Origin of the sequence: Martelella sp. NC20 (assembly GCF_013459645.1) — a bacterium.
GTDB lineage: Bacteria > Pseudomonadota > Alphaproteobacteria > Rhizobiales > Rhizobiaceae > Martelella.
This window is the reverse complement of the sequence record NZ_CP054861.1, coordinates 2,876,578-2,990,708: the sequence shown is the minus strand read 5'-3', so window position 1 is coordinate 2,990,708 and position 114,131 is coordinate 2,876,578. Positions and strand designations below refer to the sequence as shown.

The 114,131-nt window shown below is 62.8% G+C and carries 100 protein-coding genes, 2 tRNA genes and 3 pseudogenes (2 of these 105 only partly in view); 58 read left to right on the top strand and 47 right to left on the bottom strand.

What is annotated here, in order from left to right; translation table 11 throughout:
* On the bottom strand, positions 1-256 hold the 5' portion of the coding sequence (locus HQ843_RS14195; RefSeq protein WP_180903228.1) for a DUF6163 family protein. The gene continues 131 nt to the left of window position 1, outside the view; 256 of the gene's 387 nt are visible here — the first part of the coding sequence; its start codon is at positions 254-256; the stop codon falls past the left edge of the window.
* 146 nt (positions 257-402) lie between these two features.
* Between HQ843_RS14195 and hemB the strand changes: the two genes are divergently transcribed.
* The 5 genes from hemB (at position 403) to HQ843_RS14170 (ending at position 4,290) form a co-directional block, all read left to right on the top strand.
* A complete protein-coding gene (gene hemB, locus HQ843_RS14190) occupies positions 403-1,425 on the top strand; it encodes a porphobilinogen synthase (protein WP_180897712.1) in 1,023 nt (340 codons plus the stop codon).
* Positions 1,426-1,505: 80 nt separating this feature from the next.
* Positions 1,506-1,973 carry an RDD family protein gene (locus HQ843_RS14185; protein WP_180897713.1) on the top strand — a complete coding sequence of 156 codons (468 nt, stop codon included), beginning with the start codon at positions 1,506-1,508 and terminating at the stop codon, positions 1,971-1,973.
* Positions 1,974-2,067: 94 nt separating this feature from the next.
* Positions 2,068-2,820 carry an arginyltransferase gene (locus HQ843_RS14180; RefSeq protein WP_180897714.1) on the top strand — a complete coding sequence of 251 codons (753 nt, stop codon included), beginning with the start codon at positions 2,068-2,070 and terminating at the stop codon, positions 2,818-2,820.
* 123 nt (positions 2,821-2,943) lie between these two features.
* Positions 2,944-3,414 carry a large conductance mechanosensitive channel protein MscL gene (gene mscL / locus HQ843_RS14175; protein ID WP_180897715.1) on the top strand — a complete coding sequence of 157 codons (471 nt, stop codon included), beginning with the start codon at positions 2,944-2,946 and terminating at the stop codon, positions 3,412-3,414.
* 246 nt (positions 3,415-3,660) lie between these two features.
* Positions 3,661-4,290 (top strand): LysE family translocator, encoded by a 630-nt coding sequence (locus HQ843_RS14170; RefSeq protein WP_180897716.1) that lies wholly within the window; start codon positions 3,661-3,663, stop codon positions 4,288-4,290.
* Between the two features lie 146 nt (positions 4,291-4,436).
* Here HQ843_RS14170 and parC read toward each other — a convergent pair whose 3' ends face one another.
* Positions 4,437-6,716, bottom strand: a complete 2,280-nt coding sequence (gene parC / locus HQ843_RS14165) for a DNA topoisomerase IV subunit A (protein WP_180897717.1) — start codon at positions 6,714-6,716, stop codon at positions 4,437-4,439.
* A gap of 169 nt (positions 6,717-6,885) precedes the next feature.
* Between parC and HQ843_RS14160 the strand changes: the two genes are divergently transcribed.
* Positions 6,886-8,142, top strand: a complete 1,257-nt coding sequence (locus HQ843_RS14160; RefSeq protein ID WP_180897718.1) for a hypothetical protein — start codon at positions 6,886-6,888, stop codon at positions 8,140-8,142.
* Between the two features lie 65 nt (positions 8,143-8,207).
* On the opposite strand, the gene HQ843_RS14155 is transcribed toward HQ843_RS14160, so the two are convergent.
* From HQ843_RS14155 to pcaD, 5 genes are read right to left on the bottom strand one after another with little or no spacing between them, the layout of a single operon-like run.
* Complete coding sequence (locus HQ843_RS14155) at positions 8,208-9,260, bottom strand: 3-carboxy-cis,cis-muconate cycloisomerase (protein WP_180897719.1); 1,053 nt, start codon at positions 9,258-9,260, stop codon at positions 8,208-8,210.
* Positions 9,261-9,292: 32 nt separating this feature from the next.
* On the bottom strand, positions 9,293-9,892 hold the full coding sequence (gene pcaG / locus HQ843_RS14150; RefSeq protein WP_180897720.1) for a protocatechuate 3,4-dioxygenase subunit alpha: 600 nt from the start codon (positions 9,890-9,892) through the stop codon (positions 9,293-9,295).
* Between the two features lies 1 nt (position 9,893).
* Positions 9,894-10,622 carry a protocatechuate 3,4-dioxygenase subunit beta gene (pcaH, locus tag HQ843_RS14145; RefSeq protein ID WP_180897721.1) on the bottom strand — a complete coding sequence of 243 codons (729 nt, stop codon included), beginning with the start codon at positions 10,620-10,622 and terminating at the stop codon, positions 9,894-9,896.
* Positions 10,615-11,001 carry a 4-carboxymuconolactone decarboxylase gene (pcaC, locus tag HQ843_RS14140; protein ID WP_180897722.1) on the bottom strand — a complete coding sequence of 129 codons (387 nt, stop codon included), beginning with the start codon at positions 10,999-11,001 and terminating at the stop codon, positions 10,615-10,617. Before pcaC ends, pcaH begins: the two co-directional genes overlap by 8 nt.
* Complete coding sequence (pcaD, locus tag HQ843_RS14135) at positions 11,001-11,783, bottom strand: 3-oxoadipate enol-lactonase (protein ID WP_210275221.1); 783 nt, start codon at positions 11,781-11,783, stop codon at positions 11,001-11,003. Before pcaD ends, pcaC begins: the two co-directional genes overlap by 1 nt.
* An 88-nt stretch (positions 11,784-11,871) precedes the next feature.
* Here pcaD and HQ843_RS14130 point away from each other — a divergent pair, with 88 nt between their 5' ends.
* Positions 11,872-12,798, top strand: a complete 927-nt coding sequence (locus HQ843_RS14130; RefSeq protein WP_180897724.1) for a LysR substrate-binding domain-containing protein — start codon at positions 11,872-11,874, stop codon at positions 12,796-12,798.
* Positions 12,799-12,850: 52 nt separating this feature from the next.
* On the opposite strand, the pseudogene HQ843_RS14125 reads toward HQ843_RS14130, so the two are convergent.
* The 5 genes and pseudogenes from HQ843_RS14125 to HQ843_RS14105 all read right to left on the bottom strand — a co-directional run.
* Positions 12,851-13,024, bottom strand: a pseudogene (locus HQ843_RS14125) (AraC family transcriptional regulator); the annotation flags it as partial.
* 56 nt (positions 13,025-13,080) lie between these two features.
* Complete coding sequence (locus tag HQ843_RS14120) at positions 13,081-13,860, bottom strand: ATP-binding cassette domain-containing protein (RefSeq protein WP_180897725.1); 780 nt, start codon at positions 13,858-13,860, stop codon at positions 13,081-13,083.
* A 1-nt stretch (position 13,861) separates the two neighbouring features.
* Positions 13,862-14,992 carry an ABC transporter permease gene (locus tag HQ843_RS14115; protein WP_180897726.1) on the bottom strand — a complete coding sequence of 377 codons (1,131 nt, stop codon included), beginning with the start codon at positions 14,990-14,992 and terminating at the stop codon, positions 13,862-13,864.
* A 113-nt stretch (positions 14,993-15,105) separates the two neighbouring features.
* Entirely contained in the window at positions 15,106-16,053 is a 948-nt protein-coding gene (locus tag HQ843_RS14110; protein WP_180897727.1) for a sugar ABC transporter substrate-binding protein, read from the bottom strand.
* 275 nt (positions 16,054-16,328) lie between these two features.
* Positions 16,329-17,090, bottom strand: a complete 762-nt coding sequence (locus HQ843_RS14105; RefSeq protein ID WP_180897728.1) for an SDR family NAD(P)-dependent oxidoreductase — start codon at positions 17,088-17,090, stop codon at positions 16,329-16,331.
* A 130-nt stretch (positions 17,091-17,220) separates the two neighbouring features.
* On the opposite strand from HQ843_RS14105, the gene HQ843_RS14100 reads away from it, so the two are divergent.
* Positions 17,221-18,111 carry an AraC family transcriptional regulator gene (locus tag HQ843_RS14100; RefSeq protein WP_180897729.1) on the top strand — a complete coding sequence of 297 codons (891 nt, stop codon included), beginning with the start codon at positions 17,221-17,223 and terminating at the stop codon, positions 18,109-18,111.
* 43 nt (positions 18,112-18,154) lie between these two features.
* Here the strand turns inward: HQ843_RS14100 and aspS are convergent, their stop codons facing one another.
* Positions 18,155-19,942 (bottom strand): aspartate--tRNA ligase, encoded by a 1,788-nt coding sequence (aspS, locus tag HQ843_RS14095; RefSeq protein ID WP_180897730.1) that lies wholly within the window; start codon positions 19,940-19,942, stop codon positions 18,155-18,157.
* Between the two features lie 465 nt (positions 19,943-20,407).
* Between aspS and rnd the strand changes: the two genes are divergently transcribed.
* Together rnd and HQ843_RS14085 are read left to right on the top strand one after the other, a co-directional pair.
* Entirely contained in the window at positions 20,408-21,553 is a 1,146-nt protein-coding gene (gene rnd, locus HQ843_RS14090) for a ribonuclease D (protein ID WP_180902193.1), read from the top strand.
* 83 nt (positions 21,554-21,636) lie between these two features.
* Positions 21,637-22,977, top strand: a complete 1,341-nt coding sequence (locus tag HQ843_RS14085) for an esterase-like activity of phytase family protein (RefSeq protein ID WP_180897731.1) — start codon at positions 21,637-21,639, stop codon at positions 22,975-22,977.
* Positions 22,978-23,016: 39 nt separating this feature from the next.
* Here the strand turns inward: HQ843_RS14085 and HQ843_RS14080 are convergent, their stop codons facing one another.
* Positions 23,017-23,424, bottom strand: coding sequence for a DUF2000 family protein (locus HQ843_RS14080; RefSeq protein WP_180897732.1), 408 nt, complete (start codon positions 23,422-23,424; stop codon positions 23,017-23,019).
* Here HQ843_RS14080 and HQ843_RS14075 point away from each other — a divergent pair.
* The 3 genes and pseudogenes from HQ843_RS14075 to ppx all read left to right on the top strand — a co-directional run bounded on the left by HQ843_RS14075 (position 23,423) and on the right by ppx (position 28,225).
* Positions 23,423-24,385 carry an AraC family transcriptional regulator gene (locus HQ843_RS14075; protein ID WP_180897733.1) on the top strand — a complete coding sequence of 321 codons (963 nt, stop codon included), beginning with the start codon at positions 23,423-23,425 and terminating at the stop codon, positions 24,383-24,385. The genes HQ843_RS14080 and HQ843_RS14075 overlap by 2 nt on opposite strands.
* 187 nt (positions 24,386-24,572) lie before the next feature.
* Positions 24,573-26,693: pseudogene (locus tag HQ843_RS14070) on the top strand (RNA degradosome polyphosphate kinase); the annotation flags it as partial.
* 11 nt (positions 26,694-26,704) lie between these two features.
* Positions 26,705-28,225 (top strand): exopolyphosphatase, encoded by a 1,521-nt coding sequence (ppx, locus tag HQ843_RS14065; protein WP_180897735.1) that lies wholly within the window; start codon positions 26,705-26,707, stop codon positions 28,223-28,225.
* 87 nt (positions 28,226-28,312) lie between these two features.
* Here the strand turns inward: ppx and HQ843_RS14060 are convergent, their stop codons facing one another.
* Both HQ843_RS14060 and HQ843_RS14055 read right to left on the bottom strand, forming a co-directional pair.
* Complete coding sequence (locus HQ843_RS14060) at positions 28,313-29,263, bottom strand: IS110 family RNA-guided transposase (protein WP_180897736.1); 951 nt, start codon at positions 29,261-29,263, stop codon at positions 28,313-28,315.
* A gap of 386 nt (positions 29,264-29,649) precedes the next feature.
* Positions 29,650-30,450, bottom strand: a complete 801-nt coding sequence (locus tag HQ843_RS14055; RefSeq protein ID WP_180897737.1) for an ion transporter — start codon at positions 30,448-30,450, stop codon at positions 29,650-29,652.
* 206 nt (positions 30,451-30,656) lie between these two features.
* Between HQ843_RS14055 and HQ843_RS14050 the strand changes: the two genes are divergently transcribed.
* The 3 genes from HQ843_RS14050 to HQ843_RS14040 all read left to right on the top strand — a co-directional run bounded on the left by HQ843_RS14050 (position 30,657) and on the right by HQ843_RS14040 (position 33,362).
* A complete protein-coding gene (locus HQ843_RS14050; protein ID WP_180897738.1) occupies positions 30,657-31,466 on the top strand; it encodes an MBL fold metallo-hydrolase in 810 nt (269 codons plus the stop codon).
* 76 nt (positions 31,467-31,542) lie between these two features.
* Positions 31,543-32,289 (top strand): YebC/PmpR family DNA-binding transcriptional regulator, encoded by a 747-nt coding sequence (locus HQ843_RS14045; protein WP_180897739.1) that lies wholly within the window; start codon positions 31,543-31,545, stop codon positions 32,287-32,289.
* Between the two features lie 257 nt (positions 32,290-32,546).
* A complete protein-coding gene (locus HQ843_RS14040; protein WP_180897740.1) occupies positions 32,547-33,362 on the top strand; it encodes a transporter in 816 nt (271 codons plus the stop codon).
* A gap of 97 nt (positions 33,363-33,459) precedes the next feature.
* On the opposite strand, the gene HQ843_RS14035 is transcribed toward HQ843_RS14040, so the two are convergent.
* Positions 33,460-34,464 (bottom strand): LLM class flavin-dependent oxidoreductase, encoded by a 1,005-nt coding sequence (locus tag HQ843_RS14035; RefSeq protein ID WP_180897741.1) that lies wholly within the window; start codon positions 34,462-34,464, stop codon positions 33,460-33,462.
* Between the two features lie 159 nt (positions 34,465-34,623).
* Between HQ843_RS14035 and HQ843_RS14030 the strand changes: the two genes are divergently transcribed.
* Complete coding sequence (locus HQ843_RS14030) at positions 34,624-35,139, top strand: hypothetical protein (RefSeq protein ID WP_180897742.1); 516 nt, start codon at positions 34,624-34,626, stop codon at positions 35,137-35,139.
* A 38-nt stretch (positions 35,140-35,177) separates the two neighbouring features.
* Here the strand turns inward: HQ843_RS14030 and HQ843_RS14025 are convergent, their stop codons facing one another.
* Together HQ843_RS14025 and HQ843_RS14020 are read right to left on the bottom strand one after the other, a co-directional pair.
* On the bottom strand, positions 35,178-35,411 hold the full coding sequence (locus tag HQ843_RS14025) for a hypothetical protein (RefSeq protein ID WP_180897743.1): 234 nt from the start codon (positions 35,409-35,411) through the stop codon (positions 35,178-35,180).
* An 82-nt stretch (positions 35,412-35,493) separates the two neighbouring features.
* A complete protein-coding gene (locus HQ843_RS14020; protein WP_180897744.1) occupies positions 35,494-36,420 on the bottom strand; it encodes a LysR family transcriptional regulator in 927 nt (308 codons plus the stop codon).
* Positions 36,421-36,507: 87 nt separating this feature from the next.
* Here HQ843_RS14020 and HQ843_RS14015 point away from each other — a divergent pair, with 87 nt between their 5' ends.
* The 4 genes from HQ843_RS14015 (at position 36,508) to ruvB (ending at position 40,073) form a co-directional block, all read left to right on the top strand.
* On the top strand, positions 36,508-37,389 hold the full coding sequence (locus tag HQ843_RS14015; protein WP_180897745.1) for an oxidoreductase: 882 nt from the start codon (positions 36,508-36,510) through the stop codon (positions 37,387-37,389).
* A 115-nt stretch (positions 37,390-37,504) separates the two neighbouring features.
* Positions 37,505-38,023 carry a crossover junction endodeoxyribonuclease RuvC gene (gene ruvC, locus HQ843_RS14010; protein WP_180897746.1) on the top strand — a complete coding sequence of 173 codons (519 nt, stop codon included), beginning with the start codon at positions 37,505-37,507 and terminating at the stop codon, positions 38,021-38,023.
* 243 nt (positions 38,024-38,266) lie between these two features.
* A complete protein-coding gene (gene ruvA / locus HQ843_RS14005) occupies positions 38,267-38,887 on the top strand; it encodes a Holliday junction branch migration protein RuvA (RefSeq protein WP_180897747.1) in 621 nt (206 codons plus the stop codon).
* 142 nt (positions 38,888-39,029) lie between these two features.
* Positions 39,030-40,073, top strand: coding sequence for a Holliday junction branch migration DNA helicase RuvB (gene ruvB, locus HQ843_RS14000; RefSeq protein ID WP_180897748.1), 1,044 nt, complete (start codon positions 39,030-39,032; stop codon positions 40,071-40,073).
* Positions 40,074-40,079: 6 nt separating this feature from the next.
* Here the strand turns inward: ruvB and hdaA are convergent, their stop codons facing one another.
* Positions 40,080-40,739 carry a DnaA regulatory inactivator HdaA gene (hdaA, locus tag HQ843_RS13995; protein WP_180902194.1) on the bottom strand — a complete coding sequence of 220 codons (660 nt, stop codon included), beginning with the start codon at positions 40,737-40,739 and terminating at the stop codon, positions 40,080-40,082.
* Between the two features lie 32 nt (positions 40,740-40,771).
* Positions 40,772-41,899, bottom strand: a complete 1,128-nt coding sequence (locus tag HQ843_RS13990; protein WP_180897749.1) for an AI-2E family transporter — start codon at positions 41,897-41,899, stop codon at positions 40,772-40,774.
* Between the two features lie 276 nt (positions 41,900-42,175).
* Here HQ843_RS13990 and purM point away from each other — a divergent pair, with 276 nt between their 5' ends.
* Together purM and purN are read left to right on the top strand one after the other, a co-directional pair.
* Positions 42,176-43,249, top strand: a complete 1,074-nt coding sequence (gene purM, locus HQ843_RS13985) for a phosphoribosylformylglycinamidine cyclo-ligase (protein WP_180897750.1) — start codon at positions 42,176-42,178, stop codon at positions 43,247-43,249.
* On the top strand, positions 43,246-43,899 hold the full coding sequence (purN, locus tag HQ843_RS13980; protein ID WP_180897751.1) for a phosphoribosylglycinamide formyltransferase: 654 nt from the start codon (positions 43,246-43,248) through the stop codon (positions 43,897-43,899). Before purM ends, purN begins: the two co-directional genes overlap by 4 nt.
* A 29-nt stretch (positions 43,900-43,928) precedes the next feature.
* On the opposite strand, the gene HQ843_RS13975 is transcribed toward purN, so the two are convergent.
* Complete coding sequence (locus HQ843_RS13975) at positions 43,929-44,576, bottom strand: MBL fold metallo-hydrolase (RefSeq protein ID WP_180897752.1); 648 nt, start codon at positions 44,574-44,576, stop codon at positions 43,929-43,931.
* A gap of 252 nt (positions 44,577-44,828) precedes the next feature.
* On the opposite strand from HQ843_RS13975, the gene HQ843_RS13970 reads away from it, so the two are divergent.
* The 11 genes from HQ843_RS13970 (at position 44,829) to HQ843_RS13920 (ending at position 57,568) form a co-directional block, all read left to right on the top strand.
* On the top strand, positions 44,829-45,320 hold the full coding sequence (locus tag HQ843_RS13970) for a MarR family winged helix-turn-helix transcriptional regulator (RefSeq protein ID WP_180902195.1): 492 nt from the start codon (positions 44,829-44,831) through the stop codon (positions 45,318-45,320).
* Positions 45,317-46,018, top strand: a complete 702-nt coding sequence (locus tag HQ843_RS13965; RefSeq protein ID WP_180897753.1) for a response regulator — start codon at positions 45,317-45,319, stop codon at positions 46,016-46,018. The genes HQ843_RS13970 and HQ843_RS13965 overlap by 4 nt, the downstream gene beginning before the upstream one ends.
* 84 nt (positions 46,019-46,102) lie before the next feature.
* Positions 46,103-47,467 (top strand): ATP-binding protein, encoded by a 1,365-nt coding sequence (locus HQ843_RS13960; protein ID WP_371822172.1) that lies wholly within the window; start codon positions 46,103-46,105, stop codon positions 47,465-47,467.
* Between the two features lie 126 nt (positions 47,468-47,593).
* Positions 47,594-48,811: an ROK family transcriptional regulator gene (locus HQ843_RS13955; protein ID WP_180897755.1), complete on the top strand. Its 1,218-nt coding sequence runs from the start codon at positions 47,594-47,596 to the stop codon at positions 48,809-48,811.
* Positions 48,808-50,061, top strand: a complete 1,254-nt coding sequence (locus HQ843_RS13950; protein WP_180897756.1) for a M20 family metallopeptidase — start codon at positions 48,808-48,810, stop codon at positions 50,059-50,061. The genes HQ843_RS13955 and HQ843_RS13950 overlap by 4 nt, the downstream gene beginning before the upstream one ends.
* Positions 50,062-50,093: 32 nt before the next feature.
* Positions 50,094-51,155, top strand: a complete 1,062-nt coding sequence (locus tag HQ843_RS13945; protein ID WP_180897757.1) for a substrate-binding domain-containing protein — start codon at positions 50,094-50,096, stop codon at positions 51,153-51,155.
* A gap of 63 nt (positions 51,156-51,218) precedes the next feature.
* Positions 51,219-52,181, top strand: a complete 963-nt coding sequence (locus tag HQ843_RS13940; protein WP_180897758.1) for an ABC transporter permease — start codon at positions 51,219-51,221, stop codon at positions 52,179-52,181.
* 10 nt (positions 52,182-52,191) lie between these two features.
* Complete coding sequence (locus HQ843_RS13935; protein WP_180897759.1) at positions 52,192-53,391, top strand: alanine racemase; 1,200 nt, start codon at positions 52,192-52,194, stop codon at positions 53,389-53,391.
* Positions 53,392-53,400: 9 nt separating this feature from the next.
* Complete coding sequence (locus tag HQ843_RS13930) at positions 53,401-54,138, top strand: ATP-binding cassette domain-containing protein (protein WP_180897760.1); 738 nt, start codon at positions 53,401-53,403, stop codon at positions 54,136-54,138.
* A gap of 899 nt (positions 54,139-55,037) precedes the next feature.
* The gene (locus HQ843_RS13925; RefSeq protein ID WP_246710111.1) at positions 55,038-55,691 is read left to right on the top strand and encodes a response regulator transcription factor; all 654 of its coding nucleotides are present in this window, start codon (positions 55,038-55,040) and stop codon (positions 55,689-55,691) included.
* A gap of 20 nt (positions 55,692-55,711) precedes the next feature.
* A complete protein-coding gene (locus HQ843_RS13920; RefSeq protein WP_180897761.1) occupies positions 55,712-57,568 on the top strand; it encodes a sensor histidine kinase in 1,857 nt (618 codons plus the stop codon).
* An 89-nt stretch (positions 57,569-57,657) separates the two neighbouring features.
* Here HQ843_RS13920 and HQ843_RS13915 read toward each other — a convergent pair whose 3' ends face one another.
* The 7 genes from HQ843_RS13915 to HQ843_RS13885 all read right to left on the bottom strand — a co-directional run bounded on the left by HQ843_RS13915 (position 57,658) and on the right by HQ843_RS13885 (position 65,739).
* A complete protein-coding gene (locus tag HQ843_RS13915) occupies positions 57,658-58,437 on the bottom strand; it encodes an SDR family oxidoreductase (protein ID WP_180897762.1) in 780 nt (259 codons plus the stop codon).
* A 10-nt stretch (positions 58,438-58,447) separates the two neighbouring features.
* Positions 58,448-59,596, bottom strand: coding sequence for a galactonate dehydratase (dgoD, locus tag HQ843_RS13910; RefSeq protein ID WP_180897763.1), 1,149 nt, complete (start codon positions 59,594-59,596; stop codon positions 58,448-58,450).
* Between the two features lie 12 nt (positions 59,597-59,608).
* The gene (locus tag HQ843_RS13905) at positions 59,609-61,246 is read right to left on the bottom strand and encodes a GMC family oxidoreductase (protein WP_180903226.1); all 1,638 of its coding nucleotides are present in this window, start codon (positions 61,244-61,246) and stop codon (positions 59,609-59,611) included.
* Complete coding sequence (locus HQ843_RS13900) at positions 61,243-62,130, bottom strand: aldose 1-epimerase (RefSeq protein ID WP_180897764.1); 888 nt, start codon at positions 62,128-62,130, stop codon at positions 61,243-61,245. Before HQ843_RS13900 ends, HQ843_RS13905 begins: the two co-directional genes overlap by 4 nt.
* 5 nt (positions 62,131-62,135) lie before the next feature.
* Positions 62,136-63,137, bottom strand: a complete 1,002-nt coding sequence (locus HQ843_RS13895; RefSeq protein ID WP_180897765.1) for an ABC transporter permease — start codon at positions 63,135-63,137, stop codon at positions 62,136-62,138.
* Positions 63,138-63,148: 11 nt separating this feature from the next.
* A complete protein-coding gene (locus HQ843_RS13890) occupies positions 63,149-64,675 on the bottom strand; it encodes a sugar ABC transporter ATP-binding protein (RefSeq protein WP_180897766.1) in 1,527 nt (508 codons plus the stop codon).
* Positions 64,676-64,767: 92 nt separating this feature from the next.
* The gene (locus HQ843_RS13885; protein WP_180897767.1) at positions 64,768-65,739 is read right to left on the bottom strand and encodes a substrate-binding domain-containing protein; all 972 of its coding nucleotides are present in this window, start codon (positions 65,737-65,739) and stop codon (positions 64,768-64,770) included.
* A gap of 244 nt (positions 65,740-65,983) precedes the next feature.
* Here HQ843_RS13885 and HQ843_RS13880 point away from each other — a divergent pair, with 244 nt between their 5' ends.
* The 9 genes and pseudogenes from HQ843_RS13880 to HQ843_RS13840 form a co-directional block, all read left to right on the top strand.
* Positions 65,984-66,757 carry a FadR/GntR family transcriptional regulator gene (locus HQ843_RS13880; RefSeq protein WP_180897768.1) on the top strand — a complete coding sequence of 258 codons (774 nt, stop codon included), beginning with the start codon at positions 65,984-65,986 and terminating at the stop codon, positions 66,755-66,757.
* A gap of 146 nt (positions 66,758-66,903) precedes the next feature.
* Positions 66,904-67,845: a 2-dehydro-3-deoxygalactonokinase gene (locus HQ843_RS13875; protein ID WP_180897769.1), complete on the top strand. Its 942-nt coding sequence runs from the start codon at positions 66,904-66,906 to the stop codon at positions 67,843-67,845.
* A 5-nt stretch (positions 67,846-67,850) separates the two neighbouring features.
* Positions 67,851-68,471, top strand: a complete 621-nt coding sequence (locus HQ843_RS13870; protein ID WP_246710110.1) for a 2-dehydro-3-deoxy-6-phosphogalactonate aldolase — start codon at positions 67,851-67,853, stop codon at positions 68,469-68,471.
* 331 nt (positions 68,472-68,802) lie between these two features.
* Positions 68,803-69,156 (top strand): hypothetical protein, encoded by a 354-nt coding sequence (locus tag HQ843_RS13865; protein WP_180897771.1) that lies wholly within the window; start codon positions 68,803-68,805, stop codon positions 69,154-69,156.
* A 108-nt stretch (positions 69,157-69,264) separates the two neighbouring features.
* Positions 69,265-69,600, top strand: a complete 336-nt coding sequence (locus HQ843_RS13860) for a hypothetical protein (RefSeq protein WP_180897772.1) — start codon at positions 69,265-69,267, stop codon at positions 69,598-69,600.
* A 22-nt stretch (positions 69,601-69,622) separates the two neighbouring features.
* Positions 69,623-70,744 carry a GDP-mannose 4,6-dehydratase gene (gmd, locus tag HQ843_RS13855; RefSeq protein ID WP_180897773.1) on the top strand — a complete coding sequence of 374 codons (1,122 nt, stop codon included), beginning with the start codon at positions 69,623-69,625 and terminating at the stop codon, positions 70,742-70,744.
* 31 nt (positions 70,745-70,775) lie between these two features.
* The gene (gene fcl / locus HQ843_RS13850) at positions 70,776-71,744 is read left to right on the top strand and encodes a GDP-L-fucose synthase (RefSeq protein WP_305793951.1); all 969 of its coding nucleotides are present in this window, start codon (positions 70,776-70,778) and stop codon (positions 71,742-71,744) included.
* 98 nt (positions 71,745-71,842) lie between these two features.
* Positions 71,843-72,409, top strand: coding sequence for a glycosyltransferase family protein (locus HQ843_RS13845; protein WP_180897774.1), 567 nt, complete (start codon positions 71,843-71,845; stop codon positions 72,407-72,409).
* Positions 72,409-72,522, top strand: a pseudogene (locus HQ843_RS13840) (NAD-dependent epimerase/dehydratase family protein); the annotation flags it as partial. The gene HQ843_RS13845 and the pseudogene HQ843_RS13840, both read left to right, overlap by 1 nt.
* Before the next feature lie 10 nt (positions 72,523-72,532).
* Here HQ843_RS13840 and HQ843_RS13835 read toward each other — a convergent pair.
* Positions 72,533-72,607 (bottom strand) — tRNA-Gln (locus HQ843_RS13835).
* Positions 72,608-72,791: 184 nt separating this feature from the next.
* Here HQ843_RS13835 and HQ843_RS13830 point away from each other — a divergent pair.
* Positions 72,792-73,691, top strand: coding sequence for an MBL fold metallo-hydrolase (locus HQ843_RS13830; protein WP_180903224.1), 900 nt, complete (start codon positions 72,792-72,794; stop codon positions 73,689-73,691).
* Here HQ843_RS13830 and ppdK read toward each other — a convergent pair.
* The 3 genes from ppdK to HQ843_RS13815 form a co-directional block, all read right to left on the bottom strand.
* Positions 73,673-76,348 (bottom strand): pyruvate, phosphate dikinase, encoded by a 2,676-nt coding sequence (gene ppdK, locus HQ843_RS13825; RefSeq protein WP_180897775.1) that lies wholly within the window; start codon positions 76,346-76,348, stop codon positions 73,673-73,675. The two genes, HQ843_RS13830 and ppdK, sit on opposite strands and share 19 nt — an antisense overlap.
* A gap of 170 nt (positions 76,349-76,518) precedes the next feature.
* On the bottom strand, positions 76,519-79,980 hold the full coding sequence (locus tag HQ843_RS13820; protein WP_180897776.1) for a chromosome segregation SMC family protein: 3,462 nt from the start codon (positions 79,978-79,980) through the stop codon (positions 76,519-76,521).
* 75 nt (positions 79,981-80,055) lie between these two features.
* Positions 80,056-80,718: a DsbA family protein gene (locus HQ843_RS13815; RefSeq protein ID WP_180897777.1), complete on the bottom strand. Its 663-nt coding sequence runs from the start codon at positions 80,716-80,718 to the stop codon at positions 80,056-80,058.
* A 612-nt stretch (positions 80,719-81,330) separates the two neighbouring features.
* Here HQ843_RS13815 and HQ843_RS29775 point away from each other — a divergent pair.
* A complete protein-coding gene (locus HQ843_RS29775; RefSeq protein ID WP_180897778.1) occupies positions 81,331-81,912 on the top strand; it encodes a TetR/AcrR family transcriptional regulator in 582 nt (193 codons plus the stop codon).
* Entirely contained in the window at positions 81,912-84,449 is a 2,538-nt protein-coding gene (locus HQ843_RS13800) for a PEP/pyruvate-binding domain-containing protein (RefSeq protein ID WP_246710425.1), read from the top strand. Before HQ843_RS29775 ends, HQ843_RS13800 begins: the two co-directional genes overlap by 1 nt.
* Positions 84,450-84,703: 254 nt before the next feature.
* Here HQ843_RS13800 and HQ843_RS13795 read toward each other — a convergent pair.
* Positions 84,704-84,779 (bottom strand) — tRNA-Ala (locus HQ843_RS13795).
* A gap of 237 nt (positions 84,780-85,016) precedes the next feature.
* Positions 85,017-85,406, bottom strand: coding sequence for a TIGR02300 family protein (locus HQ843_RS13790; protein ID WP_180897780.1), 390 nt, complete (start codon positions 85,404-85,406; stop codon positions 85,017-85,019).
* 211 nt (positions 85,407-85,617) lie between these two features.
* On the opposite strand from HQ843_RS13790, the gene HQ843_RS13785 reads away from it, so the two are divergent.
* Complete coding sequence (locus HQ843_RS13785; protein WP_371822025.1) at positions 85,618-86,208, top strand: transglycosylase SLT domain-containing protein; 591 nt, start codon at positions 85,618-85,620, stop codon at positions 86,206-86,208.
* Here HQ843_RS13785 and HQ843_RS13780 read toward each other — a convergent pair whose 3' ends face one another.
* The 10 genes from HQ843_RS13780 to HQ843_RS13735 form a co-directional block, all read right to left on the bottom strand.
* Complete coding sequence (locus tag HQ843_RS13780; protein WP_180897781.1) at positions 86,209-87,333, bottom strand: alginate lyase family protein; 1,125 nt, start codon at positions 87,331-87,333, stop codon at positions 86,209-86,211. It abuts the gene before it with no gap.
* A gap of 2 nt (positions 87,334-87,335) precedes the next feature.
* Positions 87,336-89,996, bottom strand: coding sequence for a tetratricopeptide repeat protein (locus HQ843_RS13775; protein WP_180897782.1), 2,661 nt, complete (start codon positions 89,994-89,996; stop codon positions 87,336-87,338).
* Between the two features lie 98 nt (positions 89,997-90,094).
* Positions 90,095-91,141, bottom strand: a complete 1,047-nt coding sequence (locus HQ843_RS13770; RefSeq protein ID WP_180897783.1) for an alginate O-acetyltransferase AlgX-related protein — start codon at positions 91,139-91,141, stop codon at positions 90,095-90,097.
* A gap of 2 nt (positions 91,142-91,143) precedes the next feature.
* Positions 91,144-91,884 carry a hypothetical protein gene (locus HQ843_RS13765; protein ID WP_180897784.1) on the bottom strand — a complete coding sequence of 247 codons (741 nt, stop codon included), beginning with the start codon at positions 91,882-91,884 and terminating at the stop codon, positions 91,144-91,146.
* 1 nt (position 91,885) lies between these two features.
* The gene (locus HQ843_RS13760; RefSeq protein WP_180897785.1) at positions 91,886-93,487 is read right to left on the bottom strand and encodes a right-handed parallel beta-helix repeat-containing protein; all 1,602 of its coding nucleotides are present in this window, start codon (positions 93,485-93,487) and stop codon (positions 91,886-91,888) included.
* Positions 93,484-94,890, bottom strand: coding sequence for a mannose-1-phosphate guanylyltransferase (locus tag HQ843_RS13755; RefSeq protein ID WP_180897786.1), 1,407 nt, complete (start codon positions 94,888-94,890; stop codon positions 93,484-93,486). The genes HQ843_RS13760 and HQ843_RS13755 overlap by 4 nt, the downstream gene beginning before the upstream one ends.
* The gene (locus HQ843_RS13750) at positions 94,887-96,068 is read right to left on the bottom strand and encodes a hypothetical protein (RefSeq protein ID WP_180897787.1); all 1,182 of its coding nucleotides are present in this window, start codon (positions 96,066-96,068) and stop codon (positions 94,887-94,889) included. Before HQ843_RS13750 ends, HQ843_RS13755 begins: the two co-directional genes overlap by 4 nt.
* 9 nt (positions 96,069-96,077) lie before the next feature.
* Positions 96,078-97,550, bottom strand: a complete 1,473-nt coding sequence (locus HQ843_RS13745) for a glycosyltransferase (RefSeq protein ID WP_180897788.1) — start codon at positions 97,548-97,550, stop codon at positions 96,078-96,080.
* Positions 97,551-97,557: 7 nt separating this feature from the next.
* A complete protein-coding gene (locus HQ843_RS13740) occupies positions 97,558-98,877 on the bottom strand; it encodes a nucleotide sugar dehydrogenase (protein WP_246710109.1) in 1,320 nt (439 codons plus the stop codon).
* Between the two features lie 242 nt (positions 98,878-99,119).
* The gene (locus HQ843_RS13735; protein WP_180897789.1) at positions 99,120-100,889 is read right to left on the bottom strand and encodes an IlvD/Edd family dehydratase; all 1,770 of its coding nucleotides are present in this window, start codon (positions 100,887-100,889) and stop codon (positions 99,120-99,122) included.
* A 29-nt stretch (positions 100,890-100,918) separates the two neighbouring features.
* Here HQ843_RS13735 and HQ843_RS13730 point away from each other — a divergent pair, with 29 nt between their 5' ends.
* From HQ843_RS13730 to HQ843_RS13700, 7 genes are all read left to right on the top strand, one after another.
* Positions 100,919-101,194 carry a hypothetical protein gene (locus tag HQ843_RS13730; RefSeq protein WP_180902334.1) on the top strand — a complete coding sequence of 92 codons (276 nt, stop codon included), beginning with the start codon at positions 100,919-100,921 and terminating at the stop codon, positions 101,192-101,194.
* A 2-nt stretch (positions 101,195-101,196) separates the two neighbouring features.
* Positions 101,197-101,811: a hypothetical protein gene (locus HQ843_RS13725; RefSeq protein WP_180897790.1), complete on the top strand. Its 615-nt coding sequence runs from the start codon at positions 101,197-101,199 to the stop codon at positions 101,809-101,811.
* 390 nt (positions 101,812-102,201) lie between these two features.
* Complete coding sequence (locus tag HQ843_RS13720) at positions 102,202-103,545, top strand: ABC transporter substrate-binding protein (RefSeq protein ID WP_180903222.1); 1,344 nt, start codon at positions 102,202-102,204, stop codon at positions 103,543-103,545.
* A gap of 73 nt (positions 103,546-103,618) precedes the next feature.
* Positions 103,619-104,917 (top strand): carbohydrate ABC transporter permease, encoded by a 1,299-nt coding sequence (locus tag HQ843_RS13715; protein WP_180897792.1) that lies wholly within the window; start codon positions 103,619-103,621, stop codon positions 104,915-104,917.
* Entirely contained in the window at positions 104,914-106,164 is a 1,251-nt protein-coding gene (locus HQ843_RS13710) for an ABC transporter permease subunit (protein WP_210275223.1), read from the top strand. Before HQ843_RS13715 ends, HQ843_RS13710 begins: the two co-directional genes overlap by 4 nt.
* A 2-nt stretch (positions 106,165-106,166) precedes the next feature.
* The gene (locus HQ843_RS13705; RefSeq protein WP_246710108.1) at positions 106,167-107,456 is read left to right on the top strand and encodes an MGH1-like glycoside hydrolase domain-containing protein; all 1,290 of its coding nucleotides are present in this window, start codon (positions 106,167-106,169) and stop codon (positions 107,454-107,456) included.
* A gap of 1 nt (position 107,457) precedes the next feature.
* Positions 107,458-108,510 (top strand): ABC transporter ATP-binding protein, encoded by a 1,053-nt coding sequence (locus tag HQ843_RS13700; RefSeq protein ID WP_180897795.1) that lies wholly within the window; start codon positions 107,458-107,460, stop codon positions 108,508-108,510.
* A gap of 16 nt (positions 108,511-108,526) precedes the next feature.
* On the opposite strand, the gene HQ843_RS13695 is transcribed toward HQ843_RS13700, so the two are convergent.
* Entirely contained in the window at positions 108,527-108,982 is a 456-nt protein-coding gene (locus HQ843_RS13695; protein ID WP_180897796.1) for a thermonuclease family protein, read from the bottom strand.
* Between the two features lie 56 nt (positions 108,983-109,038).
* Positions 109,039-109,281 (bottom strand): DUF1674 domain-containing protein, encoded by a 243-nt coding sequence (locus HQ843_RS13690; RefSeq protein ID WP_371822174.1) that lies wholly within the window; start codon positions 109,279-109,281, stop codon positions 109,039-109,041.
* A 187-nt stretch (positions 109,282-109,468) separates the two neighbouring features.
* On the opposite strand from HQ843_RS13690, the gene htpX reads away from it, so the two are divergent.
* The 4 genes from htpX to purH all read left to right on the top strand — a co-directional run.
* The gene (htpX, locus tag HQ843_RS13685; protein WP_180897798.1) at positions 109,469-110,416 is read left to right on the top strand and encodes a zinc metalloprotease HtpX; all 948 of its coding nucleotides are present in this window, start codon (positions 109,469-109,471) and stop codon (positions 110,414-110,416) included.
* Positions 110,407-111,765 (top strand): RsmB/NOP family class I SAM-dependent RNA methyltransferase, encoded by a 1,359-nt coding sequence (locus tag HQ843_RS13680; protein WP_371822176.1) that lies wholly within the window; start codon positions 110,407-110,409, stop codon positions 111,763-111,765. The genes htpX and HQ843_RS13680 overlap by 10 nt, the downstream gene beginning before the upstream one ends.
* A gap of 247 nt (positions 111,766-112,012) precedes the next feature.
* Positions 112,013-113,560, top strand: a complete 1,548-nt coding sequence (locus tag HQ843_RS13675) for a heparinase II/III family protein (protein ID WP_246710423.1) — start codon at positions 112,013-112,015, stop codon at positions 113,558-113,560.
* A 130-nt stretch (positions 113,561-113,690) separates the two neighbouring features.
* Positions 113,691-114,131: the 5' end (the start) of a bifunctional phosphoribosylaminoimidazolecarboxamide formyltransferase/IMP cyclohydrolase gene (gene purH / locus HQ843_RS13670; RefSeq protein WP_180897801.1), read on the top strand. It continues 1,176 nt past the right edge of the window; only the first 441 of its 1,617 coding nucleotides appear in the window; the start codon lies at positions 113,691-113,693; the stop codon falls past the right edge of the window.

Sequence of the window (114,131 nt, the reverse complement as noted above, 5' to 3'; positions counted from 1 at the left end):
ACACCAGCCCCCAGCCCACACCGAACCAGAGCCCGGCCGCGGCCGCGGGATAGGCAACCGCCAGAACGACCTCGACGATGCGCTGATTGGAACTGACGAGATCGAACCGCCCCGTGCCATCGCCGGCAAGGCCGATCAGCTCCGCCCAGTTGTAAAGCGCGATCACCAACAGAAACGCGGCCACGCATCGCTTGAAGACCGTGAAGGCCATCTGCGAAAAACTGGGTTGTGGAGGGCGTTTCTGCTCGGAATTCATCGCGGCCTTATACCCCCAAAAAATGAACTTACAAACCCTGCCGAAACGCGTCGAAACAACAAAATGGCGTGTTTGTCTGATAAGCCCGACATGCTACAAGCCAGACCGAAACGAAGCACCGAAACCAAGCATCGGCGGAGAAGACGATGAGCGAGCCGAACGACAAGACCCATCTCGTGGACAGGATCACCGGTCACCGCCGCATGCGCCGCATCCGCAAGGCCGACTGGACGCGTCGGCTGGTGCGCGAAAACAGCCTGACGGTCGACGATCTGATCTGGCCGGTGTTCGTCATTCCCGGCGACAATATCGAGGAGCCGATCCCGGCCATGCCGGGGGTTTTTCGCATGAGCGTCGACCGGCTGGCGGAGGCGGCGAAAAAGGCCGCCGATCTCGGCATTCCGGCAATCGCGACCTTCCCCAATATCGAACTTGAAAAGCGCGACGTGACCGGGTCGGAAATCCTCAACCCCGACAATCTCATCAACCGCGCCACGCGGGCGCTGAAGAAGGCGGCCCCTTCGCTCGGCGTGATCACCGATGTCGCCCTCGACCCGTTCACCAGCCACGGCCATGACGGCATCCTGACCGGCGACGAGATCGTCAACGACGCGACCGTCGACCATATCTGCGAGGCGGCCGTCGCCCAGGCCGAAGCCGGCGCCGACATCATCGCACCCTCCGAAATGATGGACGGCCGCATCGGCGCGATCCGGGAGCGGCTCGACATGGCGGGTTTCCAGAATGTCGCGATCATGTCCTATGCGACCAAATTCTCGTCGGGGTTTTACGGCCCCTACCGTGAGGCGATCTCGACCAAGGGCCTGCTGAAAGGCGACAAGGCGAGCTATTACATAGACACCGCCAACGCCACCGAGGCGCTGCGCGATGCCGCGCTCGACGTGGAGGAAGGCGCCGACATGCTGATGGTGAAGCCCGGCCTTCCCTATCTCGACATCTGCTGGCGCCTCAAGGAGGCCTTCGGCCTGCCGGTGTTCGCCTATCAGGTCTCCGGCGAATATGCGATGATCAGGATGGCCGCCGAGCGCGGCGTAATCGACGGCGACCGGGTGATGATGGAAACGCTGCTGTCGTTCAAGCGCGCCGGATGCGACGGAATTTTGACCTATTTCGCGATCGAGGTCGCGGAAAAACTGGCAAAATCGTAGCCTTGAGGGGCCGGATTATTGCATTCCACCGGCCGATACCCACATCGGGTCTGAAACCACCATCGACGACGGAGACAGCGATGAGCCTTGAACGCAACATGACCTATTCGGCCCCGCCCGCCAGCCATGCCTATTCCGGCGTGCTGTCGCGGCGCGTTCTGGCGTTCCTCTTCGATTACATCATCATTGCCATCCTCTGGGTGCCGGCCGCCGTGCTGCTGTTCTTCGTCGGCATCGCCACGCTCGGTCTCGCCTTTTTCCTCTATCCGGTTCTGTATTTCATCGTGGCCGCGCTTTATTTCGGCTTCAGCCTCGGCGGTTCGGCCCAGGCCTCGCCCGGCATGCGGGCGATGGGCCTCAGAATGCTGCGCACCGACGGGCTCAGGATCGATTTCCTGACCGCGCTGGTTCACCTGGCGCTGTTCTGGCTGTTCAACTCGCTGCTGACGCCGCTGATCCTGCTGGTCGGCCTGTTCACCGACCGCAAGCGCCTGCTCCACGATTTCCTGATCGGCGCCGTCGTGGTGCGCGAGGAAGCACGCTACTGACCTGCGGGAAATATATCTCCTCGAAACCACGAAGGTTGACGTTCCCGCGAATTGCGCCATGCTGTGATGAGTTTCGTTGCATGGTGCGCCGGGCATGAATACGCAAACCACTCAGTCACCGCAGTTCTATCTGACCGCGCCGGCGCAATGCCCTTATCTTGAGGCGGAGCGCGAGCGCAAGGTATTTACCCATCTCGTCGGCCCGCGCGCAGGCGAGATGAACGACCTGTTGACCCAGGGCGGGTTCCGGCGCTCGCAGAACATCGCCTATCGGCCGGCCTGCGAACATTGTCGCGCCTGCGTTTCGGTACGCATCGTCGCCGGGGAATATACCCCCACCCGCTCGCTGCGCCGGATACAGGCCAAAAACGCCGATCTCGTCGGCGTCGAACGGCCGGCCTTTGCCACAACCGAGCAGTTCGACCTGTTCCGCACCTATCTCGACAGCCGCCACCAGCGCGGCGGCATGGCCGACATGACCCTCGACGATTACAAGGTGATGGTGGAGGAAACCCATGTGGAGACCCGCCTGATCGAATATCGCGTGGCGACCGGCCTGCTGGAGGATGACGGCGAACTGGTGGCCGTCGCGCTTTCCGATTTCATGGTCGACGGGCTTTCCATGGTCTATTCGTTCTTCAACCCGGCCTATGTGAAGCGCTCGCTCGGAAGCTTCATGATTGTCGACCATGTCGAGCGCGCGCAGATGCTGGGCCTGCCCTATGTCTATCTCGGCTATTGGGTGAAGGGCTCCAGGAAGATGGATTACAAGAAGCGCTTCCAGCCGCAGGAACATCTGACGGGACAGGGCTGGGAACGCGCCACGGCGGACGACCTGGAGATTTAGCCCGTCGGCGCCTTCCACTATTTTTTCCTGCCCCCGAGTGGAAGCGGACGCGCGCTTGCGCTAAGTTCGCTCAAAGTTATCAATGCGATGCGGCCATGCATCGCCAAAAAGGGGTCAGAGCGCATGCTGAAAGAATTTCGTGATTTCATCGCAAGGGGTAACGTCGTCGACATGGCGGTGGGCATTATCGTGGGGGCCGCGTTCACCGCGATCGTCCGATCGGTGGTCTCCGATCTCATCGATCCGCTCATCGGCCTGATCGTCGGCGGCATCGATTTCTCCGATATGTATGTGGTCCTGAGCGGCGCCGTGCCGGAGGGCGCGAGCCTTGCGGCGGCGCGCGAGGAAGGGGCCGCGATCTTCGCCTATGGCGCGTTCATCTCCGCGGTTATCAATTTCATGATCATCGCCTTCGTGGTGTTCATGCTGGTCAAGGCGATCAACCGTATGCGCGCCACCGCCGAGGCCCACAGGAAGGCTGCCGAGGAGCAGGCCGCCGTGCCCAATCCGCCGCCCGGCCCGAGCGAGCTTCAGGTGCTGCTCGAAATCCGCGACGAACTGAGAAAGCGGGACGCCGACGCAGCTTCGCGCTAAATCGTGGCTGGTGACCCAACGCCGAAATGATCTTGCCATGTTCTTGATTTGTTCGTAAAATGAGCTACTCGAACCTTGAGCATTTCGCAGTCAGGTGGAATCACCTGTCGTCCGCGAAAATGCGTCAAAACAAATAGATAGAGCATTTCTGGTGATCCCGTTTTCACCGGAAATGCTCTAGGATGGCATCAGGTCCCTACCCGACCTCTGTCCAGTACCGAAACAGCAAGCTGAAAGCATCGCCTCATGCTCAGTGAATATCTGCCGCAACTCATACTTGCCTGGTCCATCCTGCTGGTCGGCGTCGTTTCGCCGGGGCCGAGCGTGATGCTGATCCTGGGGGTGGCGATGGCTCAGGGCCGCGGCGCGGCCGTGGCGACGGCGCTGGGGGTTGCCTGCGGCAGCATGACGCTCTCGATCGCGACCGTGCTCGGGCTGTCGATCATCTTCGCCCAGCTTGCCCATGCGATGGAGATCGTCCGGTTCGTCGGCGCCGGCTACCTGTTCTTTCTCGCCTTCAAATCCTTCGGCAAGATGCTCAATCCGCCGCCGCTCTCACCCTTGGCGCCCGGCCTGCGCTCATTCCGGCGGCAGGTCGCCGGCGGCTATCTCCTGCAGGTTTCCAACCCCAAGGCCATCATGTTCTGGCTGGCGATCGCGGGCGTCGGCGGGGTCGGCGACGCACCTTTCTCGATTATCGTGCTGTTCGTCGCGGGCTCGTTCCTGATGTCGTTCACCGGCCACGGCGCCTATGCCCTGCTTCTGTCCAGCAGCATGGTGCGCGCCGGCCTCACGCGCTTCCGCCGCGTGGTGGAAGCCGCGCTCGGCGGTTTCTTCGTGTTTGCGGGGGTGAAGCTGCTGACGGCGAGGGTTTGAACCCGGGAGGTCAGGCAGAGCCAGCATCTCGGCCCGGTGGTGAGCGGCGATTGGAAGCCGGCGTCTCAGCCCGCGTGAAATGGCCGTGGCGTGACACGGCGGCCGCCCTGTAACGCGCCTTTCGCCGCAGCGCTCCGCTGAAACGCCTACCCCCGAAACGTGCCGTTCCTCGGGAAGCCCTTCGGCGCGATCCGGCCGGCCATGGCGCGGTCGCCGAGCCATTCGAGCAGTTCGTCCTTGCCGCGCATATGGGTGCGGCCGGCGCTGTCGGTCCAGGTGAGACCGTCCGCGAGCGCGAAACAGCGGGCGTCGGAAAGACCGCCATCCTTGTAGCGTTGCAGGCGCACGCCCTTGCCGCGCGCCATTTCGGCGACCTGCGCCATCGGAAACACGATCAGCTTGCGGTTTTCGCCGATGACGGCGACGTGATCGCCTGTCGCCGGCGTCAGCAGCTTGACCTCGTCCTTGGCCGTGACATTCATCACCTGCTTGCCCTTGCGGGTGTTGGCGACCATCTGGTCTTCCTCGATGATGAAGCCGTTGCCGGCGGTCGAGGCGATCAGCTGCCTGCGGCCGGGCTCATGCACGAAGGCGGTGACGACGTCCTGATCGGCATCGAGATCGACCATGATGCGCAGCGGCTCGCCATGGCCGCGCCCGCCCGGCAGCTTGTCGGCGCCGAGCGTGAAGGCGCGCCCGCCGGTGGTGACGATCAGAAGCTTGTCGGTGGTCTGCGCCGGGAAGGCGAACTTCAGGCTGTCGCCCTCCTTGAAGGCGACGCCGGAGGTATCGACATGGCCCTTCAGCGCCCGGATCCAGCCCTTGTCGGAAACCACGATCGTCACCGGTTCCTTCTCGATCATCGCCTGCTGGATCGCCTCGACATCGGTGTCCGGCGCGATGTCGAAGGTGGAGCGGCGGCGGCCAAGCTCGGTCGCCTTGGCGAAGGTCTTCTTGACCTCGCCGATCTCCCAGGCGACCGTCTTCCACTGCTGTTCCTCTGACGCCAGAAGCGACTCGATCTCCGCCTTTTCCGCCGTCAGCGCGTCGAATTCCTTGCGGATCTCGATTTCCTCGAGCTTGCGCAAGGCGCGCAGCCGCATGTTGAGGATCGCTTCCGCCTGCACATCGGTGATCCCGAAGCGGGCGATCATCACCGCCTTCGGCTCGTCCTCCTCGCGGATGATCCTGATCACCTCGTCAAGGTTCAGATAGGCGACCAGCAGGCCGCCGAGGATTTCGAGACGCCGGTCGATCGCGGCAAGGCGGTGGCGGGAGCGGCGCTGCAGCACTTCACGGCGGTGGCCGAGCCATTCCTTCAGCACGTCGACGAGGCCCATCACCTTGGGCACCTTGCCCTGCGACAGCACGTTCATATTCATCGAGAAGCGCTGCTCGAGATCAGTGAGCTTGAACAGCGATTCCATCATGAGTTCCGGGTCGACCGCGCGCGATTTCGGCACCAGCACGACGCGGATATCCTCCGCCGATTCATCCTGGATATCCTCGAGCAGCGGCAGCCGGCGGGCGATCAGCAGTTCGGCGATCTTCTCGATCAGCCGCGATTTCTGCACGCCATAGGGAATTTCGGTGATGACGATCTGGTAATTGCCGCGGCCGAGATCCTCCTTTTCCCAGCGCGAGCGCAGCCGGAAGCCGCCGCGGCCGGTCTTGTAGGTCTCGACCATCGAGGCGAAATCCTCGACGATGATGCCGCCGGTCGGAAAATCCGGGCCCTGGATCATGTTGGCCTTCGGGCCTTCGGCGCCCGGCAGCGTCATGATGTCCTCGACGGTCGCGTCGGGATGCTTGATCAGATAGATCGCCGCCTCGCACAATTCGTGGGCGTTGTGGGGCGGGATCGAGGTCGCCATGCCGACGGCAATGCCGGTGGAACCGTTGGCGAGCAGGTTCGGAAAGGCGCCGGGCATCACCACCGGCTCCTCGTCCTCCTCGTTATAGGTCGGGCGGAAGTCGACGGCATCCTCGCCGATGCCGTCCAGCATCAGCGCCGCCACAGCGGTCATGCGCGCCTCGGTGTAGCGCATGGCGGCGGCGCTGTCGCCGTCGATATTACCGAAATTGCCCTGGCCGTCGACCATTGGATAGCGCTGGGCGAAATCCTGCGACAGGCGCACCAGCGCGTCGTAGATCGAGGCGTCGCCATGGGGGTGGAACTTACCCATGACGTCGCCGACGATGCGGGCGCATTTCTTGTAGGCGGCGCCCGGACGCACGCCGATCTCGCTCATGCCGTGGATGATGCGGCGATGCACGGGCTTCAGACCGTCGCGCACATCCGGCAGCGCGCGGTGCATGATCGTCGAAAGCGCATAGGCGAGGTAGCGTTCCTCCAGCGCTTTGCGCAGGTCTACGGCGTCAACATGGTCATCGCCGTTATCTGGTGGCGTAATTTCTTTTCCCATGGGTTTCTGTTAGAGGATGCAACCCTCGCCCGCAAGGCAGGAGGCCCGCAATCCCCTGAAAACAAGGGAAATCGGACCGTATGCGAAGGACGTTCATAGCAAAATTGCAATTCGGCCTTATATGGCCAATAAACGATCGAACAACGCCAACTTTTTCAGGGAGCACCCCATGCGCACCGCACGTCTCACCCAGGTTTTCCTCGCCGGCAGTTTTCTGGCAGCATCGGGCGCTCCCGCATTCGCCCTCGACACCGACGATCTGATGGCCAAGCTGAAGGCCGTCGCCGAGAAGCAGTCAAACATCACCTTCACCTATGACAGCGTCGAGGAAGGTCCGGACGGAGACGTCACGGTATCGGGCGTGGTCTTCAGCCCCTCGTCAGCGCAACCGGAAGCGTTCGGCCCGCTTGAGCAGAAGGAACCGATCACGCTCAACTTCGAAAATGTCACGGAAAACGCCGATGGCAGCTATATGATCGGCAAGTCCACCGTATCCGACGTCGACTTCACCGCCGACGAAGCCGAGATCGGCATCGGCCGGATGACCGAGACCAATGTTCATGTGCCCGCCGAACCCGATTTCAAGATGATGTCCGGCTGGGGCTATGGCGAAAGCAGCGAGATCGAGGACATCACCGTCGCCGTGGAAGGCGCGACCGTCCTGACCGTCGCGCTTACAAAGGCCACCCAGCATTTCAACGCGGCGCGCACCAAGGCCGACTATCTGGTAAACCTCACCGGCATTACGCTCGATCTCGCCAGCACTGACGAGATGGAGCCGACGACCCGCGCCATGCTCGATAAGCTGGATCTGCTGCAGACCAATTCCACGGTCACGATCAACGGCAACTGGGATCTGGAAACCGGCGATTTCGACGTCGCAAGCTACAGCATCGCCACCGAGAATGTCGGCACGCTCGATTTCAGCATGGAACTGACCGGCCTCACGCTCGAGACGATGGAAACCCTCCAGAAAATCTCCGAGATCGCCCAGGCCGAGGAGATGGGCGACGAGGACGAGAGCGAGGCAGCGGATGATACAGCCTCCGAGGTCAGTCCCTATCAGGAAGAACTGATGAAGCTTGGCCAGGCCATCGGCGTCAACGGCCTGTCGATCCGTTTCAACGACGACGGCATCACCAATCGGGTGGTTGACGCGCTCGCCGAGGAAAAGAACATCTCGACCGATGCGCTGATCACCGAATGGAAGGGGCAGATGACCGCAGGCCTTGCTGGGCTCGAAATGCCCGATCTCGCCTCAGCCATCTCGTCGGCCGTCGACAGCTATTTCGCCGATCCGCAAAGTTTCACGGTCAGCATCAAGCCGCAGATGCAGATGCCCGTTCTGGCGGTCGTGATGGCAGGGGTCGCCGCGCCGAAGGCCATTCCCCAGCTTCTCAACCTCGAGATCAAGGCCAATCAGTAACAAGACGACCCCGGCGGGTCACCTGCCGGGGTATCGGGCTCACGGGAGCGAATGCCTGAAGGTCTTTAAACCGTTCCCATCCGCTCCACGCCAGCCGTCACCGCCAGCCCCGCCGAAAGCGATCTGGCGGTGGCTGCCGCCATTTGCGGCAGGATCATCCATTCGAGCGACCAGGCAGCGCCGGAGCGCTCCTGCTCGTGGACCATCGCCTGATGCATGCCGGAAACCTGCACGGCATTGAAGCGGGCAAGCGTCACCAGAAGTTCCGCCAGCACCGGGTTCTGCTTGTGCGGCATGGCCGAGGAGCCGCCACCGCCGGAAAGCGCGATCTCGCCGATGCCCTGCTGCGCCATCAGCGCGATATCCTGACCGATCTTGCCGAGCGTACCGGAAACGAGCGAGAGAAAACCGGCATATTCCGCAATCCCGTCGCGGCGCGCCTGCCAGGAGCGCGCGGTCGGATGAAGCCCGAGGCTTAGCGCCACATGATCCGTCACAGCCTGCGCCTTGTCGCCGAGCGCCTTGCGATCGCCGGCAGCTCCGCCGACCTGCACGCGCTCGACCCTCGGGCGCAACGCGGCAAGGCGCTCCGCATGATCGGCGAGCGGTTCGCGCCATGCGGCAATCCTGTCGGCCGCCGTGATTTCCGTTGCGACCTGCATCCGGGTGCGCCCCATCAGGCGATTGCCGCCAAAGCGGCTCTCCAGCCCGGCAAGCGCGTCCGAAAGAGTAGAAATCCTCGCCGCGATCAGTGCGGAGGTTTCCTTCAGCGTCAGCGCCAGTGCGGTGTCGATCACGTCCTGCGAGGTCGAACCGGTGTGGACCGCAGTTTCCCCCGCCACAGCCTTCAGCGCCCGCACCAGAGCCAGCACCGGCACGCCGTCCACGGCCGTGCCGGCGCGGATATCCCCGTCATCGACATGCGCCGCAAGAATGGCCGCGGCCGCCCTTTCGGCGGTCCCGGCATCGGCAAGTCCGCAGGCGCCAAGCGCCCTCGCCCACGCGGCTTCGAAGGCCAGCATGTGCGAACGCCGCCGTTCATGCGACCAGATCGCGGCGATCTCGCCATCGCCGAACAGGCCGCAAAGCCACGGATCATCGAAAACACTTGCCGTCATGATTTCACCTTATACCAGGGACCGACCGGCGCTTACATATCCAGAAACACCGTCTCGCCCTCGCCCTGAAGCCGGATATCGAAGCGGTATTTCCCCGCGCCGGTCTTCTTCGCAATCAGCGTCTCCACCCGCGGGCGATATTCGATACGGGCGAGGATCGGGTCTGCGGTATTGTCCTCGTCGTCAAAATAGATCCGTGTCTGCAGCCCGATATTGATGCCGCGCGCGACGATCCAGAGCGCGATATGCGGGGCCTGGAACGCCCCGGAGCGATGGCGGACGGCGCCGGGCTTTACCGTGCGCAGCATGAATTCGCCGCTCTCGGCATCGGCGGCAAACCGGCAGAAGCCGGAAACCTTCGGGTCCGCCCCGTCCTCGCCGGCGAACCTGCCGCTGGAATCCGCCTGCCAGCTTTCGAGCAGCGCATCGCGCAGCGCATAGCCGACGCCGTCATAGACCGAGCCGGCAATCTCGATGATCTCGCCCGAAGCGCCATCCTCGAACGCGCTTGTGCCGAACTCCTCGTCATAATAGCCGCCATTGCCCGCATGGGTCGGCATCAGGCCGATATGAACATAGGGACCGGCTGTCTGGGACGCGGTTTCGCGCAGCCTGTTCAGTTTCTGGGCCATATCACATCCCCTCCAGTCTGTTCTCGAACATGGTCTGGCGTCGGCCGCGCAGCACGATATCGAACTTGTAGGCAAGAAAATCCAGCGGCCGCGAAGCGCCCATATCGAGCGGCGCGACCAGGCTGTCGAGCTGGCCGCGATCGCGCACGGTGTTGGCGATCGGACAGAGCGGGATCAGGGGATCGCCCTCGAAATACATCTGCGTGATCAGCCGCTGGCCGAAGCTGTGGCCGAAGATCGACAAATGGATATGCATCGGCCGCCAGTCATTGCCGCGATTTGGCCAGGGATAGGCGCCCGGGCGGATGGTCAGGAACTGGTAGTAGCCGTTCTCGTCCGTCAGCGCGCGTCCGCAGCCGCCGAAATTGGGGTCGAGCGGCGCCAGATAGCTGTCCTTCTTGTGGCGGTAGCGTCCGCCGGCATTGGCCTGCCATATCTCGACCAGCGTGTGGGGCACGGCTTTCGCATTCTCATCCAGCACATGGCCGTGAACGAGAATGCGCTCGCCGATCGCCGGCGCCTCGCCTTTGGACCAGTTGAGGATCAGGTTGTTGTCGAGCGCGCCGAAGCGGGAATGGCCGAAAACCGGGCCGGTCTCCTCCGTCGGGCCGCTTTCCAGCGAAAGCAGCGGCAGGTTGGGCGAGCGCGTGACCGAGGTCTTGTAGCCGGGGTCATAGGCGGGCGGATGCGCCGAGCGGTCGCGCGGGATCAGTGGTCCCAGATCAGTCATCGGATGGCTCCTCCATTTCCTTGTATGTCTCCTTGGCGAGTTTCAGCGCATGATTGGCGCGCGGAACGCCGGCATAGATCGCGACATGCTGAAACGCCTCCTGCACGTCGCGCTTGCTGGCCCCGGTGCGGGCGGTGGCGCGGATATGCATCGGGATTTCGGAAAAATTGCCGGTTGCGGCAAGCAGCGCCAGCGTCAGCATCGACCGTTCGCGCGGCGTAATGCCGTCGGACGCCCAGACCGTGCCCCAGGCGCTTTCGGTGATCAGTTCCTGAAACGGCGCGTCGAATTCGCTCTTGTCCGCCTCGGCGCGATCGACATGGGCATCGCCCAAAATGGCGCGGCGCGCCCGCATGCCGTTGTCGTAACGTTCGCTCATCAACCGGTCCTTTTCAGAAAATCGGCGATCAGCCGGGCCGTTTCGGCGGGTTGTTCGACGCAGGGCAGATGCCCCGCCCCGGCGATGACGTGGAATTCGCCGTTGCAGAGCTCGGCGGTCCGGCGCACCAGATCGGGCGGCGTCGAACCATCCTGATCGCCGACAAGCGCCAGCACCGGCAGGCTCAGCGCGCGCGTGGTTTCGGTATAGTCCGCGCCGCTGATCGCCGCGCAGCATCCGGCATAGCCTTCGGCCGGCGTGCGCACCAGCATGTTGCGCCAGGCGGGAAATTCAGGGGAATTCTCGCGGAAATCCCCGGTAAACCAGCGCTGCAGCACAACATCCGCCATGGGGCCGATGCCGGGTCCGAGCGCCGTCTCGATCCGGGTCTGCCACATCTCCGGCGTGCCGATCTTCGCCGCCGTGTCCATCAGCACCAGCGCCTTCACCAGATCCGGCCGCCTTGCCGCAAGCCCCTGCCCGATCAGCCCGCCAATCGAAAGGCCGACGAAGGTGATATCGGACAGTCCGAGCGCGGCGCAGACATTTTCCGCGTCGCCGACGAGGTCTTCCATGGCGTAGGGATGGGGCGGCGCATCGGAAAGCCCGTGGCCGCGCTTGTCGAAGCGCACCAGCCGCAAGCCTTGCGGCAACAGCGGCAGCAGGGCGTCGAACACCCGCATGTCGGTGCCAAGCGAATTGGCGAACACCAGCGTCCGGCCGTCCTTCGGCCCGTCATCGCGGACATTGATGCGGATATTACCGCTCGAAATCGTCAGCATTTTCATTCCTCCGGTCGCGACTTTGCCATAGCCGCAATGGGAATAAAATTATAAAAGAACACGGAACATATATCTTGCAGGTTATAGTATGCTTCATCCACGTCTTCGCCTCCGACATCTGAACTGCTTTCTGGAGACCGCGCGTCTGGGCAGTCTGTCCGCCGCCGCCGATGCCCTGAAGATCAGCCAGCCGGCAGCCTCGAAAACCATCCAGGAGCTTGAGGAGATGATGGGGGCGGCGCTGTTCGACCGCAGCGGCAGACGGCTTACGCTGCTGCCGGCCGGACGGCTGTTCCAGCAATCGGCGGGCACGGCGCTTGGCGAGCTGTCGCGTGCCCAGGCGCTGCTGCAGGGCGGCGCGGCGGAGACGTGCCGGATTGCCGCCGGCGTGTTGCCGTCAGCGGCGAGCGGGCTGTTTCCGGATGCGGCCGAGGCCTTCCGCAAGCGTCATCCGGCCGCAACGCTCAGGGTTTCGACCGGTCCCAACTGGCTGCTGCTCTCCCAGTTGCGCGAGGGCGCGCTCGACATCGTGGTGGGTCGCATGCCGCCGACAGGCGCCGGCGACGGCCTCACCTTCCGGCAATTATACTGGGAGCGCGTGGTGCCGGTGGTCCGGCCCGGTCACCCGCTTGTCGGACGGCCCTGGTCGGCGGAGGATTTCCTGCGCTTTCCGCTGATGCTGCCGCCGTCGGGCGCGGTGATCCACGCCTCGGTGCGCGCTTTTCTGCAATCGCTGGGGCTCGCCATGCCAACGCCCGCCTACGAGAATGTCTCCCACACGTTCGGCCGCCGCGTGGTCGAGACCTCCGATACGATCTGGTTCATCTCGCAGGGCGTGGTCGCGACCGAGCTTGCGGCGGGGTCGCTGACCGTGCTGCCGGTTCGCAACGAACTCCTCGGCGGCCCCGTCGGCATCTCCCTTCGCCAAAACGCTTCCGCTTCGCGCGAGCTTCAGGCGCTGATCGAAGAGCTTGAGGCCATCGCAAGCCGCGATCCGTCGCGGGGCCCGGCCTGAATGCGAAAACCTCCGGTTCAGGTTTTCGGGAGAGCGACCTGCGAAAGGCAAGCGAGGTCTGGCCGGTGCGCGCCTTGAACCGTTCGTAGAACCGGCTGCTCGATCCGAAACCGCAATCATAGGCGATATTCAGGATCGGGGCGTCGGTGTTCAATCTGACAGTGCTCGTTTGCCCCTTTGCGTCACCTTCCGGCTTGACCGGAGGATTGAGGACAATACGACGCACATTGTCGAGTTCCGATCAATGCCTTGAGTGCAATCGAGGCGGCGCTATCCGCGTCCTCAAACGGTACCGCCCAGTGACGATTCCAGCGTGGCCATCTCCCGTCCGCCGGCCATCAGGTCCTGCAATTCCTCCGCGCCGATCTCGCCGCGTTTGGCGGTGCCCAGCGTCTGGCCGTGGTTGATGACGGTGAAGCGGTCGCCGACGGCGAGCGCGTGGCGGACATTGTGGGTGATGAAGATCACGCCGACGCCGGCCTTGCGCACCCTGTCGATGGTCGACAGAACATTGGCGGTCTGGCGCACGCCGAGCGCCGAGGTCGGTTCGTCCAGGATCAGCACGCGGGCGCCGAAATAGACGGCGCGGGCGATCGCCACCGTCTGCCGCTCGCCGCCCGAAAGCGTGCCGACGGCCTGATCGGCCGAGCGCAGATGGATGCCCATCTTCGCCATTTCCTCGATCGTGATCGCGCCGGCGCGTTTGTGGTCGAAGACCTTGACGGGCCCGAAGCGCTTCTCCGGCTCGCGTCCCATCCAGAAATTGCGGGTCACCGACATCAGCGGGATCATCGCCAGATCCTGGTAGACCGTGGCGATGCCCGCTGCCATCGCATCGCGCGGGTCGGAGAACACCTTCTCCTTGCCATCGACCAGAATGCGCCCGGCGCTCGGCTTGTGAACGCCGGACATGGTCTTGATGAAGGTCGACTTGCCGGCGCCGTTGTCGCCGAGCAGGCAATGGCACTCCCCCGCGAAAACCGAAAGCGATACGCCGGCGAGCGCAATGACCGGGCCGAAATGCTTTTCGATGTCGACGAGTTCGATCAGGGGTTCGCTCATGTCAGCGTTCTCCCGTTATGGAACGGCGGATATAGGTGTTGAGGATCACCGCCAGAAGCAGGATGACGCCGAGGAACACCCGGAACAGCGAGCTTTCGACGCCGGCGAAGAACAGGCCCTGCTGGACCACGCCGAAGATCAGCGCGCCGAGCGCGGCGCCGATGACGGAGCCATAGCCGCCGGTGAGCAATGCGCCGCCGATGACCACCGAAATGATCGCCTCGAACTCCTTCAAAAGCCCGCGGTCGGCCGCCGCCGAGCCGAATTCCATCACCTGGCAGGTGGCGAACACCGTGGCGCAGAAGGCGGTCAGCATGAACATCATGATCTTCACCCGGTTGACGGGCACGCCGACATAGCGCGCCGCCTGCGCATCGCCGCCGGCGGCGAAAATCCAGTTGCCGAATTTGGTGCGCACCAGAATGAAATGACCGATCACGATCAGCACCAGCGCCCAGACCACCAGCATCGGAATGCCCTCGACCACCGGCTGGCCGGCGCGGGGACCGGCCACGAATTTGCCGATCATGTCGTGCTCGGCAAGCCAGGTGAAAAGCCCCTTCAGCACAGTGCCGCCGAAAAGTGCCGCCAGCCAGTCGCCTTCGGCGGCCTCGCGCACGCCGCCGATGATGGTCTTCGAGGTGGTTGTGATGGCGATATAGATGGTCAGGCCCCTCAGAATGAACAGGAAGGCGAGCGTGACGATGAACGAGGGAAGCCCGGTGCGGATGACCAGATAGCCGTTCAGCGCGCCGATCGCGAGCGCCAGCGCGAATGTGGCGAGGATCGCAAGCCAGGCCGGCACACCCAACTGCACCGTCAGGAGCGCGATGATAATGCCCGAGAAGCCGATCATCGAGCCAATCGAGAGATCGAACTCGCCGGCGATCATCAAGAGGCAGGCGCCGACGGCGAGGATCGCGAACTGCGCCGAGACCGTGCCCCAGTTGATGAAGCCCTCGGCGGAGAACATGCCGCTGTCGCCGGCGATGAACATGAACAGAACGAACACCAGAATGGCGCCGCAGATGCTGCCGAGTTCCGGGCGCACCAGCGCCTTTCGCCAGCGCGGCACGGCGCGCATGCGCTCCTCCGTGACCATTTCATCAATCGGCTTGCGTGTTTTTGACATGGGGCTCGGTCATTCCTTCTGGCAGGCAAAAAGGCGGCAGCACGACGGCGCGCGGGCCTCTTCACGTGTTGGCAGGAAGCCGCCGCGCGCAGTTGGCGCGCGGCGCTCGCTCTTTAGCGGTATTGACCGGCGTATTTTTCAACCAGCTCGATATTGTCCTTGGTGGTGAAGCCCGGACCGGAATTGATCGAGTTGGAAGGCATCACGCCATAGCGGGCGTAATTGGTCAAAAGCACGACCGGCAGATAACCCTGGAGATAGGGCTGCTGGTCGATCGCGAAGTTGATCGTGCCCGCCTTGATCGCATCGGCGATCGCGGTCGAAAGGTCGAACGTGCCGAAATAGACCTGACCGGCCTGACCCATCTCATCGAGCGCCGCCAGCGTCGGTTCGGCGGAATTGGGGCCGAGCGTCAGGATCGCGCCGGTATCGGGATGGGCGTTGAGATAGGCCATCACCTTCGACTTGACCTCCGACGGGTCCATGCCGCTGTCGATCATCTGGTTGCCGAGTTCGATGCCGAGACCATCGGCAAAGCCCTGGCAGCGTTCGACCGAGGCAGGGTTGGTGATGTAGTGATTGACGCAGACGAAGCTCTCCGCGCCGGATTCCGCCTTGGCGCGCTCGCCGGCAAGCTTGCCGGCGGTATATTCCGGCTGGCCGATATGCATCATCGCGCCAAGCTTCTTCGACTGCTCCTCGGTGCCCGAATTGATCGTGATCACCGGAATGCCCTTGGCGACGGCATCCGAGACCGGGCCGGAGAGCACGTCATAATCGGCGATGGTGACGATGATGCCTTCCGGGTTCGAGGCGGAAGCCTGCTGGACGATGCGCGCCATGTCGGCAAGGTCGCCGCTGGCCGGGTTGCGGTATTCAACCTCCACATCCATCTGCTCGCCCGCCACATTGACGGCGTTCTTGATGGTGTTCCACCAGCTGTCGCTGTCGGGCGCATGCGAGATCAGCACGAAACGCTCGCCTTCCGCCTGCGCTGCGACAGGCAGCATGGCGCCGAACGCCAGCGCTGTGGCCGCAAGGGCCAGTAATTGCTTTTTCATGGATTCCTCCCGTTCAAAACCGGGGCCATCTCCTCACAGCCGACCGGTTTTCTCCCAAACGCGGCCCGCTCCCCGTGCCGCATGAAAAAGGAATTTATATTCCATTCTTTCTCAGTTCAATATTTATCTGCTATTTTTTTGCTCTGCACAGGCGAGCATTAGCATAAAGTATAAGACCCTCGTCCAAGCGGGAAACCGACAAGGACAAGGGCGACTGCAGTTGTAACCGCAATCGCCCTCGTTGGCGCATGGCATTCGACAGGATGTCGTTCCGTTCAGAGTAACATGCCGCCCGAGACCTCAATGCGCTGGCCGTTGACCCAGCGGTTTGCAGGCGACAGCAGCGCCGCGATCATCGGGCCGATATCCTCCGGCTCGCCGGCGCGACCGAGCGCGGTGTTGTCAGCCACCATCCTGTTGACCTCTGGATTGTCGCGCACCATCCCGCCACTGAAATCGGTGGCGATCGCACCGGGCGCCACGGTGTTTGCGGCGATGCCGCGCTCGCCGAGTTCCCGCGCCAGATAGCGCGTCAGCACCTCGATCGCCCCCTTCATCGCGGCATAGGCGGCGCTGCCCGGGAAGGAAAAGCGGGTGAGACCTGAGGAGATGTTGACGATCCGACCGCCGTCGTTCATCAGCGGCAGCAGCGCCTGCGTCAGCAGGAACACGCCCTTGAAGTGGATGTTGTAGAGCCCGTCGAGCTCCTCGGCAGTGGTCGTGGCGATGGCGTTGTGATGCGATGTCCCGGCATTGTTGACGAGATAGTCGAACCGCTCGGCGCCGAGCGTCGCAAGCGCCGCCTTGACCGCCTCGATGAAGGCGGCAAAGCCCGAGACATCACCGGTGTCCAGCGGGAGCGCGATGGCTGTTGCGCCTTCCTCCCTGGCGAGCGCCACGACTTTTTCGGCCTCCGCGCTGTTCGAGTGATAGGTGAAGACCGATGAGACGCCGCTGCGGGCAAGGTTCAGCACCGTGCTGCGGCCAAGCCCGCGGCTGCCGCCGGTAACGATCGCGATCTTTGTTTCATTAGCCATTGTCTTGCTCCATTGAAATCGGGAGGCCGAAAAATAGGCTGGCGCGGCACTTTTCCGAATGTCGGATCGCCACGCGTTCTTGCCTATTCCTGCCTGATACCTATCTCTTGGATACAACGGGGAACGGAGCATGATTGAAGCACTGGCAGCACAGGTAGAGGAATTGACCCGAGAGCGAAGCACGGACGGCCTTTATTCGCCCGAGATCGGCGGCATGCATCTGCTCCGGGTCGAAGCGCGCCACCACGCCTCGATGACGATCTTTCGGCCAGCGCTGTGCCTCGTGCTGCAAGGTGCCAAGTGGACGATGTTCGGCGATCGGCGGCTGGATTACCGCGCGGGACAGGCGCTGGTGACCTCTGTCGAAATGCCCGGCACCAGCCAAGTCGTCGACGCCAGCAGGAGCGATCCCTATCTGGCCTTCATTTTCGAACTCGACCCCGACGCGGTGCGCGCCGTGCTGCAGGGCATGGACAAGCCGCCTTCGCTCACCGGCCCGCGTCGTCGGGGAAGCCGGGTTATCGATTGCGGCTCTCCACTGCTTTCCGGCGTCGCCCGGGCGCTCGACCTGATCGACACACCGGATGCGGCAGCCGTCCTTTATCCCGGCATCATGCGCGAGATCTGCTACTGGCTGCTCTCCGGTCCCGAAGGCGGCGAGATTGCCCGGGTCATGCTGGGCTCCAGCCATGCGCCGAACGTGATCCATGCCGTTCATGCGCTCAGGGCGCGGTTTGCGGAAACGGTGCGCGTGGAGGAACTGGCCGCGATCGCCCGGCTCAGCCCCTCGGCCTTCCACCGCCAGTTCAAGGCCGTCACCGGCATGACTCCGCTGCAATATCAGAAGCAGACGAGACTGCTGGAAGCACGCAACCTCATGCTCACAGGTCTCGCCAACGCCGAAAACGCCGCCTTCCGCGTCGGCTACGAAAGCGCCTCTCAGTTCAGCCGCGAATATGCCCGCATGTTCGGCGCCCCGCCGCGCCGCGACGTCGAGGCGCTCAGCAAAACGGCGGCCTGAGGAAGGCCGCCGTCGTCAACTCACAACAGAGTGAGGAAAAACCTCAGTCCTTCTTCTGCGGCATCAGCCTGAGGCCGAGTTCGCGAAGCTGCGCGGGTTCAGCCTCGGACGGACCGCCCATCAGCAGGTCCTGCGCCTGCTGGTTCATCGGGAACAGCGCGACCTCGCGAACCGTCCTGGCGCCCGCCAGCAGCATCACGATACGGTCGATGCCGAAGGCGCAGCCGCCATGAGGGGGCGCGCCGTACTGGAAGGCGCGGTAGAGGCCGCCGAACTGTTCTTCCACGTCGGCAGCGCTCTTGCCGGTGATCTCGAACGCCTTGACCATGACTTCCGGCAACTGGTTACGGATCGAGCCGGAGGCGATCTCGTAGCCGTTGCAAACGGCGTCATACTGATAGGCCTTGATCGTCAGCGGGTCTTCGTTCTCAAGCGCCTCGAGGCCGCCCTGCGGCATCGAGAACGGGTTGTGCGAGAAATCGACCTTCTTCTCGTCTTCCAGCCATTCGTAGAACGGGAAGTCGACGATCCAGCAGAGCTCGAACCGATCCTTGTCGGTGAGCCCCAACTCATCGCCAACCCGCGTGCGCGCCTCGCCGGCAAACTTGTAGAACTTCGACGGTTCGCCGGCGACGAAGAAGCAGGCATCGCCCTCATCAAGGCCGAGCTGTTCGCGGATCGCCTCGGTGCGCTCCGGGCCGATGTTCTTGGCAAGCGGACCGGCGCCATCCAGCGTCTCGCCTTCCTGGCGCCAGAAGATATAACCAAGCCCCGGCTGGCCCTGGCCTTGCGCCCAGGAATTCATCCGGTCGCAAAACGCGCGCGAACCGCCGGTCTTGGCCGGGATCGCCCAGACTTCGACCTTCGGGTTCTTCTCGATCATGCCGGCGAACACCTTGAAGCCGGAACCGGCGAAATGTTCGGTGACCGGTTCCATCACGATCGGGTTGCGAAGGTCCGGCTTGTCGGAGCCATATTTGCGGATCGCCTCGTCATAGGGAATGCGCGGCCACTTCTTGGTGACCGGCTTGCCGTCGGCGAATTTTTCGAAGACGCCGGTCATCACCGGCTCCATGGTGTCCCAGACATCTTCCTGGGTCACGAAACTCATCTCGACGTCGAGCTGGTAGAATTCGCCCGGCAGGCGGTCGGCGCGCGGGTCCTCGTCGCGGAAGCATGGGGCGATCTGGAAATAACGGTCGAAACCGGCAACCATCAGAAGCTGCTTGTACTGCTGCGGGGCCTGCGGCAGCGCGTAGAACTTGCCCTGATGAATGCGGCTCGGCACCAGAAAGTCGCGCGCGCCCTCGGGCGAGGACGCCGTCAGGATCGGCGTTGAATATTCGCCGAAACCGGCATCGGCCATGGCCGATCGCATCGAGGCGACGATCCTGGTGCGCTTGACGATATTGGCGTGCAGGGTTTCGCGGCGCAGATCCAGGAAGCGGTATTTGAGGCGGACGTCTTCCGGGTATTCGGGCTCGCCGAACACCGGCAGCGGCAGTTCCTTGGCGGCCGCCAGAACCTCGATTTCTTCGGCGTAGAGTTCGATTTCGCCGGTTGCCATGTTCTTGTTGACGGTGTCTTCGGTGCGGGCGCGCACCTTGCCGTCGACGCGAATCACCCATTCGCCGCGCACCTTCTCGGCGGTTGCAAAAGCAGGCGAATCCGGATCGACGACCACCTGGGTCATGCCGTAATGGTCGCGCAGATCGATGAAGAGCAGGCCGCCATGGTCGCGCACGCGGTGCACCCAGCCGGAAAGGCGGGCGGTCTGGCCAACGTCGGACTTGTTGAGGGCGGCACAGGTGTGGCTGCGATAGCGATGCATATTGTCATCCGTAACGGGTTTCAGGGCGCGTGAAGCGGCCCTTATCATGAATTCGCGCGGAAAAGCGCATGACAAGGCCGTTTTGTCAAGAAAAAGCCCCGGGAGGGGCGGAAATCGAAATGCTGACATAGCTTCGGTCCAGACGAGCTGCGAAGCCCGCTCGGTCGGAACTTGCTGAACTTCAGCCGATCGCGGATGGCCGGTCTTGTTGAAGAATGCACAGCCTACAATCTCCCCCCTTGAGGGGGAGATGTCGCGAAAGCGACAGAGAGGGGTATGGGCATTAGCCGCAAGCGCCGAACCTATCGAGAGGGTTCACCCCTCTCTGCCCCTATCGGGGCATCTCTCCCTCAAGGGGAGAGATTGTGAGACGCAAGGATTTCAGCCCGCCCCCCCTCCTTCCCTTGACATCATCGCCGCAAAGGCGAAGGAAAGATGGCGAAACATGAAGACGCGTTGTTAGAGATGATTGAAACCACTGCTGCCCTTGCCGAAGCCTGCGCCACGCTCGCCAAATCCGACTTTGTCACGATCGATACCGAGTTCATCCGCGAAAGCACGTTCTGGCCGGAACTCTGCCTGATCCAGATGGCAAGCCCCGATCTGGAAGTGCTGGTCGATCCGCTTTCAGAGGGCATCGACCTCGCCCCGTTTTTCGCGCTGATGGCCGACGCCTCGGTGGTGAAGGTATTTCACGCCGCGCGTCAGGACCTCGAGATCGTCTATAAGCTTGGCAACATGCTGCCCGCGCCGCTGTTCGATACGCAGGTGGCCGCGATGGTCTGCGGTTTCGGCGACAGCGTCTCCTATGACCAGCTTGTCGCCCGCATCACCGGCGCCCAGATCGACAAGTCCTCGCGCTTTACCGACTGGCGCGCACGTCCGCTCAACGACAAGCAGCTTTCCTACGCGATTGCCGACGTCACCCATCTGCGTGACGTCTATCTGAAGCTCAAGGCGCAGCTTGAGAGCGAAGGCCGCACCGACTGGGTGGAGGAGGAAATGGCGATCCTCGAAAACCCGCAGACCTATGACCTGCCCCCGGAACAGGCATGGACCCGGCTGAAGCTCAGAATCAAGAAGCCGATCGATTTCGCGGTGATGCAGAAGGTTGCCGAGTGGCGCGAGAACGAGGCGCGCGAGCGCAACGTGCCGCGCCGCCGGGTGCTGAAGGACGACACGATCTACGAGATCGCCCAGCAGCACCCCACCGAGGCCGACGCGCTTGCAAAGCTGCGGATGATCCCGCGCGGCTGGGAACGCTCGCAGCCGGCAGCGGGCCTGCTGGAAGCGGTCAGGACCGCGCTCGCCATACCCAAGGCCGACCTTCCGCGCCTGCCCCGCCAGCCGCAACTGCCCGAAGGGGCGGCAGCCGCCGCCGAACTTCTGAAGGTGCTGCTCAAGATCGTCGCCGAGCAGAACCAGGTCGCCGCCCGTGTGATCGCGTCGTCCGACGATCTCGACAGGATCGCGGCCGAAGGCGAAAGCGCCGATGTCGAGGCCATGAAGGGCTGGCGCCGCAAGCTTTTCGGAGAACCGGCTCTCAGGCTCATGAACGGCGACGTCGCGCTGCGCTTCGTCGAGCGCAAGGTCGAAATGATCGAGGTCTGACACGAAAGCTTCATGGCTTCGTGAAACCTCCGACATAAGCAGGCGCTAACGCTGCCCGTGTTTTCAACACACGGGGATATTTCATGAAGACCCTCTTTCTGGCCGCTGCCGCAACATTTCTGGCCGGCACGGCCCTTGCCGATGACGCCCAGTTCCAGGCAAAACTCGTCAGCCACGTCATTCTGCCGGCAAACACGATCATCGCCGCGCCGGACGATGCGCCGGCCTTTATCCAGACATCGGCGAAATTCCTGAAGCTCGGCCAGCCGCGCGTCACGGAGATCGGCACCGTTGCCGGCATGTCCGCCAAACGCGAGACCGGCCTTGGCACACCGTTCGACGGCCAGCCGGTGCAGGGTTTTTCCGGCATCAAGGCAATGGGCGACGGCACGTTCTGGTCGCTCTCCGACAATGGCTTCGGCGCCAAGGCGAACTCGTCCGACGCCGCCCTGATGATCCATCATCTCGGTTTCGACTGGGATGCCGGCACGGTCGACCGCAAAGAAACCATCTTCCTCTCCGATCCGAACATGGTCGTGCCCTTCCCGATCGTGCTCGAAGGCTCTGACAGCCGCTACCTGACCGGCGCGGACTTCGATATCGAATCGATCCAGCCGGTCGAAGACGGGTTCTGGATCGGCGACGAACTCGGCCCCTATCTCCTGAAGTTCAACACGGCCGGCGAACTCCAGGCTGTTGTTGAAACGCTGGCGGACGGCAAGCCGGTGATGTCGCCCGACAACGTCGCGCTGTCGCTGCCGAACCCGGGCGGCGCAATGCCCGCCTACAACCTGCCGCGCTCCGGCGGCTTTGAAGGCATGGCGATCTCGCCGGATGGCGCGCATCTCTACGCGCTGCTCGAAAGGCCGATCGTCATGGACGGCAAGCCGGAGATGGCAGACGGCAAGCCCGCCCTGCGCGTGCTGGAATTCGACACCGCCGCCCAGGAATGGACCGGCCGCTACTGGCTCTATCCGTTTGCCGATGGCGGCACCAATATCGGCGATTTCAACATGATCGACGCCACCACCGGCCTCGTCATCGAGCGCGATGGCGGCGAAGGCGAACCAAAGATGGCCTGCGCCTCGGAAACGGCGACCGGCTGCTTCGAAAAGCCCGCAATGCTGAAGCGCATCTACAAGATCGAGATGAACGGCGACAACGTCAATGGTGCTGCCCGCAAGATCGGTTATATCGATCTGATGGCGATCGTTGATGGCGACGGCGTCGCCCGCCAGGGCGGCAAGGACGGCGTCTACACCATGCCCTTCGTCACCATCGAGAATGTCGATGTGATCGACGCCGGCCACATTATCGTCGGCAACGACAACAACCTGCCGTTCTCGGCCGGCCGCAGCCTCAATGCCGCCGACGACAACGAATTCGTCGTCCTCGAAGTCTCCGACTTCCTGAACGCGAAGTAAGTCTCAGACGCCCGGCGGCCACCGCTGCCGGGCGACCTCTCACGGGTGCATCTTCGCGCCCTTCGAAATCTTGTCGGCGATCTTCCTGTCCGCCCGGAAGGCGATGCCGACGACGCTCGCATCCTCCGGCGAGAATTCCGCGAAGACGGCCCGGTTGGCGGCATCGTGGCCCGTCGAAAACATCTCCTCGATGTAGAGCGCGGCCGGCACGCCGCGTTCGAGCGCGCGGGTCCGCACCTTCTTCAGCGTGTCGCCGTCGCCGCCGAGCACGATAATCGGCTGGGCCGACAGCGGATGATAGACATTGCCGGCGCCGTCCCTGTATTCTTCCCCCAACAAGCCGTTCTCAGCACCGGCGATGCCGGTGGCGAGAAAGGCGGTGACGTTGAGTTTCTGCCACTGGGCGAGATCCTCGCGCACGACGATGACGAATTTGGTGTCGAACATGAATGCGAACTCCGGAAAGGGATTTGAACGGTCGACGGCCATCCTAGCCACGACAGGGGATCGCGATCTTGAACGTTCGTGCAGGAGCGACGCGATCTTCGCGGCCCCCGCCGAGGACGGCATCGAGCGGCTGGAGGCGCGGTTTTCCGGCAACGGCTTTGCGCCGCACCGCCACGACACCTATGCGCTGGGCCTGACGATGGCGGGGGTCCAGACGTTTTCCTATCGGGGCGCCGCACGTTTTTCCACGCCGGGCCGGCTGATCATCCTGCATCCCGACGAACTGCATGACGGCGGCGCCGGCGGCAAGGAAGGCCTGACCTATCGGATGATCTACCTGCCGCCGGAAAAAATCATCGCCGCGACGGAGGCGCTTGCCGCCGCCCTGCCCTTCGTCCGGGATCCGGTGGCCGATGATGCGCCGCTGAGGGCAAGCCTCATCGAGGCCCTTGATGAACTCGACGGCGAGATGGGCGAACTGAAGCGCGATGGCCTGATCGCCGATATCGCCCACCATCTTCTCCGCCTCGGTGATGCCCGGGGCCGCGCCGCGCAATCCCTCGACCGCCGGGCACTCGCGCTCTGCCGCGATTTTCTGAGCGATTGCGCCGGGGAGGCAATCGATTCGAAACGGCTGGAGGCGATCACCGGCATCGACCGGTTCACGCTCGCCCGCCAGTTCCGCGCGCTTTACGGCACCAGCCCGCACCGATACCTCGTCCAGCGGCGGCTGGCGCGGGTGAAGGCGATGATCATCGATGGCAATCCTCTCGCCGAGGCCGCGATCGCCGCCGGCTTTGCTGATCAGAGCCACATGACCCGCCATTTCGCCAAGACCTACGGAATGCCGCCCGGGCGGTTCAGGGAGCTTTCGTTTTCCGCGCGCGCGGACGGAAAACCGGGCCCCGCGTTTCCCGGACGCCGCCGAGGGGTACGGTCTCAAACGCGAAAACCCGCTTGAAATACGCGGCAATCGCGGCAAACCTGCTATATGTCATAGTATCGTTGCCAAACTGGGCTATCCGGCAAATGATCAACGATCGAATGCCGATATCCGGCCAGCAAGAGGAACCACGAGCATCATGAACGACCTGTCTTCGAGCGCTTCGGAAATCGTGGAAATGAACGCCGCTGAGGATATTTCCAGGAGTCCGGCGCGGTTCATCAATCGTGAGTTTTCCTGGCTGCAGTTCAATCGTCGCGTGCTTGAGGAAACCCTTAACCCGGCTCATCCGCTGCTGGAGCGTGTACGTTTCCTGTCGATTTCCGCCGCCAATCTCGATGAGTTCTTCATGGTCCGGGTGGCCGGCCTCGAAGGTCAGGTGCGCCAGGGCGTCACCATGCTTTCCGCCGACGGCAAGACGCCGTCCGAACAGCTTGCCGACATCCTGCGCGAAATCGACAATCTGCAGATGGAGCAGCAGGCGGCGCTGGCCGTTCTCCAGCAATACATGGCCAATGAAGGCGTGATGATCGTGCGCCCGACGGTGATCTCGGACGAGGACCGGCTGTGGCTCACCAATGAATTCGAGCAGGGGATCTTCCCGGTTCTGACGCCGCTTTCGATCGATCCGGCGCATCCCTTCCCGTTCATCCCCAATCTCGGCTTCACCATGGGGCTTCAACTCGTCAGCCGCCATGGCCGCGAAACGATGAACGCGATGCTGCGCCTGCCGCCGTCGATGAACCGCTTCATACGCCTGCCCGATCTCGACGGCGCGATCCGCTATATCACCATGGAAGACGTGATCGGCCTGTTCATCCACCGGCTCTATCCGGGCTACGAGGTGCAGGGCTACGGCACGTTCCGGCTGATCCGCGACAGCGATATCGAACTGGAGGAAGAGGCCGAGGACCTGGTGCGCTATTTCGAAAGCGCGCTGAAGCGCCGCCGCCGCGGCTCGGTGATCCGGATCGAGACCGACAGCGAGATGCCGGCATCGCTGCGCCATTTCGTGATCCATGAACTCGGCGTGCCGGAGGACCGCGTGGCCGTGCTGCCCGGCCTGCTGGCGCTCAACACGCTATCGGAAATCACCAAGGCGCCGCGCCCCGATCTGCTGTTCAAGCCCTTCAACCCCCGCTTTCCCGAACGCGTCCGCGAACATCTCGGCGACACTTTCGCCGCGATCCGCGAGAAGGATTTCGTGGTTCACCACCCTTACGAATCCTTCGACGCCGTGGTCCAGTTCCTGATCCAGGCCGCGCGCGACCCCAACGTGCTCGCCATCAAGCAGACGCTTTACCGCACCTCCAATGACAGCCCGATCGTGCGCGCGCTGATCGACGCCGCCGAAGCCGGAAAATCGGTAACGGCGCTGGTGGAGCTCAAGGCCCGCTTCGACGAGGAGGCCAATATCCGCTGGGCCCGCGACCTGGAACGCGCCGGCGTGCAGGTGGTGTTCGGCTTCATCGAGCTGAAGACCCACGCAAAGCTTTCGATGGTGGTGCGCCGCGAGGAGCAGAACCTCAGAACCTATTGCCATATCGGCACCGGCAACTACCACCCGATCACGGCCAAGATCTATACCGACCTTTCCTATTTCACCTGCAATCCCGAAATCGCCAACGACATCGCCGAGATATTCAACTTCATCACCGGTTACGGCGAGCTTGAGGAAAACATGCAGATCGCGGTGTCGCCCAAGACGCTCCGCCCGCGCATTCTCCAGCATATCGAGGAAGAGATCGAGCATGTCAGGAGCGGCCTTCCCGGCGCGATCTGGATGAAGATGAACTCGCTGGTCGACCCCAAGATCATCGATGCGCTCTACCGGGCGAGCGGTGAAGGCGTGCAGATCGACCTCGTGGTGCGCGGCATCTGCTGCCTGCGCCCGCAGGTGCCGGGGCTTTCGGAGAATATCCGCGTCAAGTCGATCGTCGGCCGCTTCCTGGAGCACTCCCGGATCTACTGTTTCGGCAATGGCCACGGCCTGCCGTCTGAAAACGCTCACGTCTATCTCGGTTCGGCCGACCTGATGCCGCGCAACCTCGATCGCCGGGTTGAGACGATCGTTCCGGTCACCAACCCCACCGTGCATGAACAGGTTCTGTCCCAGATCATGCTGGGCAATATCATTGACAACCAGCAGAGCTACGAGATACTGCCCGACGGAACCTCGCGGCGGACGGAACCGCGCGAGGGCGAGGAACCGTTCAACGCGCAGGAGTATTTCATGACCAATCCGAGCCTGTCCGGCCGCGGAGAAGCATTGAAATCAAGTGCGCCGAAGCTCATCGCCGGCCTGCTGTCGGGCCGCAATAAATAAGCCGGGTATTTATGGTCGAATCAGAAGCGCAGGGGCGCCTTCGCGGAATCTCCCCTGTCTCCGTGGTCGATATCGGATCGAACTCGGTTCGCATCGTCATCTATGAGGGCCTGTCGCGCGCGCCGACGGTGCTGTTCAACGAAAAGGTCCTGTGCGGCCTCGGCCGGGGGATCGCTGCCAGCGGCAAGATGAACGAGGAAGGCGTGGAACGCGCCCTGAGGGCGTTGAAGCGCTTCAGGGCGCTCGCAACCCAGGCCCGTTCCGTCACCATGCATGTTCTGGCGACGGCGGCGGCGCGCGAGGCCACCAACGGCCCGGCCTTCATCGAGGCGGCGGAGAAAATCCTGGGGCTGGATGTCCGGGTTCTGACCGGCCGCGAGGAGGCGCTCTATTCCGCCTACGGCATCATCAGCGGATTTCACCAGCCGGACGGCATTGCAGGCGACCTCGGCGGCGGCTCGCTCGAACTCATCGACATCAAGGACAAGACCTATGGCGACGGCATCACCTTGCCGCTCGGCGGCATAAGGCTGTCGGAGCTTTCGGAAGGCTCGCTTTCCAAGGCCCGCAACTTCGCCAGGAAACAGGTCAAGAAGGTCACGTTCCTGGAAAAAGGGCGGGGCCGCACCTTCTATGCCGTCGGCGGCACCTGGCGAAACATCGCCAGGCTCCATATGGAGATCAACAATTATCCGCTGACGATGATGCAGGGCTATGAACTCGGCTTCGACGAGATGATGGCCTTTCTAGACCGCATCGGCGGCGACGAGGAACAGAAGGACCCGGCCTGGCAGGCGGTTTCCAAGAACCGCCGCATGCTGCTGCCGTTCGGCGCGATCGCGATGCGCGAAGTGCTGAGCGTCATGCAGCCGAAGGCGATCAGCTTTTCGGCGCAAGGGGTGCGCGAGGGCCTGCTCTATTCGCTGCTGAGCGCGGAGGAACAGGACCAGGATCCGCTGCTGGTGGCCGCCCGCCAACTGGCGCTGCTGCGCGCCCGCTCGCCCAAACACGCCGCCGAGATCGCCGCCTGGACAGGGCTGATGCTGCGCCGTTTCGGCATCGAGGAAACGCCCGAGGAAGCGCGCTACCGGCAGGCCGCGTGTCTGCTGGCCGATATCAGCTGGCGCGCCCATCCCGATTTCCGCGGCCGCCAGTCGCTGAACGTGATCGCCCACTCGGCGCTGACCGGCATCACCCATCCCGGCCGCGCCTTCATCGCGCTCACCAATTACTACCGCTACGAAGGCCTGCGCGACGACGACCATACCGACGGCCTCGGCACGATCGCGACGCCCGAATTGCTGGAACGCGCCAAGCTGCTTGGCGGCCTGTTGCGCGTCGCCTACCTGTTCTCGGCCTCGATGCCCGGTATTGTCGGCGCGCTCGATTTCCTGCCGGCGAAGAACAAGGATTTCGACCTCGAACTGGTGGTGCCCGAGCAGCATGCCGATTTCATCGGCGAGCGGGTGGAGGGGCGGCTGGACCAGCTTGCCAAGCTCACCGGCAAGAAGCTGATGATCGCGACCACTTGAGACGCTTCTGATCGTCAGACCGAGATCGGCCCGCCCTTACGGCGCGGGCCCAGTTTGCTGACAAACCTCTCCCCATATTCCGCGTCATCAACTCTGTTGGCTTAGCTGGTCTCTGAACCTTGCATTCAATGTGATGACTATCTTTCGCATGACCGCGGCGAGGGCGACGATTGGCTTTTTACCGTTGTGGATGAGGCGTTTGTAGAATTCGACGAATTCGCCCCTTCCTTGTGCGGCCTGCATGGCGGGCATGAACAGGATCGTTCGCACGGCTGGCCGTCCACCGCGCATCCTGCGGTAGCCGATCTTGTTGCCGCTTTCGTTTGGATGAGGCGCCAGGCCCGCCAGAGCCGCTGCTTGCTTTCGGTCCATCTTCCCCAGTTCCGGTATGGCGGCAATGAGGGCTGCGGCCGTCGTTTCGCCGATACCCTTCATGGCGGTTGCGGTCCTGGCCCTCTGCACAAGGGATGCGGAGCGCATCAGCGCACTGATGGCTTTGTCGACAAGCACGATCTGCCGGTTGAGGACAGTGAGCAGGGCCTTGAAGGTGGCGGCCAGGTCGCGCCCGCCCAGTTCGCGCGCGCTTGGGGCCTTGGCGCGATTCTGCTCGGCCACCCTCATGGCCACCAGATCGGCGCGGCGGCGCACGAGAGCCTTGAGCCTTGCCTCACAGGGGTCCTCCGCATGCCATAAAGGCAGGGTTGCCCATCGCTCCAGCCCATAGGCGACCATTTCCCGCGCATCGATCGCATCGCTCTTGCCCAAGCGGCCGCGTGACCGGATGAAAGCCTTGAGCTTGCGTGTGTCGGCGCGATGGAGCGGAAGTTTCAGGCCCCGGCATTCTTCCATCAAGATGATCTCGTAGCCGCCGGTGGGCTCGCAAATGACCAGGTCGACATCGCACTTTCGCAGGAAGTGCCGGATCTGTTTTCGCTGGTTGGGAATGACCGTCGCGATGCGGCCGTCAAAAATGGCGATGGTGTCCTTGGCGACATCGACGCCAAGGCAACGGCACGGGGGATGATGCAAAAAGGTCATGGTGATGCTATCCTCTCTAGGCTTCGGATTGTTTGCGGGCGTGCCAGGCAGCGGCCCAATCAACTCTCCAAGCGATGGCAGAGTGCGGCAGTGACCTTGATGACGTCGGGTGTTGCCCAATCCTCGGACGGTCGCCTGCCACAGCAGCTGCGGGCTGTGAAAGAGCCCGCAGCTGCGCCAACATCATAACCTGCATTCAACAAACAATCCTCGGGCTTGACCCGAGGATCCAGGCCGCCCGGCAAGGGATCGTTATAGACCTTTGCAAATTCAGCGACTTAAACCGCCTGGATGCTCGGATCAAGTCCGAGCATGACACAAGAACGAAGGGCCGATGACAAATGATGGTCAAAGCTTATTGCTTTGTCAGCGGTCTCGGCCCGCTCTCACGAGGCAGGCTGTTCCTTCCTCAGCGATGCCACCTCCTGCCTCAGCGCCTTCAGCTCCGAGAGGATCAACTGCATTTCCGGCTCGCGTGCCTGTCGGCTTTCTTCCAGAAGCTCCTGCTCATGCTCCTTCTGCATCGCCGAGACGATGATACCGATGAACAGGTTGAGCACGGTAAACGCGGTCGACAGGATGAACGGGACGAAGAACAGCCAGGCGTTCGGATAGACCTCCATGACCGGCCGGACGATGCCCATCGACCAGCTTTCCAGCGTCATGATCTGGAACAGCGAATAGATCGACGCGCCGAGCGAGCCGAACCATTCGGGAAAGGCCTCGCCGTAGAGCTTGGTCGCGATCACGGCGAAGATGTAGAACACCAGCGCCATCAGCACGATGATCGAGCCCATGCCGGGAAGGGCCGCCACCAGCCCGCCGATGACGCGCCGCAATGACGGGATCATCGACAAAAGCCGGAGCGCGCGCAGGATCCGCAATGCGCGCAGCACCTGAAGCGGGCCCGTTGCCGGCAGAAGGCTGATCGTGACGATCGTGAAATCGAAGATACTCCACGGATCGCGAAAGAACCGAAGCCTGTTGGCATAGAGGCGCAACGCGATCTCGATCACGAAAATGGTGAGCACCAGGCCGTCGAACAAACGCAGCAGCGGACCGGCAAAACTACTCATGACGGTTTCGGACGTCTCGAACCCCAAAGTGATGGCGTTGACCACGATGACCGTAAGGATGAAGGACTCCCAGAGCCGGGAATTCATCAAAGCCAGCACCTTTTCACGCATTGTCCGCATACTCCCCGCGGTGAACCCAGTCCGGCAATCGAGATGGTGAAAGTCCGCTCTGAAAGCAAGTGAGCCGACCGCGAGATTCGTCTTCATCGACGTGGCCATCTTCACGAATGTGTGATGAGCCCGGTCGTCGCCCTACATGGACCTTTCGGCGGTTCTCCTGCAAACTGCCGCGATCAGGACAATCCGAGGGAATGGCAATGCTTCGCTTGTTCGCGGCGCTTGTTCCGGCGTTTATGGCGTTCGTTGCAACGGGCGTTGCCCAGGAGGCGCGCCCGCCGGTCAGCCAGTGCCAGGCGATCGCCGAGCGGTTGCCCGATGTGAAGTTCGCAAGCTTTTCGCCGGTGGCCTATGAGGCCCCGGAAATCTCGATCAGCTTTATCGGCCATTCGACATTCCTGATCGAAAGCCCCGGCGGCGTGCGGATCGCGACCGATTATTCCGGCTTTCTCCTGCCCGGCGGCGCGCCGGATGTCGCGACGATGAACAAGGCGCATGAAAGCCATTTCACGCTGACGCCCGATCCCGATATCGGCATGGTTCTGCACGGCTGGGGCGACAATCCCGGCGAGCCGATCGATCATGATCTGGTCGTCGGCGATGTCTATATCCGCAATGTCACCACCGATATCCGCGCCTGGGGCAATTTCGAGGCGGATGGCAATTCGATCTTTATCTTCGAGGTGGCGGACCTCTGCATCGGGCACCTTGGCCATCTCCATCACGAGCTTGCCGACAGCCATATCGCTGAAATCGGCCGGCTGGATGTGGTCATGGTGCCCGTTGACGGGGGTCTGACGCTCGGGGCGGAAAGCATGAGAAACGTGATCGAACGGCTGCATTCCTCGGTGGTGCTGCCGATGCACCGCACCGGCCCGCGGGTGCGCGATTTCGCGGCGATGTTTTCCGGCGATTATGAAATCGTCTATTCCGAAAGCCGGACCTTCAACGTGTCGCTCTCTTCCCTGCCGCGTCCGCCGCAGATCCTGCTGCTGCAGGGTGTATGGTAGAGCACCGGACTTGAACGAAAGGCCTCGGCCCCCTATAAGGCGCTCAATCTGACAAACAAAAACAGGGCGGGGCTCCATGGCTGGCCATTCACAGTTCAAAAACATCATGCACCGCAAGGGCAAGCAGGACTCGGTGCGGTCTAAAATGTTCTCCAAGCTGGCGCGCGAAATCACCGTTGCCGCAAAGATGGGCGCGCCCGACCCGGACATGAATCCGCGCCTGCGCCTGGCCATCCAGAACGCCAAGTCCCAATCGATGCCGAAGGACAACATCGAGCGCGCCGTCAAGAAGGCGTCGGGGGGCGACGCGGAAAACTATGACGAAGTGCGCTATGAGGGCTATGGTCCCGGCGGCGTTGCCGTCATCGTCGAGGCGCTGACCGATAACCGCAACCGCACGGCGTCGAGCGTGCGTTCGATCTTCTCCAAGGCCGGCGGCGCACTGGGCGAAACCGGATCGGTCGCCTTCTCCTTCGATCATGTCGGCGAAATCGTCTACAAGCCGGAAACGGGAGATGCCGACGCCATGATGGAGGCCGCCATCGAGGCCGGCGCCGAGGATGTCGTCTCCGACGAGGACGGCCATACGATCTACTGCGGCTTCGAGGATATCAACGAAGTCTCCTCCGCGCTGGAAAAGGCGCTTGGCGAAGCCGAAAGCGTCAAGGCGATCTGGAAGCCGCAGAACACCATTCCCGTCGACGAGGAGCGCGCCACCTCGCTGATGCGCCTGATCGACAACCTCGACGACGATGACGACGTCCAGAACGTCTACTCGAACTTCGAGGTCGATGACGAGGTCCTGGCCAGGCTCTCCGCCTGATCTGCATTTCCGTTTGAGTTTTACAGCCGCCGGTCCGCGAGTGCCGGCGGCTTTGCCTTGCCGGCGGACGAGCGTGGGCGCGATTTTCGAGGCTGAAAATCTCGAAAGATATATTTAAGTAAATTTATTTATAACTTAAATACAAATATAATACATTTCAAATAAACTGGGTTAAATTGTAAATTTAATTTTTTGTACTTGTTCCGATGCTGTAGCCTCATAGCTGTGAAAATTGAAAATCCTGGGAGGAGATTTCGATGCGCCGTGTCATCTGTGCATCGGCAGCCGCTGTGCTGTCCATGCTTTTTGCCGAGCCCGCAGCAAGTCAAAACACCGCCGATACCAATACCGATATGGCCAGGAAACTGGCCAATCCGCTTGGCGCGATGATCGTGGTGCCGGTGGATATGTACTACGACACCGGTTACGGGCCGGCAGACGGCGACCGCTTCGTCGCCAAGTTCAAGCCGATCATTCCGTTCGAGCTGAATGACAACTGGAATCTGATCACACGTACCATCGTACCGGTCGTTTTCCAGAATGACGTATTCGGCCCCTCCGGAAAGCAGTTCGGGCTTGGCGACACCACGACGAGCCTGTTTCTGTCACCGGTCGATACCGGCGTCGACGGGCTGATCTGGGGCGCGGGGCCGATCTTTCTGCTGCCGACCGCCACGGATGACTATCTCGGCGGTGAGAAATGGGGCGCGGGACCGACTGCCATCATCATCAAGCAGACCGGACCGACCACGGTCGGCTTCCTTGGCAGTCACGTCTGGTCTTTCGCCGGCAACGACAACAGAGACGATGTCAATGCGACATTTCTTCAGCCGTTCATCACCTATCGCTTCTCACGCGTCTGGAGCGTTGGGCTGACGACAGAAACGACCTATGACTGGGAAAACGATGCCTGGTCCGTTCCGGTCGACCTGACGTTGAGCAGGCTCGTCAAGTTCGGCGACCAACCGGTCAACCTGACGGCCGGCGTTCGCTATTGGGCTGAAACGCCGGATGGCGGGCCGGATCGCTGGGGCGCCCGTCTCGGTCTGAGCTTCATTTTTCCGAACGGATAGTTGGTCGCCGGCGAAACCGTTGGAAACATTGTCCCGCACAGGCTTCGACCGAGCCGGGAACTGCAACCGCCTTTCATCGAAGGCGGCTGCAGCGTCGTCATGCTGGCGGTCTGGCCAGCTCGCGCCGCATCTCGCCGAACATCGCGACCGATTTCAACCGCGCCTCCACCGAATGGATCGGCAGCGAAATGATCACCTCGTCGGCCTTTGTATCGGCGATGAATGTTTCCATTTTCGCCTTCGCCTTTTCCGGCCCGCCAACGACGGCGAACTGGAAGGTGTGCTCGATCGACATCTTTTCCATCTCGGTCCAGATGCCGTCCATGCTGTCGACCGGGCGGGGCGTCTTGCCGCGGGCGTTGCGGCGCAGCGCCACGAAGCTTTGCAGCGCGGATGTGAACAGATAATCGGCCTCGTCATCGCGATCCGCCATCGCGCCCATCACGCCGACGATCACATAGGGCTTGTCGAGTTGCGCCGAGGGCTTGAAATTGGTCCGGTAGATGTGAAGCGCCTCGAACAGCATGTCGGGCGCGAAATGCGACGCGAAGGCATACGGCAGGCCGAGCATGGCGGCCAGATGCGCGCTGTAGGTGGAGGAGCCGAGAATATAGACCGGCACCTTGGCCCCTGCCCCCGGATTGGCGAGAAGCCGCTGGCCCTCGGCCGGATCGTCCATCAGCTGCTGCAGCTCGACGATATCGTTCGGGAAGGTCTGGGCGCCGGCATCGAGGTTGCGGCGCAGAGCGCGCGCCGTGTTCATGTCGGTTCCGGGCGCCCGGCCGAGACCGAGATCGATGCGGCCCGGATAAAGCGCCTCCAGCGTGCCGAACTGTTCGGCGATCACCAGCGGCGAATGATTGGGGAGCATGATGCCGCCGGAGCCGACGCGGATGGTGCTGGTCGCCCGGGCGGCCTCCGAGATCACCAGCGAGGTCGCCGCACTTGCGATGCCGGCCATGCCGTGATGTTCGGCAAGCCAGAAGCGGGTATAGCCCGCCGCCTCCGCCGCCCGCGCCATCTGCCGCGTGGCATCGAGCGCTTCGGAAACGGTGCCGCCTTCGACAACCGGGCAAAGGTCGAGAATGGAAAATTCGGTCATGGAAATCCTGTTCCGGAATGTGTGTCTTTGACACATAATTAGGAACGACGCGGAGGATTTGCAAAGCCCGCGTGTTGCTGTCGCGAGATAATGATTGAGGTTGCGCCGCCCCTACCGTCGGGTTAACCTTTGCCGTCGGCAATCGTTTCGGGGGAACACATGCTAAAATCCGCTTTTTTAGCCATGACGACCGCCGGATTGATTGCTGCAACGCCTTGCGCTTTCGCTGGCTACCAGGAATGGACGGTCGAAATCGACGAGGACCCGTTCGACAACAAGGGCAGCCTAGCGATGTCCTATTTCGAGGATGCCTCCGGCGCCCTTCTTGTTCTTTGCGAGGAAGGCAGCAATGCCATCATTTTCAGGTTGGGCATCAGTTATTCGATCGGAACTGACGGCATAACAGACAGGCCGCTTTCATTCGGCATCATCATCGACAAGTTCGAATCCCATCTGGGCTTCGCGCGTGCATCTGTGATCGGCGAAAATACGGTGGCTATTGATTTTCCTCTCGAAGACGAACCCGCACTGCGCCTTCTGGAAGAGATGCGCGACGGTCAGAGCAAAATCTATGTGAAGCTGGCCGATGGCGACCCGGTAAGCTATCCGCTTCGCGGCTCGACGCGCGCAGCGACCAAAGCGATATCCTATTGCTTTGGCGACGACCAACCATGAGTTGATCATCGATATTTGCCCAGCTTTGGTGCCTCGTCTTACGCGCGCGCTTCAATTGACTTGATCACGGTCCGTGCCAGACCAATAAGAGCGGACAGGCCAATCATACAGAATCCACCCACCCACAGAACGGCACCCGTCGTTGCCTGAGGCCGAAGGACCACGCCGAACGCGTCCGAAGCCGCCGCAATATCCTGATAGGCCGACAGGTACTCAATACCCCCCGCTGCCACTGTCAAAGCACCAGCAATAAAAAGAATGATCTGGATCAATTTCTGCTCCGTTCACAGTTATAGCCACTTATACTTAACAAGCCCGTAATTCATCCGGAATCAAAACCCGTTAGAGCCATTATCAACCCTCTGCGGCCTGCCGTCTCTGCGCGGCCACGAAATCGATGAAGGCGCGCAGCGGGCGTGGGGTCAGGCGGCTGGAATAATAGAGAAACGGGCCCTCAAAGTCCGGGCACCAGTCTTCGAGAACCGGCACCAGTTCGCCGGTTTCGAAATGCGGCTCCAGCCAGTTGCGGAAACTGTAGATCAGCCCGTGGCCGGCAATCGCAAGCCGGAAGGCGGCGCGCCAGCCGGTGGTGGCGATGATCAGCCGCGCGGCCGGATCGAGTTGCAGGTTTTCGCCATCCTTCTCGAACTCCCACTCCGTCAGCGCGCCCGAAGCGAACCGCAGGCGGATGCAATCATGCGAAAGCACATCGCGCGGATGCAGCGGTTTGCCGCGGCGAGCGAGATAGTCCGGCGCGGCGGCGAGCGCCGAGCTCTGCCGGGCCGGGCCGATCGGTGTCGCGATCATGTCCTGTGCCAGATGTTCGCCGTAGCGGATGCCGGCGTCGCAGCCGGTGGCGATCATGTCGGTGAAGCGGTCGTCGACGAGGATTTCCAGCCGAACCTCCGGATTGGCCCTCGCAAAGCCGTCGATGATCGGCGGAAGAATATCCTCCATCACCGCGCCCGGCACCTGGATCTTCAACCGACCGCGCACGGCGCCTTCGCTGCTGGTGGCATCAGCGATCGCGGAGCGGGTCTCGGCAACCACCGGCTCCAGCCGTTCGGCGAGCGCCCTTCCGGCCTCCGTCAAGTGGACGCTGCGGGTGGTGCGGATGATCAGCGGTACGCCAAGCTCGGCTTCGAGCCGGGTGATCGTCTCGCTCACCGTCGAGGGCGAATTGCCAAGACGCTTGGCCGCGGCGCGAAACCCGCCGGTGCGGGCGATCACCAGAAAGGTCAGCAGATCATCGAAGGAGGGAAGCATTCTATTGTTCGCCATGCCGATCACCGTATTCGCGTTTGTCCGGATTTTCAAGCGACCCCCTGTTGCCTATATCCGCTCCATGAATGCACAAGGAGCACGTCCATGACCACCTCATCACCCGCATCGGCCGCCGGCCGTTTCACCTTTCCCGGAACGGTAATTTCCGTAAATCGCATGGGCTTCGGCGCCATGCAGCTTGCGGGGCCTCATGTTTTCGGCGAGCCGAAGGACCCGGAGGAATGCCGCGCGGTGCTGCGCGAGGCGCTTTCGCTCGGCATCGATCATATCGACACCTCCGATTTCTACGGACCCCATGTGACCAACCGGCTGATTGCCGAAACGCTTACCCCCTACCCCGACAATCTCACGCTGGTTACCAAGATCGGTGGCTGGCGCGATGACGCGGGCGGCTGGAACATGGACCATAGCCCGGATTTCCTCCGCCGCTCGGTCGAGGACAATCTGCAGCGGCTGAAGCTGGACCGGATCGCGATCGTCAACCTGCGCATGGGCAGCGTCAGCGGTTTCAGCGCGGACAGCGAGATCGCCACCCCGATGGAGGCAATGCGGAAAATGCAGGACGAAGGTCTGATCGACCATATCGGCATTTCGACCGTGACGGAAAGCCAGATCAGGATCGCGCAGGACATCGCCCCGGTCGTGTGCGTGCAGAACCACTACAACCTCATCCACCGCGATGATGACGCGATGATCGATAGCCTTGCCGAACAGGGTGTCGCCTACGTACCTTATTTCCCGCTGGGCGGTTTCCTGCCCTATCAGGCGGCGATGCTCGACGCGGTCGCCGCCGAACTCGACACCTCGATCCAGAAGGTGTCGCTTGCCTGGCTGTTGCAGCGCAGCCCGAACATTCTCGTGATCCCCGGCACCTCGTCGCGCGCGCATCTGCGCGATAACATCGCTGCCGCCGAACTGACACTCAGTAAGGATCACCTGAAGCGGCTCGACGCGATCGCGGCCTGATCGCACCTCAAATCGGCCAATGTAAAACATGCGGGGGGCCAGCCGACCCTCCGTATGTTTTTGTTTTGTTCACTTTTCTATGGAAGCCTTGGGGCAAGAGCGATAGGGTGAAACCATGGAAAAGACGATTCGCATCATAGGCATTGATCCCGGGCTGCGGCGCACCGGCTGGGGCGTTATCGAAACATTGGGAAACTCCCTTAAATTCATCGATTCAGGCACGGTCACTTCGGATGGCGATATGGAGCTCGCTTCGCGCCTGCGCCAGCTCCATGACGGACTTTCCGAAGTGGTGCACAGCTTTCGCCCGGACGAGGCGGCGGTGGAACAGACCTTTGTCAACAAGGACGCGGTGGCGACGCTGAAGCTCGGTCAGGCCCGCGGCATCGCCTTGCTGGTGCCTTCGCTGGCCGGGCTCAAGGTGGCCGAATACGCGCCGAACGCCGTGAAGAAGGCGGTGATCGGCGTCGGCCATGGCGACAAGCAGCAGATCCACATGATGCTGAAAGTGCTGATGCCGCGGGTCCAGTTCAAGGGCAGCGACGCTGCGGACGCATTGGCCATCGCCATCTGCCATGCCCATAATCGCGGCGGCAACCGGATGATGAAGGCGGCCATGGCGGCGATCGGGTGAGTTGGCATAGCGGCAAAAGGCCCGGCAAGCGTGAGAGATGCCCCGAAAGGGGCAGTGGGCAGCATTGCCAAACGTGAGGGCGTTCGCGGGGATGGACTCCCCCCTCACTGTCGCTGTCGCGACATCTCTCCCCTCCGGGGCGAGAAGGTTTGGGGGCTATGCGGTGAGTGAACGGTACGCAGCACACGCTGCGAGAACAAGAGGCAGACACGTGAACATGTCACGTCGGAAGGAACAACGGGCATGATCGGCAAGCTCAAGGGCGTGATCGACGAGATCGGCGACGACCACGTGGTGGTCGATGTTCACGGCGTCTGCTACGTCGCTTACTGCTCGGCGCGCACGCTGTCGCGCATCGGTTCCGTCGGCGAGGCCGTGGTGCTGTTCATCGAGACCTTCGTGCGCGAGGACCAGTTGCGCCTCTACGGCTTCATGAGCGCGGAGGAACGCGGCTGGTTCAATCTTCTGCAGAGCGTCCAGGGCGTCGGCGCGCGGGTGGCGCTGGCGATCCTCACGACGCTGTCGGCCGGCGAGATTTCCAATGCGATCGCGCTCGGCGACAAGACCGCCGTATCGCGCGCGCCGGGCGTCGGGCCGAAGGTCGCGACCCGGATCGTCACGGAACTCAAGAACAAGGTGCCCGCCGGGCTTTCGCTCGGAGACGGCGAGGCCATTTCCTTCCGCAGGGAGGTCGGCGACGGGGCTGCACCAGGCACCGTTTCCGATGCGATTTCCGCGCTCACCAATCTCGGCTATTCCCGCGACCAGGCCGCAGGCGCCGTCTCCGCCGCGCTGAAACAGGCCGGCGAGGATGCGGCGAGCGCAACGTTGATCCGGCTGGGCCTGAGGGAATTGTCGTCCTAGTGCTGCACGTTTATGCTCCGACCTGTTCCCGGTGTGTCCGCGTTCAAGCAGCACTCCGACAATCTGTTGTGACGCGCGTTCGGACGCAAAATCGGTAGCCGCCTTTGCTGGACGTGCGCAAATATGGAAAAGAACTTGAATAATGAGCAATGAAGCCGACCGCCTGATTACGCCGGACAAGCGGGGCGAAGACCTCGATACGGCGCTGAGGCCGCAGACGCTGGACGATTTCACCGGCCAGGCGGAGGCGCGCGCCAATCTGAAGGTCTTCATCGAGGCCGCCAAGAGGCGCAGTGAGGCGCTGGACCATGTTCTGTTCGTCGGCCCGCCCGGCCTCGGCAAGACCACGCTCGCCCAAATCATGGCCAAGGAACTCGGCGTCAATTTCCGCTCGACCTCCGGACCCGTCATCGCCAAGGCCGGGGATCTGGCGGCGCTTCTGACCAATCTCGAAGAGCGCGACGTGCTGTTCATCGACGAAATCCACCGGCTCAACCCGGCGGTCGAGGAAATCCTCTATCCGGCGATGGAGGACTTTCAGCTCGACCTGATCATCGGCGAGGGGCCGGCGGCGCGCTCGGTGAAGATCGACCTGTCGAAATTCACGCTGGTTGCGGCCACCACAAGGCTCGGCCTGCTGACGACGCCGCTGCGCGACCGCTTCGGCATTCCCGTCCGGCTCAATTTCTACACCGTCGAGGAGCTGGAACTGATCATCCGCCGCGGTGCCCGGCTGATGGGGCTCGGCATGAGCGATGACGGTGCCCGCGAGATCGCGCGCCGCGCCCGCGGCACGCCGCGCATCGCCGGCAGGCTGCTGCGCCGGGTGCGCGATTTCGCCGAAGTGGCGGATGCGCCGGGGGTCAGCCGCGCGATCGCCGACGAGGCGCTGACACGGCTCGAGGTCGACCATATGGGCCTCGACCAGCTCGACCGGCGCTATCTCAACATGATCTGCCAGCATTTCGGCGGCGGGCCGGTGGGGATCGAGACGATCGCGGCGGGGCTTTCCGAACCGCGCGACGCGATCGAGGATATCATCGAGCCCTACATGATCCAGCAGGGCTTCATCCAGCGCACCCCGCGCGGGCGGGTGATGACGGCAACGGCCTGGAAGCATCTCGGCCTCACGCCCCCGAAGGATGCCGATCTCACCCAGTTCCGGCTGTTCGAAGAAGGCGAGTGAACGGCTTCAGATCGCTTCGCGCTCCGCCAGCACGTCCGCAGCGATTGCCCGGGTGATGCGGCGGCCGCGCGACAGCGCCAGCTTGTCGATCGCGTCCACGATCTGGCTTGCGGCATCGAGCGAACGCTCCATCCGCGTGACGATATAGGCCACGAGCCGGTCGTCGACCTCGATCTGGCGGTCGGCAAACAGTTTGAAGATCACCTGCTGCAGCAGGACATCGTCCGGCGCGCCGATTTCCACCGTCGTGGCGGCGGCAAGCCGGGATTTCAGGTCGGGCAGCGATATTGACCAGAGCTGCGGCAGCGAACGGGCGGTGACCAGCAGGCTGCCGCCATTCTGGCGCACGGTGTTGATCAGGTGAAACAGCCCGGTCTCGTCGAAGGCCTCGCGGTCTGCATCCTCGAACAGGAACGCCCCCTGCCGGGCCGCGATGGCGCGCCCTTCCCGCAATTCCTCCGTCACCGGACGCGCCTGGCTCAACCCCTTCCAGATCGTTGCAAGATGGGATTTGCCCGAGCCCGGCGGGCCGACGAGCACGGTGACCGGCGCATGCCAGTGCGGCCAGCGGTCGATCAGGTCGATCGCCGGCATGATCGAAGGCGAGATCAGCAGATGGTCGCGGTCGGCAGCCGGGTCGTGGCCGAGTTCCAGCGGCAATTGCATCGCACGGGCTTTGTCACGCAGCACGGTCAGGCTCACTTCCCCTCTTCGACAACCGGCGATGGCTCTTCGCCATGGTGCTCGATGCCGTCCCAGTAAAGATCGCTGGTGAGATAGCGGTCGATCGCAAACCGCACCAGCACGCCGACGGCTGCGGAAACCGGCACCGCGACCAGCAGGCCGACAAAGCCGAACAGCACGCCGAAGGCAAACAACGCGAACATCAGCCAGACCGGATGCAGCCTGACGCTGGAGCCGACAAGCTTTGGCTGCAGCACATTGCCTTCCAGGAACTGGCCGAACAGATAGATCCCGAAGATCAGCGCGATCATCCAGAAATCAGGCCAGAACTGGAACAGCGCCACGCCCATCGACAGGATCAGGCCTGAGGTCGAGCCGAGATATGGAATGAAGCTGACAAGGCCGGCGAAAATCCCGATAAGAGCGCCGAAATTGAGCCCCGCAAGGCTGAGCGTGATCGCGTAATAGATCGCGAGAATGAGGCAGAGCGACCCCTGCCCGCGCACGAAACCGGAAATCACCGAATTGATCTCATGGGCAAGGTAGCGGACATCGTCCACCTGACCGCGCGGGATCCACTGATCGATCTTCTGGACCATCCGGTCCCAGTCGAGCAGAAGATAGAAGGCGATGACCGGCGCCAGCACGAAGAAGGACACCAGATTGACCACGGCCATCGACGAGTTCCAGATGCCGCCGAACAGCGAGCCGGCGATCGACGCGCCCCCGGACAGCATCTTGCCGACATTCTCGCTCAGCGATGCGAGCTGGTCGTTGCCCCAGTCGATCAGCTTGGAAAATTCCGTCGTCTCCAGATACTGCTCAAGCTGTTGCAGGTATTTCGGAAACTGCTGGGCGACGTCATAGGCCTGCGACACCAGGAGCGGGATGAACAGCAGCAGCACGACAATGACGATCACCAGGAAGGACAGCATGATCGTGGTCGTCGCCCACAATCTGTTGAAGCCGAGCTTTTCAAGCCGATCGGCAATCGGATCGAGGAAATAGGCGAGCGCCATCCCGGCGACGAAAGGCAGCAATATGCCGCGGAAAACATATAGAAAAAGCGCGACAAAGGCGGCAAACAGCAGCCAGAAATAGAGCTGCCTGCGCAATCCCGCGGCACTGATCCGACCCGCCATGAAAAAACTCCCGCTCCGGTTCGCGCTCAGACGATTTTGGCTACACGGTCCGCGATCTCCTGAGGAAGACCGCGGCCCATACCGTTTGTTGAGCAAACAGCAGCCAGCGTCAAGCGACAAGCTGATCGCCAAGCGCCCCTCCCCGATATCCACTGTATCCGATACGCTCGCGCGCGCGTTATTTGTCGATATCGGCCTCATGGTCCGGTTCCACACTTGCATCGGGCAAAACTCCATGCAATGCCCGGCTTTACCTTTTGCATGAGGGACCGCCCCATGAGCGAGACGCGAAAAAACGGCCTGACCTACAGCGATGCGGGCGTCGACATCGATGCCGGCAACCTTCTGGTCCAGAAAATCAAGCCTGCGGTGAAATCGACGCGACGCCCCGGCGCGGACGGCGAAATCGGCGGTTTCGGCGGACTTTTCGATCTGAAGGCGGCGGGTTTTACAGACCCCGTGCTGGTTGCCGCCAATGACGGCGTCGGCACCAAGCTGAAGATCGCGATCGAAGCCGGCAAGCATGACACGGTCGGCATCGACCTCGTCGCCATGTGCGTCAACGATCTCGTGGTGCAGGGCGCCGAGCCGCTGTTCTTCCTCGACTATTTCGCCACCGGCGCGCTCGATCCGGATGAAGGCGCGCTGATCGTCGAGGGCATCGCCGAGGGCTGCCGCCAGGCCGGCTGCGCGCTGATCGGCGGCGAGACCGCGGAAATGCCGGGCATGTATGCCAAAGGCGACTACGACCTTGCCGGCTTTGCCGTGGGCGCTGCCGAGCGCGGCACGCTGCTGCCCTCGGAAAGCCTCGAGGAAGGCGATGTGATCTTCGGCCTCGCCTCTTCGGGCGTTCACTCAAACGGATTTTCGCTGGTGCGCCGGGTTGCCGAAATGAACGACCTCGGCTGGCAGGCGCCGGCCCCCTTCGCTCCGGGCAAGAGCCTCGGCGAGGCGTTGCTCGAGCCGACCCGCATCTATGTGAAGCCGCTTCTGGCGGCGATCCGCGAGACCGGCGCGATCAAGGCGCTCGCCCACATCACCGGCGGCGGATTTCCCGAGAATATTCCGCGCGTTCTGCCGGCCACACTGTCGGCCGAGATCGATCTTGAGGCGATTTCCGTGCCTGCCGTGTTCTCCTGGATCGCGCGCGCCGGCGGCGTCGCCCCCGCCGAAATGATGCGCACCTTCAACTGCGGCGTCGGCATGATCGGCGTCTGCCGCGAAGACCAGCTCGACGCCGTGCTTGAGGCTCTGGCGGGGCAAGGCGAACAGGGCTTCAGGCTCGGCCGCATCATCGCACGCAAGGACGGCATGGATGGCACGGTCTACAAGGGCATGATCGCGCTATGAGCGGACGGAAGCGGGTTGCGGTCTTCATCTCCGGCAGCGGCTCCAACATGGTCAAGCTCACTGACGCCTGCGCGGCTCCCGATTTTCCGGCCGAAATCATCGCCGTCCTCTCCGACAGGCCGGATGCCGGCGGACTTGCGAAGGCGAAGGCGCGGGGCATCGATACCTACGCCCTCGCCCGCAGGGACTACGACAGCAAACAGGCGCACGAGGCTGCGATCCTGAGCGTACTGGCCGGTCTCGCGCCCGATTTCATCTGCCTTGCCGGTTTCATGCGCCTGCTTTCGGGCGATTTCATCCGCGCCTATGAGGGGCGGATCATCAACATCCACCCCTCGCTGCTGCCGCTGTTTCCAGGCCTCGACACCCATCAGCGCGCACTGGACGCCGGCATGCGCATCGCCGGCTGCTCCGTGCATTTCGTAACCGAGGGCATGGACGAAGGGCCGATCATCGGCCAGGCAGCCGTTCCGGTCATGCCGGGCGATACCGCAGGTTCACTCTCGGAGCGGATATTGACGGTGGAGCACAGGCTTTATCCCGCCGCACTTCGCCGGCTCGCCTCCGGCGGCGTGCGCATGGAAGGCGGCCGCGCCGTCTTCGCCAGTGACGGCCGCGAAGGGGCGGAACAGATCCTGATCGCAGGGTAGAGTGCGAACCCGGCGGACCAAGAGGCCGCTCAGAGCCCCTTGAGAAACGGGTTGTTGCGGCGTTCATCGCCGATGCGTCCGCCTGGTCCATGACCGCAGATGAAGCCGACGTCGTCGCCGAGCGGAAACAGCTTGTCGCGGATCGAGGCGAGAAGGGTATCGTGGTCGCCGCCCGGCAGATCACTCCGCCCGATCGAGCCGTGAAACAACACATCACCGACATCGGCGAATTTCTGGGCGCGGTTGAAGAAGATCACATGGCCGGGCGCGTGGCCGGGGGTGTGATAGACCTCGAACACATGGTCGCCGAACCCCACTGTTTCACCCTCGGTCAGAAAGCGGTCCGGAAAGCAATTGCGCACCATGCCCGCCATGCCGAAGCGCTCGGCGCTTTCCTCGATATTCTCCAGAATGAAGCGGTCATCCTCATGCGGGCCGATGATCTCGAGACCCAGACGCTCCTTCAGCTCCATCGCCCCGCCGGCGTGATCGAGATGGCCGTGGGTGAGCCAGATCGCCTTCAGCGCAATGCCGTTTTCCTCGACGACCTGGATGATGACATCGGCATCCCCGCCGGGATCGACGACGACGCCCTCGCGGCTTTCGAGGTCGAACAGCACGGTGCAGTTCTGCTGAAGAGGGGTGACGGGAATGATCCCGGCCTGGATCTGCGCCATGAAGCTGATATCTCCCTTGCGGACGGACGGCTTCCATTTCGTCCGCGTCCGTTTTAAACCTAGAGCGCGTCCAGGAAAAGTGGACACCGGTTTTCCGTCCGGACGCGCAAAAAAACAAAAGGTTTGAGTGCGTTCGCGATTCAAGGAAGCGCGGACACGCTCTAACACAACACCTATGTCAGACTTGATTTGATTGCAAAAGCCCGTCCGGGCGAAAGGAAACAGGCTTTGGGAGCGAAACGCCAGGCGATCATGCCCGAACAGACGCCCGAGACCGAGGTCGCGGACCTGACGGTGGTCGAGCTTCTGTTTTTCGCCTATCGCGATTTCACCGCCGATCCGGACGCGATCCTCGGCGAGATCGGCTTCGGCCGCGCGCATCACCGGGTCATCCACTTCGTCGGCAGCCGGCCGGGGATGAGCGTTGCCGACCTTCTCGACATTCTGCGCATCACCAAGCAGAGCCTGGCACGGGTGCTGAAACAGCTGATCGATGGCGGCTATATCCGCCAGACCGCGGGACCGGAGGACCGCCGTCAGCGCCGGCTGTTTCTGACCCGTGAAGGCGAGCGGCTGCGCGGGGAGCTGCTTTCACCGCAGTTGCGGCGCATCGACAGGGCATTTGCGGCGATGCGGGAGGACGAGCGCCGGGCGGTCGGCCAATTTCTGACAAGAATGTGCGATCATGATCCCCGTGCCGGAGCGCAGGTTTCGCCGCAGGCCGAGAAAGGGAATGGAGCATGAGCGAAGCCAGAGCAGTCGATGATGACGCAGCCCATCTGCTGATCGTTGACGACGATACCCGTATCCGCACGCTTCTCAAACGCTATCTGGGCGAAAACGGCTACCGGGTCTCGACGGCGGCCGATGCCGCCGAGGCGCGGCGCAAACTGGAAGGGCTCGACTTCGATCTCCTCGTCCTCGACGTGATGATGCCGGGCGAGGACGGCGTATCGCTGACCCGCCATCTGGGCGAATTCCGCCCGGTCCCCGTGCTGCTGCTGACGGCAAAGGCGGAGGCCGACGCCCGCATTGCCGGCCTCGAGGCGGGCGCCGACGACTATCTGGTCAAGCCGTTCGAGCCGCGCGAACTGCTGCTGCGGATCAGCAACATCCTGCGCCGCGCCGAGATGCCGAAGACGCCGGCGATCGATCAGGTCGTGTTCGGCCCCTATTCCTTCTCGCTCGCCAGGCGCGAGTTGAAGAAAGGGGTCACGCCGATCCGCCTTACAGACCGCGAGCAGGACATCATGACGATGCTGGCTGAAAAGGCCGGCGAAACGGTCGCGCGCTACGATCTCGTCAGCAGCGCCAGCGAGATCAACGAGCGCACCATCGACGTCCAGATCAACCGGCTGCGCCGCAAGATCGAAACCGACCCGGCGAACCCGCTTTATCTCCAGACCGTGCGCGGCATCGGCTACCGCCTGAGCCGGGATTAGGACGCGAAATTGAACCTCTGGCCCGCGAGCTTTGAAAAGGCCTGTTCAAGAGCGGCGGATGCCCTCAGGAGACGGACGCGCGCACTGGAGCGGCTGCCGGGGCTGCGCCATACCGCCGGCGCCTACAAGGTCGTCGCCCGCTGGACGCATCATCGCGTGCCGCGCGGCCTGTTCGCCCGCTCGCTGCTGATCATCATCATTCCGATGCTGTTGCTGCAGGCGGTCGTCGCGACCGTGTTCATGGAGCGCCACTGGCAGATGGTGACCCGCCGCCTTGCCGATGCCGTCACCGGCGATATCGCGGCGATCATCGACCTGATCGATGCGACCGGCGACGAATATGAAAGCGAGATCATCTCGATTGCCACGCGCGACATGGGGCTTCGCGTTGCATTCGAGCCGGGCGCCAAGCTTCCGCCGCCACTGCCGAAACCGTTTTTCGGCCTGCTCGATCAGGTGCTGGCGGAACTGATCTCGGCCAAGATCGGGCGTCCGTTCTGGATCGACACGCTCGGCGATTCCCGTTTCGTCGAGATCCGCATCAAGCTCGACGACGGCATATTGCGCATCTTCGCGCGCCGTTCGATGACCTACGCGTCGAACACACATATCTTCATTCTGTGGATGGTCGGCACCTCGCTGGTGCTGATCGGGATCGCGACGCTGTTCCTGCGCGGCCAGATCCGGCCGATCCTGAAGCTGACCCAGGCCGCGGAGGAATTCGGCAAGGGCCATCGCTCGGTGGTGCCCTATACGCCGCGCGGCGCGATCGAAATCCGGCGCGCGGGCCTCGCCTTCATCCTGATGCGCGAGCGCATCGAACGCCAGATCGAGCAGCGCACCACAATGCTGAACGGCGTCAGCCACGACCTGCGCACCATCCTCACCCGGTTCAAGCTGCAGCTTGCCCTGATCGGCGAAAGCCCGGAGGTCGAGGCCCTCAATCTGGATATCGAGGAAATGCAGAAGATGCTGCAGGGCTATATCGACTTTGCCCGCGGCGACGCCGAGGAAACCACCGGCACCGCCAGTCTCTCGGCGCTGTTCCGCCGCCAGCAGGAAGATTTCGAGCTGTCCGGCAAATCGCTGCATTATGTGGTGATCGGCGCGGACGATGTTGCGGTCAGGCCCAATGCCTTCGCGCGCCTTGTCGCCAACCTCGCCTCCAACGCCAAACGCCATGCCGAAAGGCTGGAAATCACCGCCGAGCATGGTGAAAAATGGCTGACCGTGACCTTCGACGACGACGGACCAGGCATTGCGGCCTCAATGCGCGAGGAGGTGTTCAAGCCGTTCCTGCGGCTCGACAATGCCCGCAATCTCGATTCCTCCGGCACCGGCCTCGGTCTTGCGATCGCCCGCGATATCGCCCGCTCCCATGGCGGCAACGTCACGCTCGGCGACAGCCCGCTCGGCGGCTTGCGGGCGATCATCAATATTCCCTGCTGAAGCAGGCTGTACTCCCTGCCGAACCGGGCCGCACAAGCCGCCCTCCCCGAAAACACTCTTGCGGCTTGACGCATTTCCGCATCTGGTTTAATTAGTTCGTTCATAGAACGAATGAAAGAAGCATATATGAGCGACGCGGGTAATATCTCCCGGAAATTCTCCGAGCGGGCCGTCATGGAGGCGATCATTCAGGGCGGGCAGATTTCCCGTGCATCCATTTCCAAGCAGACCGGACTGTCGAAACAGACCGTTTCCGAAATCGTGCGACAGCTCGAAGTCGACGGCTGGATCCGGGAATCAGGCCGCAGCAGCGGCCATATCGGCCGCACCGCCGTCAATTACGAACTCGTGCCCGATGCCGCCTATATCGCCTCGGTCGATCTCGGCGGCACCAAGGCGCGGGCCGCGATCCTCGATCTTGCATGCCAGGTTGTCGCCGAGGAGGTCATGCCGACCGATCCGCGCGGCGGCCAGTTCGTGATCGACCAGATTGCCGATCTCTGCTGGCGGGCCGTCGCACGGAAGGATATCGCCCGCGAACGCATCAGGCTGGCCGTCATCGGCGTTCCCGGCGCGCCGGAGAAGAACACCGGCCGCGTGCTGATGGCGCCGAACCTTGCCGGCTTCGACAAGATGGATGTCGCCGGCGCGCTTGGCGCGGCGATGGGCGTCGAGGTGGTGATCGAGAACGACGTCAATCTCGCCGTCATCGGCGAAAACTGGCAGGGCGAAGGCCAGAACATCGACAATCTCGCCTATATCGCCGTCGGCACCGGCATTGGCTGCGGCCTGCTGGTTGACGGCCGGTTGGTGCGCGGCGCGACCCATTCCGCCGGCGAACTTGGCTTTCTGCCCTTCGGCGCCGATCCGTTCGATCCGGAATCGCTGCGCTCCGGCGCATTCGAGCGGGTCACGGCCTCGATCGGCATCATGGCGCGGTACAAGGCGCTTTCGGGCAAGGAAGCCGGCGTGCCGGTGATCTTCGAGCGCGCCAATGAAGGCGACGTTCATGCCGCGCAAGTTCTCGACGAAACGGCGAAATATCTGGCGCGCGGGATCGGCGCGATCGCCGCGATCGCCAATCCGCAAAAGGTGATCCTCGGCGGCTCGATCGGGCTGCGCAGCGAGTTGCTCGCCCGCGTGCGGACCTTCCTGCCCGCCTGCTTCCCCTACCCGGTCGAGGTCGCGCAAAGCCCGCTCGGCGCGGGCGCCGCCCTCATCGGCGCGGCCGCCATCGGTCTCGAACACCTCCACAACGCGTTGTTCAGCACTGAGGCGCTCGGCGGCAGCCGCCTTTCCCTGCCGCCCGCCACCGGATTTGCATTGAAGGTCGCAGGACAATGACCGACGACCTGACCGAAAAACTGAGGACCTTTCTTGCCCGCGACGATGCGATCGGCCTGCTGCGCCGGGCGATCGGGCGCGAAAGCATCACCGGCAACGAAGCCAATTTCGTCGACCTCTTGGGCGACGAAATGTCGGCCCGCGCCATAACGAACCTCCATCGCGCCGACTTCCTGCCCGGCCGCCCCAATATCTGGGGCGAACGCAAGGGCAAGGGCGGCGGCAAAAGGCTCCTGTTCATCGGCCACACCGACACCGTTCATGTCGATGGCTGGAGAGAACACTGGGCCGGCACCGAGCGCGAGGACCCGTTTGCCGGCGCCATTGTCGACGACGCCATATGGGGACGCGGCGCGGGCGACCTGAAGGGCGGCATTTGCAGCGCGCTCGCCGCGCTCTCGCTTCTGGACGCTGCCGGCATCGCGCTTCGCGGCGATGTCGCCTTCGCCTTTGTCGGCGACGAGGAAAGCGGCGAGGAAGGCACCGGGGTCTCCGCCGGCATCAAGGCCTATACCGACCGCATCGAAGCGGGCGACGTCGCAAGGCCCGATTTCGCGGTCTATGTCGAGCCGACGCAGCTTTCGATCTATACGGCGCAGATCGGCTTCTTCATAGCCGATATCACGATTACCGGACGTTCCGCCTATTTCGGCGTACCCGAACGCGGCAAGGACGCGCTCAAGGCGAGCCACGCGGTAATGTCGGCTCTCTGGGCGCATTCCGACGAGATTTCGGCAAGGGCATCGCATGATCTCATCGGCAACGGGTTTCTGCTGATCACCGGACTTACAGGCGGTGGTTTCATCGCCGTTCCCGAAACCTGCAGGCTATCGCTCATTCGCAAGCTCCTGCCGGGTGAATCGCTGGATGACGCCGCCCGGCAGATGGAAGCGGTCATCCACGGCGCGATCCTGGATCCCGAGATCGGTGTGGAGATCAGCTATCCCGCCGGACGCGACCATCCGCTTGGCGGCTCTGCCGCGGAGATCGAAACCAGCCTGCCGGAGGTCGACCTTCTGAGCCGCTGCGTGAGCGGAGCAATGGCCGGTCGCGGCAGGCTTGAAGGCGCGCCGTTCTGGTCGGAAACGCCATTCCTGGTCAACCGGCTGGGAATACAAGCGGTCTATTGCGCCCCGGGCGACATCCGCAATTGCCATACATTCCAGGAACACGTCGACATCGATGAATATCTCGCCGGCATCGTGGCCTTCGCCACGTTCATGGCGCGCTATTGCGGTGTCGCCGAATGAAATTGTTCAACCGAGAAAAGGGGAACCTGAACATGATACCGAAATCCATCTCCATCGCAGCGGTCGCAGGCACCGCATTGCTCTGGTCGATCGCCGCCGAGGCCCAGACCGTGGGCCCGTCCGGCGAAGCGGCAACGCCCAGCCAGGACATCACGCTGTCGGACAGCGACCTTTCGGCGCTTTCCGGCAAGGGCTACAAGGCGGCGCTGTTGTGGCACACGTCCTCCGATTTCATCAACGCGGTTTCGGCCGGCGCCAGGGATGAATTCGCCAAAGCCGGCATCGACGTGGTCGTGGAGACCGATGCGGGCTTCGATCCCGCCAAGCAGCGCAGCGACATCGAGACAGCGCTTGCCGCTCAGCCGAACATCATCCTTGCGCTGCCGCTCGATCCCACCACCTCGGCCGAGGCCTTCCGGCAGGCGATTGCCGATGGAACGGAACTGGTTTTCCTGTCCAACCTTCCGGCAGGCTACGAACACGGCACGGATTATGCCGCGATCGTGACCGACGACCTCTATCAGATGGGCAAGCAGGCGGCCGATGCGCTTGCCAGCGGCATCGGCGGCAGCGGCAACGTCGGCTATATCTTCCACGACGCCAGCTACTACGTCACCAACCAGCGCGACCAGGCGTTCAAATCGACGATCGAGCAGGACTATCCCGATATCCAGATCACCGCCGAGCAGGGCATTTCAGACCCGGCCCGCGCCGAGGAACTGGCCAATGCGATGCTGCTGAAGAACCCCGATCTCGACGGCATTTACGTGACCTGGGCAGAACCCGCCGATGGCGTTCTGGCGGCGCTGCGCGCAAACGGCAACAAGACCACGAAGATTGTAACGCTCGATCTTGCCGAGCCCGTGGCGCTCGACATGGTGCGCGGCGGCAATGTGACCGCGATCGTTGCCGACAAGGCCTACGAACTCGGCCGGGCGATGGCGGTTGCCGGAATGAAATCGCTTGCCGGCGAGGATGTCCCGCCGTTCATCGTGGCGCCGGCGCTTACCGTCACCAAGGACAATGTCGCCGAAGGCTGGCAGGAATCGCTCAACCGCGACGCGCCGAAATCGGTCCTCGACGCCGCAAAATAAGCCTGAGCGGCGGCCCCGGCCGCCGCTTTCCGCCGACACGATGACAATGCAAGGAGAGCAGGAATGTCTCACGCTATGGCAAGGCGCCGGTTGGCAAGCTATGCGAACCTCAAACACTATGTGGTTTACATCGGCTTCGTGGCGATCTTCCTGTTCTTCGCGGTCGTCCTGAAGGACAGCGGTTTTCTGACGGTGCGCAACCTGACGAACATCGTGCTGCAGACCACCCCGATCACGATCATGGCGATCGGGCTGGTCTTCGTTCTCTCCGCCGGCGAGATCGATCTTTCGATCGGCTCCACCGTCGCAGTCTCGGCCCTTGCGGCGGCAGTGACGCTTGCAAGCTACGGCCTTGCGGCGGGCATCGCCGCCGGGCTTGCCGCAGGACTTCTGATCGGCTTCATCAACGGCGTGCTGGTCGCCTATGTCCGGCTGCCGTCATTCCTGGTCACGCTCGCGACGATGGGGCTGTTTGCCGGCGTCTCCCGCTCGATGACCAATCTGCGCAGCATTCCCGTGATCAACGAGACATTCACCGGCTTTTTCGGCTCCGGTTCGCTTCTGGGCATTCCCTCGCTGATCTGGTGGGTCATCATCGCCGTCGGTTTCGGCCATATCATCTACCGGCACACCCGGTTCGGCGCCCATGTGCTGGCGCTTGGGGACAATGCCCGCGCGGCCAGCGTCTCCGGCATCAGCGTCACCCGCATGCGGTTGGCCGTGCTGATGATCTCGGGCGGCCTCGCCGGCCTTGCCGGACTGCTTTATGCCGGCCGCCTGCAGGCCGCAAAATATACACTTGGCGAGACCGATCTCATGACCGTCATTGCCGCCGTCATCGTCGGCGGCACGCTTTTGAGCGGCGGCAAGGGCTCGGTCATCGGGGCGCTCGTCGGTTCGCTGATGATGGGCATGCTCAACAACGGCCTTATCCTGATGGGCCTGTCGGTCTCCGACCAGATGATCGTTCGTGGGTTGATCATCCTCGCCGCCGTTTCCGTCTCGCTGCGCGACAAATCCAGATAAGGAGCGACAGATGTTTCTTGAAAGCCTCCGCAACCGAAACCCCGCCTTCATCGAGGCTGCCCAGACGCTCCATCAGGCGGGAAAGATCCCGGCGAACGCCTATGTCATCGATCTCGACACGCTCGAGGCGAACGCCCGTCACCTGAAAACGGAAGCCGATCGCCACGGCCTGAAGATCTTCGCCATGACGAAGCAGTTCGGCCGCGCAAGCTCGGCCTGCCGGGCGATCATGCGCGGCGGCATCGAGCGCTCGGTCGCCGTCGACATGGCCTGCGCCCGCGCGACCCACAATGCCGGCATGAAGGTCGGCCACCTCGGACACCTGCAACAGATCGCCCGCGCAGAGGCGGAAGCGGCCGCCAGAACTCTCGCCCCCGACTACTGGACCGTTTTCAACGCCGAAAAGGCGCTGGAAGCGGCTTCCGCATCGGCAAAGGCGGGCCGCACGCAGAACCTTCTCGCCCGCATCCATGCCGAGGGCGATACCTTTTACCGCGGTCACGAAGGCGGCTTTGCAGCAAGTGACGTGACCATTGTCGCCGACATGCTGGACAGCCTGGATGGCGGGCGTTTCGCCGGTATTACCACCTTCCCCGCCCTGCTCTACGATCATGAAAGCCGCAAGGTTCTGCCGACGAAAAACCTCGCGACGCTTTCGAAGGCCGCCGAGGCGCTCGCCAGAAGCGGCCGCCGCGATATCGAGGTCAACGCGCCCGGCACGACGTCGAGCGTCGTGCTTGCAGCGCTCGCCGAGGCCGGCGCTACCCAGGTGGAACCCGGCAACGGCCTGCACGGCACGACCGCGCTCCATGTCGTCGAGGAACTGCCGGAGCGTCCCGCAATGCTCTACCTCACCGAGGTCTCGCACCTTTCGGGCGGCAAGGCCTATGCGTTCGGCGGCGGCTTCTACATCGACCCGATCTTTCCCGATTACGATGTCAGGGCGATCGTCTCCGCCGAGCCGACGACGGCGGCCGCGGCACTTCGCAGCGTCGAGGTGCCGCCGCCTTCGATGATCGACTATTACGCCATGATCGACGCTGCCGGTCCCGCCGCGCCGAAGCCCGGCGACACCGCGATTTTCGGCTTTCGCGGACAGGCTTTCGTCACCCGCGCCTATGTCGTCGGCGTCTCCGGCATTGCGAGCGGCGCGCCGAAGGTCGAGACCATCGAATACACCAATGGCGAGACCGCCGCCTGGCCGCTTTAGGAGAACGTGATGCCAACTGAACAGCCGGTTCTCGAACTCCGGGACATTCACAAGAGCTTCGACGCCGTGGTCGCCATCGAGAATTTTTCGCTCGCGGTTCATCCCGGCGAGATCGTCGCGCTGGTCGGCGATAACGGCGCGGGCAAGTCGACCCTCATCAAGATCATCTCCGGCGTGCATGCGCCGACCTCGGGCACGATCGCGATCGACGGCAAGCCTGTGACGATGGCGAATGCCACGATGGCGCGCAGCCACGGTATCGAGGTCGTCTACCAGGACCTCGCGCTCGCCGACCAGCAGACCGTCTACATGAACCTGTTTCTCGGGCGCGAACCGGTCAACGCGCTCGGCCTGCTCGACCGCAGGAAGATGATCGCGGAAACCGAAATGCTGGTGAAGGAACTGGACGTGCGCATTCCCTCCGCCCATGCGACGATCCGCGACCTCTCCGGCGGCCAGCGGCAGGGCGTCGCGATCGCCCGCGCCACGCACTGGGCCAGCAAGCTGGTCCTGCTCGATGAACCGACGGCCGCCCTCGGGGTGGCCGAAACCGCGAAGGTCGAGGAGATCGTTCAGACGCTGAGGAAACGCGATATCGGCATCCTGATCGTCAGCCACAGCCTCGATCAGGTCTTCAAGCTCTCCGACCGGATATGCGTGTTGCGCCGGGGAAAGCAGATCGGGGTGCGCAACACCGCTGAAACCGACAAGAACGAAATCATTGCCATGATTACCGGGGTAAATTGAGACCCCGCGTCGGGGGAGCGAGCGCGTTTGGTGCAGGGTTTGGCATTTTCGAGCCGGATTCCATCGGAAGGTTTAAGCCATGGACCAAAGCCGGACCGAACAAGGCTCAGGCGGAATAAGGTAAATTACCTCTTACCTATAACGCCACTCTGTCAACGCGGGGCAGCCGCGGCAGACTCTTGTCGGCCGCCATGGAAATATTCCGGTCACAGGCCACTCAAATGTAGTTCGTCAAAAAGGACCGGGCTCCGTCGCAGATCATAGCGGCATGATCAGCAACGGAACCCGAATTTCAAATTTATACGTCAGTGAATCTTTGTCTATGTAAAATACAACTACATAAAGTTATTAGCACCAGAAACTTTCATATACAGAAGCAATGCGCTGAATATCATTATCAGTACACCCAACACCCCCAAGACTATCGAGAGCATCAGATAGGGCCAGCGGCGATTGTAGAACGGCGTAATGTGATAGCAGCTACCGCAGGTAGCAGAACCAAAACGCAGACGATGACCGCATCGGCACGTAAAGATACGTGACGGCGATTTACGCTTTCGGTCTGGTTCAACCCGTCGTCTTTCAGTGGCGGAATGCATTTTAATCCCCGTTGTGGCTCAAGATTCGAAAAACTTCCTCAAGCGTTGAAGGGGGTGGTATAGGTTCGAGAGAACTCACAAAATACCATGTTTATGGTATTGCTCATCCGTGCATCACAGAAAACAAAGTAGGACTGACTGCACCAACGCAGCCAGGGTGGTACCTAGCGCATTTCGCAGTCAGGTGGAATCACCTGACGTCCGCGAAAATGCGTCAAAACAAATAGATAGAGCAATTCCGGTGATCCTGTTTTCACCGGAAATGCTCTAGCGCATCGGGCTGGAATAGAGAGTTCTTCTTTGGCACCCTATCGGATCGTTTTGTGCGAGGATGACGACATTGTGCGCGAGCGGCTGGCCAGCCTGATCAACGGCTGGGCGGACGGCGATCTCGTCGCCTCCTGCGCGACCCTGGCGGAAACGCTTGCGGCCTATCAGCGGAGCGAAGTCGATCTTCTGATCGTGGATCTGAATTTGCCCGACGGCAGCGGTCTCGATGCGATCCGCGCGCTTCGCAAAACGCATGAGCGGGCGGAGTCGATGGTCATTTCCGTTCTCGCTGATGAAAGGTCCGTGCTTGAGGCGATCGGTGCCGGGGCTTCAGGCTACCTGCTCAAGGACGCGGACAGCCTGGACCTCATCGAGGCCGTGGAGAGCCTGATGGCAGGGCACTCGCCAATATCGTCCCGGATCGCCCGCATCCTTGTAAGGCAGCTCTGCGAACAGTCGCCCGACACCCACAAATGGGAGCCGGCCGTCAATATGACGTCACGAGAGATGGACGTATTGTGGGGAATCTCCAAAGGGTTCACCTATGCGGAAATCGCCCAGCAACTGCATATCTCAAGACAGACCGTGCCCGTCCATATCCGCAATATTTATCGCAAGCTTCAGGTCACAAACCGGTCCGAGGCCGTTTTTGAGGCAACCCGGCAGGGACTGATGCAATTTTGACTGCAGGTCCTACAGCTTTGTTGGTAAAAGAGCTTCAGGCCCGGTTCACCAACCTGAAATTATGGTCTGTTTTGCGCTCGACGCTTGTCGTAATCGGCATCGCGGTTTGCTGCGCGATGCCGTTCTTCCTATCCCTGCCAACGCCGCGCGATGCTGTTGTCCTGCGTTCCGCAACACTTGAAGAAGGCGGCTCGCCGGTCCGGGAAATATCGCTTCCCTACACCCGCCCTCATGCGACAAAGACGTTGCGCACCGAAGCGCTCTACAGGATCCATTTCACATCGAACGCGATCCCTGCAGATCATCCCGTTCTTTTCTTTCCGGCGGTGCGCCAGACGATCGACGTTCGCCTGAATGGGATCGCCCTCGAACGGCGCGACGTCTCGCTCCTCACCTCGCCGCGCCTTGGCGACTTTTATGCGTTCGACATCAGTCCTTCTGCGGTTCGCAAGGGCGAAAACGAACTCGAAATCCTGCATAGTCGGGTCGATGGCTGGATCTCAAGCTATCTGTCGCCGGTTTACCTGACCTCGTATTCCGTCTTTCTGCCCTACCAGAAATTATATGGCTTCCTCTTCGAACAATGGCGTTTCACCTCGCTGCTGCTCAAGGCGATGATTACCATCAGCGTCATCGTGATCGCGTTGCTGCGGCCCTCAGATGGCTTTTCCCGCTGGTTCAGCCTGATCATGGCCTTCAGCCTGGCGTTGACGGCCACCCAATATGGCTGCACGCTTGCGGGAACCGGAGTGCCGCGACTTTATTATGCAACGCTGCAACTGGGCACGCTGCTGATCGCTGTCGTCCTGACGCTGGAAATGGCCGGCCGGAAGTTCGTCCGGAAATCGCTCTACATCGCCCTGGGCCTGCCGATCACTCTGCTCATGGCGTATTGGGCCGGCGTCGCCTCGGGACCGGTCATTGCAGCCATCGGCAACATTCTGAGCATTACCGCCATGGTCGCGGCCCTGTGGATTGCCATCGCACATTATTTTCGATCAAGAGACCCGATCGCCGCCATCATCGCAATCCCACTCGTGCTCTGCCTGCTGTTCGGACTTCACGATGTCGGCCTGCTGTTTGGCATTACCGGCGGCGCGCATATGCTGACCCCCTATATCGAGATGGCCACTCTCCTGGCCGCCCTACTGATCATCACCATCAGACTGGTGCAAAGCCTGAATCAGGTTGACAGCGCGAACATCCGTCTGAGACGGAAGCTCGACGAGCAGGAGAGCGAGTTGAGACTGCTTAATGAAAAAGAACGCAGGAACGCGACGCATATGACCCTGGAGCGGGAGCGCGACCGGCTGATGCGGGACCTGCATGACGGATTGAGCGGCTACCTCGTGTCGATCATGGCGCAGACGGAGAGAGAGCCGCTTGACCGGGACGCGATCCGCTGCACCGCGCGCGATGCTCTCGGCGATCTCCGGCTGGTCATCCAGTCTCTCGATCTGAGCGACACGGATCTGCGCGTTGCGCTGGCCAGCTTTCGCGAGCGGACCGGCCCTCAACTGCACCGTATGGGGATCCGGCTCGACTGGCTGACCACAGAAATGCCGGTCGTCACCGGCGTCACCCCCTCAAACGCCCTCGCGCTGTTGAGAATATTGCAGGAAGCCGTCACCAACGCGGTGAAACATGGTCCGGCAACGCATATATCGATTTCGGCAACCACCAATGAAAGCGGAGACGCCATCATCACCGTTGAGAATGATGTCACCGGCAGCCCTTGTCCGGGCAAGGGTCATGGTCTCGCCAACATGGTAAAACGCGCCCGCAGTTTTGGCGGCGACGTCGCCTTCTCCCGCTCGAAAGATAAGGCGCGCCTTATGATAACGCTGCCGCCGGTGCTGCGCCAACAGCCCGCCTGATCGGGCGATTGCCGGAATGGCGGACTTTATTTTCGACAATCAGGCCTGCCACGTCCCCGGACGAACCTGCTGACGCCCGTGCGGTCGGCTCAGGCAGGATGTTGCTGTACGCTGAGGCCGCCGTCGACGGTCAGGCAGGTCGCGTTCATGAACGGGCATTCGTCGGAGATCATGAACACCGCCGCCATCGCGATCTCGCCGGGGGTGGCGATCCGCCCGCCGGGATGGAGGCTCAGGGTCTCCGCTTTCGCAGCCTCGGGATCGGGAAAGCCGTTCCAGTAGTCGATGACCTTCTGCGTCGCCACATAGCCGGGCGCGAGCGCGTTTACCCGAATATTGCTCGCGGCATATTCAAGGCCGAGGGATTTGGTCATGCCAAGCAGCGCGTGCTTTGCCAGCGGATAAGGGAAGGTATGCGGGATGATCGTGAAGGCATGGGTGGAGGCGATGTTGAGGATGACGCCGCCGCCGGCCCCGATCATGCCTGGAAGCGCCGCCTTGCAGCAGTTCCACGCACCCTTGAGATTGATGTCGAAGCACCGGTTCCATTCCTCGTCGGTCGTCTCGAGCGGCGCGGAAAAGACATTGACGCCGGCATTGTTGACCAGCGCGTTGATCGGTCCGACTTCATCCGCCGCCTGACGCATGGCGGCTGCGATCGCCCCGGCATCGGTGATATCAACGGCGCACCAGCCGACCGCCCCGCCGGATGCGACAAGCGCCCCGGCCTCGCGCTCCAGAAGCGCGCCATCGCGGTCGACCATGAAGAGTGACGCACCTTCGTTCCCGAAGGCCCTTGCGATCGCAAGACCGATACCCTGCGCCGCGCCGGTGACGAATATGCGCTTGCCGGAAAGCCGTCCTGTCATTGTCCGCTCCTCACCATTCGGCGAAACTTCCATCCGGATGACGCCAGATCGGATTGCGCCAGCGATGCCCTTCTCTGGCGCGTTCGATCACATAGGCCTCGTCGATCTCGATGCCCAGCCCCGGCCCCTGCGGTATGCTGACGAAGCCGTCGGCATATTCGAACACGTCCTTGTTCGAAATGTAATCGAGGATGTCGTTGGTCTCGTTATAGTGGATCCCGAGGCTCTGCTCCTGGATGAAGGCGTTGTAGGAGACGGCGTCCACCTGAAGGCAGGCGGCAAGCGCGATCGGCCCGAGCGGACAATGCGGCGCCAGCGCGACGTCATAGGCCTCCGCCATGGCGGCGATCTTGCGGCATTCGGTGATGCCGCCCGCATGCGACAGATCCGGCTGGATGATGTCGACATAGCCGCCCTCGAAGATCGGCTTGAAATCCCAGCGAGAATAAAGCCGTTCGCCAAGCGCGATCGGCGTGGAGGAATGGTTGGCGATCTCCCGCAGGGCTTCCCTGTTTTCCGAAAGCACCGGCTCCTCGATGAACATCAGCTTGTAGGGCTCCAGTTCCTTGGCCAGAACCTTGGCCATCGGCTTGTGGACCCGGCCGTGAAAATCCACGCCGATGCCGATATGGGGGCCGACGGCCTCGCGGATGATCGCGATGGTCTCGACCGCCTTTTCCACTTTCTCATTGGTATCGACGATCTGCATTTCCTCGCAGCCGTTGAGCTTGATCGCCTTGAAGCCGCGCGCGACCATTTCCCTTGCGTTCCTGGCGACGTCGGAAGGGCGATCGCCGCCGATCCACGAATAGACCTTGATGCGGTTCCGCAACTGGCCGCCGAGCAGCGCATGGACCGGCTGCCCGAGCGCCTTTCCCTTGATGTCCCACAGCGCCTGGTCGATGCCCGCCAGCGCCGACATGTGGATCGCGCCGCCCCGGTAGAAGCCGCCCCGGTAAAGCACGGTCCAGTGATCCTCGATCAGAAACGGATCCTTGCCGATGAGATAATCCGCCATCTCGGCGACCGCCGCCTGAACGGTCAGCGCCCGCCCTTCGACAACCGGTTCGCCCCAGCCGACAATGCCCTCATCGGTTTCGATCTTCAGAAACAGCCAGCGCGGCGGCGCCAGATAGGTGGTAAGCTTGGTGATCTTCATGGCTGGTTCCGATCAGGACAGTATGAGGTCGGTCGCCTTGGCGGCGGCGGCAAGAACGGCGGCATTGGTATTGCCGCTGACGATGGTTGGCATCAGCGAAGCGTCGATGACCCGTAGCCCCCGTGTGCCCCGGACCCTGAGGCGGGAATCGAGCACAGCATCCGGATCGCCGTCATGCCCCATCCTGCAGGTGCCGACCGGGTGATAGCCGGTCTTGACGGTGCGCCTGCAATGCGCCGCGATCGCCTCGTCGCTGGTCACCTCGGCGCCCGGAAAGATTTCCCTGTCGATCAGTTCGCGCATCGGCGAGGCCGCAAGCACGGTTCGCGCATAGCGCAACCCCGCCATCGTCACCCTGAGATCGTCCGGGTGGCTGAAAATCCGGGTATCGACCACCGGGTCGGCAAACGGATCGCCGGAGGCGAGCGTTACCGAACCGCGCGATTTCGGCCGCAGCAGCAGCGAATTGATGGTCACGCCGTCACCGGGGTCCGCGCCCATGACATCGCGGTCGAGATAGACGGTCGGCACACAGAACATCTGGATCGTCGGCCAGTCGTTGTTGCCCTCCGGGTCGTGGAAGGCGCAGGTTTCGACCCCTGTCGTGGATGCCGGGCCGGACTTGAACAGCAGGTACTGAAGCCCCGCCCTGATCATCGGCCAGCCGCGATCCTGGCCGTAATAGCCATATGAGCCTCTGGTGGTGGCGACCACCGGGCATTCATAGTGATCCTGCAGATTGCGCCCAACGCCTGAAAGAGCGACCCTGACCCCGATGCCGTGGCGGTTGAGCTCATCCTCCGGCCCGATCCCGGACAACATCAGAAGTTTGGGGGTCTGGTAAGCGCCAGCGGCCAGAATCACCTCGCTGTCCGCGAATGCCGACGTGCTGGCCCCGCCGCGCGCATAATCGACGCCGACCGCCCGGTCGCCATCCATCCGGATCGCGGTGACCGTCGCCCCGGTGACGATCGTCAGCAGCGGGTTGCCCATGACCGGCGCCAGAAACGCGTCGACCGCGCTGCAACGCCGCCGCGTCCGCCAGTCGATAGTGTGCTGCATGAAGCCGACGCCGAACGGGCTTTCGCCGTTGAAATCGGGGTTGTAGGGAATGCCCATGCCCTGAAGGGTTTTGACATAGGCGCGGGTCATCGCACTGGTGTGGCCGAGATGGGAGATTTTCAACGGGCCGCCGACGCCGTGATATTCACCGGCGAGGTGGTCATTGTCTTCCTGCGCCTTGAAGTAAGGCAGGATATCGCGATAGGACCATGCGCCGTCGTTTTCGCCGTCCGTCACCAACGCGTTCCAGAGGTCGAAATCGGCCGCCTGGCCGCGCATGTAGACCATGGCGTTGACCGTGCTGCCGCCGCCCAGCACCTTGCCCTGCGGCACGATCGGCCCGCGCCCGTCAAGCTGAGGCTGCGGCGCGGTCGCGTGCATCGAAAGATAGGTATCCTTCGCCAGGAACTTCATGTAGCCGGCGGGAAAATGCATGATCGGACTGACTTTCGCGGGGCCGCGCTCCAGCATAAGCACGCGCGCGCCGCTTTCGACCAGACCGGCCGCGACCACGCAGGCCGAACTGCCACCGCCGACGAGGATATAGTCGTAGCGCCCCTGCCCGGCCGTTTCGTTGCGGATACTCATAGGTCCTGCGCTCCCAGCCAGATACTGCCCGACAGTTTTTCGCCGGGCTGAAGAACACGAAGCCCGCCGAGATCGGGCATATTGTGCCCGTCCGCCAGATGCGTCATCGGTTCAAAGCAGAAATAGTCCCGCTGAAAGCCGGGGTCGAACGCGGTATCCGAGACGAAGATGAAGGCGTGCCTGAACAGCGGTTCCGCCTTCATGTGGAGCCTCGTCGCGCGTTCCGGCCACGTGATCACCGCCTCACCCGACCAGTCTTCGAACCCGTTATTGACCCAGCGATGCGGCAAGGGCGACGGCTTGCTGAAATCGAGGTCGGCGGGGATTTCCGTGGCCTCGCCGGGCAGCCACCCCTCAACCTCGGTCCAGAACTTCCGGGCGGGCGCCATGAGCGTCGTCTCCGGCGTCATCGGGAAATAGGGATGCCAGCCGAGACCGAATGGCAGGGCCTCGTCCCCCTGGTTTTCGACGGTGAGGGTAAGCTTTAATTCTCCGTCGGCAAGCGTGAAACACTGCCACGCCTCATAGACATAGGGCGTGCCGCCGCCTGAATGACGGAAACGCATCGCCAGCCGGTCGGCCTCATGTTGTTCGAGCGACCATTGCGAGAGCCAGCCCTCGCCATGAAGATAATGCGGGTCCCAGTCGGTATTCGCGGTCAGCGCGTGGTTCCGGCCCATGAATTCGAACCGGTTGCCCCTCACCCGGTTGCCGAACGGCACGAGCGGATAGCAGGACGACGACAGCGCATCCGCCCCGCCCTGCGCTGGACGCAGCAAGGGCACACGGCCGCTTTCCCCGTCCCGCCAGAAGCCGAGGATCACGCAGCCATTGGTGGATGCGCGCAACGACAGGGCGCCAGAGCTGATATCAACGACCGCCATTCCGCTCACCCCTTGTTGCGGGCAAGGCTGCGCTTGATCGCCTGCATGTTGGCGAGCACGGCAACGACGATGATGAGGCCCCGGACAACCTGCTGGAAGAACGGGTTGATGCCGAGAAGCACAAGGCCATTGCCGATAAGCGTGATCACCAGAACCCCGAGAAGCGTGCCCAGCATCGAGCCGCGACCGCCGGAAAGCGCCGTGCCGCCGACGACCACCGCCGCGATCACATCGAATTCGAGGCCGCTTGCCGCCGTCGCATTGCCCGAGCCGAGACGCGAGACCAGCAGGATGCCGGAGATCGCCGCCATCGCGCCGCCGATCGCGAAGATCGCCACGCGAATCCGCGATACGTTGATGCCGCTGAGATAGGCCGCATGGGCATTGCCGCCAATCGCGAATACCGACCGCCCGAACGCCGTCTTGCGGCTGACGAAGGCGAACACCGCGAACAGGACGAGCATGATGATCGCCGCCGGCGGGATGCCCAGAACCGAGCGGTCCAGCGCGTCCAGCGTATCGTTGCGCCCGATCGAAACCGGCAGCGCATCCGTGAAGAACAGCGCAAGGCCGCGCAACGCGCTCCACATGCCGAGCGTCGCCACGAAGGACGGCACGTCGAAATAGGCGCGCAGCACGCCGGAAATGCCGCCGAGCCCGGCGCCGAGTGCTACCGCCAGCAGAAAGGCGATCGGCGTCGGAAAACCCCATTGCAGCAGGTAGGCCAAAGCGACGGAGACGAAGGCGACCATGGGACCGACGCTGACGTCGATTTCGCCGGAGATGATGATCAGCGTCATCGCCCATGCCGCAATGCCGATCGTCGCCGCGTCGCGGAGAATATTCACCTGATTGTTGAACGACAGGAAGCCGTAGGCGGTCGTTCCGAAAATCACATAAAGCAGCGCGATCGCCACGAACAGGCTGAGTTCGTTTACGTGCTTCGAGACGCCGAAGCCGCTCTTCTTTTTGGTTGCAGCCGGATTGGCCGCGTCATTGTGCGACATCATCGTCTCCCTCAGTGTCCGGAAATGCAGGCCGCCATCAAGGTGTCCTGATCGATGTTGGGTGATTTGAACTCTTCCCGGAGCGCGCCCTCCCGGAGGACCAGCACCCGGTCGCACACCAGCGGCAGTTCCTCGATCTCGCTGGAGACGAAAACGATGCTGCGGCCTTCGGCGGCAAGTTCGCGAATGATTGCATAGATCTGGGCCTTGGCCTCGATATCGACGCCGCGAGTGGGCTCGTCGAGCAGGAGCACGCGGCTGCCGGCATAGACCCAGCGGCCGATCACGACCTTCTGCTGGTTGCCGCCGGAGAGCGTGCCGATCGGCGTATCGGTCCGCGCCGTCTTGATATGGAGCCGGTCGATGATCTTCCGGGTCGCCTCCGCCATCCGCCGGGCCGACAGCACGCCGTTGACGGTGACGCCTTCAAAGCGCGTTGCAAGCGTGTTCTCATCAACGCCGAGCAGCGGAACGATGCCCTCTTCCTTGCGGCTTTCGGGGGTGTAGCCGAAGCCGAGCCCGACCATCTGCTTGTAGCCGAGCGTTTTTACCGGTTTGCCATTGGCGAATATCTCGCCAGATTCACCGCGGCGTACCCCCATGATGGCCTGCAACAGTTCCGTCCGGCCGGAGCCGAGCAGGCCGGCAATGCCTAAAACCTCGCCCTTCTTCAGCGAAAACGACACCGACGACAGTTTCGGCGCCACCGCCAGATCCCCGACCTCGAGCACGATCTCGGGTTGGCTTGCATCTTCCAGCACGGCCGCCTCGGCGCTTTCCGAGCCGAGCATCAGGCGGACGATCTGGCGGGTATCGGCGTTTTTCACATCGACGGTATCGATGATCCGGCCGTCGCGCATGATCGTGGCCGAATGGGCGATCTGGCGTATTTCATTCATCCGGTGGCTGACATAGATCACCGCGATGCCTTGCGCCGCAACGCGCGTCACGGCCGCCATCACCTTCTCGGCCTCCGCCGCCGCAAGCGAACTCGTGGGCTCGTCAAGGATCACCAGTTTGGGATTGCCGAGCAGCGCCCTTGCGATTTCCAGAAGCTGGCGCTCGGCGGGGCTCAGAGCCGAAACGAGAGTATCGGGCGAGAGGTCAAGCCCGAGACGATGCATGGCCTCGTTGGCCTCCGCGATCATGGCGCGGTGGCGAATGACGCCGCCCTTTCGCGGCCAGCGGCCGAGGAACAGGTTCTCGGCGAGCGACATGCCGGGGATGAGGCTGAGTTCCTGATAGACCACCCGAACGCCGTGCGCAAAGGCCTGCTGCGCGCGGGCGGAACCCGTATGCGTCAGTTCCTCGCCGTCGATCAGGACGGTTCCGCTGTCAGGCACTTCGGCGCCCGTCAGCATGCGAATGAGCGTGGACTTGCCAGCGCCGTTCTTGCCGAGAAGCGCGCGCACTTCGCCCGGCGCGACCTCGAAGGCGGCATTGTCGAGGGCCAGCACGCCGGGATAGCGCCGCGTACACCCTGTCATCGAGACGAGCGCCGGCACTTCCGGACTGTTGATCTGAGATGCAGACGTCATTGGTCTTCCCGTTGATGGCGATGCCGCCGGGTTGCGGCGGCATCTCGATGTTTGCCTGGGTGGTGCAGCCTTTGGCTAAACCGGGCTACCGATCACGGAATACCGTCGGCATGCGCCTCGAGCCAGGCCTTGCCATCTTCCGGCGACTTGTAGAGATCGATATCATAGGGAACCCTGATGCCTTCCGGCGGCGTGCCATCGATCGACTTGATCGCCTGCGCCAGCGCAAGCTTGCCAAGGCCCTGGCCGGAGATATCCACAACTCCCTTGATAACGGTAAAATCGGCAAGTTCCTGGGCGATTTCGGTGGTCATGTCGCCACCGAAAACGACGACCTCGCCTTCCCTGCCCTGCGAACGCACGGCGCGCGCGGCCCCGAGCGTGGCGCCGCCGGCCTCGCCGAAGAAGGCGTCGACATCAGGGTTGGAGGTCAGCATGGTGGTGGCGACCGAAACGGCCTTGTCGAGGGTGGCGCCTTCCTGGTTGGCCACGATCTCGGCGCCCGGCACCCTGGCCATCAGCGCTTCCTCGAAACCCTCTCTGCGGGTGATGCAGACCTCGACGAACTCGCAGTTCAGCACGGCGATCCTGGGCGCGTCATTGCCCTCCGCGATAAAGTAATCGGCGGCGGCATCGCCGAGCTTGTGGCCGAAATCATAGGGGTCGCCGACGGCATAGGCGGAGATGTATTCCTTCATGTCCGCGTCGTTGAGGCAGGTATTGTAGCAGACCACCGGGATGCCGGCGTCGTGGGCCCGGCGGATCGCGCGATAGGAGCCGTCAGCGGAGACCGGCGACACGATGATCGCCTCGACATCGGCCGAAATCAGCGAGTCGATAAAGGACGATTCCTTGCTGACATCGCCCTGGGCGTTGGTTTCGACAATGACGAGGTTGCGGCCGGCGTCTTCCGCGCCATCCTGGATGCCCTTGCGGACGCCGGCATAAAAGCCCTGCGCATCCATGTAGATCGCGCCGACCTTGAGATCTTCCTGCGCCGAAGCGGCTGTCACACTCGACAATGCGGCGGCGGCCAACAAGGCCGCCTTGATGATGAGCTTCATTGTGCTCCTCCCTGTGGACGTTTTCCCTGCCGGAGGCCATGCCGTCCCGGCGGCACGATCTTTATAATACGTCCGATCAATGTCAATTATAAATATGATTTATTTTCTGATTTGAATGAGAGTTCTATTTCTATCATATTACCTATATCGAATGCGGTGACGAACTCGGCTTGAGGCGCCCAACGGGACAAGCACTCACGAATCAAGGCGTTCGAACCAAGGGGAACCAGTGAAAAGCGAAGCAATGACTCACATACTGACGGAAGACGGCGCGCCGATCGCCCAGCGCGGCAAGCGCAGCGTACGGGAGGCGCTGCTCCAGTCCCTCGTTGAACTGATCGTTTCCGGCACATTTCCCGAGAGCGCCACCCTGCCCAACGAGGTGGAACTGACGGAAAGGTTCGGCGTCAGCCGCACCAGCCTGCGCGAGGCAATGCAGTATCTTTCCGCCCTCGGCATGGTGCGCTCCCGCACCCGCGCCGGCACCATCGTGTTGCCGCGCGAAAACTGGAACTACCTCGACCCCACCGTGCTCGACATCATGTTATCTGTCGGGGCGGACGACGCTTTTTACTCATCGCTGATCGACGCCCGGCAACTTCTGGAGCCGGCCGCGGCCGCCCAGGCTGCCGCGAACGCGAACGCGAGACAGCTCTACCAGATCGCGAAAGCCTTCGAGGATATGGTCGAGGCCAATTCCCGCGACAATGAGGAATGGAGCCGGGCCGACCTCGAATTCCACACCGCGATCATCAATGCCAGCGGCAACTGGGTCTATCGCCAGTTCGCCAGCGCCATCCGGGCAGCGCTTCTAGCGAGCTTCCGCTTCACGAACCGCGCCAGCCAATCCCATGAGCAGGCGATCCTTGCCCATCAGGATGTGCTCGAAGCCATCAGGATGCGCCGACCCGATGCCGCGCGCCATGCCATGGAACAGCTCATCGGCGTCGCCAGAAGCGAGATGACCGACGCGCTGCGCCGGACGCGGCTCGCCTCCAAAATGGAACAGAGTGACTAGAAATCGGATGAAAGATCATACATAAATGACACGATTTCGCGGCGCAGCCTTTTGCCGGCTGGTATTTCGCAGACGCGAAATGCGCCAAGACAAAATACATGCGAATTTTCCGTGAAATGCCCACACCTGAAAATGAGACCGACCGCATGACCCAGACCGTTTCCGCCATTCTCGACTGGGGCACCAGTTCGCTCCGCGCCACGCTGCTTTCGACCGACGGCCTCGTGCTGGACAGATGCGAAAGCCCGAGTGGCGGCATCCAGTTCGTGGAAGGCGGCGCGTTCGAGGCGGCTCTGATGGCGGCGATCGGCCCGTGGTTTGCCGAACACGGCCCCTTCCCCGTGACCGCCTGCGGCATGATCACCAGCCGCAGCGGCTGGGTCGAGGTGCCATATGTCGATGCGCCGGCAGGCCCGGCGGAACTTGCCGCGGGCGCAAAGCGCATCACGCTGCAAAACGGCGCGACCATGACTTTTCTGCCCGGCCTGCGCGACCCGGCCGCAAAACCGTTTCCCGATGTCATGCGCGGCGAGGAAACGCAGATCGTCGGCTATGGCCTTGCCGAGGACCACACGCTGGTGCTGCCCGGCACCCACAGCAAGTGGGCGCGTATCGAAAACGGCCGTATCGCCGCCTTCCAGACCTATGCCACCGGAGAGATATTCGCGCTTTTGACCCGGCATTCCTTCATCGCGCGCGCCGCCGAGCCCGCTCCCGGCAGCAAGCCGCTCTGGTCCGCCTTCGACCGGGGAGCGGAATTTGCGGCGAGCGACGAGCCTGCCGCCGATGCCCTGCTTGCCGCCGTCTTCAGCGCCCGCAGCGGCGTTCTCGCCGGCGCGCTTCAGCCCGAAGATGTCGCGGATTACGTTTCGGGCCTCATCATCGGCTCGGAGTTCCGTCAGGCGCGGGCTGCCGGATGGCTGCATCCCGGAGAAGCGATCGGCATCATCGGCAACACGGCGCTGACCCTGCGCTACGGGCGCGTCGCGCCGCTTTTTGACGTGAAGATCAAGCCGGGCCCGGACGATGCCGCGACCCTCGGCGTCCAACGCATCACCGGCAAACTGCAATCGACGGAACAGGAATGAACGCGATGAATTTCACCGAAGCGCTGAAAGCATGCAACATGATCGCGATTCTGCGCGGCATCAGACCCGAGGAAGCCGAGCCGGTCGGCGAGGCGCTGATCGATGCCGGCTGGCGCATCATCGAGGTGCCGCTCAATTCGCCCGAACCGCTGAAGAGCATCGAAAGGCTGCAGGACCGTTTCGGCGACCGCGCGCTGATCGGCGCGGGCACCGTGCTGACGCCAGCGCAAGTCGCAGATGTCGCAGCGACCGGGGCAAGGGTCATCATCTCGCCCAACGCAAACCCGGCGGTGATCGCGGCGACCGCCGCAAGGGGCATGATCAGCCTGCCGGGCGTTGCCACGCCAACGGAAGCCTTCGCCGCCGTCGCGGCGGGCGCCACCGGCGTCAAGGCCTTCCCCGCCGAGGCCATTCCGCCGATCGTCATCAAGGCGTGGAAAGCGGTCCTGCCAAAAGAAATCCCGGTGTTCGCCGTCGGCGGCGTAACGCCCGAAAACATGGAAGCCTACACCAGGGCCGGCGCATCCGGTTTCGGCATTGGCGGAGCGCTCTACAAGCCCGGCATGGACGCAGCAGCCGTCGGCGAGAAAGCGAAGCTGTTCATCGAAGCGATGCAGCGGATCTGATGCGCCGGCTCGTCGACAAGCCCGCACAGGCAGGAGGGCGACAGCAAGGAACGAGAGGCAACAGAGCACGAAAGCGGAAAGCGTGTGCGCCGACCCGGTTCCGGCCGGGCCGGAAGACCCAGGCTGCCGCGACGCGCAGCGCCATTTCATCACGCCGAGCCGCCGGCCCGGCAAGAATTGCCGCTGATGTCAGCACATCGGCCGGCGGTCGACGGGATCGGCCGCAGCCGCAAGGCATAATCCTTTCATGGGGCGCTTGCGCTCACGCTGCGAGTATCGGATATTCGCGGCAATGACCCGCCCGACGGCGGGCGATTTCAGGAGGCGCCAGATGACCATCCCATACCGTATTGCCATTCCCCTGGCAGCGATGCTCGCCCTGGCCGGTTGCCAGACGGCCGCGCCGGAAGGCCCTGACGAAATCATGCTCGATCAGGCTGCCCGCGCCGAACTCGGCGCCGCGGACTGCCAGTCATATGGCGGCCTTCGCGCCACGCGCCGCCTCAACGACGCCGCCGATGCGACATTCGCCAAGGCGCTCCAGTCGGGCGCCACCGAAGCCGACATCGACGCCGCGCGTCTGCGCGCGCGCCAGCAGGCCGAACAATACCAGACACTCTATGGCAATAGCGGCGCCTGCGACCGGTTGCTGCAGTTCCCGGACGGCTATACGCCGCCGGATTGAACGGCATGGTAGCCGGACGTCATTGGCACCTGCCGACAAGCCACGGAACCAGGCTAAATGCATGGAACGGGGTCCGCATTTCTGTCATCGGCGGTATAGAAACCGGCCATGTCGGCCAGCACCACTTTGACAGAATGTGTTTGTCGTTGTGAAACGGATTCCAAAGTGCGGACTGTCAAGGTCGGAGCGAAAGTGCACCGCGGCGTTGAATGCCGCGAGAGTGAGGAGAGCTATTGCTGCGAGCCGACTTCGGCATATGTCGGCTTTGGTGTTTTCTCCGCCGAGACGATCCCGTTGGCTTGGCCAAATAGTGAGTGCAATAACGTCAGCATAGTGTATGCTCCGGCGCATCATATTTGGCCAGATTCGACGCCGATGACGACTATGAAACTCGGAGTTATCAATGTCTCGCATCGCAAATTGATAGCGGCTGATATTCTTTGAAAATCAATTCAAGAGAGAAAAATTGACGAAAACGGCTTTGATAACCGGGGTTACCGGTCAGGACGGCTCCTATCTCACGGAATTACTTCTCGAAAAAGGCTATGAGGTTCACGGCATCAAGCGCCGCGCCTCGTCGTTCAATACCCAGCGTATCGATCATCTCTACGAGGATCCACACGCCTCGAATGCGCGGCTGAAGCTGCATTATGGCGACCTGTCCGACACCTCGAACCTGACCCGTATCATCCGCGATATCGAGCCGGACGAGGTCTATAACCTCGGCGCGCAAAGCCATGTCGCGGTCTCCTTCGAAGCGCCCGAATATACCGCCGATGTCGATGCGATCGGCACGCTGCGCCTGCTGGAGGCGATCCGCTTCCTCGGGCTGGAGAACAAGACGCGGTTCTATCAGGCCTCCACGTCGGAGCTCTACGGCCTCGTGCAGGAAACCCCGCAGCGCGAGACCACGCCGTTTTATCCGCGCTCGCCCTATGCTGCCGCCAAGCTCTACGCCTACTGGATCACGGTCAACTATCGCGAGGCCTACGGCATGTATGCCTGCAACGGCATCCTGTTCAACCATGAAAGCCCGCGCCGCGGAGAGACCTTCGTCACCCGCAAGATCACGCGCGGCCTTGCAAACATCGCGCTCGGCCTCGAGTCATGCCTTTATATGGGCAATATCAGCTCACTGCGCGACTGGGGCCATGCCAAGGACTATATCCGCATGCAGTGGATGATGCTGCAGCAGGATCAGGCCGAGGACTTTGTGATCGCGACCGGCAAGCAGTATTCGGTGCGCGAATTCATCACCTGGGCGGCATCCGACCTCGGCATCACGCTCGCCTTTTCCGGCTCCGGCGTCGATGAGGTTGGCACGGTGGAGGCCGTAATCGGCGATCTGGCGCCCAATGTGAAACCGGGCGACGTGATCGTGAAGATCGATCCGCGTTACTTCCGCCCCGCCGAAGTCGACACGCTGCTCGGCGACCCGACAAAGGCGAAAGAAAAGCTCGGCTGGGTGCCGGAGATCACGGCTCGCGACATGTGCCGGGAAATGGTGGTCGAGGATCACAAAGCCGCGCGGCGCTATGCGCTGTTGAAGGCGCACGGGCTCGACCTGCCGGTCAGCCTCGAAGGCTGAACGACTTCAGTTTTAGAACGAAAGAGACCCCATGCCCTTCGATATCGCGGAGAAGAAAATCTGGGTGGCCGGCCATCGCGGCATGGTAGGCTCCGCCGTGGTCCGCCGTCTGGCGAGCGAAAACTGCGAGGTGATCACTGCCGGGCGCGGTACGGTCGACCTGAAGCGGCAGGCCGAGGTCGAAGCCTTCGTCCGCGAGACAAAGCCCGATGCGATTATCATGGCCGCGGCAAAAGTCGGCGGGATTCTCGCCAACGACACCTATCCGGCCGATTTTCTCTACGACAATCTTATGATCGAGGCGAACATCTTCGAGGCCGCCCACAAGAGCGGCGTCGACCGTTTGCTGTTCCTCGGCTCGTCCTGCATCTACCCGAAATTCGCCGAGCAGCCGATCCGCGAGGATGCGCTTCTGACCGGCCCGCTGGAGCCGACCAATGAATGGTATGCGATCGCCAAGATCGCCGGCATCAAGCTCGCCCAGGCCTATCGCCGGCAACACGGTCGCGACTACATCTCGGCGATGCCGACAAATCTCTACGGCCCGGGCGACAATTACGATCTGAATTCGAGCCATGTGATGCCGGCGCTGATCCGCAAGGCGCATGAGGCCAAGGCTTCCGGCGCGAAAGAAGTGGTGGTCTGGGGCACCGGCACGCCGCTGCGCGAATTCCTCCATGCGGATGACTGCGCCGACGCGCTGGTCTTCCTGCTGAAGAATTATTCCGGCGAGGAGCACGTCAATGTCGGCTCCGGCACCGATATCTCGATCCTCGATCTCACCAAGCTGGTCTGCAAGGTCGTGGGCTTTGAAGGCGAGATCGTCCATGATCTTTCCAAGCCCGACGGCACGCCGCGCAAGCTGATGAGCGCCGACAAGCTCAGCGCCATGGGCTGGGCGCCGAAGATCGACCTCGAGGATGGTATCCGCGATGCCTATGAGGCTTTTCTCGGGGGGGATTTTTCTGCGCGCACGTTAGGCTTTTCAACGACGGAGTAGAATCCGGCCACGCAGCAGAGCAGAAGTCGGACGAGACCGACCGGTTTGCGACCTTCGACATCGCCGATTCCGAACGTTTCGGCGTTCCGCTCGTTCATTTGTTCACCGGCACGACCTCCAGGCGTCAGTCGGATGAGCCGGCCTACGATCTGTCGATCGTGATGCGGGTCCACTCCCAGCGCCTGCATTATGTCGACCGGGCATTGAAGGCGTTGAACGGCCAGCGGGTCTTCGTCTTTCTTTATGCCGGCAGCCTGTTCACCTACATTCCGCATGTATTGCGCGCGCCGCTCGCGGCTTTCCGGCTCAGGCGTCATATTTCCCGAAAAGCTTTGAGCTACGACAAGGCGATGGATGCGATTGCCAATTCAAGGGCCACGCTCGACTACGCGCATCCGCTGCAAAGCGGCATAACGGTGCGCTGTTTCGAGTCGCTCAGCATGGGCGTGCCCGTCATTACGAACAACCCGCATGTGGCGCGCTCGGGCGTTTTCAACGACGGAGAAGTGGCCACCTTCCCTCTCGAGAGCGCGCCGGAACAACTGCCGCGGCTTATCGCCAAGCTTGACCGGCATGACACCCGCCAGACAGTCCGCACGATAGATGAATTCATTACCGATCTGCTCGACGACAGTTCGGTTGACAGCAAGAAAGTGAGACAATAATGACGAGGGTCCTCATCACCGGCGGCGCCGGCTTCATCGGTTCGAACCTGGCTCGCGCTCTGCACGCCAAGGGCTACGAGGTGACAGCGCTTGACACGCTTTCGCCGCAATTGAAAATTGATCTGGCTGGGGTGGCTGGATTCGAACCAGCGCATGCCGATACCAAAAACCGGTGCCTTACCGCTTGGCTACACCCCAGCAACGGCCCGCGGGCCGGGGCCGGCGAGGCGCACAGCGTCTTAGCAAAGCTCACGCCCGGTCTCAACGCCTAAATCTGTCCGCGTGAAGAGAATTTCGTCGGCGATACGCGCTGGCCGGCAATGGTCTTGCTTTTTGTGCGCACAATGTCAGACAGGCAAGGCAGCATGTTGAAGGAAATGCGATGAGCATACCCGAATTCGATCCGGCCTATGGGCGCGCCGTGCCGCTTGCCGAGGGCATTGCCCGGTTGACGGCGAAAAACCCGTCGCCGTTCACCTTTCACGGCACCAATGGCTATCTCGTCGGCCGCGACGAACTGATCATCATCGATCCCGGCCCTGAGATCGACGGTCATCTGGAGCACTGGCTTGCCGCCATCGGCGGTCGCAAGGTCCGTTTCATCGCCGTCACCCATACCCATAACGACCATTCGCCGATGGCCCGCAGGCTCAAGGCCGAAACCGGAGCGCCGATCGCCGGTTTCGGGCCGCACCGGCAATCCCGCCCGCTGTTTGCCGGCGAGACAAATCCCTTTGCCGAAAGCGCCGATATGACCCTCCAGCCGGATGTCGTTCTCGGCGATGGCGACAGCATCGCCGTCGACGGCTTCGCGCTTCAGGCCGTGCACACGCCCGGTCACACCGCCAATCACCTCGCCTTCGCGCTTCAGAGCACGCCCTATCTGTTCTGCGGCGATCATGTGATGGACTGGTCGACCACGATTGTCGCTCCCCCCGATGGCTCGCTGGGCGACTACATGGCCTCGATCGAAAAACTGCTGGAGCGACCGGAAACCGTCTACTTCTCGGGCCATGGCGATATCATCAGCGATGCCAAGGGCGTATTGCGCGCCACCCGCTCGCACCGGCGCATGCGCGAAAAGGCGATCCTCGAGCGGCTCGCTGCCGGAGACGAAACCATCGCCGGGATCGTGGAGGTGATCTACCGCACCACGGACGCACGGCTGCATGGCGCGGCCGCCCTTTCCGTGCTCGCGCATCTGGAGGATCTCGTTGAGCGCGGCAGGGTGACAACCGATGGCCCGCCCCTGCTGAATAACCGCTACAGGCTTTCTGCCTGAGACTGGCGGATCGTCGCCTGGGCGGCGGCCAGGCGCGCGGTCGGCACCCGGAACGGCGAGCACGAGACATAGTCGAGCGCCAGCCCCTCGCAGAAGCGGATCGAAACGGGATCCCCGCCATGCTCGCCGCAGATGCCGATCTGGAGATCGCTCTTGGTCTGCCGACCGCGCTCGACGGCCATCCGCATCAATTCTCCGACGCCGTCGAAATCCAGCGAGACGAACGGATCGCGCTCGATAATGCCCTTTTTCTGATAGGTGCCGATGAAACCGGGCGCATCGTCGCGCGACAGCCCGAACGTCGTCTGGGTCAGGTCGTTGGTGCCGAGCGAGAAGAACGCCGAGGTTTCGGCAATCTTGTGCGCGCGAAGGGCCGCGCGCGGCAGTTCGATCATGGTGCCGACGAGATATTCGATCTCCATGCCGGTCTCAGACATCACCTCGCGGGCGACCGCGTCGATGCGCGCCTTCACATAGTCAAACTCGGCGCGCAACGACACCAGCGGCACCATGATTTCCGGCACAACCGCCTCGCCAGTGGCGCGGGCGGCGGCAACGGCCGCCTCGAAAATCGCCCTCGCCTGCATCTCGGTGATCTCCGGATAGGAGATCGCAAGCCGACAGCCGCGATGGCCGAGCATCGGGTTGGATTCATAAAGCGCGTCGAGCCGATGCCTGAGCGCCAGCTTATCCATCCCGAGCGCAACGGCAACATCGTCCACCTCGCTGTCGGTCTTCGGCAGAAACTCGTGCAGCGGCGGATCGAGCAGGCGGATCGTGACCGGCAGGCCGTGCATGATCGAAAACAGCGCCTCGAAATCATCCCGCTGCATCGGCAGAAGCTGGTCGAGCGCCGCCCGCCTGCCCTCTTCGGTTTCAGCGAGGATCATCCGCCGCATCATGTGAATGCGCCCGCCATCGAAGAACATGTGCTCGGTTCGGCAAAGGCCGATCCCCTCGGCGCCGAAATCGCGCGCGGCGCGGGCATCGGCCGGCGTATCGGCATTGGTGCGCACCTTCATGCGCCGCACGTCGTCGGCCCAGACCATCAGCCGCTGGAAATCCTCGGAAAGCGCCGGCTTCTGCGTCGGCGCCGCGCCCTTCATCACCCGGCCCGTGGCGCCATCGATCGTCACCTTGTCGCCGGCATGGAGCATCACCCCGCCAATGCCGTGGAGGATATTGTCGAAACGATCGACCCGCATGTTTCCGGCGCCGGTCACGCAGGGCACGCCCATGCCGCGGGCGACCACGGCCGCATGGCTCGTCATGCCGCCGCGCGTGGTCAGCACGCCGACCGCCGATGTCATGCCGTGGATATCCTCCGGGCTGGTTTCGGTGCGCACCAGAATGACCCTGCGTTTCTCGGCCTTGGCGGCTATCGCCTCTTCGGCCGTAAACACGATCTCGCCGGTCACGGCCCCCGGCGAGGCCGGCAGGCCGGAACCGATCTGGGTACCGCGATATTCCGGGCGGATGGTCGGATGCAGCATCTGGTCGAGGGTCGCCGGATCGATGCGCATGATCGCCTCCCGGCGGCTGATCAGCCCCTCATCGGCCATGTCCATCGCGATCTTCACCGCAGCGCCCGCCGCGCGTTTGCCGCCGCGGGTCTGCAGCATCCACAGCTTGCCGCGCTCTATGGTGAACTCCATGTCCTGCATGTCGCCATACTGGCGCTCAAGCCGGGCCGCAAACCTGGAAAGCTCCTCAAACGCCTCCGGCATCAGCTTCTCGAGCGAGGGTTTTTCACTGCCCGAAGCGATGCGCCCGGCTTCCGTCACGCTTTGGGGCGTGCGAATGCCGGCAACGACGTCCTCGCCCTGGGCGTTGACCAGAAACTCGCCGTATAGCGCATTCTCGCCGGTTGAGGGATTGCGGGTAAAGGCGACGCCGGTGGCGGACCCGTTGCCGAGATTGCCGAACACCATCGCCTGAATATTGACCGCCGTGCCCCATTCCACAGGTATGTTGTGCAGCGTGCGGTAGGCCGTGGCGCGCGCGCTGGTCCAGCTTGCACATACCGCCGCGATCGCGCCCCAGAGCTGTTCGAACGGGTCCTGCGGAAAATCGCAATCCAGCTCCTCGCTGAGCAGTTCCTTGTAACTGGTGACGATATCCTCAAGCTGGCCGGCCGTCAGTTGGGTCTCGGAGTGGTGGCCGAGTTCGGAAAGCCGCTCTTCGAGAAGCTCCTCGAACACCTCCTGGTCGAGCCCGAGCGCGACATCGGCGTACATCTGGATGAACCGGCGATAACTGTCCCAGGCGAACCGCGCGTCACCCGTGTCGGCGGAAAGCGACAGCACGGTCTCGTCGTTGAGGCCGAGATTGAGGATCGTGTCCATCATGCCGGGCATCGAAACCCGCGACCCGGACCGGACCGACAGCAGGAGCGGACGTTCGCCGGAACCGAAGCGGCGGCCGGTCGCCTCCTCAACCGCGCCAAGCCCTCTGGCGACCTCTTCCTTCAGCCCGTCTGGGAAACTGCGCCCGTGATCGTAGAAATAGCGGCAGACATCGGAGACGATGGTTATGCCTGGGGGCACGGGCAGGCCCATGCGCACCATTTCGGCGAGCCCCGCACCCTTGCCGCCGAGCCGGTCGCGGTCAATCTCGTGCTCATCTCCCGCGCCGAAGCCGTAAACCCAGTTCGCCATGCATCCGCCTTCACCCGCTTTCCGGATCATCTCCACCGTTTCCGGAAAGCGCGAATTCCTCTTCTGGTTCGAGACGTTAGAGCATCATGGGCGAAATGAGAATTGGGGCCTTGAGAAAAAAGCGGTGCGAACACCGTTCTTTGGTCGATAACGCCGCCCGCAACCGACCCTCAGACTTCCTCAACCAGTTTTTCGGCCGTCTGCAGGTCGACGGAGACGAGTTGCGACACGCCCTGTTCGGCCATGGTGACGCCGAACAGCCGGTCCATGCGCGCCATGGTGATCGGGTTGTGGGTGATGACGATGAAGCGGGTTTCGGTGGTCGCCGCCATTTCGTCGAGCAGATTGCAGTAGCGCTCGACATTGTGGTCGTCGAGCGGCGCATCGACCTCGTCCAGCACGCAGATCGGCGCCGGATTGGTGAGAAAGACGGCGAAGATCAGGGCCATCGCGGTCAGCGCCTGCTCGCCGCCGGAAAGCAGCGTCATGGTCTGCGGCTTCTTGCCCGGCGGACGGGCGAGAATTTCGAGCCCCGCCTCCAGCGGATCGTCGGATTCGATCAGCTGAAGCTCGGCCATGCCGCCGCCGAACAGATGCACGAACAGCCGCTGGAACTGCGCGTTGACGGCGTCGAAAGCGGCCAACAGCCGCTCGCGCCCTTCCCGGTTCAGGCTCTGGATCGCGCCGCGCAGCTTGCGGATCGCCTCGATGATATCGTCGCGTTCGCGCACCAGCGCATCGAGCTGTGCCGAAAGCTCGCTCTGCTCCTCCTCGGCGCGCAGGTTGACAGCGCCCAGCCGCTCGCGCTCGACCTTCAGCCGCTCCAGCGCGCGCTCGACCGCCGCCGGCTCGGGCAGTTCGGCATCGGCGGCAAGCCCCGTCAGCCGGAACGCCTCGTGCGGGGCGACTTCCAGCACCTCGTGAATGCGCTTTTCCGCGCCCTCGCGGCGCTCGCGGGCGGAGACCAGCCGCTCCTCGGCCCGGCCGCGCTTCTCGCGGGCCTCGGCCAGATTGGAAAGCGCCTGGGCGGCAACCCTGTCGGCCTCGCGCTGGGCGGTTTCGGCCTCGGCCAGCCGGTCGGCGGCGGCCTTGCGGGCGTCTTCCGCCTGCTCCAGCTCGCGGGTCAGCAGGCGGCGTTTTTCCTCGAATTCCTCCGGCGCCTCCTCGATGGCTTCCAGTTCGTCGCGGGCCTCCTCCTCGCGGGCCTTCAGGATCTCGATCTGCGACTCTGCGCTTCTGGCCCGGTTCTGCCAGCTTGAACGTTCCTGCGCGATTGCGCTCAGGCGACGCTGGCGCGCGTCGTTTTCACGCACCAGGCCGTCGTGGCGCGCGCGCGCTTCGGCCAGTTCGCCGCGATGGCGCGCCACCTCGGCGCCCTGGGCGGCAAGCCGGCTTTCAAGGGCGGAATAATCGGGCGCCTCGGCGAGCGCCGCCGAAGCGTTTTCGAAACTCAGCACGATATCCTCGCCCTGCGCCTGCAACTGGCTCAGCGTTTCGGCGGCAACATCGCGGCGGCGCACCAGTTCGCCGGACGCGCGCTCCGCCTCGGCAAGTGCTGCGCGCGCATCGGCCACCGCGCGGCCGGCCATGCGCACCCCCTCGCGGGTCGCGGCAACCGCCTGCTCCTCAGCGCGAACGGCCTCGCCGGCCTCGGCCTGCGCCGCCCGGGCGTCTTCCAGAGCCACCTCGGCCTCCCGGCGCTCCTCTTCGAGGGCCGCAAGCCGGTTCTTCTGCGAGAGCCTGAGTGCGGCCGCACTTGGCGCATCGGCCCCCTTGATGAAGCCGTCCCAGCGGAACACCGCGCCGGCCTCGGTGACCAGTTCTTGGCCGGGCGCAAGCTTCGCCATCAGGGCAAGAGCGGCATCTTCGCCGACAAGCCCCACCTGGCGCAGGCGGCGCGATACTTCGGCGGGCGCATCGACAAGCGTGTTCAGCGGCCGGCAGCCCGTCGGAAGCGCGGCATCGTCGCCGCCGTCGCCATTGCCGCGCCAGTGGGCCGGCGCATCGCTATCGAGCGGGGCATCGAGATCATCGCCAAGCACGGCGCCAAGGGCTGTCTCGTAGCCGTGCTCGATGCTCAGCAACTCTGCAAGCGGGGTGAAGTCGCCGGCGGCGGCACTCGCGGCCAGCATTTTCTCGATGGTCCGCGCCTCGGTCTCGATTTCCGATAATCTTGCGCGCGCGGCGTCCACCGGCTGGCGGGTCAGCACCTCGTTGCGACGGGCCTCGGCAAGCCGCTCGTCGGCCGCCTCGGCGGCGGCCCCCGCCTCCTCCTCGGCGATCACGGCCTCTTCCAGCGCCGCCTGTTTTTCGGCAGGATCAGACAGGCCCGCAATGCGTTCGCTGATCGCCGCAAGCTCCCCGCCTGCGTCACCGATCTGGCGCTCGATCCGCTGGCGACGGTCGGAAAGTTCCTTGATCGTCCGTTCAAGCTGGGCCCGGTTGGCCGCTGCCTCCGCCCGCTCGGCGGTGAGCGCGGTGAACACGTCCTCGCTTTCGCCAAGCCGTGCCGCAGCCTCGTCCATTCTCTCCCGCGCCCCGGCGAGTTCCTCGCCCGAAAACCCGATCAGTTCGGAAAGCTCGGCCTCTTCCTCGTCGAGGCGGGCAAGGATCGCGCTGTTGTCGGCGATCATCGCCTCCTCGCGGCGAATGTCCTCGCCAAGCTGAAGCAGGCGGCGGGAGAGTTCGTCGCGGCGCTGCATCAGGCGCGAGGCGTCATCCTCAAGCTGGCGACGGGCGATCTGCAGGCGCTGGAGAAGGGCCGCGGCCTTGACCTCCTCATCGCGCAGTTCGGGGGTCTTCAACCCCGCGATCGCCTGGGCCTTGGCCGCTTCCATCTGCTGGTTCGCGCGCTCGGCAACGCTTGACGTCAACTGGTTGAGCGCGCTCGTGGCCTCGCCTTCCGCGGCCTTGGCATCGACCCATCGCAAATGCAGCAGGATCGCGTCATGGGCGCGGATATCCGCCGACAGCATCTTGAACCGGGTTGCCTGCCGGGTCTGGCGCTTCAGGCTCTCGATCTGGCCGCCAAGCTGGGCGGTGACGTCCTCCAACCGCTCCAGATTGGTCTCGGCGCCGCGCAGGCGAAGCTCGGCCTCGTGGCGGCGCGAATAAAGCCCGGAAATCCCGGCGGCCTCTTCCAGAAGCTGACGACGGGCCTGCGGCTTTGCCTGGATCAGTTCGCCGATCCGCCCCTGCCCGACCATGGCCGGCGACCGGGCCCCGGTCGAGGCGTCGGCGAACAGAAGCTGGACATCCTTGGCGCGGGCTTCCTTGCCGTTGATGCGATAGAGCGAGCCCTGCTCGCGCATGATCCGGCGCGTGACCTGGATTTCGTCGCTGTCGTTGAAGGCGGCGGGCGCGGTGCGGTCGGAGTTGTCGATATGGAGGCCGACTTCGGCGGCATTGCGGGCCGGACGATTGCCGGAACCGGAAAAGATCACGTCGTCCATGCCCGAGGCGCGCATGTTCTTGTAGGAATTTTCTCCCATCACCCAGCGCAGCGCCTCGACAAGGTTCGACTTGCCGCAGCCATTCGGCCCGACCACGCCCGTCAGCCCCGGCGCGATGATGAAGTCGCTTGCCTCGACAAAGGATTTGAAACCGGTCAGACGCAGGCGGTTGAATTTCATGCGACCACCTTCAGGCGTCGCACAAAAAAGCGCGCGCCATTACTGGCGCGCGCCGGAAATTCTCCGAACGTGCGGTCAAAGCATGCTGTTGATGAGGGCCGACATGGTGTCAACCGACATATCCCCCGCATATTTCTTTCCATTGATCAGGAAGGTCGGCGTGGCGTTGACCCCGAATTCATCCGCACCGCGTGTTCTGACGGCATTAATGTCATCAAGCAGCTTCTGGTCCGTCAAGCAAGCCTGAAAGCTTTCCTGTGTAAAACCGGCAAGTTTCGCCATTTGCAACATCGCGGCGCTGCCGTCTTCGGCCGTTGCCCAGGTGCGCTGCTGCTGGAACATCATGTCGACGAACGGCAGATACTTGTCGTTGGGGGTGCAGCGGGCGAGCATGAAGGCCGCCATGGCGCGCGGATCGAAGGGAAACTCACGGAAGATGTAATAGACCTTGCCGGTATCGATAAAGTTTTCCTTGATCGCCGGAAACGTCTCTTCCTGATAGGTGGCGCAGTGCGGGCAGGTCATCGACATATATTCGATGATCTTGACCGGCGCGTCCGGTTCTCCGAGAGCGATATCGGGAAGAGCGCCTGGTTCGAGCGCCTTTTTCATATCGACGCTACCCTGGCTGTCCGGCAGGTCCTGCGCGTGGGCGGCGGAAAGGCCCATGGTTCCGATTGCCGCGCCGACAGCCGCGCCGCGCATCAGGTTCCGCTTTGTGATCTCGAATTCAGGCATGTCCTGTACCTCGTCTGTTTCCCGTAACTCTCACTAGCGACCACCGCTGAAATGCACAAGCCGCGAGCCGCGCAGAGGCTTCAAACAAATGTGACCGCAGCATGCTGAACAGCGCGTGAATTAAAGCTACTCGAAAATCATGTCCGGATTGGTGAAGCGGTTGTCGAAATCGAACGGCAGGAACGGCTGGCGGATTTCAAGCCGGTTTTCGTACAACATAAATGTCACGAGTCAGCCGGCTTGAGCCGTTTGAACTTCCTAACCTATTGAAATGATTATCGCCGAGAAATGGCGCCTCCATGACTTTAACCTTCTTTGTCACTCAGATTGACCCGCGAAGTCAAAAAAATAGGCCCGCCGAAGCGGGCCTTTCAGTGAAACTCAAACATTTTGCGTTATCCCATCGACCGCCAGATCGGTCGCGAGGTCATGGGCGACGTGCAGGGCGGATCGGTGTCGTGGCAAATTGGGAAGTCTCTGAGTTTAGCCCTCTAGCAGAGAAGCTCCGACGCCTTGCGGGACGCCCCATGAGCCGTTGTTGGAGTCTTATTAAATTGACATATGTATAAAAATGGACGATCGTATAAATCGAACTTTCGATCAGAGGGCGTTATGTCCAGAACAGAACGATCCCGCAGGCAAATTTTCGACTCCGCCGTCATCGAGTTCGAGGCGGCGGGCGTCGAAGCCACCTCCATGGAGAAGATCGCAAGGCGAGCGGGACTGACGCGAGCCACGCTCTACAACCTCTTTTCCGGCAAGGAGGAAATCGCCGAGATCATCGTTGGCGAAAAGATCGGTGTTTGGGATGCCGAGATCAGACAGCGTTTGACCGAAGGAAGCGACCCGCTTGAACTGATAGTCGAAGCACTTCAACGAAATGCCGAGACCTGCCTTGCGTACCCTCGGATCGCCGTCTCAGTCCTGACTTCACCGCAACGCCATGCTCCGTCAGAGAGCAGAGGCCGGTATCCGTCATTTCGCCATCTGATCGTTGACCTGATGAAAGCCGCGCAGGCGGAGCGTCGTTTGCGCACTGACCTGCCCCCGGAAACCCTGATGTTCATCGTCATGGGGCTCTACGTCCAATTCATGATTCACCAGATCGTCAAAGGCGGGCCGATGCCGCCAGAAGCGATCCCTAAACTTGTTCGGACGACCTGCGAAGGTATCGGGCCGCAGGAGCGTGCGTGATGCGTCTATTCTTATCTTACCCCGAGGCTGCCGCTGCCGGCCCCGAGCGTGTCGGCGGCAAGGCTTGGAACCTCGCCCGGCTCTCGGTCTGGGGCTTCCCCGTTCCGCGTGGACTTGCGGTTGAGCGAACCATGTATCGGGATATCCTTGCACATCCGCCGATCAAGGCGATGGTGGAGAAGGTCGGTGGACTCGACCTCGAGGCGGTTGTCGGAGACGGCGCGGCACCTTTGCTCGATGATCTTCGTGCCGCCATTTCAACGACAGCGTTGGAGCCGCACTTATGCGATGAGCTTGACGGTGCGCTCAATGAAGCAGGGCTGGCCGACGAGCCGGTTGCCGTGCGATCCAGTGCCTCGGGCGAAGACGGCGCTCGCCATGCTTTTGCAGGCATACATGAGAGTTTTCTCAATCTTCGAGGGACGGAGCAGATTGCCGACGCAATCCTGCAATGCTTTGCCTCGCTTTGGACGGTACAGGCGTTGGCCTACAGGCGCCGTCTCGGCATATCGGATAGCGAGATCGACGGCGCGGTTCTGATCTGCGCCATGATCAGAGCCGAGGGGCAGGACGAACCCGTCGTCGCGGGCGTGACGTTCACAGCCGATCCAAAGGACGGGCGGCGCGATACATTCGTCGTCGAGGCGGTTCAGGGCCTCGGCGACAAGCTGGTCAGCGGTCAGGTCAAACCCGAAACCCTGCGCGCACGTTTTGCGCGGCGTGGCTTCCCCTCCCCGGAGAGCAAGGTTCTGCCGCGCGAGGCGCTGCATGAACTCCTTGTTCAATGCAACAGGGTTCATTGGGCCTGTAGCGATGGCGAGACCCCGCAGGACATTGAATGGGCGTGGGACGGCAAGACGATATTCATCCTACAGGCCCGGCCGATCACGTCCCTGCCGCATCGGACCTTCCCTGAAATTGCCGACCAGGTGGCAATCTGGACCAATGCCAATTTCAAGGAAGTCCTTTCGGGCATCATGTCGCCGATGGGATGGAGCGTCGTGCCACAAACGGCGGCCGAAACTTTCTTCGACCTTCATCATATCGCCGGCTACCGCGAACCGGAGGGGATGCAGATCGTCCGGCGCTTCGACGGACGCGCCTATGTCGATGCCGCAATCATCCAGTTCTCGGCCTATGACGCCTTCGGCATCTTGCCCGATGAAACGAACCGGACATTCGGCGGCTTCCAGCCGGAGATAGGTTTACCGGAGACCGGCACGAAACGCCGTGGCCGCTCGCCACGGCAAATTCTGCATCTGACGCGGATCATGAAGGCCCTGTCGCGCGGACGGAAAAGCCTGCCGAAGCTGCTGGAGCGCATGGAGGAACGGGCACTGGCGCGAAGCCGAGAGGACTTGAGTCATCTTTCCCGCGCCGACCTGCTTGCCCAAGCCCTGTCGCTCAGCGAGCCCGAATGGCAGCCGCCGTTCATGCTGGCGAACGCCATGGGCAGCACATGGCTCGGCATCGCGCGGCAGGTCGGCAAGAAACGCCTTTCCGCTTCTGATTTCGACGCGCTGGTCGGTGGGTTGATGGCCGCGCGTGGCGGAGTGGTCAGCGCGGATCATGCCTACGAGTTGCAAGACATACGATCCCGCTTCGTTCCCGGCAGCCCGGATTATGACAGCGCCATAACCGGATGGAACGAAAAATATGGTCATCGCGGTTTCAACGAGTTCGACATCGCGTCGCCTCGCTGGTGCGAAACGCCCGATCAGGTCCAAACCATGGCGGAAGGGTTGGAAGCGGGCGCGACCAATCCCGCGACGGCACAGGCAGCACGTAGCCGCGCGGAAGCCATGCTCCGCAGCCTTCCGTTCCTTTTTCGCCGGATCGTGGCCTACGCGATTGATCGAGCGGCAGAGGGCTTCCGCATCCGAGAGCAGGCCAAGTCCTGCCTCGTTGCGACAGTGGGAATCTCCCGTCTCATCGTCTTGGAATGGGGAAGAAGGCTGGCCACTGACAACAGGATCGCGGATAGGGATGATGCCTTCTTTCTCACCTTCGCGGATCTTTGGGCGTGGGCGAACGGTCATTGGGATGGTGATGGCGCGCAGCACATTGTTGCCGCGAGAAAGGCGCAGCTCGCAGCGTGGAAAGTCGCGCCCGAACCGGCCGATGTCATCCTTGAGAAAGCAGAGGGTCTGGAAACCTTCTCGACCTCTGTGCCCGCATTCCAGGGCAATCGACTGCAAGGCAGCGGCGTTTCCCAAGGGCAGGCGCGAGGGCCGGCCGGCAAGCTGCACTCGCCATCAAGCGCAGCGAAATTGAAGAGCGGCGACATCCTGGTGGCCCGTTCCACCGACCCAAGCTGGACGCCACTGTTCCTGCGGGCGAGCGGCATCGTTGTGGAGATTGGCGGCTATCTCTCTCACGGGGCCATCGTTGCACGCGAGTTCGGATTGCCGGCAGTCGTGAATGTTCCAGGTTGTTTCGAGGCAATTCCAGACGGGGCCGAATTGTTCGTCAACGGTAGCCTTGGGTTGATTGAGATCGGACGGGCCCCGCCACAGGGCGGCGAAACAATTGGATGAGTCGAGTGCTTGTCCACCACACAGCATTACCCGCCAGCTAGGTGTGCGAAACCGGTTGGCTTATTGCAACCACCCCGGAACTAAGCGATCGCCGCTCTCAAACTGTGACCGCTAGCACCATCTCCCGAAAAAGCAGACAACAAGCCCGCACCACGGCTCCAGACGCACAAAAGCCCAAGCTAAGTGACAGGAAAGGTCAAAGCCCGTCCAAAAAGGTCAATCTATGTGGCGATTTACAACAAAGGAAGATGGTTTGGTGGAGCTAAGCGGGATCGAACCGCTGACCTCCTGCATGCCATGCAGGCGCTCTCCCAGCTGAGCTATAGCCCCAATCTTCAGACCGCCGGGGCAGTGCGAAGCGACGTTTTCGCGTCGGGTGGCGGCTTGTTACTGTGGTTTTTCTCCCGATGCAAGCCCCAAAAAATTCAAAGCCCGGAAAAAAATCAGCCCTGCCCGATCTGCCGCCGAACTTGCCCGAAAACGGAGATCTTCCGTGCCGCCAAAATCAAAACGCCGGCTCGCTTGGACCCGGCGTTGCGTCGTCATCAATGATCGCGCGCCGCGATATCAGCTGTCGTCGTCGTCATCCGAAACCCCGATAATGCCGGTGACATCGTCGTCGTCGTCATCGTCGGCCTCAAGGAAGGTATCGTCGTCGTCATCAAGGTCGACATCGTCATCGTCATCGTCGTCGCCCGTAACATTGTCGGAGGGGCTGTCGTCATCCGACGCCTCGATCGAGGCCAACGCGACGTCGCCATCTTCGGTGTCGACTTCCTTGACGTCGTTTTCCTCTTCCTCGGTTTCGACGACCGCGATCGAGGCGGTATCCTCGAAATAGGACAGCGGCCAGGAGCCCCCCGAATAGGGCGAAACCACCGGGTCCTTGTTCAGGTCATAGAATTTCTTGCCGGTATCCGGGCATGTTCTTTTGGTTCCGAGTTCCGCTTTCGCCACGATCGACCTCTCATGTTGCGGTTGAAGGCTGGCACCACCAGCGCCTGTGCGCTTTTGCATCAGGCGGTCCCTTATCGTCATGCCGCCCGTCTGTCAAAGGCTAAGTTGATCGTTTTTCGGGCCGCCGCGGAAGCCGGGCGGGATCGTCAATTTCGACGTTAACCATTTTTAAGAACCTTTTCTTAAATCCTGCCGGATAGATGCTGTTTCCATGTCTATTCGTCGTATCGCAACCCTCTTTGCGGTGATCTGCCTTGCCGCGCTCGCGTCTTGCTCGACCACGGTCAGCAATGTCGGCAACAGCTGTGCGATCTTCGCCCAGAAGAACGGCATGTTCGAAAACTGGCGGCGTGACGCGGAGAAAGCCTCGCGCGATTACGGCGTGCCGGTTTCGGTGCTGATGGCGACGATCTACGTCGAATCCTCGTTCGACTCGCACGCCCGGCCGCCACGCAAGAAAATCCTGGGCTTCATTCCGGGTCCCCGGGCCTCCAGCGCGCTCGGCTATTCGCAGGCGCTCGACGGCACCTGGGAGGAATACCAGTCCCGCAGCGGCCAGCGCGGCGCCAGCCGCACGGATTTCGGCGATGCGATCTACTTCATCGCCTGGTATCACTATCAGAGCCACATCCGGAACGGCATCGCGCTCAACGATCCCTACAACCTCTACCTCGCCTATCATTCCGGCCACAGCGGATATTCCCGCGGCGTGTGGAAAAGCCGGCCGGTCGCCAAGAGTGCTGCCGCGCGCGCCCAGAAGATGACCCAGACCTACGAGGCCCAGCTTCGACGCTGTTCCTGACTACTTTCCGCCAGCAAAACACCCCGGCTGCATCGCCGGGTTGTTGCGGTAGAGCAGGGTCATGTCTCCCCCGAGCTTGGAATTGGACAGCGGGCGCAGCGGCGCAAGCTTTCGATCGAGATCGCCATCGCTCACCAGGCTGAGATAGGCCTCAAGCCAGGCGATCGTGAACGGTTCCTGTTCGGCGAGCCCCTGCGGGACCGATTGATGGACGCCGGCGATCTCAGCAACCTTCGAAGGGTCTTCAATGCCCGCAAACGCGAAGCCGACCGCCTTTTCGATCACCGCTTCTTCCTCCGCGGTATAGCTGTAGTCATTGTGGCAGATCAGCGCGGCCGAGGCCGTCAGCGGCGCGAGCGCATGGAGCTGATAATGCAGCGCATATTTCCCCCGGCGCATTTCGTAGGGCATGCTGCCATCCGCGCCGACGGTCGCCAGCACGGCGCGATGGCTTGCAAACGCCCAGTTGATGAAATCCTGGCTTTTGACGATCAACGCGATTTCCGTCACCGCATAGGCCGCCCATAACCGAAGATTGCCGAGTCTCGCCTTTGGCGGGGCGTCATTGTCCCAGTACTCGATCAGGACATCGCCGTTCTTCTTCAGCCAAGCCTCGATCGCCGCCTTCTCGTCGGTCAGACCATCGGCCAGATCGCGCACCTGACGGTAGGCGCTGGCAATTCCGCCGACGCGGGCGGCGTAGGTCATCTTCGCGTTTTCGGTTTCCAATTTACCGAAGGCATCGGCTGCGGCCCAGCCATGGATGCCGTTGATCACGCAGGCCGCGTTGATGGCCGCAATGCCGGGATTGGCCCGGGCATCATTGGCAAGGCCGGCGATCTGACGGATGAAGCTATCGGCGTCCTTCAGCGCCGCATCCACCTCGGCGTCGCTCTCCTCATCGAGTTTCGAGCGGTCGACGCTGCTTTCGTCATAGCGGCTGCCATAGTCGAGCGTGACGGTCGGCGGCGGAAATGTCGGACACGCCTCGTCGCCATCCGCCGCGAAAGCAGGAGAGCCGGCGAGAGCAACAAAGGCGGCCCCGGCCGCCAACCGGCCGCACTGGAGGAAGGATGGTCGCGGCGGTGAATAATCGGCCAAATCGCAGCCCTTTCGTTTGGTCATGTTCAATGCAGTTTGAGACCGGAGAACAGGGTCCCGGCGGTTTCATTGCCCGCTGCGGCAGCAGCCTTCAGCCATTCCATCGCCTTGTCGGCCGAATGCTCGACGCCGGCGCCGAAGGCATAGGCCTGGGCGAGCAGTAGCATCGCCTCCGCATCGCCGGCGTTGGCGGCATTTGCAAGCCAGTCGGTCGCTTCGCTCACCTCGTTTTCCGAGGCAGGGTCGCGGCGCAATGTCTTGGCCAGTTCCCGCATGGCCACAGGATCGCCGGCCTCTGCGGCCTTGCGATAGGCGGCCTTCATGTCGAAGGCCTCGCTGACCCTGTTTCTGACGGATTCAGGCGCATATTTCAGCCGGTTGGCAAGACCGGAGAGATCGGAAGGGGCGGCCTTCTCAAGCGCCTCCAGCAGAAGTTTCGCGTGTTCCTCTTCCTGATAGAACCGGCTGTCGGGATCGGAATACCAGTCGAGCAGCCGGCGCGAGGCGGGCTCGTAACCCTGGCCGTGAGCGGCTTCATAAAGCTTGAAGGCCTCCTCGCGATCGGCGATCGAGCCGAGCGTGGTGTAGATGTCGGCGAGCTTGACCTGCTGCCAGCCCTGATCCGGCGACAGCGCGAGGGCGACATCGAGCGCATCGTCGGCCTCATCGGGCCGCCCGGCGTTCAGCGCGTACTGGGCCTTGCGGGCAAGGGCGTTCAGATCGCAGGGCATGGCCGCCTTGGCGCGTTCATAGAAAAGCGCCCGATCCTCATCGCTTGTCGCCCGGGTCGCGGCGAAAAGCAGGGCCTCGAAATCGCCATTGGCGGCGATGTCCGAAAGCATGTCCTGCGGCGGCTCGTAACGGCCCTTGCCGGCGGCGCGATAGGCATCGTCGAGATGCCAGAGCGTGGAGCCCTTGATCTGCCCTCCGGCCTCTTCAACGAGCGCCGTGGCCTTGTCGAGGGAAGCGGCATCATCGGTCGAGGCGGCCATATGGATTTCGGCGAGCACGGTCTTGGCCGGGATATCGCCGGTGGCCGCAAGCGCTTCCAGGGCGGAGACAACGCTGCCGCGCTCCGCGTCGGTTCCTGCCGCATGATAGGCGCCTTCCAGCACCGAAGCCTCGCCGCCGGCCTGCCCGCGCATCGCGGCGCGCCAGTGCCCGACGATGTCATCGAACCGGTCGGGGTGCAGCCGCGCCAGAACCGACGTCAGGTCTCCCGCCGCCCCGGTGCTTCCGGAAAGGGCGGCGCTCTGCAGGCGGGCTGTCGCCTCCGCATTGTCGACAAGCGTGTCGGCCGTGATATCCTCCGGCAATTGCGGCCAGTTATCGCGATCGAGATATTTCCACTTCTCCCACTCGGCCTTCTGCGGGCCATCGGGACTGGCACACAGCAATGCGTTCTTCAACGCGTCCACGGCCGTGGTCTTGCCCTCGGCGGCGATCAGTTCCTTGAGCAATTCGACGGCCTTCCGGCGGTCGGCCTCGTCGCCGTCGCGCAGGTAAAGCCGGGCAAGTTCGAGCTTGCCCGCGCTGTCGCCGCGCTCGGCAGCCGCTTCGAACAGCCGCCGGGCCTCCTCCTGCCCCTCCCATGGACTGTTCTCATCAAGGCTCATCGCGCCGAGCCGTGAAAAGGCCCAGCCCGGCGCATCGGGAAAGCGCGCCAGCGCCGCCAGCCTGTCGTGATATTTCTGCCGGTCTTCCGGCGTGTCGAGCCCGCGCGCGGCGAGCAGCCGCGTGGCGCCGGCAAAACCCTCGCGCTCGCCGTCTTCGGCAAGCTGATCGTAGATCGCCATCGCCCGTTCCGGATCGGTCGGCACCAGCACGCCATCCTCGTAGAGCTTCGCCATCTGCACCTTCGCCGGAACGATATCCGCCTCAAAGGCCTGCTGGAGATAGCGCAGAAGCCTGGTGTTGTCCTTTTTGATGCCTTCGCCGGAAAGGTGATAGCGCGCGGTCTGCCAGGCGGACTGGCCATCGCCGAGATCGGCGGCGAAGCGATACCACGCTTCGGCGAGCGCATGGTCCTGCGCGATCACCTCGCCGCTTTCAAACGCCCGCGCGATCCGCCGCACCCGCCCGCAAATCGCATTGTCGAGATTGCCGAGCAGGGATGAAAAGCCGAGCGTGAAGGCCAGTTCGGGGTCCATGTCCCAGCCCGGAACCTCTTCACCCCTGCTGGTTTTTTCGGCCAGATAAAGCACCGCGTCGGGATCGCCATTATAGGCGGCCTGGAGTTTGCGCTGGATACCCCGGTCGATGTCCTGCGGCACCGCCTTGCCCTCGAGATAAAGGTCGGCGAGAAAGTTCACCGTGCCCGGCGTCGCGGCTGGCCCGATGGTTTCCAGCTCGGTGACGAAGCCGGTCGCCTTCAGGTCGTCGAAACGCTGCGCCTCGACATAAAGCGCCACGACATCGAGCAGATAGGCCGCCCTGCTGTAATAGGGATCTTCCTGGCGGCGCAGATCGTAGGCGGACTTGACGGTGTCGAAATATTTGTCCGCATCGATATTGCGAAGCCGCATCAGTTCCCGGTCCAGGTCGCGATATTCGACGCCGGCCGGCAATTGCCGGCCATCCCAGTTCGACCACTGCAGTTCCAGCGCGTCGTTGGACTTGCGGTCGGCGCACACCTTCGCCGCCTGGATGTCGGGGGGACGGAAATCGATGACGGGCTGCTGCGCCATCGCCGCCGATGCTCCGGCCGCCGACATCGCAAATGCCAACAGAAATGACCGGCCGAGGCCTCGTGCATACGCTCTCGAACCGGCAATGCCAAACCGCGTCATTCGCTTCCCTTCGTCGCCGCGCCGCACCCTTCCGCTCCGCAATCGCCGGCAGCGCTTGCCGCAAGCGTCTCCCACGGCTGCGGACCGTAGCTTGCGAGATTACCTCCCGGCGGCACTTCCCATATCAGGAACAGCGGCGGTCTGGACTGGAAATCGCCGGACCGGAGATAATCGGTCACGGCCTTGAACGGGCTGCCCGAAGCGCTCGCCCGGTTATCGACGTCCATGCTTGAGAGCTGTTTCAGGAACCCGTCGAAATGGCTCTGGCCATCGGCCGAGAACCGCGACCCGACAAGCACGACCGGCGCTGGCGCATCGGCCCCCAGAATGTTGAACGGCCGATCGGCGGCAAACGCCTCCTCGCCCACGGTCTCGTAGCGGGTCTCCGTCACCGCCGGCAGGCTCTCGCTGCAATGGGCCTGGATTGCCTCGCGCAGGTCCGATCTGCGGGTGTAGTCCTCGCCCCTTGTGGTGGTGAAGGTCATCAGATTGGCCTTGCGCGATTGCGGCATCGCGTTAAGCTTTTCGGCGATCGCCTCGGCGGCAAGGCGCGCGCCATCGCTTGTCCACAGCGGATCGGCCTTCTGGAAGGCAGGACTGTCATCGGACGTCTTCGCCCGCATCGGCGTCAGCAGATCGACCGCGACCACGCCCGCAGCATCCAGCCGCTTGACGGCTTCCTGATAGATTTCGGTATTGACGGTATCCTGGTAGCCGTAGAGCCACGCCGATTGCGGCACCTTGTCGGCAAGCACCTGGCTGCGCGTTGGAACGGGCACAAAGACCAGAATGGTCCCGTGCGCCTTCAACAGCTTTGAAAACGCAGAGATGCTTTCCACCAATGCCGGATCGGCGACCGACTGCATCGCGATATCGTCCATCACGGTAAAGAAAAACCCGTCCTGGCCTTCAAGCGCCTGTGGCTCGCTCTTGTCCGCCAGATTGACGCAACCGTAGAGCGATTGCGCCTCTTCGGCATGCGCGATGCCGCAACCAAGGCCGGCCGCGATACACAATGCCGCGATCTTCGTCACACCAACCATGCTCATCCTCCCCCATCTTGAGCCTCGGGCTCCGGGAATGCCCGCAGCAGGTTTTCCGCCGCGGTGCGCGTTCCCAGATCCGAGCTTTGCCGCGCCATCAGCAGAAAGCTGCGCACCGCCGCGGCATCCTCTGTGGCAAGCGGTGCGCTGGATGCGATCATCATGGCCATCTGCAGGGCCAGGTCCGCATCGATGGATTGCTGATTTGCCACCGCCCGCAACAGCGCCCTCGCCTTTTCCGGTTTGGTACCGAACGGGTGGCCCTGCGTATAGAGGCGCGCCAGCGCGATGGCCGACGCCGCATCGCCCGCCGCCGCCTGCGTGGCGAGCGCGTTTTCGATATGGGCAAGCCGCACCGGCGAAATCGCGCTGGCCCGGTCCGACAGGATATCGAACAGCGCCGGTATGGCGTAAGTGCGGCCATCATCCACCGCGATCGCGAGATACTGCGCGACCTTGCCGTTCAGATCCGGCCTGTTCATCGCGAGAAGCCGCTGGGCCAGCCGGTAGGCGGCCAGCCCGTCGCCGACATCTGCGAGGATCTGGAGCTCCGTGGTGGTCACCGGCTCGTCGGCAACGATCCGCGCCCGGATATCCTTGAGCCTTGGGGCATTGTCGTACATCGAGGCCACGCGCTGGATCGTCACGGGCAGCCCTTCAAACCGCAGCGGCATGCCGGCGAAAGCAAGCACGGGCAGCAACACAAACGCGGCGGCAATCGCATATGCCTTCGCGAACGCCATCTCACTCGCCCTCCCCGCGATCGCAGCCGGTATAATCGGCTAGGCTGAACTGACCGCGATTGCCGCGAAACAGCGAGGGCGCGGCAGAGCCGGCGGCGGATATCGCAAAACCGGTGTCGGCCCCATCGGCAAGTCCGCGCTTGAAGGTGAGATAGCGCGGCGTTTCATATTGCAGCGCGCCGGCAAACAGCACCGGCAACTGGTTGGAAAGATCGTTTTCCCTCAACAGTAGGCGCGAGAAGCGTTCCGCCGAAATACCGGAAACATTGGCGAGGAAGATATTGTCCGTGATCTCGGTCTCGTCATCGGGAGAGATCGCATCGGTGACGGCGATGCCGGCGCCCTGGTTGCGCGCCAGCAGATTGCCGGAAATCCGCACACCAAGGCTCTGGACGACCCGAATGCCGTCGGCGCGATTGCGAAGCGCCGCATTGGCGAAAATATCGACACAGGCGCCACCCGCGACCGAAATTCCCTCGACGCCGTTTGCCAGAAGAACATTGCCCGTGATCGTCGCATGGCCGACGCCGTCGCGCGCGAAAATGCCGCGACCGGCATTTTCCGCCATCACATTGCCGCTCACCACCGTATTCTTGCCGCCGATGATCAGCAGGCCGTGCTGGCCGCTCGCCACGATCAGATTATCGGCAATGACGCCGTGATCGACCCGCTCGAGCCTGAGCCCGATGCCGCGCGCGCCGTCGAGCTGGTTTTCGGAGAAGCGGAAACCGGCAAGGCCGGTCACCTCCACCGAGCGGATATCCTTCAGAATATTGCCGGTGACCAGACCGCTGCTGCGGTTTCCGGCGTAACGGCTCGAGCCAAAGCCGATGCCGCTCAACAGCGGTTGGCCGTCATAGCCGAGACCCGAAAGCCGGCTGTCTTCGATCTCCGCCCGGCCGCCGCGCACCGTCAGGATGAAGGGATGGAAATCGGCAATTCTCGCGGCTGCGGCAGAGCCGACGACCTCGGCATCGCGGATCGTCAGCAGGCCCTCATTGAGGATGAAGACGCCCCGCTCCGTCGCCATTTCCAGCCGGTCGCCCTCGCCTAGCGAAAGCGCGGCGTTTTCGGCAATGACCAGCGGTATCGTGAGACGATAGCCATTGTCCGAGGCCGCAAGCAGGCCGTCCTGGTTTGTGTCCGCCAGCGCCCTGGAAAGGCCAGCAAGGGTGAAGTCGCCGCCTTTCAGCAGCAGCGCCTGCCCGCCGGAGGGCGATGCCGCCTCCATCAGTTCGCGGTGACCGAGATTGCCGATCTCCAGCGCGACCCGCTGCAGGATCGGCGCCAACAATGCCTTGCCGAATTCGGCCGGGGCAATTCCGCGCCCGTCGGCAGCGACAGATCCGGCCACTGGCTCCGCTCGTTGCGGCAGAGCCTCAGGCATGGCCTTGACGCCCGCCTCTTCCATCAACGTCCTGGCTGCGGAAAGCGCCGGCTCGATGCCCGCATCGTCGTTGTTCAACGTCTCAAGCAGGCGATCGGCATTGCGGTTGATCTGTTCCAGACGAGCGTGATCGAGCGCTTCGGCGGAGGGCGCAAAGGCGGCCAGCAGCAGCAACAATGCCGCGCAGCATCCGGAAACGCGCCCGCTGCGGATCATTTCACCTCACCTCCGGAGGCAAGGATGGGCGCATCATCCAGCTCGGCGGCGTCATACTGCAGTTCGATCAGCGTCGCGGTGACCTCTCCGTGATTGCGCAACACGCAGCCGAGGCCCGCGGGAATGGCAACGGTATCTCCGGCTTGCTTGCCGCGCCAGCCGGCGCCCTGTTCCAGCTCGAGGTTTCCGGCACAGATCGTCAGCACCCGGTTCCGGCTTTCCTCCGCAGCTATCGACAGCGCCGCCCCCGGTATGATTTCGTGTTCGGCGAGACGATAACCGGCCCCCGCCTTCAGCGGCGTTCCCGAATGCGCCCATTTCGGCTTGGTGATCTCGGACCTGCCCTTGCGTTCCTTGAGCGCGCTCAGCACCAGCGGCACGTCCTGGGTGCGGTCGAGCGAGGCGACCAGCAGGGCGTCCTCGGTATCGATGATGGCGAGATTGTCGATGCCGACAGTCGCGATCAGCTTGCCATCCTGGGCGCGGATATAGGAACCGGCCGTATCCACCGACACGACATCGCCGCTCGCGACATTGCCGGCGCCATCCTTGGTCCCGATTTCATAGAGCGAGCGCCAGCTTCCGACATCGTTCCACGCGATATCGGCCGGCGCCATCAACACCCGGTCGCTGTGTTCGAAGACGACGCTTTCGGTTGCCGCGCCATGCGCCTTCCGGAAGTGGCGGTCGTCGAGAACGGTGCGGCCCGAAGCCTTTGCCGCCCCCTCCACTGCCGCGCGCACCGCTTCAGTCGTTTCGGGATCGAGACGCTGATACTCGGAGATCAGCACATCGGCGCGGAACAGGCTGACGCCCGACGCCCAATAGGCGTTGCCTTCCGCGATCAGCTTTTCAGCCACCTCACGGGGCGGTTTCTCGATGAAATGGGAAACATCGCGCGCGCCGGCGAAGCGCGTATTCGGTCCATCATCGACAATATAGCCATAACCGGTTTCGGCGTAGGCCGGATGGATGCCGAAAAGCACGATGCGCCCGTTCTCGGCGGCCGCGCGCATCGAAAGCACCACCGCGCCGAAATCGCCCTCGATCAGATGGTCCGACGGCAACACCGCCATCAGCGCGCCGGGATCACGGGCTTCGATGGCAAGGGCTACCGCGAGCACCGCAGGGCCGGTGTGGCGCGAACTTTCCTCGATCATCAGTTCGCCCGCGCGGCCGACCGCGTGGAGCTGCGCGCGCACCAGCGCTTCATAGCGGCTGTTCACGCTAACATAGGGATCGTGAAAGCCGGGGCCGGAATGGCGTTCAACGGTCGCCTGAAAGAAGCTCGGCGATCCGCGTCCGGCCACGCGGTGAAACTGCTTCGGCGTTTCCACCCGCGACAACGGCCACAGCCGCATGCCGACGCCGCCGCACATGATGAGCGGATAGATCGACCTCATCGGCCCTTCTCCGTCGCGGCCCGGGCATTGCCGATCAGCGGCCATTCCCTGGCCCGCTCGCTCAACTCTTTCGTCGCCGTGAACCGGGAGAGCCGGTTGCGGATCCGCTCCAGAAGGTTCGCATAGGGCTTGCTGGTCACCGTCAGCGCAACCGTCTTGCCGATGTCCGATGCGGTGAGAACATCGTCCGCGGCGCTGAACGTCACCAGCGCCGTCGTGCCCGAGACGCCATCCTCCGCCTTGACGTCCCTGACGGTCAGCGGCAGGTCGTCGCCGTTCGGCAGCGATGCATGCGCCTGGGCGCCGAACAGCAGCAATTTCGCCAGATCATCCGGCATCACCACCTTGATCGTCGGTCCGGAATCGTCCGTCCTGACATAGGCGATCGGCGTTCCGGGCAGGACGGTCGCCCCGACCGCGCCGTTTTCGGTAAGCACGATCTTGCAATCGCAGGGATTGGAGAAGTTCAACATGCCGCCGCGCGCCGATTGCAGCGAGAACACCACGTCGCCCTCGCCGGCATTTTGGTCGACATAGGCGATCTGTCCGGCCTCCGGCGCGGTCAGCGGCAGGCCTGCCGGCGTGACGGTGGCAAGGCCCGGCACCCGGTGAACGAAGATATGATAATGGATGGTGTAAAGCGTGAGCGCGATCAGCCCGAGCGTCAGGGCAGTCACCAGTCCCGCGCCCGCCAGTCGCCGCATCCTCTCGCGGAAACTCTTGCGCGGCGGCGGCGGCGCCACCGATTTCTGCCGCGCTTCCGGCGGCACGCGCAGCAATTCGTTGATCTGCACCAGATCGCCCGCCAGATAGGCATTCATCATATAGCGCAGATGCGGCAGATGCGGGCCGGTAGGATTGAGGAAAACCAGCTTGTAGGCGCCACTGTTGCGGGATTCCAGCTCGGCGCTGACCTCGATCGGGAGCACCACGGAATAGCCCTCGAACTGGAAGCTGAACCGGGCAATCATGCGATGGCCGGAAATATCCTCGCCCGTCCAGCCGCCGGCATAGGCCGCGACGAGTGAAATTCCCACGCCTTCCAGCTCCCGACCGTCGATGAACACCGAAAACGGCATCCAGATCGAGGGATGATCGCTGTCATGGCCGTTGTCGGGCAGCTCAGCCGCCATCCTGGGCTCCTCGGGTCCGGTCTCGGCGTGATGTTCCATAAGCATGCAAAGCTCCTAAGCGCCCGATATATCGACGAACCAGATCATGCCCAATATCAGCCATGCTACCGCCAGCGCGTGAAGATACAAAGAAAATCCGTCTGACCCGAGAAAGCCCTTCTGTTGCCGGACCGTCCCGGTTGCGGTGTTCTGACGGGTCCATTTCTGCCGGTCGAGGCGAAACAATACGTAGGTCTTGACCAGCGCCCCGCCGATCTGGCCGAAATACAGCAGAAACGGATAGGTAACCGGAAACCCGCCGGCCCGGAAGGTCGAGATCATCGTGCACATCACGTAGCGCGACGCCATGACCCAGGCGATATAGGCGAGAAAAACATAAGGATTGAAGACATAGGCCGCCAGCAGCATGCCGCAGGGGCCGGCAAGCGTGGTCCACATCGACATGCGCTGATCCAGGATCGACCACCATGTGAAATAGCCGATCCGGCTCGCCGGGAGCGCCAATGCGCGGTTGCTGGTCCTCAGCGTGTTGCCGAACCAGCGCCGCATCAGCACGATCGCCGAATCGTAAAAGCTGTCGCGCGGCTGGGTTTCGACGGAAACGGTTTTCACGTCGGGCAGATAGCCCATCTTGTAGCCGTGCCTCAGAAGCCAGAACCAGGTCGACTTGTCGTCTCCGGTCAGGAAGTTGACCCGGCCGAAGCGCCAGTGGTCGATGAAATCATGCTGCACGCCGCTGATGAACCCGGGTTGGCTTGCAAGGTCGCCGCGAAACACCGACATGCGGCCGGTCAGCGTCAACACGCGTTCACTGAGCCCCATCGAACTCATCATCAGCTGGCGCTGGGCAAAGCGCAGGTGGAACCAGTCCTGGAAAAGCCGGCCGCCGGTCGCATCGGAAACCTCGTCGGAGGTGAGCGCCCCCATCTTTTCGTCGGTGAAGAAAGGGGCCGACTTTGCCACAAGGATTTCCGGCACCCGCGTGTCGCCGTCGACCAGAAAGATCATGTCGCGGCGGGTCGGATTGTGGCGCGTGATGGTGCGCAGCGACGTCGCCAGCGCATCGCGTTTGCCGGTGCCGGCGATCCGGTCGAAGATCAGCGACACCGTGCCGCTGCGGCTCGCGTCGGAGCCGGCGAACACGGATTTGATCAGCCGGATATCGCTCGCATCGACGACGGAAGCGACGATCGTCGCCCCGCCCTCGGAGTTTCGCGCCGCCTCGAAGATCGAGCGATAGACCGGGGCGGTGATCGCGGGATCGATCTTGTAGGTGGTCACCAGGAAGAAGGCATGCGCCCGATAGGGCAGCGCCGCATAGAGCGCCTCCGCCCGCCTGCGCCGGCGCGGGAACGCAACGTTCAGATAGTATTTCGCGCGGATGAAATTCAGAATCCCCCAGGAATAGCGCCAGATGCCGAGAACCCCGATCGCCAGCGCCAGTTGGCCGGACTTGCCGACGACGTTTGGCGCGGCAAACAGCGCGATATTCACAGCCGTACATATGTAGAGGATATGATAAAGCATCCCGTTCCTACCAGCATATGCCCTCATAGGCATCGCCCGTGACCACGCCCGGCGCGATACGGGCGAGATCGACCATCGGCCTGTCGCCGATCAGCGCCGAGAGCGGCTCCACCGCCTCCCTGTAGCGATGGCCGACAACGATGATATCTGACAACGCTATCAAGTCCGCCAGATCGGCGACGAGCCTTGCGGGCAGATCAGCGATCCTGTCATTGCCGCGCCCTGCCCCGCTCATGCCCCCGTCATAGGCTGCCTGGACGGAGGGGTCGTAGATCTTCACCTCATGGCCGCTGTCGAGCAGCCGGCTTGCAAGCGCCGCGAGCGGGCTCTCACGCAGATCGTCCGTGCCCGGCTTGAAGCTGATGCCGACCATGCCGACCGTGCGGCCTTCAAATTTGTTCACCAGCGCCTCGGCGCGGGCGATCTGGTTCTCGTTGGCGGCAAGCACGCCTTCGAGCAACGGGGCCGCCACATCATTGGAATTGGCGAGAAAACGCAGCGCCCGCAGATCCTTGGGCAGACATGACCCGCCGAAGGAGAAACCCGGACGCAGGAAATAGGGCGACATCGCGACCTGGTCGTCCGAGCACAGTATCTTCATCACCGCCTGGCCATCGACGCCGACGCTTTTGGCAATGTTGCCGATCTCGTTGGCGAATGTGATCTTGGTCGCGCGCCAGCTGTTGCTGGTGTATTTGATCATCTCGGCGGTCTTCATGTCGACGGCGTGATGTTTCCCCGGCAGCGCCGCGTTGAAGCCGCGCAACACAGTCATGGTCGGATCGTCCATCGCGCCGTAGACGATCAGGCACGGATCGAAATAATCCGCGACCGCGGTGCCTTCCCGCAAGAATTCCGGGAAATAGCCCACGCCGAAATCCGTCCCGGCCTTCAGCCCCGAAGCGCACTCAAGCTCCGGCACGCAGACGGTTTCCATCGTGCCCGGCACCAGCGTGGAGCGCATGATGACACTGTGATGGCCCTTCTTTTCGCCCAGCGCCGTGCCGATCGAACGGCACAAGGCCGTGACATAGGAAAGCCCGATCGCGCCCGAAGCCTCGCCCGGCGTGCCGACGCAGACAATCGAGACATCCGTGTCCCGAACGGCCGCGGCGATATCGGTGGTCGCCGACAGCCTGCCGGCATCGTGATTGCCGCAGACCAGTTCGTCGAGACGCTCCTCGACGATCGGCGTACGCCCGGCATTGATGGCGGCAACCTTGTCGGGATCGATGTCGACCGCGACCACCTGATGACCCTGCTCGGCGAGGCAGGCCGCCGAAACGGTGCCGGTATAGCCGATGCCAAACACGCTTACTCGTACCAAATGACCCTCCTTTGGGTCTGAACAACCGGAACGCCTGTCAGCGCCCGGAAACCACACTCTGCCAGTTTCACGTCAACCGGATCGCCGGAGCGGTTGCGTTCCGGGTTGCAAATCGCTTGACCGCGTTGGAGCCTTTCAGGAGAAGCCCACAGCGAAGTTGTCAATAGCTTGTATCCGCAATTCCTAAAGATACCGTATTCTTGGCGGTTTTTTTATTCTCTCCCGGTTTTCTACGCGCGATATCAGTGATTGTGGCGCGGCGGGCGGCGGGCGATGTCGCGGAAGTCGTCAGCGCCGGCAATCGTGCCGCCATCGGAGAGCTGCGTCACGGTCTGGCGGTAAAGCCGCTGCCAGGGCGTCGCGTCATCCGGCACCTTCGGCAGTCCCTCCGCCTTTCGTCTTTCGATCTCGGCGTCATCGACCAGCATGTCGCAGCGCCCCTGATTGAAATCGAGGCGGATCATGTCGCCGTCGCGCAGAAAGGCGAGCCCGCCGCCTGCAGCGCTTTCCGGCGAGGCATTGAGAATGGAGGGGCTGTCGGCCGTGCCGGACTGCCGCCCGTCGCCGATGGTCGGCAGGCTGGTGATGCCCTTTCTGATGAGATGATCCGGCGGCTGCATGTTGACCACTTCGGCAGAGCCCGGCCAGCCGAGCGGGCCTGCCCCGCGGATCACCAGAATGGTGCGCTCGTCTATGTCGAGCGCCGGATCGTTGATGCGGGCGTGGTAGTCCTCCGAGCCGTCAAAGATCACCGCCTTGCCCGTAAACACGCCCTCATGGCCGGGTTCCATCAGATAGCGCTGCCGGAACGCGTCGGAAACCACGCTCATCTTCATGATCGCGAAATCGAACAGATTGCCCTTCATCACCAGAAACCCCGCCCGCTGCTGCATCGGATTGTCGTAGGGCAGGATCACCTCGCGATCGACCGCCTCGCGGCCTTCGAGATTGTCGGCCATGGTCGCGCCGGTAACCGTCGGCGCGTCGCCATCGAGCTTGCCGGCCTGAAGCAGCTCCCACATGATCGCGGGCACGCCGCCGGCGCGATGGAACCGTTCGCCCAGATACTTGCCCGCCGGCTGGACGTTGGCGAGCAGCGGGATGTCATAGCCGTAGTCTTGCCAGTCCACCGGCTTCAGCTCGACGCCGGCGTGGCGGGCGATTGCCGCCAGATGCGGCTGGGCATTGGTCGAGCCGCCAATGGCTGCGTTGACGCGGATGGCGTTGAGGAAAGCCCTGCGGGTCAGGATATCGAGCGGACGGATATCCTCGTTCACGAGTTCCACCGCGCGGCGGCCGATGCGATAGCCCACCTGGCCGCGCTCGCGATAGGCGGCCGGGATCGCCGCCGATCCCGTCAGCGACATGCCGAGCGCCTCGGCCAGCGCATTCATCGTCGAGGCCGTGCCCATCGTGTTGCAATGGCCGACCGAGGGCGCGGAATCGAGCGCCGTTTCCAGGAACTCCTCGCGGGTGATCTCGCCGGCGGCAAGCTTGCGCCGCGACCGCCAGATCACCGTGCCGGAGCCTACAAGCTCGCCCTCGTGCCAGCCGTCGAGCATCGGGCCGCCGGAATAGACGATCGCCGGAATATTCACGGTGGCCGCCGCCATCAGCGCCGAAGGCGTGGTCTTGTCGCAGCCCGTCGTCAGCACCACGCCGTCCAGCGGATAGCCATACAGGATTTCGACAAGGCCGAGATAGGCGAGATTGCGGTCAAGGGCCGCCGTCGGGCGCTTGCAGTTTTCAAACAGCGGATGGGAGGGAAACTCGATCGGAATGCCGCCGGCATCGCGAATGCCGTCGCGAACCCGGCGCGCCAGATCGAGGTGATGGCGGTTGCAGGGATTGATGTCGCTGCCGCTCTGGGCAATGCCGATGATCGGCCGGCCGGAGCGCAGTTCTTCCGGCGTGGTGCCGTAATTCATGAATCGCTCCAGATAGAGCGCGGTCATGTCCGCATGGTCCGGATTGTCGAACCAGTCTTGCGAACGCAGGCGGCGATACGGCATCGTGTCTTCTCCCGTCAACAGGCTTCCTCATGCGCCAGAGTGGCGAAACTCTTCGCCCGGGTCCACGAACCTTTTGCACAATTTTCGTTTTTTTTCGCGTTCCGAAACGGCGTTCTCCGGCAAGCGCCGCGACCTCCGGTCGGCGCATCGCCTCCAAAAAACCGGCAGATTTCGGAACGTTCACCGCGCGGAGCCGTTTATGGAATATCAATTTCAACCGGAGCAGAAAAATGAGTGGTATTATTTATCTCGTCGGCCTCATCGTCGTGGTCATGTTCATCCTTTCGGTTCTGGGTCTGGCGTGATCATGAGTGATATTGATCGCACCACCCCTGCGGCGCCTCCCGCCGCCAAGCCGGGCGTGTCCTATCTCGAATGGGGCGCGATCTTCGGCGGCGCGATGGTTGCCGGCGCGCTCACCGTCGTCCTGACGCAGTTCGGAACGGGAATCGGGCTCGCGACCGCCGACCCCACCCTTGAAGACGGCCTGACATGGGGTATTTTCCTGGTGGGCCTGTGGCTGGTTTTCATCCCCTTCGCCAGCGCCAGCGCCGGCGGATATGTCGCCGGGCGAATGCGCTCGCATTTCGGCGACGGCACCGAGGACGAGAGCGAGTTTCGCGATGGCATTCACGGCATCGTCGTCTGGGCGCTCGCGACCGTGGCGATGGGTCTTGCGGCCGGGTTTTCGGCAGCGGTCTCGTCTGCCCTAGCGCCCGCCGCCGCCGATCCGGAAGTCAGCGCCGAGATGATGCAGCTGTTGCATTCGGCCTCCACGATCACCGCCTTTGCCGCCGGCGCAGGCGCTGTTCTCGGTGCGGCGGGCGCTTGGTTTGCAGCTCTTGCAGGCGGCCAGCATCGCGACGAAGGGATTGCCATATCGGCATTCCGAGGCCCGTTCTTCCGCCGCATGCAGTCTTAGGCATCGCTGAAACAAGAAAACGAGGAAAGGGCCTTTGCAACGGGCCCTTTTTTCATGCCTTGCGCCACAGGCAACCGCCATGAACCCCGGCTGCACGTCCCGGGCGGCTCTTCGGCTTGACCCCACGCAGCATTCGGCGCTACATTTCTGCCTAAGAAGCGGTCAGGCGTATTTTTTGTGCAACAATGGCCGCATTCAACGCATTGGGGAGGAACTTCACCTTCGGTGAAGCCTGAAAGTTTCTTTCGAAGCGAAACATCGACCCGGTTCCGCCGGTTCGAATATGATTGCCAACGACACCGGGACAGGGGCCGCCCCGGACGATCGCCTTTTAGCCCCGCAGGAGTTCGATCCCGGCACGCCGCCGGTTGAAAATGAGGGAGGACCTACATGTCGACATTGAGCAAACTGACAGCCGCACTGGCGCTGACCGCGAGCACCGCGACCATGGCGCAGGCGGATACGATCCGCTTCTGGACCACGGAGGAACAGCCGGAGCGCCTCGCCAAACAGCAGGAAATCGCCGACCAGTTCAAGGAGGCGACCGGCCACGAGGTTCAGGTCATTCCGGTGACCGAGAGCGATCTCGGCACCCGCGCCACCGCCGCCTTTGCCGCCGGCGACCTTCCCGACGTCATCTACCACACCGTGCAGTATGTGCTGCCCTGGGCCGAAGCCGGCATTCTCGACGTCGAAATCGACGATGAGATCGTCAACGACCTCGGGATCGACACGTTCGCGCCGGGCGCGATCGAAATGGCGCAGTTCGAGGGCATGACCGCCTCCGTGCCGGTCGACGGCTGGACCCAGATGATCATCTACCGCAAGGATCTGTTTGACGAGAATGGCCTTGCCGCGCCTGATTCCTATGAAAACATCGCCAAGGCCATCGAGGTTCTCCACAACCCGCCGGAAGTGTACGGCTTCGTCGCCGCCACCAAGATCGACGACAATTACATGAGCCAGGTGCTCGAGCATGTGTTCCTCGCCAATGGCGTGACGCCGGTGGACGACAACGGTTTCAAGCCGCTCGATGAAGCAAGGACCATCGAAGTCCTTGAATTCTACAAGACGCTTGCCGATGCCTCGCCCGCCGGCGAACTCTACTGGGACCAGTCGCGCTCGCTCTATTTCAACGGCAAGGCGGCAATGGTCATCTGGTCGCCCTTCATCCTCGATGAACTGGCCGGCCTGCGCGACAGCGCGCCGCCGACCATCAACGACGACCCGACCTCGACGGAGCTTGCCCAGAAAACCGATGTCGTCACCACCTTCTCCGGCCCGTCCAATCCGGATGGCGCTGCCTGGGCCGATATCCGCTATCTCGGCGTGACGGCGGACGCCAATATCGAGGTGGCATCCGAGTTCATCAAGTTCTCGATGGATGAGGGCTATATGAACACGCTGTCGATGGCGCCGGAAGGAAAGTTCCCGGTCCGCCGCGGCACCGCCGACGAGGCTACGAAGTTCGTCGACGGATGGGCAACGCTGCCCGTCGGCGTCGACCGCAAGGCGCCATTGGCCGATCTCTACCCGGAGGAAACCGTGCAGAAGATCGTGACCGGGCTTGAAAGCGCCAATCGCTGGGGCGTGAAGGAAGGCCAGCTCGCGCTCGCCTCCAAGATGATCAATAGCCAGATCATCAATCAGGTCATGCGCCAGTATATCGACGGCGAGATCGATGGCCCGGAGGCCGTCGCAAAGCTCAATTCGGAGCTTGGGGCAATCAACTGATTTCCCTTGAGGGAACAACCGCCGGGCGACCCTTGACGGTTGCCCGGTCGACCCTGTCTCCGGAATCGAGCGCATGACAGACACAACCGAAACGACGCCGAAGGGGCCGCCCAAGACCATAGGCCGCATGGCCAGACGCGAGATGCGTTTCGCCTATTCCATGCTCGCGCCAACCTTCCTGATCGTGCTCGCGGTCGTGCTTCTGCCGCTGATCGCCAATTTCTGGATCTCGTTCAAGCCGGTCGAGCTTTCCGACCTGCGCCCGCCGCAGCTCAATATCAACGAGCGCATTCGCGGCGATATCGAAAATGCCGGCGATGCGGTCGAACTCGAATACCGCCTGCGCAACACCTCGCAGGATGCCTCGATCTATGAGGCGGGCTTCGTCGATATCGTCCCCGACGGGTTGAAGGTCACCGGCGTCGACGAACGCTGCAAACTTGAGGACCGGCAGGTCACCTGCACGCTCGGCGACCTGCCTCCGAAATTCCGCGACAGTATCCGCCTTCAGGTGATCGCCGACACCGCCTATCTGCAGACCCCCGTCAGCCCGCGCGACAGCGATCCGGCAGCCTTCGGCAGCGCCGAGAACATCCTGACCAATTTCCAGTTCACGCTCGACAATTTTTCGCGCATCTTCTCCTCGCCGGATTTCTGGAAAGTGCTGCGTGTCTCCTTCTATTACACCGTGTTCGGCACGGCGAGCGCGCTGGTGCTGGGGCTGTTCGCGGCGCAGCTTCTGAACCAGAGCTTTCGCGGGCGTTCGGTACTGCGCGGCCTGTTCCTGTTTCCATACGTGGCACCGGTGATTGCCGTCGCCTTCACCTGGGTGATCCTGCTCGATCCCTATTCGGGCACCCTCAACGCGCTTCTGGTGCGCTCCGGCATGATCGGCGCGCCGATCGATTTCTTCGGCCAGCGCGACATTCCGATCTCAATCTTCGGGCTCACCTTCGATTTTCCGGTGGCGCTGACGACGGTGATCGCGTTCGAGGCGTGGCGCTACTTTCCGCTGTCGTTCCTGTTTATTCTGGCGCGCATGCAGTCGCTTTCGAGCGATGTCTACGAGGCGGCCGAGATCGACGGCGCGACGCCGCTGCAGCAGTTCTGGTACATCTCGCTGCCGCAGCTTGTCGGCATTCTTGCCGTGCTGTTCCTGCTGCGCTTCATCTGGACGTTCAACAAGTTCGACGACATCTTCCTGCTGACCGGCGGGGCGGCGGGAACGCGCACGCTGACGGTCGATGTCTATGAACAGGCCTTTGCCGTCTCCAATCTCGGCGCGGGTGCTGCGGTCGCGGTGGTGGTCTTCGCCGTGCTGCTCGTCTTCTCGCTGTTGTTCTTCAAATTCTCACCGCAGGACGAGGGATGATGCGTATCGGAACCGGTTTCATCGCCGCCATCCTCGTCGGGGCCTTCTGGGGCACCGTCTGGATGGTCGTCATCGGCCTGATCTACACGCTGTTTGCCGGCGAGCCAAGCGCGCCGCAGGTGTGGGTGGCAGCCCTTGCCGGCGCGCTCGGCGCCGCGATCTACATACTTTCGCCGGTGAAGACCCGGGAGCGGCGAAAAGCGCGCGGCACAACGGTTCAGGCCGTCATTGCCCTTACCATCTTCGCCGTGCTGATGCTCGTCACCTTCGGCGAGCCGTTCGGCCTGTCCCTGCTTTACTCGACGCTTTATCAGTTCGTCGCGCTTGCCGCCTTCATCGCCGCCCTGTGCTGGTCGATCATTGCCGCGCTTTACGACCAGCCTGCCGGCAATATCGGCCGCTATCATCTGGAAGTGGTGTTCCTGCGATTCATGAAGGGCCTTGGGCTGACGCTGTTTACCATCGTCGTGGCGCTGCCGTTCTATGTGATGGTGATGACCAGCTTCAAGAGCCAGCAATCGCTGGTGGCGAACCCGCTCGATCTTTCGATCGATTTCTCGCAAGGGATTTCCGGCCTGTTCCGCTCCTATATCGAGCTGTTCACGACCTATCACTTCGGCACGTTCCTGATGAATTCGGCGATTGTCTCGGTCGCCACCGTCGTGATCACGCTGGTATTCGCGGTGCCCGGCGCCTATGCGGTGGCGCGGCTCCGGTTTCCCGGACAGAACTTTCTGTCGCGCTCGATCCTGATGATCTACATGGTGCCGGCGATCGTTCTGGTGATCCCGCTCTATTCGGCGTTCTCCCAGATCGGTCTGCGCAATTCGCTGTTCGGGCTGATGATCGTCTATCCGGCGACCACCATTCCGGTCGCGCTCTATATGCTGCAGGGCTATTTCCGCGGCCTGCCCTCCGAACTGGAAGAGGCCGGGCTGATGGACGGGCTGAAACGGCCGGGCGTTATCATGAAGATCACGCTGCCGCTGGCGCTTCCCGCACTCGCCTCGGTCGCGCTCTACGTGTTCATGATCGCCTGGAACGAATTCCTGTTCGCCTTCATGTTCCTCGACGACATCAACATGTTCACGCTCTCACGCGGCGTGGTCTCGCTCAATTCCTCGGAAGTGCCACGCCAGCACCTGATGGCCGGCGCGGTGATCGCGACCGTGCCGGTGCTGGTCGTGTTCCTCTGGTTCGAGCGCTTCCTGGTGGCGGGGCTGACCGCCGGCAGCGTGAAAGGATGACCATGCACGCTTCCCTCAGACAGCAGGCGATCGACATTCTGCGCATGAACGACCGGGGCGGCTACACCGTGCCGACGGCGCGGCTTTATCCCTACCAGTGGGAATGGGACTCCGTCTTCGCCGCCCTCGGCTTCGCCGCCTTCGACCGCGACCGGGCGTGGACCGAAATCGAGACGCTGTTCTCCGGTCAGTGGGACGACGGCATGGTGCCGCACATCATCTTCCACAAGACCGACCCGGACTATTTTCCGGGCCCGGAAATGTGGAAATCGAACACCGTGCCCCCCTCCTCCGGCCATTCCCAGCCGCCGGTGGCCGCAAGCGCGATGCTGACCATGCTGAAGACCGGCGGCGAAATGGACCGCGCGCGGGCGAAGGCGCTGTTCGAAAAACTCCTCGCCTGGCACCGCTGGTTCCACACCTACCGCGACCCGGAGGAAACCGGCGTCGTCGGCATCATCCACCCGTGGGAATCCGGTCGCGACAATTGCCCGGACTGGGATATCGGCATGGCGCAGGTCGCCGTGCCCGAGGACCTCGGCGATCTGCCGCGCCGCGACATCACCCATGTCGATCCCTCCGAACGGCCGACGGCGGAGCAGTATAACCGCTACCTCGCCATCGTCCGCTTCGGCCAGGAATGCCGCTGGGACCATCTGGAAATCGCCCGCAACGGCCCGTTATTCATGGTCGACCCCTGCGTCCAGTTCGCGCTGATGCGCGGCGACCGCGACCTTGCCGAGCTTGCGGACGAATTCGGAGAGCCCGGTATCCGCGACGAGGCGGAAAGCTGGCTGAAGCGTTCGAAGGAAGGCTGCGGCAGTTTCTGGAGCGAGGATGTCGGCGGCTTCGTGGCGAAGGACCTGCGCTCCGGCGGGCTCTCGACGGCGTTTACCAACGCGTCGGCCATGGCGCTCTACGCCGATGCCGGCACGCCCGACCAGCAGGCCCGCTCGATTGCAGAAATCACAGCCGTGCTCGACAACTGCACCTATGGCTTTCCAAGCTGGGACCCGCGCGACGACCGGTTTGAAAGCCGGCGCTACTGGCGCGGGCCGATCTGGTCGGTGGTCAATTACATGATCGCCATCGGCCTTGCCGACAAGGGCGAGACGGCGCTGTCGGAACGGCTGCGCGGCGATACCCGCAGGGCGGTCGAGAAATCCGGCTTCTACGAATATTTCGATCCGCTTTCGGGCGAAGGGCTCGGCGGCAAGCTGTTCACCTGGACGGCCGCCATTCATCTGGCCTGGGCGATGGGCGACGACATGCTGCAGGCTGAAGGAGAATGATATGGGCTCCATAAAGCTCGAAAACGTGGAAAAATGGTTCGGCGACCTGCAGGTCATCAAGGGCATAGACCTTACGATCGCAGACGGCGAATTCGTGATCTTCGTCGGTCCTTCCGGCTGCGGAAAATCGACGCTGCTCCGGATGATCGCCGGGCTGGAGGAGACCAGCCGCGGCCGCGTCCTGCTTGATGGCGACGACGTCACCGACCGGCTGCCGTCCGAGCGTGGGCTTTCGATGGTGTTCCAGTCCTACGCGCTCTATCCGCATATGGATGTGCGCGACAATATGGGCTTCTCGCTGAAGACCGCCGGCAGTCCGAAGAAGGAAATCGAGGAAAAGGTCGGACGCGCCGCCGAAACCCTCAAGCTCGACGATTATCTCGACCGCCGCCCCAAGGCGCTTTCCGGCGGCCAGCGCCAGCGCGTCGCGATCGGCCGCGCGATCGTGCGCGAGCCGAAGGGTTTTCTGTTCGACGAGCCGCTCTCCAATCTCGACGCGGCGCTGCGCGTGGAGATGCGCTTCGAGATCGCCCGCCTGCACGAAACGCTCGGCACCACGATGATCTACGTCACCCACGACCAGGTCGAGGCGATGACGCTTGCCGACCGGATCGTGGTGCTGAAGGATGGCCGGATCATGCAGATCGGCACGCCGCGCGACCTTTACGAACGCCCCGACAACCTGTTCGTCGCCCAGTTCATCGGCTCGCCGAAGATGAATATCCTGCCGTGTTCGGGCAAGGACGGACAATATGTCATCGAGGGCCATGGCGGCGATGCGCTGCCTGAGGGCACCGGGGAGGCGCCGACATCGCTCGGCATCCGTCCGGAGCATATCGAGGTCGTTGCCCCCGGCGAGGGACAGGTCACCGGCACGGTCGAGATCGACGAATATCTCGGCTCCGACACGTTCCTCTATGTCGACTGCGGCAAGGCCGGCCGCCTGATCGTGCGCGTCGCGGAGATCGAGGCCGGGATGCGCCGCAAGCAGGTCGGGCTGAAATTCCGGCCGGAAAAACTGCATTTCTTCAATGAAGAAGGCGCGTTGATCTGACGGGTTCCGCGCCGGTTCACGACGAAGGGCATGCAAAGGGCGTCTTGCGCCCGCCGTCATAAGGCACGGCATAGCCGCCGGTCAGCAGCAATGTGCTGAGATCGCGATGATCGGGCAGGCCGACATTGGCCACCACGCGGCCGAAATACTTGTCGCCCGCGATCTCGCGCAGTTCCACGGTTTCGCCCTCGCGCAGCAGTGAAATCACATAGGCTTTCGCGATATTGGCCGCTTCCTTCTCAGCCCCGCAGGAGGAACGAAGCTCCGGCGTATCGACCCCGCGCACCCTGACCAGCGTCTCGACGATCTGCCCCGGCCATGGCCGCGCCTCGACCGCGATCGTATCGCCATCGACGACACGCACGACCTCCGCCCTCACCGGCCCGGCGAATATCTCGACGGCGCCGGCCGGAAGCGGCAGCGACAATAAAACGGCGCAAATCAGCGCGGATGTGGAAAACGGGCGATTCATGATAAAGGAATTTATTCCTTTATTTTCCGCATATCAATAGGAATTTTTACCCATAGTTAAAAATCGATTGCACGGCCCTTGATCTCCCAATCCCCGAATCGCGCGGGGTCGAGACCACCTCGGCCACCGACCTCGGTCGCCGCCTTGCGGGTGTTTTCAGCGTCGCGGCGGCGCTCCTCGGCCTCAGCAAGGGCCCGTTTCGCCGGCTCCGGCAGGTTCTCGCGGCGGAGCGCGTCGGGTTCCTCAGCCGGGATTTCTGGCGTTGCGGTGAGCGCTGCCAGATCGGCCGCCGATGGCAGGCCGGCGTTTTCGTTGCTGTTGCCGTCGTTTCCGTCTGTCATGCCCTGTCTCTCGTCAATGCGGTTCTCTGATGAATGCGGACCCTCGGTCGCCGCAATATTGATATATGCAGAACCATGCCCCAATTATAGTGCAAGCTTCATTCAATCTGAAGAGCTCCCCATTGTCGCTTCAGGAGACATCGACATGAATTTCGTTCGCACCGCCATGCTGCTCGCCGCAATGACGGCGCTGTTCATGGGGATCGGCTATCTGATCGGCGGTCAGAGCGGCATGGTGATCGCCTTCTTCGTCGCCGCCGCCATGAATGTCTTTTCCTACTGGAATTCCGACCGCATGGTGCTGAGGATGTACGGCGCCCAGGAGGTCGACGAACGCACGGCGCCGGAATATTACGGCATGGTCCGCGAGCTTGCCGGCCGCGCCGGGTTGCCGATGCCCAAGGTCTACCTCTATGACAGCCCGCAGCCGAACGCGTTTGCCACCGGCCGAAATCCGCAACATGCCGCTGTCGCAGCCTCGACCGGCATTGTGAAAATGCTCTCGCGCGAGGAACTGGCCGGCGTCATGGCCCATGAGCTGGCCCATGTCCAGCACCGCGACACCCTGACCATGACGATCACGGCCACCCTTGCCGGCGCGATCTCGATGCTCGCCAATTTCGCGTTCTTCTTCGGGCGCGGGCGCGACAATCCGCTCGGCATCGTCGGCGTGCTGGTGATGATGATCGTCGCCCCGATGGCGGCAGCCCTGGTGCAGATGGCGATCAGCCGCACCCGCGAATATTCGGCCGACAAACGCGGTGGCGAGATCTGCGGCAATCCTCTGGCACTTGCCTCCGCCCTGCAGAAAATTCATCACGGCGCCGAGGTCATCCACAATGAACGGGCCGAGCGCAACCCGGCAACAGCCCATATGTTCATCATCAATCCGCTGTCGGGCCAGAACATGGACAACCTGTTTTCGACCCACCCCAAGACGGAAAACCGGCTCGCCGCGCTGCGCGAACAGGCCGCCCGCATGGGTGTGACCTCGACGCAAGCCCCCCGGCCTGCTAAAGCGACCCGCAGATCGCAGTCGGTGCCTCGGACCGGCGGCGACAGTGAACCGCCCTTCAAAGGTCCCTGGTCTTGAATGATGACATGATGCGGACAGGTCCCGAAAGGGGCCGTCCGAACGACAAGCCCGGCTACGCCGCCCGCGCCGCCGCCTCCAAAATCCTCGCAGCCGTGATCGACCGCAAGACGCCGCTCGACGGCATGATCGATACCGAACACGGCAACCCCGCCTATCGCGCGCTCAGCCCCGCCGACCGGGCCCTGTGCCGCGCGCTGGTGCTGACGACGCTGCGCCACAAGCCGATGCTCGATCAGGCGGTCGCCTCGCTGCTCGACCGTCCGCTGCCCGGCGGCGCGCGCGCCCTCGCCCATGTGCTTGCGGTCGCATCCGCCCAGATCCTCTATCTCGATATACCCGATCATTCCGCCGTCGATATTGCCGTGGAACAGGCCAATGCCGATCCGCGCAACAAACGGTTCGCGGGCCTGGTCAATGCCGTGCTGCGCGGCATGACGCGGCGCAAGGCGAAAATCCTGGCCGAACTCGAAACCGTCAGCCCGATCCCCGACTGGTTCTCGAAACGGCTGACGGCTGTCTATGGCGAAGATCAGGCGCTGGCCATCGGCCGCGCCCAGCTTCAGCCGCCGACGATCGATATCAGCGTCAAGTCCGACCCCGAAGGCTGGGCTGCGCGCCTTGGCGGCACGGTGCTTTCCACCGGGACCATCCGTCTCGATGCGCCCTCCGGCGCCGTCTCAGACATGGATGGCTTTGCCGAGGGGGAATGGTGGGTGCAGGATGCCGCCGCCGCCATTCCGGCAACGCTGTTTGGCGACCTCGCCGGTCAGCGCATCATCGACCTGTGCGCCGCTCCCGGCGGCAAGACCGCGCAACTGATCATGCAGGGCGGCAGGGTCATCGCGCTGGAGCGCTCCAAAAGCAGGCTCAAGCGGCTTGAGCAGAACCTTTCCCGGTTGCGGCTTTCCGCCGAGACGATTGCGGCCGATATGATGGAATACCAGCCGGAAACGCCATTCGACGCCGCCCTTCTGGATGCCCCCTGCTCTTCCACCGGCACCGCGCGGCGGCATCCGGACGTGTTCTGGACCAAGGACTTTTCCGACATCGAGAAGCTGGCGGAGGTGCAATACGCCATGGCGCGGCGCGCGCTCGATCTGGTGCGCCCGGGCGGCCTCGTAATCTTCTCCAACTGTTCGCTCGATCCGCTGGAGGGCGAAACGGTTATCGAGCGGCTTCTGGCCGATGGCGCGCCTGCCGAGCGCTCGGATTTTCCAGCCGGACGACCGGAAGCGCTTAAGCCGTTTTTCGACGCCGACGGCGCGATCCGCACCACGCCTGCGGCAAGGATAGATGGCGCAACCGGCCTCGACGGTTTTTACGCGGTCGCGCTCAGGCGGACGTGATTCGCCGGCAAGCGCCAATCCTGATCCGTTAATCAAGTCTTCAGGCTATTGCGCTACCCCATAAGGTCGGGTCACGCCGGTTTCTGGCGAACGAAACAAATAAAAGGGTCTGAAATTGGTTTTTCCGGGCGCGGAAATCGCACGATATGCCTTTCTGTACGCGCAGGAATCCATCTGGCGCGTCAGGTCGGTCGTATTGTCGCTGCCTCTGCCGCGGTGGCCCGGCGAACGAGCGCCACAATTGCTGGTGGCGCCCACCGATCTGCGTATCGCCGACCCGGTTGAGGGCGAGGATATCGTTTCCGGCCGCTTCGCCTTTGCCGGTGAACTGCTGCTGAGCGAAGGCCGGCCGGTGTTTTCCTGCGAAATGCCGAGCGCTGGATTCGAGAGGATCTTATCCGGTTTCGGCTGGCTCAGGCATCTGAGAACCCAGCGCGACATCGGGGCAAACGAGTTCGCCCGCGCCGCGGTCCTGAGTTTCCTGCGCCGCCACCGCGCGATAACGGGTCCGACCTGGACAACGGAAACGGTCGCGACCCGGCTCAACGCCTGGCTCTGCCATTCCACAGTCATCCTCAAGGGCGCGGATGCCGCATTTTACCGCCGGTTCATCGATGCCCTCATCCGCCACGCGCAGTTGCTGCGCCGGCGCTATCGCGGCATGGCGCGCGACGAGCTGAAGCTGCAGGTCGCCATGACGCTCGCCATGGCCTCGATCAGCCTCGACCTCTCCGATCGGCAAAAGCGCGAGGCGACGCTCAGGCTCGATGACGAGCTTACCCGCCAGATCCTGCCCGATGGCGGCCATATCTCGCGCTGTCCCGATGCGCTCCTGCGCCTTCTGCTCGGCCTGCTGCCGCTCCGGCAGACCTATATCAATCTCGAACAGCCGCTGCCCAAACGCCTGCTCGCCAGTATCGACCGGGCCTATGCGGCGCTCAATTTCTTCCGTCACAGCGATGGCGAGCTTGCGCTGTTCAACGGATCGGGCCGGGTGCCGTCGACAGCGCTTTCCGCGCTTCTGAGATATGACGAGATCGGCAGCGCCGGTTTCAAGGCCCTGCCCCATACCGGCTTCCAGCGGCTTGAGGCGGGCGGGACGGTGCTGATCGCCGATGCCGGAAAGCCGCTGAGCGCGCATCTGTCGAAGACCGCCCATGCGGGGGCTGCGGCATTCGAGCTGTCATCGGGCAAGAACCGTTTCGTCGTCAATGCCGGGATCCCCGCTCGTGCCAGCGAAGCGGCCCGCATGGCGCGCTCGACCGCCGCCCATTCCGCCGTCACGATCGACGATCATTCCTCGATCCGGTTCTCGCGCTCGGATTTTCTTGGCCCGGTCGCCTTTGGCGGGATACGTCATGTCGAGGTCGAACGAAACGAGGACGAGCGCGGTCACGACCGCCTCGTCATCCGCCATGACGGCTATCTGTCGCGCTTCGGGATTTATTGCGAACGCAACCTGGCGCTGTCGCCGGACGGCCGCGCGCTTGCCGGGATCGAGCGGTTCCGCCGCGCGCATGATGCGCTGCCGCTTTCGCGCGACGGCCATGCCGCCACGCTCCGCTTCCATCTCCACCCGGCAATCTGGACGATGCAGGAGGACGCCGACACGATCTTCATGACGGCGCCCGACAACGAAAGCTGGCTGTTTGCGGCGCCGGGCTTTTCGCCCCGGCTGGAGGACGACGTCTTCTTCGCCGCAAGCTCGGGCGCGAAGCCTTCGCAACAGATCGTGATCACCGCCGAAATCGCCGAATACCCCGAAATCGCCTGGCAGTTCAAACGCCTCGACTGAAGCAGGTCCGAAGGTGCGCTCGAATAGGCCCGGAACGGTTTAACATTGCCGCGCACCGTGCTAAAGCGCCGCAGCTATCCCGTATTTCAGCGCTGCGGCTTTCCGCAGCGACCGCCCGAAGGACATCGCCATGGCTGTCGCCTCCAAGAAAATTCCAGCACCCGATCTCGTCACCGTGAAGACCGCGCTGCTCTCTGTCTCCGACAAGAGCGGCATCGTCGAATTCGCAAGCGCGCTTGCGGCCCGCGGGATCAGGCTGCTTTCGACCGGCGGCACCCACAAGGCGCTGGCCGAGGCCGGTCTCGAGGTGACAGACGTCTCCGCCATCACCGGCTTTCCCGAGATCATGGATGGCCGGGTCAAGACGCTGCATCCGAATGTCCATGGCGGCCTGCTCGCGATCCGCGACGACGAGGAGCATCAGGCTGCGATGCGCGAGCACGGCATTTCCGGCATCGATCTCGCGGTCATCAACCTCTATCCGTTCGAAGAGGTTCGCGCCGCCGGCGGCGATTATCCGACCACGGTAGAAAATATCGATATCGGCGGCCCGGCGATGATCCGTGCGGCC

What these genes read in the sequence shown, in the direction of transcription:
- hemB (WP_180897712.1), top strand. Translation starts at nt 403, where the DNA reads ATGAGCGAGCCGAACGACAAGACCCATCTCGTGGACAGGATCACCGGT.
- HQ843_RS14185 (WP_180897713.1), top strand. Translation starts at nt 1,506, where the DNA reads ATGAGCCTTGAACGCAACATGACCTATTCGGCCCCGCCCGCCAGCCAT.
- HQ843_RS14180 (WP_180897714.1), top strand. Translation starts at nt 2,068, where the DNA reads ATGAATACGCAAACCACTCAGTCACCGCAGTTCTATCTGACCGCGCCG.
- mscL (WP_180897715.1), top strand. Translation starts at nt 2,944, where the DNA reads ATGCTGAAAGAATTTCGTGATTTCATCGCAAGGGGTAACGTCGTCGAC.
- HQ843_RS14170 (WP_180897716.1), top strand. Translation starts at nt 3,661, where the DNA reads ATGCTCAGTGAATATCTGCCGCAACTCATACTTGCCTGGTCCATCCTG.
- parC (WP_180897717.1), bottom strand. Translation starts at nt 6,716, where the DNA reads ATGGGAAAAGAAATTACGCCACCAGATAACGGCGATGACCATGTTGAC.
- HQ843_RS14160 (WP_180897718.1), top strand. Translation starts at nt 6,886, where the DNA reads ATGCGCACCGCACGTCTCACCCAGGTTTTCCTCGCCGGCAGTTTTCTG.
- HQ843_RS14155 (WP_180897719.1), bottom strand. Translation starts at nt 9,260, where the DNA reads ATGACGGCAAGTGTTTTCGATGATCCGTGGCTTTGCGGCCTGTTCGGC.
- pcaG (WP_180897720.1), bottom strand. Translation starts at nt 9,892, where the DNA reads ATGGCCCAGAAACTGAACAGGCTGCGCGAAACCGCGTCCCAGACAGCC.
- pcaH (WP_180897721.1), bottom strand. Translation starts at nt 10,622, where the DNA reads ATGACTGATCTGGGACCACTGATCCCGCGCGACCGCTCGGCGCATCCG.
- pcaC (WP_180897722.1), bottom strand. Translation starts at nt 11,001, where the DNA reads ATGAGCGAACGTTACGACAACGGCATGCGGGCGCGCCGCGCCATTTTG.
- pcaD (WP_210275221.1), bottom strand. Translation starts at nt 11,783, where the DNA reads ATGCTGACGATTTCGAGCGGTAATATCCGCATCAATGTCCGCGATGAC.
- HQ843_RS14130 (WP_180897724.1), top strand. Translation starts at nt 11,872, where the DNA reads ATGCTTCATCCACGTCTTCGCCTCCGACATCTGAACTGCTTTCTGGAG.
- HQ843_RS14120 (WP_180897725.1), bottom strand. Translation starts at nt 13,860, where the DNA reads ATGAGCGAACCCCTGATCGAACTCGTCGACATCGAAAAGCATTTCGGC.
- HQ843_RS14115 (WP_180897726.1), bottom strand. Translation starts at nt 14,992, where the DNA reads ATGTCAAAAACACGCAAGCCGATTGATGAAATGGTCACGGAGGAGCGC.
- HQ843_RS14110 (WP_180897727.1), bottom strand. Translation starts at nt 16,053, where the DNA reads ATGAAAAAGCAATTACTGGCCCTTGCGGCCACAGCGCTGGCGTTCGGC.
- HQ843_RS14105 (WP_180897728.1), bottom strand. Translation starts at nt 17,090, where the DNA reads ATGGCTAATGAAACAAAGATCGCGATCGTTACCGGCGGCAGCCGCGGG.
- HQ843_RS14100 (WP_180897729.1), top strand. Translation starts at nt 17,221, where the DNA reads ATGATTGAAGCACTGGCAGCACAGGTAGAGGAATTGACCCGAGAGCGA.
- aspS (WP_180897730.1), bottom strand. Translation starts at nt 19,942, where the DNA reads ATGCATCGCTATCGCAGCCACACCTGTGCCGCCCTCAACAAGTCCGAC.
- rnd (WP_180902193.1), top strand. Translation starts at nt 20,408, where the DNA reads ATGATTGAAACCACTGCTGCCCTTGCCGAAGCCTGCGCCACGCTCGCC.
- HQ843_RS14085 (WP_180897731.1), top strand. Translation starts at nt 21,637, where the DNA reads ATGAAGACCCTCTTTCTGGCCGCTGCCGCAACATTTCTGGCCGGCACG.
- HQ843_RS14075 (WP_180897733.1), top strand. Translation starts at nt 23,423, where the DNA reads ATGAATGCGAACTCCGGAAAGGGATTTGAACGGTCGACGGCCATCCTA.
- HQ843_RS14080 (WP_180897732.1), bottom strand. Translation starts at nt 23,424, where the DNA reads ATGTTCGACACCAAATTCGTCATCGTCGTGCGCGAGGATCTCGCCCAG.
- ppx (WP_180897735.1), top strand. Translation starts at nt 26,705, where the DNA reads ATGGTCGAATCAGAAGCGCAGGGGCGCCTTCGCGGAATCTCCCCTGTC.
- HQ843_RS14060 (WP_180897736.1), bottom strand. Translation starts at nt 29,263, where the DNA reads ATGACCTTTTTGCATCATCCCCCGTGCCGTTGCCTTGGCGTCGATGTC.
- HQ843_RS14055 (WP_180897737.1), bottom strand. Translation starts at nt 30,450, where the DNA reads ATGCGTGAAAAGGTGCTGGCTTTGATGAATTCCCGGCTCTGGGAGTCC.
- HQ843_RS14050 (WP_180897738.1), top strand. Translation starts at nt 30,657, where the DNA reads ATGCTTCGCTTGTTCGCGGCGCTTGTTCCGGCGTTTATGGCGTTCGTT.
- HQ843_RS14045 (WP_180897739.1), top strand. Translation starts at nt 31,543, where the DNA reads ATGGCTGGCCATTCACAGTTCAAAAACATCATGCACCGCAAGGGCAAG.
- HQ843_RS14040 (WP_180897740.1), top strand. Translation starts at nt 32,547, where the DNA reads ATGCGCCGTGTCATCTGTGCATCGGCAGCCGCTGTGCTGTCCATGCTT.
- HQ843_RS14035 (WP_180897741.1), bottom strand. Translation starts at nt 34,464, where the DNA reads ATGACCGAATTTTCCATTCTCGACCTTTGCCCGGTTGTCGAAGGCGGC.
- HQ843_RS14030 (WP_180897742.1), top strand. Translation starts at nt 34,624, where the DNA reads ATGCTAAAATCCGCTTTTTTAGCCATGACGACCGCCGGATTGATTGCT.
- HQ843_RS14020 (WP_180897744.1), bottom strand. Translation starts at nt 36,420, where the DNA reads ATGGCGAACAATAGAATGCTTCCCTCCTTCGATGATCTGCTGACCTTT.
- HQ843_RS14015 (WP_180897745.1), top strand. Translation starts at nt 36,508, where the DNA reads ATGACCACCTCATCACCCGCATCGGCCGCCGGCCGTTTCACCTTTCCC.
- ruvC (WP_180897746.1), top strand. Translation starts at nt 37,505, where the DNA reads ATGGAAAAGACGATTCGCATCATAGGCATTGATCCCGGGCTGCGGCGC.
- ruvA (WP_180897747.1), top strand. Translation starts at nt 38,267, where the DNA reads ATGATCGGCAAGCTCAAGGGCGTGATCGACGAGATCGGCGACGACCAC.
- ruvB (WP_180897748.1), top strand. Translation starts at nt 39,030, where the DNA reads ATGAGCAATGAAGCCGACCGCCTGATTACGCCGGACAAGCGGGGCGAA.
- hdaA (WP_180902194.1), bottom strand. Translation starts at nt 40,739, where the DNA reads ATGCAATTGCCGCTGGAACTCGGCCACGACCCGGCTGCCGACCGCGAC.
- HQ843_RS13990 (WP_180897749.1), bottom strand. Translation starts at nt 41,899, where the DNA reads ATGGCGGGTCGGATCAGTGCCGCGGGATTGCGCAGGCAGCTCTATTTC.
- purM (WP_180897750.1), top strand. Translation starts at nt 42,176, where the DNA reads ATGAGCGAGACGCGAAAAAACGGCCTGACCTACAGCGATGCGGGCGTC.
- purN (WP_180897751.1), top strand. Translation starts at nt 43,246, where the DNA reads ATGAGCGGACGGAAGCGGGTTGCGGTCTTCATCTCCGGCAGCGGCTCC.
- HQ843_RS13975 (WP_180897752.1), bottom strand. Translation starts at nt 44,576, where the DNA reads ATGGCGCAGATCCAGGCCGGGATCATTCCCGTCACCCCTCTTCAGCAG.
- HQ843_RS13970 (WP_180902195.1), top strand. Translation starts at nt 44,829, where the DNA reads ATGCCCGAACAGACGCCCGAGACCGAGGTCGCGGACCTGACGGTGGTC.
- HQ843_RS13965 (WP_180897753.1), top strand. Translation starts at nt 45,317, where the DNA reads ATGAGCGAAGCCAGAGCAGTCGATGATGACGCAGCCCATCTGCTGATC.
- HQ843_RS13955 (WP_180897755.1), top strand. Translation starts at nt 47,594, where the DNA reads ATGAGCGACGCGGGTAATATCTCCCGGAAATTCTCCGAGCGGGCCGTC.
- HQ843_RS13950 (WP_180897756.1), top strand. Translation starts at nt 48,808, where the DNA reads ATGACCGACGACCTGACCGAAAAACTGAGGACCTTTCTTGCCCGCGAC.
- HQ843_RS13945 (WP_180897757.1), top strand. Translation starts at nt 50,094, where the DNA reads ATGATACCGAAATCCATCTCCATCGCAGCGGTCGCAGGCACCGCATTG.
- HQ843_RS13940 (WP_180897758.1), top strand. Translation starts at nt 51,219, where the DNA reads ATGTCTCACGCTATGGCAAGGCGCCGGTTGGCAAGCTATGCGAACCTC.
- HQ843_RS13935 (WP_180897759.1), top strand. Translation starts at nt 52,192, where the DNA reads ATGTTTCTTGAAAGCCTCCGCAACCGAAACCCCGCCTTCATCGAGGCT.
- HQ843_RS13930 (WP_180897760.1), top strand. Translation starts at nt 53,401, where the DNA reads ATGCCAACTGAACAGCCGGTTCTCGAACTCCGGGACATTCACAAGAGC.
- HQ843_RS13915 (WP_180897762.1), bottom strand. Translation starts at nt 58,437, where the DNA reads ATGACAGGACGGCTTTCCGGCAAGCGCATATTCGTCACCGGCGCGGCG.
- dgoD (WP_180897763.1), bottom strand. Translation starts at nt 59,596, where the DNA reads ATGAAGATCACCAAGCTTACCACCTATCTGGCGCCGCCGCGCTGGCTG.
- HQ843_RS13905 (WP_180903226.1), bottom strand. Translation starts at nt 61,246, where the DNA reads ATGAGTATCCGCAACGAAACGGCCGGGCAGGGGCGCTACGACTATATC.
- HQ843_RS13900 (WP_180897764.1), bottom strand. Translation starts at nt 62,130, where the DNA reads ATGGCGGTCGTTGATATCAGCTCTGGCGCCCTGTCGTTGCGCGCATCC.
- HQ843_RS13895 (WP_180897765.1), bottom strand. Translation starts at nt 63,137, where the DNA reads ATGTCGCACAATGACGCGGCCAATCCGGCTGCAACCAAAAAGAAGAGC.
- HQ843_RS13890 (WP_180897766.1), bottom strand. Translation starts at nt 64,675, where the DNA reads ATGACGTCTGCATCTCAGATCAACAGTCCGGAAGTGCCGGCGCTCGTC.
- HQ843_RS13885 (WP_180897767.1), bottom strand. Translation starts at nt 65,739, where the DNA reads ATGAAGCTCATCATCAAGGCGGCCTTGTTGGCCGCCGCCGCATTGTCG.
- HQ843_RS13880 (WP_180897768.1), top strand. Translation starts at nt 65,984, where the DNA reads ATGACTCACATACTGACGGAAGACGGCGCGCCGATCGCCCAGCGCGGC.
- HQ843_RS13875 (WP_180897769.1), top strand. Translation starts at nt 66,904, where the DNA reads ATGACCCAGACCGTTTCCGCCATTCTCGACTGGGGCACCAGTTCGCTC.
- HQ843_RS13870 (WP_246710110.1), top strand. Translation starts at nt 67,851, where the DNA reads ATGAATTTCACCGAAGCGCTGAAAGCATGCAACATGATCGCGATTCTG.
- HQ843_RS13865 (WP_180897771.1), top strand. Translation starts at nt 68,803, where the DNA reads ATGACCATCCCATACCGTATTGCCATTCCCCTGGCAGCGATGCTCGCC.
- HQ843_RS13860 (WP_180897772.1), top strand. Translation starts at nt 69,265, where the DNA reads ATGTCGGCCAGCACCACTTTGACAGAATGTGTTTGTCGTTGTGAAACG.
- fcl (WP_305793951.1), top strand. Translation starts at nt 70,776, where the DNA reads ATGCCCTTCGATATCGCGGAGAAGAAAATCTGGGTGGCCGGCCATCGC.
- HQ843_RS13830 (WP_180903224.1), top strand. Translation starts at nt 72,792, where the DNA reads ATGAGCATACCCGAATTCGATCCGGCCTATGGGCGCGCCGTGCCGCTT.
- ppdK (WP_180897775.1), bottom strand. Translation starts at nt 76,348, where the DNA reads ATGGCGAACTGGGTTTACGGCTTCGGCGCGGGAGATGAGCACGAGATT.
- HQ843_RS13820 (WP_180897776.1), bottom strand. Translation starts at nt 79,980, where the DNA reads ATGAAATTCAACCGCCTGCGTCTGACCGGTTTCAAATCCTTTGTCGAG.
- HQ843_RS13815 (WP_180897777.1), bottom strand. Translation starts at nt 80,718, where the DNA reads ATGCCTGAATTCGAGATCACAAAGCGGAACCTGATGCGCGGCGCGGCT.
- HQ843_RS29775 (WP_180897778.1), top strand. Translation starts at nt 81,331, where the DNA reads ATGTCCAGAACAGAACGATCCCGCAGGCAAATTTTCGACTCCGCCGTC.
- HQ843_RS13800 (WP_246710425.1), top strand. Translation starts at nt 81,912, where the DNA reads ATGCGTCTATTCTTATCTTACCCCGAGGCTGCCGCTGCCGGCCCCGAG.
- HQ843_RS13785 (WP_371822025.1), top strand. Translation starts at nt 85,618, where the DNA reads ATGTCTATTCGTCGTATCGCAACCCTCTTTGCGGTGATCTGCCTTGCC.
- HQ843_RS13780 (WP_180897781.1), bottom strand. Translation starts at nt 87,333, where the DNA reads ATGACCAAACGAAAGGGCTGCGATTTGGCCGATTATTCACCGCCGCGA.
- HQ843_RS13775 (WP_180897782.1), bottom strand. Translation starts at nt 89,996, where the DNA reads ATGGCGCAGCAGCCCGTCATCGATTTCCGTCCCCCCGACATCCAGGCG.
- HQ843_RS13770 (WP_180897783.1), bottom strand. Translation starts at nt 91,141, where the DNA reads ATGGTTGGTGTGACGAAGATCGCGGCATTGTGTATCGCGGCCGGCCTT.
- HQ843_RS13765 (WP_180897784.1), bottom strand. Translation starts at nt 91,884, where the DNA reads ATGGCGTTCGCGAAGGCATATGCGATTGCCGCCGCGTTTGTGTTGCTG.
- HQ843_RS13760 (WP_180897785.1), bottom strand. Translation starts at nt 93,487, where the DNA reads ATGATCCGCAGCGGGCGCGTTTCCGGATGCTGCGCGGCATTGTTGCTG.
- HQ843_RS13755 (WP_180897786.1), bottom strand. Translation starts at nt 94,890, where the DNA reads ATGAGGTCGATCTATCCGCTCATCATGTGCGGCGGCGTCGGCATGCGG.
- HQ843_RS13750 (WP_180897787.1), bottom strand. Translation starts at nt 96,068, where the DNA reads ATGCTTATGGAACATCACGCCGAGACCGGACCCGAGGAGCCCAGGATG.
- HQ843_RS13745 (WP_180897788.1), bottom strand. Translation starts at nt 97,550, where the DNA reads ATGCTTTATCATATCCTCTACATATGTACGGCTGTGAATATCGCGCTG.
- HQ843_RS13735 (WP_180897789.1), bottom strand. Translation starts at nt 100,889, where the DNA reads ATGCCGTATCGCCGCCTGCGTTCGCAAGACTGGTTCGACAATCCGGAC.
- HQ843_RS13730 (WP_180902334.1), top strand. Translation starts at nt 100,919, where the DNA reads ATGCGCCAGAGTGGCGAAACTCTTCGCCCGGGTCCACGAACCTTTTGC.
- HQ843_RS13725 (WP_180897790.1), top strand. Translation starts at nt 101,197, where the DNA reads ATGAGTGATATTGATCGCACCACCCCTGCGGCGCCTCCCGCCGCCAAG.
- HQ843_RS13720 (WP_180903222.1), top strand. Translation starts at nt 102,202, where the DNA reads ATGTCGACATTGAGCAAACTGACAGCCGCACTGGCGCTGACCGCGAGC.
- HQ843_RS13715 (WP_180897792.1), top strand. Translation starts at nt 103,619, where the DNA reads ATGACAGACACAACCGAAACGACGCCGAAGGGGCCGCCCAAGACCATA.
- HQ843_RS13710 (WP_210275223.1), top strand. Translation starts at nt 104,914, where the DNA reads ATGATGCGTATCGGAACCGGTTTCATCGCCGCCATCCTCGTCGGGGCC.
- HQ843_RS13705 (WP_246710108.1), top strand. Translation starts at nt 106,167, where the DNA reads ATGCACGCTTCCCTCAGACAGCAGGCGATCGACATTCTGCGCATGAAC.
- HQ843_RS13700 (WP_180897795.1), top strand. Translation starts at nt 107,458, where the DNA reads ATGGGCTCCATAAAGCTCGAAAACGTGGAAAAATGGTTCGGCGACCTG.
- HQ843_RS13695 (WP_180897796.1), bottom strand. Translation starts at nt 108,982, where the DNA reads ATGAATCGCCCGTTTTCCACATCCGCGCTGATTTGCGCCGTTTTATTG.
- htpX (WP_180897798.1), top strand. Translation starts at nt 109,469, where the DNA reads ATGAATTTCGTTCGCACCGCCATGCTGCTCGCCGCAATGACGGCGCTG.